Origin of the sequence: Bacteroides sedimenti (assembly GCF_040365225.1) — a bacterium.
Classification (GTDB): domain Bacteria; phylum Bacteroidota; class Bacteroidia; order Bacteroidales; family Bacteroidaceae; genus Bacteroides; species Bacteroides sedimenti.
In genome coordinates, this window is sequence record NZ_AP028055.1 from 346,029 (window position 1) to 461,371 (window position 115,343).

Consider the following 115,343-nt stretch of genomic DNA (forward strand, 5'->3'; position numbering starts at 1 on the left):
TGAAATGATAGTTTTTATAATAGCCTTATTGAAAACTAATTAAGATGGTTGTCTGTTTACTAATAAAGTTACAATCATATTTAAATAAATGCATTTTGTTTTCATCAAACAAATAATATAACAGGAAAATAGCTTTGTTGCAACTAGAAATATATTCATTTTAACACCCTGTTTTAATCGTTGATTTCATGGCATTTTTTCTGTTTTTTTTGTCAATTTGTAGGCTATTAAAGTTAAACTTAGCAACTATTTTCCTTATATTTAAGAAATGTTTGTATCTTTGCACCCCAAATTAACTAATTAGACTAGGTATGAGTTACAATTTATTAAAAGGTAAAAGAGGGATAATTTTTGGTGCACTTAACGAGCAATCAATTGCTTGGAAGGTTGCTGTACGTGCTGTTGAAGAAGGTGCTACCATTACATTGTCAAACACTCCGGTAGCCGTGCGTATGGGCGAAGTCTCTGCGCTGGCTGAGCAATTAAATTGTGAGGTGATTCCAGCAGATGCTACATCTGTGGAAGATCTTGAAGAAGTATTCAGACGCTCAATGGCAATATTAGGCGGACCGGTTGACTTTGTTTTGCATTCAATTGGTATGTCTCCTAACGTTCGTAAGAAGCGTACATATGATGATCTGGATTATGATTTGCTTGCTAAAACAATAGATATCTCGGCTATTTCATTTCACAAAATGCTGCAGGTTGCCAAGAAAATGAATGCAGTTGCAGAATATGGATCAATTATTGCTTTGACTTATGTAGCAGCACAACGTACATTGTTCGGATATAACGATATGGCTGATGCTAAAGCAATGCTTGAATCTATTGCACGTAGTTTTGGATATATTTATGGTAGAGAACATAATGTTCGTGTAAATACCATCTCTCAGTCACCAACAATGACTACTGCTGGTTCTGGTATTAAAGGAATGGATAAACTGATTGACTTCTCCGATCGCATGTCTCCGCTGGGAAATGCAGATGCTGATGAATGTGCAGATTATTGTATCACCATGTTCTCCGACCTGACCCGTAAGGTGACTATGCAGACTTTATTCCATGACGGAGGATTCTCTAGCATGGGTATGAGTCTTCGCGCAATGGATCAATACGAAAAGAGCTTTGATCAATACCGCGATGATAAAGGAAACATTATTTACGGATAAATAATTAAGCAGTGAAAAGCTATTTGCAGCTTTTCACTGCAACTTTTTTTATGAGGAAATTTATATTCTTTTGTCTTATGTGTCTGATCTTTTTTTCCTGTCATCTGGCTTCAGGAAAGAAGGAGCGGGGCAATGCGGTCGAAAGAATAGAAATTGAACGTTATGATAAAGTTCTTAATGAATACGTTGAGTTTAATAGCTTTTCTGCTTTAAAGAAACTAAATACAGAGTATCTGCAAGAAACCAAATACCTTATCGAAGATGTTTTACGCCTTGGACAGGTAAATGACGATAAGATAAACACAAAGTTGAAGGAATTCTATTCTGATTCCACACTTCGTATGCTTACAACAGATGCTTTAAGAAAGTTCAGCGATATGAACCGTCTTGAAAAAGGTTTCAAAAAAGGATTCAAAAAACTAAAGAAAGAAATTCCGGCGCTTAAAATTCCTCATATATATTCTCAGATATCCGCATTAAACGAGTCGGTTGTTGTGGGTGATTCCATTCTTGGCTTTAGTATTGACAAATACATGGGCGAAGATTACATGCTCTATAAACGCTATTTCTACGATTATCAGCGAAAAAGCATGAAGCCTGATCGTATTTTGCCGGATTGTTTCAGCTTTTTTCTGTTTAGCGAGTATCCTTTCCCTGAGAATAACAAGGGACATTTGCTGGATGTGATGCTTTATTATGCGAAAGTGCATTATGTGGTTTCAAAAATACTCGAATACAAGAGCTTCGGTGAAGAGTTGAACTATACAAAACACGAAGAGGAGTGGTGCAAATTCAATAGCAAGAATATTTGGGGATACATGTTACAGAACGGACATCTAAACAGTACCGACCCGATGATTATTCGCAAATATCTTAAGCAAGCCCCTAATACAGCTTTCTTTGGTGATAATTCGCCAATGATGACAGGTGTGTGGATGGGAATGCAGATTGTGGACTCATATATGAAGAACCATAAGAATATGACGCTTAAGGAACTTCTCGAGATGAATGATTATACCCGTATGCTCTCGGAGTCGAGATTTAACCCTTAATATTAAAACCAGATAATGGAAGTTGCTTTATATCTTATCCCCGTCACATTAGGTGATACTCCTATTGAATCAGTTTTACCGCAATACAATAAACAGATAATTGTTCAAATCAAGCATTTTATAGTTGAAGATATCCGGTCGGCCCGTCGTTTCCTGAAGAAGGTTGATAGGGAGATTGATATTGATACACTAACATTTTATCCTTTAAACAAGTATACTTCTCCGGAAGAAATTTCTGGTTATCTCAAACCTCTTACTCAAGGCATGCCTATGGGAGTAATATCCGAAGCAGGATGTCCTGCTGTTGCCGATCCAGGTGCGGATGTTGTGGCTATTGCACAGAAAAAGAATCTGAAGGTTGTTCCGTTGGTTGGTCCCTCTTCTATTATTCTTTCAGTGATGGCTTCCGGTTTTAACGGGCAGAGCTTTGCTTTCCATGGTTATATTCCCATAGAACCTGCCGAACGGATAAAAACATTGAAACACTTGGAGCAGCGTATTTACTCTGAAAACCAGACTCAGCTCTTTATTGAAACACCTTATCGTAACAATAAGATGGCGGAGGATATCCTTAATAACTGCCGTCCGCAGACTAAACTGTGCATTGCAGCAAATATTACCTGCGAAGGAGAGTATATTAAAACAAAAACGGTAAAAGAGTGGAAAGGCAAGTTGCCCGATCTGACAAAGATTCCTTGTATTTTCTTGCTGTATAAGTAACCTGAATACGGTTTACTTAAACTCTTCGCTGAACAATACCGCATCTTTCAACTGTTCGTATTCATCTTCGAAGCAGTCTCCAAAATAACCTTTGTTCAGGTTTGATTCAATTTGCTGTATAGTCCACAGCTTCCCATCCTGGAATCGGGGATTACAGAGCTGGCTGTCATCTTCCACATAAAGTATATATAGGTAGATAAGACGATTGGTTTCCTCGTTTTTGAATCGATATTTAATGCTGAACCTTGGATCGAGTTCTTCATTCTCTGGAAAATATTTTCTGAGAATCCTTTTTACCCCATCTTCCGGCTTCTCTTCATACTGTAAATACGTTTCCATTGGGAGGTCTATTTTTCCCGGATTGTAGTTGAACTTTTCGGGGCGTCGACAAAGAAACATCATGCCGTTTGATATCACGGCAATGCGGATAACCGGATTCAGATATCTGTTTTTGTAATAGTATGCCTCGAAACTGTATTTCTTATCGATAACTTCACCCTTTTCGTTCAGTACAGGAATGTTATCCACCCGTCTTGCTAATGAATAAAGCATTGACAGTCCAATCTGACTAATGATAATAGCTGAAATGAAAATCGTCGGAGGCAGAATATGGAGCAGGATTAAACTGGTTCTTGGCCCCAGGGGCGAACCGAATATAATAAATAGCGAAGTAATGATAAAATGAGGGATACATAAAAGTTGTATCAATCTTGAATAAATTGCTCCTGAGTTGATGCTATGCATAACATTTTCATCATAACGAGAGCTGTTCACCCTTAATATCAGTTTCTTTATTTTTCTTCGTTCGTAAAGAAGGATGGAGACAAAGATAATAACCCCTATCTCCGCATAAAAGGGCAACATTCCCTTGGGTATGCTGATAGCCGGGATAAAGGTGGATATGCCAAGCAAGATGAGCAGAAGGGTGGATGCCGAAGAAAGTATCGGACTTCCTCCAAATCCAATCAAAAAATAAAGCAGAGCCGAGAAACATATACTGGTGATAATGCTTATATAAATAGCTGTCGGATCAGGCAAGAATTCACTGAGGAGCATGCAAACAGCTATTGGCAAAATTCCGATGGTGCCATTTATTATAAATAATCCGGACGCTTTTTTAATGAAAGAAATTCCCATATAATCACTTCTATTTTAACATAGAACAATTTTTCTTTCGATTGGTTCTTATTTTGTCGGATTCTTTAAAATATGTTTCTCTGCATGATATGACGAACGAACAAGTGGAGCGCTTTCTACCTGTTTAAATCCTTTTCTCAGACCGGATTCTTTGTAAGCATCGAACTGAACTGGAGTAATATATGCCGCAACCGGGAAATGTTTGTGAGACGGTTGCAGGTATTGCCCGATGGTCAGAATCTGGCAACCTTGCTGCAGAAGGTCGTCCATCAACTCTTTCACCTCTTCGGGTGTTTCTCCCAAACCAACCATGATTCCCGATTTGGCAACCAGACCACTTTGTGCCACTCTTGCAATGACTTTCAGGCTGGTTTCGTAATTTGCCGCGCTTCGTACAACAGGGCTGATGCGGCGCACAGTCTCCATATTATGCGAAATGATATCGGGTTTAGCCTCAATAACCATATCTACCAGCTCCATTTTCCCTTGAAAATCGGGAATCAGCACTTCGGTGGTTGTTTTCGGATTGAGATGTTTAATCTCGCAAAGGGTCTTTGCCCAGTGTGATGCCCCCAAGTCGGGCAGGTCGTCCCTGTCCACCGAGGTGATTACTGCATGCGAAAGATTCATCAACCGGATTGATTCAGCCACTTTTTTCGGCTCTTCCGGGTTTAGCGGAAGCGGTTTCCCGGTTAGGGTATTGCAGAATTTGCAGGAACGGGTACAAACATCCCCGCAAATCATAAAGGTTGCAGTTCCTTTCCCCCAGCATTCCCCCATATTAGGGCAACGTCCGCTACTACAAATGGTATGCAGCTTGTTCGATTCAACAATCCGCTTTGTATCTGTGTAGCGCTCGTTGCTTCCAATACTTATTTTTAACCACTCCGGTTTCTTGACTCTTTCCATTTTGCTTGTGTTCTTGATAGTATTTTCTTAAAGATATTACAGATTGTTCTTGAAGAACTCTGTAATGCGTGTAAATAGATGGTTGCGGGTGTTTCCTCCATAAATACCATGGTCGCGGTTGGTGTAAACCTGCATTTCAAACTGCTTGTTGGCTTGTACCAATTGCTCGCAATATTCCGCTACATTCTGGTAGTGCACATTATCATCAGCCGAACCATGTATAATCAGTAGTTTTCCGCTTAACTTATCAGCACGTGTAAATGCCGATGAAGCTGCATATCCGTCGGCATTCTCCTGCGGGGTGCGCATAAAGCGTTCGCCATAGGTAGTATCGTAAAACTTCCAGTCGGTAACAGGAGCCACGGCAACGCCTGCCTTAAACGCGGCACTTCCTTCACTCATACTCATAATGGTGTTGTATCCGCCAAAGCTCCATCCCCAAATGCCGATTCTTCCTTCATCCACATAAGGCAGCTTGTTTATGTATTTGGCCGCTTCCACCTGGTCTTTCGCCTCTTTTACCCCAAGTTGCATGTAGGTGCATTTGGTAAACTCTTCGCCACGGCCACCGGTTCCACGTCCGTCTACACAAGCAATGATAAATCCTTGTGTGGTCATGTACGCTTCCCATCCCAGTCCGTTTCTTGTTTCTCCAATATTCCAGCGGTCTGCCACCTGTTGTGTGCCCGGTCCGCTGTATTGGTAAAGGATAACCGGGTATTTCTTCGATTCAGAGAAGTTGGCAGGCTTCATCATCCATCCGTTTAATTTCACACCTTCGGAAGTGGTGAACGAGAAGAATTCCTTTTTCGGCATCTCCATCTGGGCGATAGCCTCTTTTATTTTGGCATTGCTCACAAGCACGCTCAGTTCCTTTCCCTTATTGTCGTTCAGCGTAATTACCGGCGGAGTGGTCAGGTTTGAGTAAGTGTTGATAAAGTATTTCATTGTGCTTGCAAACATGGCACTGTTTGTTCCTTCTTTCTCGGTGAGTTTTGTCTTTCTCCCTTTGATGTCGATGGCATATACAGCTTTCCGAAGCGTATTTCCTTCATTGCTTTCATAGTAGAAAGTGTTGGTTGCAGGGTCCCATCCATGGTATTTGCTCACTTCAAAGTCCCCTTTGGTCACCTGCTTAATCAGGTTGCCGCCAATGGAGTACCAGTAGAGGTGGTTAAACCCGTCCTTTTCGCTCATAAAGCTGAAATTGTTGGGATAGAACTCAATGTTATCCAAGCTGTTTTCGCCGATGTAGTATTTACTTTCATCTCTAAGAATCAGTTTGGCAATGCCCGAACGAGGATTCACAAAGTACATGTCGAACTTGTTCTGTGTACGGTTCAGGGTCATTACAGCCAACTTGTTCTCATCTTTAGTAAAGCGGATGCGTGGGATGTAATCCTCCTTTTTGATTGGAATATCCAGTTTGCGGGTTACCTTCGATTTAATATCGAATGAGTGTACAGTAACTAACGAGTTAACGTGGCCGGCTTTCGGGTATTTGTAGGAATAGGCTCCAGGATAGTACTCAAATTGGTCGATGGAAGGAGATTCTCCTTTAAACAACTGAATGGAGTACATCGGCACTTCCGATTCGTCGAAGCGTACGAAAGCAATCATCTTATTGTCGGGGCTGAATTCAAGTGCGCGATTGAAGGAGAACTCCTCTTCGTAAACCCAGTCGGGAATACCGTTAATCACTTTACCGAATTTCCCGTCTGTAGTAACTTGCGATTCACTGTTGCCATAAAGGAACTTCACCAAGAAGATATTATTATCTCTTACAAAGGCAACCATATTGCCATCCGGCGAGAAGGTAGGTACCTGCTGAGGGCCGCCGTCGGATAGTTTTTCCACTACATTTCGTTTGATGGTGTAAACGTAATGAACAGCCGTAAAGGAATGGCGGTAAATATGCTGTGTCTCTGTCTGAATCAGGATTTTTGTTTCATCAGGTGAGAGCTGGTAATCATCAAAACTCTTGAACTTGCATTCGCGGGCGGTTGCCACATCGAAAAGGGTTTCCACCTCTTTGCCGGTTTTGAATGAATACTTCACAATGCGTTTCTTGTCCTTGCTTATCATTGTGTAATGTTCACCATCGGCCATAGGCACCACTTTACCTAATCTTTCGCCGTAATATTTGCCTTCTACAGCATCTTTAAATGTCAACACCTTGCCGCCCTGTGCAAAAACAGTCAATGTAAGCGCGCAAAATATCAATAGAAAACTAATTTTTCTCATGTTGCAATAATTCTGATTTCTGTTATGTCCTGCAAAAATAAGTAATTTAATCGATTATGCAGAGTGCATCTCTTAAAAGTTTTCTTTGATATGAATAGCTTGTATAAGATACAATCTGAGGTTTAATAAAAGAATGGTGAGTCTGCACCCACCATTCTCTATTCAATTTTTACATATCATTTTAATTAATTATTTTTATTCTTCTCTTCTTATATTTGTATATTACCTATATTTAATGAATCAATACAAAACTCCCTAAAAATAGGCTAATATCTAAAATGATTATGAACAAAGTGACAAACCCCCATATAATTTTCTTGTTTTTCGGAATTTGATCAAATTCACTAAAATATTCAAGATATTTATCATTTTGAAATAATAATTTCTGGCATATAAAATATCCTGGCATTATAATAAGAATGAGATATAGAATTATGTATAATATATTCTCATAAATACAACTATACAAGTTTTTAAAATCTAGAACAGTCTGAAGAATGTTAAAAATACTTGCTGTAAATAAGATAAATATTACTCCGATTTCACCACCCGCCCATATAATACTTGAGCCATGTTTGGGATTATTCATCATTTCTCTATAATAATCGTTCATCTTGGGCATACCAATTTTTTCTTTATGTCTTCTTACCGCTGGAATTTTATTTATCCAATAAAATGGAAGTGTATAGTTCAATGCAATGCTGAAACTTATATCCCATCTGTATAACATATAGTGAATCATATTCCAAAACCATTCAATTTTCTTCATTTTAATTAATAATTATTGATTAAAAAAACTTTCTACAAGAGTGCTACCTCCCCAAGCTCCACCACAGGAACCAATAAGACCACCTCCTATTGTTCCAGATATTGCACCGACACCTTCAAAATATAGCCCTATTTGCCATCCTAATATCGCTCCTGAAGCTGCTCCTATTTCAAAGCCAATCTTTGCACCTGCCCATCCACCAACTGCTCCTGCTATTGCTTTATTTGAATTATTTCCTAAATGATTCCCATCTTTAAGAAATGCATTTTCTACTTGAAGGATATTAACTCCTACACTAATCCAGATTGTTGTTTTTTCTATATTTTTTGCTTTTAAAATCATACTTTTAGTTAAACCATTAATAACAGTAGTCTTGACTAAAACATCTATAAGATCATTAGCTTTACCTAAGTAATATAAAGTTTGATCAACAAATTCTGTATTTCTTTTGCATTCCCATAAATTATATTTTGCATAATTCCCTCCAAGAGTTAATAGTAAAAGTACCTCCTTTTAAGAGTAAACTAGGTAAAATAACCATTCAATTTTCAATCTGTGATTTACCTTCAATCTAGTGACCATTCATATTTATGATGTTGAACATTTTTAAATGTTCGTATCCGGTATAGCCTCTATTTTTAATCCACAATGTACGATTATCTTTATCTGTCCAATCATAAGGATTTAATCTTGCTCCCCATTGATCATATACATATTTTTCTGCCAAAGTTCCGTTTTGGTCTGTCTGTGCTATCAAAGATCTCTGGTTGTCCATATAACCGTAATACAATGTTTCCACACTGTCATTTTTTAACAACACTGCGCTGCCTCAAAGATAATGGATCTTTTTAAAATTTTCTACATTCAATGTGTATGTAATGGCTTAAAAGAATCTTTTATTCTTTTTCCAAAACGAAGAGATACCAATCTACAAGTGTTCATTTTGCTGTATGTAATGTTTAGAGGACAGGAGTCTGGATCGTATAAAGTGAAACTTAAGATACTTTTGGATATAAATGCTGTAAACAACTGTATGGCTCTAAAATGAGGTTATCGGCAGATAAAATAAAAAGAACCTGTTGTATTGTTTTTTTTCTGTACAGAAGAATGCATTCTTTTGTACAAAACAATCTTTTCTTCTGTACAAAACAATGCATTCTTTTGTACAAGGAATTACGAATGTATAACGTAAGAATCGGAAAAGAAAACAGCCTCCCGCTAAATGAATGGCACGATGTAAAATTCCTTGTTAGTGTTGATGCATCACCCTGAAGGAGGGCTTATGACTGGTGGGGTATGAATTCCTTCGCTTATTTGGAATAAATTGCGTACCTTTGCGTTTTAATTAAGAAAATAGCATGAATCAGAAACCCGCCTATAACGACTTTTCTACTTTTCTTCGAAATCATTTTGAATGTAAAGTTCAGAAAATTTCGCTTAATGCCGGCTTTACTTGTCCCAACAGGGATGGGGTAAAGGGGAAGGGCGGTTGTACCTACTGCAACAATCAGACGTTTAACCCGGAATACTGCAAGACAGAAAAATCTGTAAAAGAGCAGTTGGAAGAGGGTAAGCTGTTTTTTGCTCGTAAATATCCGGATATGAAGTATTTGGCCTACTTTCAGGCATACACAAATACTTATTCGGAACTTGAAGAGCTGAAACAGAAATACGAAGAAGCTCTCAGCGTGGATGGGGTAGTGGGGCTGGTTATCGGAACCCGTCCCGACTGCATGCCCAATGAACTGCTTGATTATCTGCAGCAGCTGAACGAAAAAGCGTTCCTTTTGGTGGAATATGGCATTGAAAGTACCAACGATGCTACCCTGAAGCGCATAAACCGTGGGCATACGTATGCCGAAACAGTAGATGCAGTGCAGCGTACCGCTTCCAGAGGAATACTGACCGGTGGGCATGTGATTCTTGGTTTACCCGGAGAAACGCACGATGATATTGTGAATCAGGCAGAACGATTGTCGCAACTTCCGCTCACTACCCTGAAGCTGCATCAGCTTCAGCTGATTCGCGGCACACGCATGGCGCACGAATTTGAAGAGCATCCCGAAGAATTTCATTTGTACGAGGTGGATGAATACATAGACCTGGTGATTGACTATGTGGAACGGCTCCGACCGGATATTGTTCTCGAAAGGTTCGTGTCACAGTCTCCAAAAGAGTTGCTGATAGCTCCCGATTGGGGATTGAAGAACTACGAATTTACTGAGCGTGTGAAGAAAAGAATGCGTGAAAGAGGCGCATATCAAGGAAAATTATATAGATATTGAGATAAAAAGATTAATTTTGCTGTTGAATATAAAAGGATAGTAATATGCAACATAAAAATATAATTAAGGGAAAAGTTCACTACGTTGGTGTGAACGACAGAAACAAGCATCTTTTTGAGGGTATGTGGCCGCTGCCTTATGGCGTGTCTTACAATTCGTACCTGATTGATGACGAGCTTGTAGCACTTATAGATACCGTGGATGTGTGCTATTTTGAGACATATCTCCGCAAAATTAAAAGCATCATCGGCGACCGTCCCATTAATTATCTGATTATAAATCATATGGAACCGGATCATTCCGGCTCAATCCGCCTGATAAAACAACATTATCCCGATATTGTCATTGTGGGCAATAAGCAGACTTTCGGCATGATTGAAGGTTTTTACGGAGTAACCGGCGAACAATACCTGGTGAAAGATGAAGACTATCTGGCTTTGGGACATCATAAACTGAAGTTCTACATGACACCGATGGTGCACTGGCCCGAAACCATGATGACATTTGATGAAACAGACGGCATCCTCTTCTCGGGAGATGGATTCGGAACTTTCGGAACTTTGGATGGTGGCTTTATCGATTCCCGCATGAATGTGGATAAATTCTGGGATGAAATGATTCGTTACTATTCAAATATCGTAGGAAAATATGGCTCTCCGGTGCAGAAGGCGCTTCAAAAACTGAGAGGACTGAATATATCAGCCATTTGTTCCACCCACGGACCAGTGTGGATGGAGAACATCTGTAAGGTAATTGACCTCTACGATAAGCTAAGCCGCTATGAAGCCGAAGAGGGGGTGGTTATCGTCTATGGAAGCATGTACGGCAATACCGAACAGATGGCGGAAACCATCGCGTCGGAACTCTCGGCCTGCGGAATTAAAAACATCGTGATGCACAATGTTTCCAAATCGAACCCATCATACATCCTGACAGATGTCTTTAAATACAAAGGATTGATTATCGGAAGCCCTACTTACAGCAATCAGCTTTTCCCGGAAATTGAATCAATCCTCTCTAAGATTGAGGTGAGGGATGTGAAGGGACGCTACCTGGGTTACTTCGGTTCTTTCTGCTGGGCAGGTGCAGCCGTAAAGAGACTGGCCGAATATGCCGAAAAGAGCAAATTCGAAATCGTGGGCGATCCGGTGGAGATGAAGCAAAGCATGAAAGATATTACCTATACTCAGTGCGAAAACCTGGCAAAAGCCATGGCCGATCGCCTGAAAAAAGACAGAATATAAATTATTTAAAATATTAATACTTAAAGCATTATTGTTATGAGACTAATCATTCAACCTGATTATCAGAAAATTTCTCAGTGGGCTGCAAATTATGTAGCAGCAAAAATCAACAAGGCTTGTCCTACTGCTGAAAAACCATTTGTGTTAGGCTTGCCTACAGGTTCTTCTCCTCTTGGAATGTACAAAGCATTGATCGATTTATATAAGAAAGGCGTTGTTTCTTTCAAGAACGTGGTAACTTTCAACATGGACGAGTATGTTGGACTTCCAAAAGAACACCCTGAAAGCTATCACTCATTTATGTGGAACAACTTCTTCAATCATATCGATATCGTTGCTTCCAATGTAAATATCCTGAACGGAAATGTAGCTGATCTGGATGCTGAATGTGCACGTTACGAAGCAAAGATCAAAGAATGCGGCGGTATCGACCTGTTCTTAGGTGGTATTGGCCCTGATGGACACATCGCATTCAACGAACCGGGTTCATCTCTTACTTCACGTACTCGTATCAAGACTTTGACAACAGATACAATCATTGCAAACTCTCGTTTCTTTGAAAACGACGTGAATAAAGTGCCTAAGACTGCATTGACAGTTGGTGTGGGAACAGTGCTTTCAGCAAAAGAAGTGCTGATTATTGTAAACGGTCACAACAAGGCTCGTGCATTGTATCACGCAGTTGAAGGTTCTATCACTCAGATGTGGACTATCAGCGCTCTTCAGCTTCACGAAAAGGGTATTGTTGTTTGTGACGATGCTGCTGCTGATGAACTGAAGGTGGGTACTTACCGTTACTTCAAGGATATCGAAGCTGATAACCTCGATCCTGAAACTTTGCTGAAGTAATCACTTCTTATCAAAAATAGTGAAAGCCCCGCTGATAAACCTCATGGTATCAGCGGGGCTTCCTTTATTTATTCTTTCGAACGGGCTGTTTCTTACGAAATATGTATCACACCTCTTCCAGGATTCCTTTTCCCTGACGCGTAATTTCTGCTTCGCCCGATGTGCAGTCTACAATGGTTGATGGTTCAATGCCTCCTATGCCTCCGTCAATTACCAAGTCTACCATACTGCCAAACTTCTCGTAAATCAGTTCGGGGGTAGTGAGGTATTCTATATCTTCTTTCTCATTCCAGGGAATGGTGGTTGTTAATATAGGAGCTTCCAGTTGTCTGCAAATTTCCCGGATAATTGCATTGTCGGGAACACGGATACCTACTTCTTTCCTGTTTTTGAAAATCTTAGGAAGACGGCTGCCAGCCATCAGAATGAAAGTAAATGCTCCCGGCAGGTTTCGTTTCATGAGTTTAAAGATGGAGTTTTCCACTTTGGCATATTCGCTGATATTGCTCAGGTCGTAGCAGATAATGGAGAGACTCTTCTTCTTAGGGTCGATATCTTTGATGCGGCAGATGTTTTCAACCGCGCGCACCTGCAGGGCATGGCATCCGATGGCATACACCGTGTCGGTGGGGTAGATTACCACCCCTCCGTCACGAAGTACCTGAACAATCTGTTCAATATCCTTCGGGCTATTATTCTTTTCGTATAATTTGATCAGCATTTTAGCATAATATTATTCACCCTTTGCTTTTTCAATCAGCTTATCGCCCTGTGCTTCGGCTTCCTTCACCAGTTTATCCGATTGCTTCTGGGCTTCCTTCACCAGTTGTTCGCCGGCTTTCTGCGCAGCCAACTTCTTCAGGATGTTACCTCCTGCCTTCTCTGTCAGGGCATCTGCCTGTTTCTGTGCTTCTGCTACCAGTTTATCGCCTGCTTTCTTGGCTTCTGCCACCAAAGCATCCTTCTGTTTCTGAGCATTGGCAAGATCTACTCCCAGCTTTTTCCCCAATTCGCCCAGTGCTTTCTCTTTTACAGCGCTTACTGCCTGCTTGGCCATGCTTTTTGTATCGATTGAGACTTTAGGAGATGTAAATGTTCCGCCAATCTTCAGGTCGAGTGTACTTAGCTGTGCCAACGAACCAGTTGAAGCCGGCAGCTTTATCTTGCCCGAATAATCGATTGTCTGGTCAAGTCCGGTAGTTCCGGATAGGTTAAGTACCGTTTCCCCAAGTTTAATATCAAATGGTTTTGTGGCAACCCTTCCGTCTTTGATGGCGAAATCAATCTTCAAATCTTTCACTTTCATGTTTTTCAGGCTCTCTTTCTTCACGGCAGTGGCAATCTGGTCGATCACCTTTACACCACTCAGGCTGACATCCTTGGTAGAGATGCTGCCACCTCCTTGCATGGAGTTGAACACCGGAGTGAGTTCCTGATCGAGCTTGCTGGTAAAGTTCATATTTCCCGAGAAGCTCCCTTTGATGTTTTCGAAGATAGGAGCCAGTTTTTGTACCATATCCATTTCCTTGTAAGCTTGTGCAAAAGAAAGGTTGTTCATCTTGAATCCGGCGTTCAGGTCCGGGCTCTTTACACTGGCCGCAGTTGAGTATGAACCATTCATTACAATTGAGCCGCCCATAGTGTTCATGGAGAGGTTCTGCATATCCACCTTGCCATCTTTCACAAGCATTTTCCCGTTCATGTCGTTGAATGTCATCTTGTCGAAGAGCACCTTTTTCATATTAGCGGTCATGTTGAAGTCAATATTCTTCGGAATCTCAATGGCCGATGTGGCAGCACTTGCTTTTGCAGGCGCAGTGGTTGTGGCAGTTCCCGTCGTAGCTGTTGTAGTGGCGGTGGTTCCCATGAAATCGTTCAGGTTGAAGTAATTCGACTTGATGTTCATGTTACCTTTAATGGTTTTGTTTTTCAGGGCGTAGCCCATGTAGTTTTCAAGTTTGCAATTGGCTGTGATATCATTCTTGCCAATCTTTACTGTAGTTTCACTCAGGTCCAGGTATTTGGGCGAGAAGGTGAAAGTTGATTTCTGAATATCCACATCGGGCATATCCTTCATCTTCAGAACCATATTCGACAACCTTAATGAACCGGATGCCTGGAACTTGTCGTATTGTTCTTTCTCGATGTACGACATGCGTCCGGCCATATTTACATCTGCCGAGACGGTTCCGTTAAGGTGCATACCCTCTTCGAGCGGATATACCTGTTTAATCATTCCCAGATTCAGGGTACCTTTCGCACTTCCCTTTACGTCAGGGTCGCTCACCGGTGTCTTGATAATGGCAGTCAGACTGAACGGATTGCCTGCCATGCGGAAGCTGAACGGATTTATGTTCACTTCTGTTAAGTCTGCGCTTCCGCCCGGATTCTTCACGCTGGCATTAATGTTTATCTGGTCTACACCCATCGGAAGAGAAGGGTATCTGAATGTTGCATTCTTAACTACCATGCTCGCATTGAAAGCTGGCAGAGTATCGCCAAGCATGATACCTTTCGCATTGGCTGCCAATGAAACTGCTCCTGTAGTCTTTACCGATTCAAAATCCTTTGCATAGATAGCCGGAATCAGAGAGAGAACATCTTTAAACTGAACTTCATTGGTGTTGAGTTTCAAGTCCATGTCCATTGCTCCGTTCTTAAGCATGGCAACCCATCCGTCCACATTTGTCTTGATGGCATTCAGCTGGAATTCATTTTCCTTGAATGTGTATTTGCTGTTGGCCAGGTCTGCATCCAGATTCATTTTGGCTGTGATTACAGCATTGCTGATGTATGGAATGGCTCCCATCTTAAATGTGAATGCTTTACTTTCCGCTTCAATTTTTAGTGTGGAGCGGTCGGCGGTCAGGTCGCCCGAACATTCTGCATTTATTTCCTTCACGGAGGCATACATCTTTCCCTGACGGTCGTCATACACTACATTTAGATTGTCAGCCGTAGTATTCTTTAGCTTTAATCTGAAGGTAGAAGGTTTTTCGGCTTTTGCCGCTGCTGTTGTATCTGTTTTCATGATATCCCAGTTCGTCTTTCCGTTTTCGAGGACGATGGCGTGTATGTATGTATCCTCCAGACTGATTTTGGAGATGTCGTAGCCACTGCTTCCGAAAAGAGAGAACAGGTCGATAGCTGCCGTCGCTTTTCTGGATTTTACCAGTGTGTCGTTGTTAAACTCGCCAACTCCTTTTATGTAGAAATTGTTGAGCGTGATGGATGCTTTTGGGAAGTTCTTGAACAGGCTGATGTTCAGACTTTCAAAGTTGAACCGGGCATTTAGCATTTTGTTACCCTCTACCACTACAATCTTTTCTATCTTATCCTGAAAAGCATAGGGTAGAATTGCCATAATTGCCAGAATACATACAATTACAATTCCTGTAATCTTTAAATGTTTCTTTGTTTTCTGATTCATAATATTTGTTCTTAATTATTAGAATTATCTTTTCTTTTTTTCAACTCTTCGGCAATCCGCCAATGAATTGCAGCTTTTTCCTCTTCTCCAAGTCTGGCATAGGCGTCGCCCAACAGTTCATGCGATTTTGTATGCTCGGGTTTTATATCGCATGCTTTCTCCAGATCGGTAATTCCCTCTTCGATGTGATTCAGTTCCAGCTGAATTCTTCCCCGGTTGTATCTGGGTTTGAAAGCTCTCGGACTCAGCTTCACCGCTTCGTTGAGGCATCCCAGTGCCTCGGGTATCATATTGTCTTCAAAGAGTGTGAGTCCTTTTCTTACCCAGGCGTCCACCATCTTCGGGTCCAGTTCGAGTGCTTTATTATAATTGGCCAGAGCAGCCCGCAGATCATGTGCATGTGTCACACAATCGTTTCCCATCTGATAGTACTCTTTGGCGTACTTTTTCAGATTTTGCCGCTGTTCTTCCATTTTCCTCTTTATAGCAACGTTTTCTTCCTTTAATTTGTTTATGATTCCCAGCTTTTTCCGTATAAATCTTTTTACGATTGGTCTTTCAATGTCGTAGCGGGAGTGGATTGCTAAAAAGAATTGCTCCAGAAACTCCTCGAAATTGCCTTTATCAAATTGCTTTACAGCTTCTGAATACTGTATATCTGCTTGCGCTTGTTTCAGGGCTTTTTCAATAGCCATCTGATTGTTGAAACGCGAAGCGAACTCCACTATCTCTGGTTTTACGAAGATGTCGCCTCTTGAAATCAACTTTTTCAGCTGAATTCCTTCGAGTGAAGTGCAACGACTCAATGCCACGTATGCCTGACCACCGGCAAAGACTCCGCCGCTGAAATCGATAACCACCCGGCTAAAGGTTAGCCCCTGACTCTTATGTACCGTAATTGCCCATGCCAGACGGATGGGGTATTGCAAAAACACTCCAAGTTCCTCTTCTTCTATCTTTTTCTCTTTCTCGTTATATACGTAGCGGATGTTGCGCCAGCAGTCCTTGTTCACGTCGCATTCCCGCCCGTCGTCGGTCAGCACGTATATAGTCCCGTCTTCATCTATTCCCGATATCACTCCGATGGTACCATTCACCCACCTTCGTTCGTAGTCATTCTTGATGAATATAATCTGAGCTCCCACCTTCAGCTCCAGGTCTTTGGGGGTGGGGAGGCTGTTTTCCGGGAAATCTCCGGTTATCTCTCCTTCGAATACGACCGAGTCGCCCGGCAGTTCGGCCAGCTTCTTATTATTTATGTAATCTACATTGTCCCTGCGTGTGGCCAGTGTTATATACATATCTTGTTCGGCTTCTTCAATGCGGGTGTTGTATCGTGTGTTAAGCAGTTGCAGGTCGGCAGCTCCGGCCGTGTTGGTACGTATATGGTCCAGTACTCCCACAAACACTTTATCACTTTGCCGGTAGACCTTCCTCAGCTCAATCGATACCAGGTCAATTTCATTAAACACTCTTGCCGAGAAGAAAAAGGGAGAGGGGTAGAACCGGTTTAGAATCTCTCGTTCATCATTTTTTATGACAGGCTCCAGCTGATAGACATCGCCCACCAACAAAATTTGTTTTCCTCCGAAAGGTTCTCTCATATTGTTGGAGTAAACCCTTAACACCCGATCTACAAAGTCAATGATGTCTGCCCGTACCATCGAAATCTCATCAATGATGATTAGTTCTACCTCCTTAATCAACTTGCGGTGAGCCTTCCGGTATTTCAGGAAATCGTGGATGCGTCCTCCCTGCAAACTGAAGTTCGGGTCATCGGGCAGAAGCGGATAAAAGGGCAGTTTAAAGAAGCTGTGAAGTGTGCTGCCACCGGCATTGATTGCTGCAATTCCTGTTGGAGCAAGTACCACATGCTTTTTCCGGGTGTTTTCACAGATGTATTTCAGGAATGTCGATTTCCCTGTTCCCGCTTTTCCGGTGAGAAAGACTGATTGGCGGGTATATTGAATAAGATTCAGAGCATCCTGGAACTCTTTGTTATCTGTGTCGATCGTAAATTTCACGGTCCTGATTTTTAAATTAAATTACAAATATAGCATATTATGCGAAAATACAATAAATGATTTTATTAAATTCTAATAGCAAGTGAACAAATCAAAATATTAAATAATTTTGCTACGTCTTGCGATTGCAGGATTAACTTACGCGTGGCAACAATTGCCCGTTGATATTCGTTTTATATATTATAAACTAAACATTTGAAGCAATGAAAAAACTATTCATGTCCTTAGGACTAATGCTAATTACTTCGTTGACTTTTGCCCAAAGTCCTCTACCTGTGGGAAGAACCCAACTAAATGCTGGTTTTGGATTGTCCGAATATGGCCTGCCTGTTTACATCGGATTCGATCATTCTGTACATCGGGATATTACTGTCGGCGCAGAACTTTCGTATCGTAACTGGAATGAAGATTGGGAAGGACACGATTACGACCGCAATGTGTGGGGAATTTCGGGTAATGCCAATTATCATTTTAATACTATTTTAAATATCCCTAGAAACTGGGATTTTTATGCCGGACTCAACGTTGGTTTTGATGTATGGAACTCTCCCGTCGGTTATCATGGAAGTCATACATCCGGCTTAGGGTTGGGTGCTCAGATTGGTGGACGCTATTACTTCAACAATAAAGTGGGTATTAACCTCGAAGTAGGAGGTGGCAATGAGTTCAGTGGCGGAAAAATTGGACTGACTATCAAGTTGTAGAATCGCACCTTATCAAAAAGAAGAGCTTTATTTTTTCTGTCTATACTCTCTTTTATCTTAAACGAGAGAATGACTAAGAAGAAAAATAAAGCTCTTCTTGTTTTTTCTATTTATTCAAGATGCTGTACAATAGAACTATTTTTTTCAAGCTGCTCTATATTATAGTCTGAGCTTACTTGATTAAAGTAGATATTAGTATAGAAAGGTGTATACTTAACAATTTACAATTGTGAGGTCTGCACCTTTTTAATTTATGTTTTAGCTCTTTATATGATTAATTAACCGATAAATTGATAGCGTAATATGATAAATGATGTTAACAGTGTTATTAATTGATATAAATTATTTGCTTTTCTTAATTTTATTAAACAATCTTTGCTGTAGTATGCTAATGCTTTAATTTTTAATATTATGAATAATAAAGAATCCGATTTTGAAGGTCTTAGTCTTAATGGCTTTCTGATGCTGTTTTTCAATCTTTTATTGATTGCAGCTTGTGTTGTGCTTTTCTTTTTATACGATACAACTGGCGATATTGGAATAATTGCTGGTATAGTAGGTATTATTGTCAGCTTGTTTATATTCGGTGGATTTATTCAGCTGGAGCCTAATCAGGCAAGGGCAATGGTCTTTTTTGGCAAGTATAAAGGAACTTTCAAGCGAACCGGATTCTTTTGGGTAAATCCTTTTCTCGATAAAAAGAAATTATCTCTCCGGGCACGTAATCTAGATGTACAACCCATTAAAGTGAATGACAAAACCGGGAATCCCATTATGATTGGTTTGGTGCTTGTATGGCGCCTTAAAGATACATATAAAGCAATGTTCGAAATTGATTCTCAGACCCTGGCCGAAGCCAGTGCCGGAGTTGGGCCGAATGCTACTGCAGTAGGACGTTCTGTTGCCGGACGGATGAATGCTTTCGAGAATTTTGTGAAGATTCAGAGTGACGCAGCTCTTCGTCAGGTGGCGGGACAATATGCTTATGATGATAACGAAGGTGAAGCAACTGGTTTGACTCTTCGTTCGGGTGGAGAAGAAATAAATAACCAGCTAGAACAAAAACTGAACGAACGCCTGATGATGGCTGGAATCGAGATTGTTGAAGCAAGACTTAACTATCTGGCTTATGCTCCCGAGATTGCGGCAGTAATGCTTCGTCGCCAGCAAGCATCGGCTATTATCTCAGCACGCGAGAAGATTGTTGAAGGCGCTGTTTCAATGGTAAAAATGGCTTTGAACAAACTTTCTGAGGAGAAGATTGTTGAACTAGATGAGGAGAAGAAAGCAGCTATGGTAAGCAACCTGCTAGTTGTTCTCTGTGCCGATGAGGCAGCACAGCCAATGGTAAACACCGGCATGAGCCAATAAAGAATATTAAGATTATTAACATTTAATAAATATTGAAATGATTATCGCAGCAGGAATCGTAGCATTTATTGCAGGATTGATTTTTATCTTAACAAAATAAGAAAAGATGAAAAAGGTCATTCATTTTGTTTTGCTTCTGTTCTTTCCCATTTCACTTATGGCTAGTCTACCGGACGATAAATTCCATTCGTCAGAGCAGCTGCTTCAGTACATCATGGAGGGGAAAGGAGAACAAGCGCATCTGATGCTGAGTGACAATGTGAAATCACTGATCAGCGTAGATCAGATGAATAATTTATGGAAAGGATTGGTTGCCATTGCGGGAGACTACCAGAATAAAAGCGAGTGGAAGGAACAAAATGTTTCGGGAAAAACCGTTTACTACTGTGACCTTCGTTTTTCTCATAAGACTTTACGCTGTAATACTGCTTTTGACAAGAACGGCCTGGCCACAACTCTGAACTTTGTACCATCGCCATTACAGGCACCGCCACCAATGGTTTATGTGAACGATTCGGTTATGCAGGAAAAAGGAATCAAGGTTGTAACCGGAAAGTTCGAACTCCCAGGGACACTTTGTATGCCCAAAGGAAAAACGATGGTGCCAGTGGTGATACTGGTTTCAGGCTCCGGTGCAAATGATCGGGATGAAACAATCGGTCCCAACAAACCTTTCCGTGATTTGGCTCACGGTCTTGCCAAAGAAGGCATAGCATCCATTCGCTATGATAAGCGTACACTGGTGTATGGCAATAAATCGGTTCCTGAAGGTGAAGAGCCTTCGATGGAAAATGAATATGTGCAGGATGTACTTTCAGCAGTCCGGCTTGCAAAGAATATTTCAGGAGTGGATAGTAGCCGGATTTTTATTGTGGGACATAGTCAGGGGGCATATCTCGCTCCGCGTCTGGCTCAACGTTGTAGAGATATCAAAGGGATTGTGATGATGTCGGGCAATGCAAGGCATCTGGCCGATTTATTACCAGAACAGATAGGATATCTTTATTCGCTTGATAGCCTTACTAGTGAAAAGAAAAAACAGCTGGATGATTTGAAAGTGCAGGTTGCAAATGTGAAGAAACTCGGTAAAAAGGGTTTCGATTCCGGAATTGCACTTCCATTAGGGTTGCCCGCTTCTTATTGGAAAGACATCAACGAATATAACCAGTTGAAAGTTGCTAAGTCGCTTAAATGCCCCATCTTGATTCTTCAGGGCGAACGAGATTATCAGGTAACTATGACAGATTTCTTGCTTTGGCATAAAAACTTGAATGGTAGAAAGAATGTATCTTTTCGATCGTATCCGAAGCTGAACCATCTATATATGGAGGGTACTGGTAAATCTTCTCCGACTGAATATTTTAAACCTGCCACAATTCCCGATTATGTATCTCAAGAGCTTGCTGAATGGATAAACAAGCAAAAATAAAGAATCGACAATACATACAGTGATGCTTAGAATATTTCCACCTTTCTACAAAAATCAACAGGATATTCGACTTCCACGAACTAAAGTGGATAAAATAATGGAAGCAATTGCATTGCTCTTACTGATTGCCACATGGCTATTGGCTATTATTTTCTACCCAAAATTGCCCGATGTTATTCCGGTACATTTTAATTTCGCCGGAGAAGCAGACGGGTGGGGTAGTAAGAGTCATCTTTTTATTTTGGCAGCCGTGGCTACTTTAGTTATGGCTCTTACAGGATTCAGCGCTTATTATCCTATGCGGATGACCAATCTCCGGATAAAATTCACGGAAGAGACCAAGGCGACCCAATTATTTCTTGCATCGCGACTGTTACGCACAGTCAATATCTTGATTGGGGTGCTATTTATTCTGGTTGAGTTCAGCATGGCATCTTCTCTTTTTACAGTAAAACCCAGATTGTTTTCTTTGTTAACTGGTGTAATTGTTATATTGCTGTTGCTGTCAATCCTTGTGTATTTTGCACTTGCCCGAAAATACAGGAAATAATTTAATAATAGAGATCTTATTAATCCAATTTTGATAACCCCGATTTTAATATTCCATAGAATAGCTTCTATAGACTTTTTGCTCATTTTATAACGTCTTTTACTGTTTCAACGTTTTGTTAGGTTCAGATAACTCGATGATACGTTTAGTAGAAAACAAAATATCTTAGAAAAAGAATAAGACTAAGAATATGCAAAATTTAAAAATGCTCTTAAAAACTTCTTCTTTTCTTAATTCTATGCTAAACCAGATAAAGAGTAATAGAGATATGTTATAGCTTACAAATTATAGATTAGATGCTCTTTTTTATTTTTAAGTATGGTATTATATCTCTTGAAAGATAAAAATGTAAACCGTTAGAACGACTGCGCAATAAAAAATTGGAGATAAAATATAAATTCTGCGGCATAACTCAGAAAATCCTTTAAAATTTATTTATTTGTAATTTGATAAAAATCAGTGTGTTGCAAAATAGATTGATATTTATTTCAAAAAAGAGTCACAAAAGATTTGGTTCGTATAGATAAAAGGTCTACTTTTGCACCCGCTTTGCAAGAGAAACAAGGCAGTAAGTTGACATAATGATAGCAGTTTTGCATGAGCCGATTCAGATGAAAATAAAAAAACTCTTAAAAAATTTGGAGTATATTACCTGAAGTTAGTATCTTTGCAACCGCTTTCGCCTCAGAAGTGAGGCATGAAAAATTAAAGCAACTGATCGTTCTTTGAAAAGATTTAGATATAAACAATACAAGTAGTACAAGAGCTATAATGTTTCGATGTTAATCGAGATATTTTAGTAAAAAAGATTCAAACCGTCAATATCCCTCCTTATAGGATGAGATATTAAAATAAGAATCGGAATCCTGAACAGAATTAAAAAGAAACTTTTACAATGAAGAGTTTGATCCTGGCTCAGGATGAACGCTAGCTACAGGCTTAACACATGCAAGTCGAGGGGTAGCAGGGTAGCAATACCGCTGACGACCGGCGCACGGGTGAGTAACACGTATCCAACCTTCCCATAACTCAGGGATAGCCTTTCGAAAGAAAGATTAATACCTGATGGTACTTTATTAGGGCATCCTAATTAAGTTAAAGATTTATCGGTTATGGATGGGGATGCGTTCCATTAGATAGTTGGTGAGGTAACGGCTCACCAAGTCTTCGATGGATAGGGGTTCTGAGAGGAAGGTCCCCCACATTGGTACTGAGACACGGACCAAACTCCTACGGGAGGCAGCAGTGAGGAATATTGGTCAATGGGCGCGAGCCTGAACCAGCCAAGTAGCGTGAAGGATGAAGGTCCTATGGATTGTAAACTTCTTTTATAGCAGAATAAAGTGACCCACGTGTGGGTTTTTGTATGTATGCTATGAATAAGGATCGGCTAACTCCGTGCCAGCAGCCGCGGTAATACGGAGGATCCGAGCGTTATCCGGATTTATTGGGTTTAAAGGGTGCGTAGGCGGAAAGATAAGTCAGCCTGTGAAAGTTTGCGGCTCAACCGTAAAATTGCAGTTGATACTGTTTTTCTTGAGTGTACATAAGGTAGGCGGAATTCGTGGTGTAGCGGTGAAATGCTTAGATATCACGAAGAACTCCGATTGCGAAGGCAGCTTACCGGGGTACAACTGACGCTGATGCACGAAAGTGTGGGTATCAAACAGGATTAGATACCCTGGTAGTCCACACAGTAAACGATGAATACTCGCTGTTTGCGATATACAGTAAGCGGCCAAGCGAAAGCATTAAGTATTCCACCTGGGGAGTACGCCGGCAACGGTGAAACTCAAAGGAATTGACGGGGGCCCGCACAAGCGGAGGAACATGTGGTTTAATTCGATGATACGCGAGGAACCTTACCCGGGCTTAAATTGCAGATGAATATGGTGGAAACATCATAGCCAGCAATGGCATCTGTGAAGGTGCTGCATGGTTGTCGTCAGCTCGTGCCGTGAGGTGTCGGCTTAAGTGCCATAACGAGCGCAACCCTTATCGATAGTTACTAACAGGTCATGCTGAGGACTCTATTGAGACTGCCGTCGTAAGATGTGAGGAAGGTGGGGATGACGTCAAATCAGCACGGCCCTTACGTCCGGGGCTACACACGTGTTACAATGGAGGGTACAGAAGGTCGCTACCTGGCAACAGGATGCTAATCTCCAAAACCCTTCTCAGTTCGGATTGGAGTCTGCAACCCGACTCCATGAAGCTGGATTCGCTAGTAATCGCGCATCAGCCACGGCGCGGTGAATACGTTCCCGGGCCTTGTACACACCGCCCGTCAAGCCATGGGAGCCGGGGGTACCTGAAGTACGTAACCGCAAGGAGCGTCCTAGGGTAAAACTGGTGACTGGGGCTAAGTCGTAACAAGGTAGCCGTACCGGAAGGTGCGGCTGGAACACCTCCTTTCTGGAGCGATTCCGTTCTTGGTTTGGATTTCTTGTACTACGGTATATTGTTTAATTTAAAATATAGATTTTAAGAGATAAAGAAAGAAGCCGGGCCGAAAGGCAGGCGGTTTTGAACGACAGTCCTATAGCTCAGTTGGTTAGAGCGCTACACTGATAATGTAGAGGTCGGCAGTTCAACTCTGCCTGGGACTACGAATAATGAGGAAGCACCACAGCGGAAAGCTTCTGAATGATTTCGGGGGATTAGCTCAGCTGGCTAGAGCACCTGCCTTGCACGCAGGGGGTCAACGGTTCGAATCCGTTATTCTCCACAAAAGAGATTCATTTCTCGACAAGATCTTTGACATGATGTACAAAAGCAAATAAAGAAGTAACTTTTTTGAGAAAAAAAGAGCTGAAAGTATATATCGAACCATACGCGGCATGATCAGCAATGTGAATGCCGGTTTGTTTGAAGAAAGTAAGCAAGGGCGCATGGCGGATGCCTTGGCTCTCGGAGGCGATGAAGGACGTGATAAGCTGCGATAAGCTTCGGGTAGGTGCAAATAACCATTGATCCGAAGATTTCCGAATGGGACAACCCAATATCCTGAAGGGATATTATCCATCATAGATGGAGGCGAACGCAGGGAACTGAAACATCTTAGTACCTGTAGGAGAAGAAAATAAATGAATGATTCCGTAAGTAGTGGCGAGCGAACGCGGATTAGCCCAAACCATAGATGTTACGGCATTTATGGGGTTGTAGGACCACGTTGTTGGACTTACATTAGAGAATGGAAGACTCTGGAAAGTGTCACCATAGAGCATGATAGTTGCGTACATGAATCTAATGTATACCATAGTGGTATCCTGAGTAGCGCGGAGCACGAGGAATTCTGCGTGAATCTGCCGGGACCATCCGGTAAGGCTAAATACTCCCGAGAGACCGATAGTGAACCAGTACTGTGAAGGAAAGGTGAAAAGCACTTCGAATAGAAGAGTGAAATAGTCCCTGAAACCATGCGCCTACAAGCGGTCGGAGCAGCTTTTAGCTGTGACGGCGTGCCTTTTGCATAATGAACCTACGAGTTACTGTCACTGGCAAGGTTAAGAAACTAAGTTTTGCAGCCGAAGCGAAAGCGAGTCTTAATAGGGCGTTTTTAGTCAGTGGTAGTAGACGCGAAACCAAGTGATCTACCCATGGTCAGGTTGAAGGTTAGGTAACACTAACTGGAGGACCGAACCGATAAGCGTTGAAAAGCTTCCGGATGAACTGTGGGTGGGGGTGAAAGGCTAATCAAACTTGGAGATAGCTCGTACTCCCCGAAATGCATTTAGGTGCAGCCTTGATAATTACTAATGTGAGGTAGAGCGACTGATAAGATGCGAGGGCTTCGCCGCCTATCAAGTCTTGATAAACTCCGAATGCGCATTAGTTTAATATCAGGAGTGAGGGCATGGGTGCTAAGGTCCGTGCCCGAGAGGAGAAGAATCCAGACCATCAGCTAAGGTCCCGAAATAATTGCTCAGTTGAACTAACGAAGTCAGATTGCTAAGACAGCTAGGATGTTGGCTTGGAAGCAGCCATTCATTTAAAGAGTGCGTAACAGCTCACTAGTCGAGGAGTTTGGCGTGGATAATAATCGGGCATAAGCAATTTACCGAAGCTATGGAACCAGTAATGGTTGGTAGGGGAGCATTCCACTCAGCGTTGAATGTGGAGCGTGAGCTCTGCTGGAGCGTGTGGAAAAGCAAATGTAGGTATAAGTAACGATAAAGGGGGTGAGAAACCCCCTCGCCGAAAGACTAAGGTTTCCTGATCAACGCTAATCGGATCAGGGTTAGTCGGGTCCTAAGGTGTAGCCGAATGGCGAAGCCGATGGCAGAAAGGGTTAATATTCCCTTACTACCTTAAGGAGTGACGTGGAGACGGAGGCGTGACAGTGCCGCCAGCTGACGGAATAGCTGGTTGAAGGGTGTAGATATTAGATTTCCAGGCAAATCCGGAAGACTAGTCGAACCTGATAGTACCGAGAGCCCTTGTGGTGATTGGATAGTGCATGTAAGCATACTCCCGAGAAAATCCGCTAAACTTAATCCTTAAGGTACCCGTACCGTAAACGGACACACGTAGTCGGGTTGAATATACTAAGGCGCTTGAGTGAATCACGGTTAAGGAACTAGGCAAATTGACCCTGTAACTTCGGGATAAAGGGTCCCTCAGCAATGAGGGCGCAGAGAATAGGTCCAGGCAACTGTTTAACAAAAACACAGGGCTATGCAAAATTGAAAGATCACGTATATAGCCTGACACCTGCCCGGTGCTGGAAGGTTAAGAGGAGATGTCATCGCAAGAGAAGCGTTGAATTGAAGCCCCAGTAAACGGCGGCCGTAACTATAACGGTCCTAAGGTAGCGAAATTCCTTGTCGGGTAAGTTCCGACCTGCACGAATGGTGTAATGATCTGGACACTGTCTCAACCGTGAGCTCAGTGAAATTGTAGTATCGGTGAAGATGCCGATTACCCGCGATGGGACGAAAAGACCCCGTGAACCTTTACTATAGCTTAACATTGAATTTGGGTAATTGATGTGTAGGATAGGCCGGAGGCTTTGAAGCAGGCACGCCAGTGTTTGTGGAGCCGCTGTTGAAATACGGCCCTTTGATTATTTGAGTTCTAACTCGTGGTTACGAGGACACTGTTTGGTGGGTAGTTTGACTGGGGTGGTCGCCTCCAAAAGTGTAACGGAGGCTTCTAAAGGTACCCTCAGGACGATTGGTAACCGTCCGCAGAGTGTAATGGCATAAGGGTGCTTGACTGGGAGACCGACAAGTCGATCAGGTAGGAAACTAGAGCATAGTGATCCGGTGTTTCCGTATGGAAGGGACATCGCTCAAAGGATAAAAGGTACTCCGGGGATAACAGGCTGATCGCTCCCAAGAGCTCATATCGACGGAGCGGTTTGGCACCTCGATGTCGGCTCGTCACATCCTGGGGCTGGAGAAGGTCCCAAGGGTTGGGCTGTTCGCCCATTAAAGTGGCACGCGAGCTGGGTTCAGAACGTCGTGAGACAGTTCGGTCTCTATCTATCGTGGGCGTATGAAATTTGCGTGGCTCTGACACTAGTACGAGAGGACCGTGTTGGACTGACCGCTGGTTTACCGGTTGTGCCGCCAGGTGCATCGCCGGGTATCTAAGTCGGGATTGGATAAGTGCTGAAAGCATCTAAGTACGAAGCCAGCCACAAGATTAGATTTCTTAGGGTCGTTGAAGACGACAACGTTGATAGGCTGCAGGTGTAAAGACAGTAATGTCAAAGCCGAGCAGTACTAATTGCCCGTACACTTTCTTCGAGCCTTTGTATGGTTGGCTATATGTTTTGCTCTTTTATTGATAAAAGGGCTTCTTTATTGCTTTTGCATTGTGTTATCTTAATAGAGAGTAAGATCTTTAAAAATATTAAGGTGGCTATAGCATCAGGGTTCCACCTCTTCCCATTCCGAACAGAGAAGTTAAGCCTGATCACGCCGATGGTACTGCGTAACAGTGGGAGAGTAGGTAGCCGCCGTTTTATCCGAGTCCCGGTCATGGAAACATGGTCGGGACTTTTTTTTGGTGCTACATATCATAACCGCTTGCGCCGGATGGCAGAAAAATTGTTGTACAAGAACCAACGCTTTGTATACTCGGAAACAAGACTGAATCACGAACAAAAGGGAGGATTTTAAGCATTATTCGAGTCTCCATACATTAGAAATCATTATCCTTTATTGTAGCCAATTGATGTGTGTAAGTATTTTGATTGTTTCTTGCATTAAAAAGATGTTAGAAAGGACAAGAACGCGGTTATACTTATCGTTACTTGCTAAGAGGTCTACTGAAGAATGTAGATCTATTCCTTTGGCGATAAAAAATGATAATGGTAACAATTAAGAGTTGTAATCTGAAATTTATAATTTCGTCAATTTGATTATTTGATACCTAATGGCTTATTCGCCAATTTGTAATTGAGGACCTTTTGTATATACTCTATAATCTCTTTTTTCTAGTAGGGATGAAACAAACAATCTCTTCATACCGTTTGAACCAGCCTTTCATAAATCTTTCTTTAACTTGTGAATTAAGTTTGAAATAGAATATAATGCGCTGTTTATCAGTGTTTGTATTCTTATTTAATAAGTTGAATGTTGTTTTATAGTTATTATAACTATGACCTTTAGTTTTAATTAACTATAAAAATTAGTTCTATAACTAAAACATTTAGTTTATTTGCATTAAAGTAAATACGCTATGAAAGGATTAACAAGTAAAGAAGAAGAAATTATGGGTTTTTTCTGGGAGAAAGGCCCGTTGTTTGTGAAGCAGATGCTGGACTTCTATGAAGAGCCCAAACCGCATTTCAATACATTATCCACCATTGTCCGAGGATTGGAGGAAAAGAAATATTTAAGTCATGAAACGTTTGGAAATACCTATCAATACTTTGCAATAGTAAGTGAAGAAGATTACCGCAAAGGGACATTGAGAAATGTTATTAGTAAGTATTTCAATAATTCATATCTGGGTGCAGTTTCTTCATTGATTGAAGAAGAAGATATATCTCTTGACGATCTAAAAGATCTGATTAAGAAAGTGGAGAAGGCGCATCAAAAGTAGAAAAAGACCTAATACGTAAAATACCATGGGAACCTTCTTTGTCTATATACTAAAGTCATCTATCTGTCTGACTATATTTTATCTGTTTTACAGGCTGCTTCTCAGTCGTGAAACGTTTCATCGGTTTAACCGGATTGCATTGCTGGGAATTCTGGGGTTGTCATTGCTTATTCCTTTATGTGAAGTGACTATAGAACAACCGAAGACAATGATAGACTGGCAGCAACTGATTATGATGGCCGATAATTCCAATATACAAGCAGTAAATGTGAAAACGCCTTCTGTTTCGTGGAGTGAGGTCATCCTGCTGTGCTATCTGGTTGGTTTATTTTTCTTCTTTTTCCGGATTCTCTATTCTCTTGCAATTGTTACACGGTTGTTGAAATCTGGCCAAAGAAAAACATTAGAAAACGGAATTATTCTGATTGTTCACCAGAATCATAAAATGGCCCCTTTTAGTTGGATGAGGTATGTTGTTATTTCCAGTGTAGACTTGCAAGAGAGTGGGAGGGAAATCTTAATTCATGAAATTGCTCACATAAAAAACCGTCATTCAATGGATCTGCTTGTTGCAGAGTTCTGTACCTTTTTCCACTGGTTTAATCCAGCTGCCTGGCTGATGAAGCAGGAAATACAGAATATACACGAGTATGAAGCGGACGAAACGGTCATCAATCAAGGCATCGATGCAAAACAATATCAGTTATTATTAATCAAAAAAGCTGTCGGCACAAGGCTCTACTCTATGGCCAACAGCTTTAATCACAGCAAACTAAAAAAAAGAATTACTATGATGTTAAAAGAAAAATCAAATCCGTGGGCACGGGTGAAGTACCTCTATGTACTTCCGTTGGCAGCTTTAGCTGTTGCCGCTTTTGCCCGTCCCGAAATCTCTGGAAAATTAAATGAGATTTCTGCAGTCGAAGTTAATGATTTATCTGCAGTTGTGAAAGGGTATTCTGGAAATAATATTTCCGATGAGGAGGCTCCTGATAATCAAAAACAAGCACAACTTGTTCTCAACGGAAAACTAGTTCCTACTGATACTGCTAGTCGAAAGAATCAAATAGCATGTGATACCACTACAGGTTCTTACAAAACTAAAAATGCTTGGAACGCTGTGGATAAGCTGTTATCAACTAAAAGTTCGGAAGCAGATCCCTTGATTCTCGTTGACGAGAAAGAGATTACAAAAGAGAGGTTAGATGTGTTGGATCCAGAAAAAATTGAATCTATTTCTGTTTTAAAGGATAAATCTGCAGCGTCAGTGTATGGTGAAAAGGGAAAGAATGGAGTTGTGCTAATAAGAACGAAAGATTCTTCAAAGGGTGGTGTTGTCAATCTTTCTTCTCAGCCATTGGTTGTTATGGATGGAATAGAATTGTCTTATGACACTTTTCAAACAATCAATCCGGAAAACATCGAATCTATTTCTGTTTTAAAGGATAAGGCTGCAACTTCAATATATGGTGAGAAGGGCAAAAATGGAGTTATAATCATTGTTACTAAAAAATAGAACTGCTGATACGATGTATGCCTCTAAACAATTCAGGTAGACAGAGCACTTCTGTTTACTCCTTAAGTAATTGAAAAGGTTTGGGGAAGACAATCAATATCCTCATCCTGAAATATCAAAAGAGTATTTTATCAATTTGATTATCTGATGCTTAATGGCTTATTTTTCAATTAGTCATTAAGCATCTTTTGTATATAATCCATGATTTCCGTTTCCTGATCAGGGTGAAACCAGACAATCTCCTCGTCTCGTTTGAACCAGGTCATTTGTTTGCGGGAGTAGATGCGGGAGTTTTGTTTGATCTTCTCAATAGCGAAAGGAAGTTCCCAGTAGCCATCGAAGTAATTAAAAAGCTCTTTGTATCCTACTGTATTCAGAGAATTCAGATGTTTGTAAGGATAGACCTTTCTGGCCTCTTCCAGTAGGCCTTCTTCCATCATGATATCCACCCTTCGGTTGATACGTTCATAAAGCTCTTCCCGATCACGAGTAAGACCTATTTTCAAGATATGGAAAGGCCTTTCTTTCGCACTTCGCGTACGGAAGGAGGTATAGGTCTTTCCTGTCATATAGCAAATCTCCAGCGCATGAATCACTCGCTTTGGATTTTTAAGATCAACAATATTATAATAATCAGGATCAAGAAGTTTTAACTCTGAACAGAGGTTTTCTAAACCTTCTGTTTCATATTTTTGAAGTAGTAGTTCGCGGGTATCTTTATCAACTGTGGGTATATCATCTATTCCTTTGCAGACGGCGTCGATGTACATCATTGACCCGCCAGTCATCACCACCACATCTTTTGTCTGAAATAGTTTTTCTAGAAGTAGTAAGACATCAGCTTCGTATTGTGCGGCACTGTAATAATCAGTCAATTTAAGTGTGCCAATAAAATAATGAGGAGCTTTGCTGAGCTGTTCCATGGTTGGAGCAGCCGTTCCAATTTTGAGATCGGCATACAGCTGTCGGGAATCGGAAGATATAATGGGTGAACCAAAATGATCGGCCAAATATAAACTAAGTTCCGTTTTTCCGACACCTGTAGGCCCTATAAGAACAAGTAAAGTTTTACTCATTAATAGCTATCTTTGTCGAAAGAGTTATCGGCAATTTCATTTGTGTCGATGTCAAAACCCTCTGCATCAAAATCTTCTGAATCATAACTCTCGTCGCCATAAAAGTTCTCATCTAAATCTATGGAGGTATTGGCTGCAGTCATCTCTTCGAAGTCTATCATCTGCTTCGGAGCTTCACCTGCTTTTTTTGTGCAAGCAGCTGTTTTCAGGTCTTTTCCGGTAATGATTTCTGTAAGTTCTATGAAGAAAGAACGTTCTGTCATGTAATCGAATACATAGATGAGTTTTTGTTTTTCATCCTCAATAAGGTCGCTGAGAAGGGTATCTTTCATGATCCAGTTATCTTCGTCAGAGCTCTTGTCCATATCTTCCAAGGTAATTTCTTTCTCTTTCTCCCAGTCATCATCGCAGATAAAGAAGGATGTCATCTGATCATCCGCATATCCAACTGATTTGATAATTGCTTCGTGGAAATCGTAGAATGTAGCTTCCGAATCAATCTGTATCTCTCTGACAAAATCGTCAATTTCATCAGATATAATTGTAAATCTGTATACCATAGTCTTTTCGCATTAATGATGGTGTAAAATTAGTAAAAATATAAAGAAGTGCAATAATAAACCATTATTGCTTCATAAAAAAAGAGGGAAGAGGTATCTTCAGGATACTCTTCCCCTTTCTGCTGAATATAAACCTTACTATAGCAATGTTTATTTTATTATTCCTCTTTGTGAATTTTCAATGAAATTGATAATGTATTCTATTTCTGGGCAAGCAGGAATTTCCTCCTTTACTTTGACAAGAGCATCTTTAATGTTCAGACCGCTTTGATAAATAATGCGGTAAGTATTGTGGATGTTTTCTATCAGTTCATTAGAGAAACCGTGTCTGCGAAGTCCTACAATATTAATCCCGGAGTAAGTAATCGGATCACGTCCAGCAATAATATAGGGAGGTATGTCCTTACTGAAACGAGAACCACCCTGTATCATCACATAACTACCTACGTGGCAGAACTGATGCATAAGTACAGCTGCACTAACAATTGCATTATCATCGATGACGATTTCGCCTGCCATTTTTGTGGAATTTCCAATTATACATCTGCTCCCGACTAAAGCATCGTGAGCTACGTGAACTCCTTCCATTAGTAGGTTGTTACTACCCACTATTGTTTTGCCTTTGGCTGCAGTCCCGCGGTTAATGGTTACATTTTCACGAATCAGGTTGTTGTCTCCTATTTCGGCAGTCGTATCTTCTCCCTTAAATTTCAGATCCTGAGGAATGGCACTGATCACTGCTCCCGGGAAAAACGTATTTCCATTACCTATGCGTGCTCCAGATAAGATGCTGACATTGGACATAATCTTATTGTTATTGCCGATTACAACATTCTTATCGATAAAGACAAAAGGAGCAATCTCTACGTTTTCGCCTATTTGAGCTTCCGGATGTATATATGCTAAAGGACTAATCATCTAATTTTATTATTTGTTCTTAACAATTTGTGCCATGAATTCTGCTTCACTAACCACTGTCTCTCCAACGAAAGCATAACCTTTCATAGTAGATATACCTCTACGGATAGGAGCAAGCAGTTCGAGCCTGAAAATCAAGGTATCACCTGGAACTACTTTCTGACGGAATTTAACCGAGTCGATTTTCATGAAGTAAGTAGAATATCTTTCAGGATCATCTACTGAGTTCAGAACAAGCAATCCTCCGGTCTGTGCCATAGCTTCTACCTGCAGTACGCCTGGCATAACCGGCTCCTGAGGAAAGTGTCCCTGGAAAAATGGTTCGTTTCCTGTGATATTTTTAACTCCGACTATATGAGTAGGTCCTACTTCGATAATCTTGTCTACCAGTAAGAAAGGATAGCGATGAGGTAATAGCTCGCGAATGCGGTTCACATCCATTACAGGAGCCTCATTGCAATTGTAGATTGGAGCTTGTACTTCGTGCTGTCTGATTTCTTTCCTCATCTGACGGGCAAACTTATTATTGATAGTATGTCCCGGACGAGTAGCAATGATGCGGCCTTTTATAGGACGGCCAATCAGTGCCAAGTCACCAATGATGTCGAGCAGCTTGTGACGTGCAGGTTCATTGTCCCACACAAGCGGTTTGTGGTTAATATATCCCAATTGATTGGCATCTTTATGAGGAACACTCATAATGTCGGCCAGCTGATCCAATTTTTCTTGTGAGAGCTGACGTTCGTAAATCACGATTGCATTGTCCAGGTCACCGCCTTTAATTAAGCCTGCTGAAAGCAATGGTTCAATTTCGCGAACGAAAACGAAAGTTCTGCTTTGAGCGATTTCTGTTGGGAAATCCTGCATGTTTTCCAACGTTGCAAACTGGTTTGGGATAATTTTTGAGTCGTATGAGATAAGCACATTTACACTGAATTTATCATCTGGAAGAACAACGATGGAAGACCCTGTTTCTTCATCTTTAAATTCAATCTTATGCTTGATGATATAGAAATCTTTTACTGCTGTCTGTTCTTCAATGCCAACTTTCTCAATTCCCTGTACGTATGCAATAGCGCTACCATCAAGAATTGGGAATTCAGGACCGTTTACCTGGATAAGACAGTTGTCGATTCCTGCTGCATAAAGAGCTGCCATGCCGTGCTCAACCGTACTGACTTTCACTCCTCCTTTAGCAAGAACAGTGCCACGAGTTGTTTCTACTACATTTTCTGCTATTGCATCAATAACTGGTTGTCCTTCTAAATCGATTCGCTGAATCTTATACCCGTGATTTTCCGGTGCCGGATTAAATGTAACAGTCAGATCAAGTCCAGTGTGAAGACCTTTTCCTCTTAGTGAAAAGCTATCTTTTAGAGTCTTTTGTTTCAACATTGGTTACTTATTTATTTGTTTTTTTAGTTCAATTATCTCTTTCTCTAGATTATTCAGAGCTTTATACATCTCTGGCAATTTTTTGTATACCACAGACGATTTAAAAAATTGTTTTGCATCAATTGCGGGTGTTCCCAATATATTTGAGTTTGAAGGAACATTTCCTGGAATGCCAGCCTGAGCTCCTATACCTACTTTATTACCAACTTTAATGTGTCCGGCAAGTCCCGCCTGACCGCCAAACATACACCATTCGCCGACTTTGGTTGATCCGGCAATACCTACCTGAGCGGCCATAACAGTGTGTGAACCTATTTCATCATTATGAGCTATTTGGATAAGATTATCCAGTTTCACTCCTTTATGAATAATTGTAGCACCCATGGTTGCTCTGTCTATACAAGTATTTGCACCAATCTCTACATCATCTTCCAATATAACAATGCCAATCTGAGGAATCTTTGAGTACCCCTCTGCTGTTGGAGCAAAACCGAATCCATCAGCACCAATTACGCAACCGGCATGTAAAATGCAGTTATTTCCGATACGACAGTCGTGATAAATAGTAACATGTGGATAGAATATGCAGTTGTCGCCTACTTTTGCGCCGGCACCAACTGTAACATGTGAATGAATCATTGCATTGTCGCCAATTACAACATTATCTTCTATACATGCAAAAGGCGCGATATATGCATTTTTACCTATTTTTGCTGTAGGAGATATATAAGCTAATGAATCAATTCCTGTTTTCTTAGGTTTGCTCATCTCGTAAAGGGTGAGCAGTTTAGAAAGGCTTTCGTAAGCATTGTCAACTTTTATAAGGGTAGCCTTAATTTCTTGTTCTGGAACAAAATCTCTGTTAACTAAGACAATGCTTGATTGAGTATCATATATATAATGGGTATACTTGGGATTGGAAAGAAATGAGATTGCTCCGGGAACTCCTTCTTCAATCTTAGCGAAGGTATGAACGCAGGCATTTTCATCTCCAATTATCTCTCCTTGAATAAATTCTGCAATTTGTTTAGCCGAAAATTCCATGTTTATATTGTTGAATGATTCTAAACTTTTTCATTAACGTTAAATGGAGATTACATTTCTATGTATATGACCATTGGGGAGCAAAGGTCGTATTTTTTTTTTATATTTCTGTACGGTTTGATAAATATTTCAATCTTTTTTAAGCCAACCGTAAGTAACAGAGGTAGTATTTCTTTACCTTCTTTGAGAGGAGAGAAATATTAAGCATATCAGATGCTTCAGCTATATTCTTGATTGTGCCGTCTTTATAGATGATGTCGATGCTATCATCAGCAGGGTCGTACATGTTTTTTTCTATACTTGGGGTCGAAACAAAATATACAGCATCTTCTTTGCTAATATGCAACTTATTGCTTATCTCATTAAATAAAGTCTTCATTCTTTCTTCACTGATTGGATTAGTTGAGGTTTCAACTTTGAAAATCTGTCGATTTATCAGTCCTTGGCTTAGTGTAGAAAGAACCGTGTCGGGATGAGCACTCCATACTTTTAGTGCTGTCCATATATCACTGTCGTCCAATTGAATGAATTGTTCCAAGCATTCAGAGTTGCGGTAGAATTCTTTTGGATCGATATCATTATATAGGAAAAAACGCAGAGCGGGTGAAGCAAATAATTCTATCTCTTTAAAAGCCAACTCTTTTGCCCGCAGTAAGGAATTTACCATCATCTGTTCATATGCTACAGATGTTTTGTGCAGGTAAACTTGCCAATACATTAGTCTCCTAGCGGTGAGGAAGTTTTCAATTGAATAAATACCTTTCGCCTCAATTACAAGATGATCGTCTTTCACATCGAGCATTTTAATGATACGTGCAGAACCGATGTTTCCTTCAATTACTCCAGTATAAAAGCTATCACGACAGAGATAGTCGAGGCGGTCCATATCAAGCTGTCCGCTTACCAATTGGTGTAAGAATCTTTTAGGATATTCATCCTTGAATATGCATAATGCTAAATCAAGTTGTCCATTCAGTTCTTTATTAATACGTTCCATCAATCGAAGCGAAATCTCTTCATGCGGTACCCCTCTAATTAAAGAGTCTTCTAAAACGTGTGAGAATGGACCGTGACCAATGTCGTGCAACAGAATGGCGGCCAGCACTCCTTCTGATTCCTCGGGAGTAATCTCATTCCCTTTCAAACGAAGCTGAGTAATGGCCTCACTCATCAGATAAAAGGCTCCCAAGGAATGTTGAAAACGGGTGTGCTGTGCGCCAGGGTAAACAACCGAAGATAGTCCCATCTGTTTTATCCGGGATAACCGGGTAATCAGCGGATGGTTGATTAACCTGGAAATTACTCCTCCGGGTATATTGATGAAGCCGAAAACCGGATCGTTGACTATCTTTCGTTCGTTTATCATGTGTTTAAGTTATAGGATAGCTTTTAGTTGCTCTTCCATTTCAACCTGAACGGCTTTAGCAGCAGCTTTGGCGGCAATTGCAAAGTTTTCCGTTTTATCTGCATAGATAATTGCACGTGATGAGTTTACAATCAAGCCACACATCTTATTCATGCCGTATTTGCAAACTTCTTCCAGTGATCCTCCCTGAGCACCTACGCCCGGAACTAAGAGAAAGTGGTTGGGTACATGTTTGCGGATATCTTGGAACATCTTTCCCTGAGTTGCACCTACAACATACATCATCTGTTCATCGGAAGCCCAGTTTTGAGAGGTTTTCAATACCTTTTCAAAAAGACGTTCTCCGTTGGCATCTTCAGTAAGTTGGAAATCGTGAGAACCTTTATTGGAAGTTAGTGCCAGTAGGATAACCCATTTTTCCGGATAGATAAGAAATGGTTTTACGCTATCTTCGCCCATGTATGGAGCAACGGTTACCGAGTCAAGATCCAACTCATCGAAGAATGAACGGGCATACATCTCACTTGTATTTCCTATGTCTCCGCGTTTTGCATCGGCAATAATAAATTGGTCGGAATAGTTCTTTTTAATATATGAAACTGTCTTTTCAAAAGCAATCCATCCTTTTACACCCAAGCTTTCATAGAAGGCTAGATTGGGTTTGTAGGCAATGCACAAATCTGCAGTTGCATCAATAATGGCCTTATTAAAAGCGAAGATTGGATCTTCCTCTTTCAAAAGGTGTTCCGGAATTTTTTTAATGTCTGTATCCAGACCTACGCAGAGAAATGATTTCTTGCGTTTTATGTTTTCGAATAATTGTTGTTTGTTCATCGGGAGTAATATTATAGTTCACTTTCTTTCATTCGTTCTGCATTTTCGGCAACAATCAGGCGGTCGATGCAGTCCTGAATATCTCCGTCCATAAATGCTGAAAGGTTATAGATGGTATAGTTGATACGGTGATCGGTAATACGTCCTTGCGGATAATTGTAGGTACGGATTTTAGCCGAGCGGTCACCGGTGGAAACCATGGTCTTTCTTTTTGAAGCGATATCATCGAGGTATTTCTGATGCTCCTTATCGTAGATGAAAGTACGTAGGCGAGAAAGTGCTCTTTCTTTGTTTTTAGGTTGGTCGCGTGTTTCTGTACATTCAATCAGAATCTCTTCCGAAACGCCTGTGTTCGGGTTCTTCCAAACATAGCGCAAACGAACGCCCGATTCCACCTTGTTTACGTTCTGTCCACCGGCTCCACCTGAACGGAATGTGTCCCATTTGATTTCGCCTTCATTGATTTCCACATCAAACTCTTCGGCTTCAGGAAGTACGGCAACAGAAGCAGCCGATGTATGAACTCTGCCTTGTGTTTCTGTGGCTGGAACCCGTTGGACGCGGTGTACCCCCGATTCGTATTTCAGAATTCCATATACGTTATCTCCACTTACAGTGAAAATAATTTCTTTAAAACCTCCGGATGTTCCTTCGCTGGTGTTAGTCACCTCCACCTTCCATCCTTTGGCTTCGCAGTATTTTGCATACATACGGAAAAGGTCGCCGGCAAAGATGGCAGCTTCGTCACCTCCTGTTCCTCCACGGATTTCCACAATCGCATTCTTTCCATCTTGTGGGTCGGCAGGAACCAGGAGAATTTTTATCTCCTCTTCCAGTTCCGGAAGTCTTGACTGGCAATTGTCTAACTCCTCCTTTGCCATTTCGCGCATTTCAGGATCCTGTTCAGAGCCAAGAATTGCTTTGGCTTCTTCAATACCGTCAAGCATTTGTATATATTCTTTGCGGGCATTTACGATATTTTCTAGGTCTTTGTATTCCTTGGTCAGTTTCACAAAGCGCTTCATGTCGGCAATCACTGACGGGTCGGTAATAAGGGTCGAAATCTCTTCAAAGCGGCTTACCAGCCCTTCAAGTTTATCTAATAATGTATTGTTGTCTGCCATATTTTAGTATCTGAACTCTCCGAATTCACTTTTAATAATCAGTTCTTTCTTATCTGATTCCTCCACGCGTCCAACTATCTGAGCATCAATTCCGAAAGATTTGGAGATAGCGATTACCTCTTCAGCATGTTCTGGTGACAGGTAAACTTCAAGGCGATGTCCCATGTTGAATACCTTGTACATTTCGCTCCAGTCTGTACCCGATTGTTCCTGGATTGTCTTGAATAAAGGCGGAACAGGGAAGAGGTTGTCTTTTACAACTCTTACTGTGTCAACAAAGTGAAGAACTTTAGTCTGAGCCCCACCTGAGCAATGTACCATACCATGTATTTCCGGACGAAGAGCATCCAGTAGTTTCTTAACTACCGGAGCATAAGTACGGGTAGGAGATAGCACCATTTTTCCGGCATCAAGCGTTATGCCTTCAATCGGGTCGGTTAGTTTTAGCTTGCCAGAATAAACAAGGTCGGCAGGAACACCTGCATCGTAGCTTTCAGGATATTTTTCTGTCAGATATTTTGCAAACACATCGTGGCGGGCAGAAGTTAGTCCGTTGCTTCCCATACCGCCGTTGTATTCCTTTTCGTAGGTTGCCTGTCCGTAAGAGGCCAGTCCCACAATCACATCACCCGGACGGATATTGGCATTATCAATCACATCGCTACGTTTCATACGGCAGGTTACGGTACTGTCCACAATGATGGTGCGAACCAAATCGCCTACATCGGCCGTTTCGCCACCTGTGGCATATACACCTACACCCATTTCGCGAAGTTCTGCAAGCAGTTCATCGGTACCATTAATGATAGCCGAGATCACTTCTCCCGGAATCAGCAGTTTGTTACGACCAATGGTTGATGAAACCAGTATATTATCAACAGCACCCACGCATAGCAAATCGTCAATATTCATAATCAACGCATCCTGCGCAATCCCTTTCCAAACAGAAATATCTCCTGTTTCCTTCCAGTAGAGATAAGCCAGACTTGATTTTGTTCCGGCTCCATCGGCGTGCATAATGTTGCAATATTCTGGGTCGCCACCTAAAATATCAGGAATGATTTTACAGAAAGCTTGAGGGAAGACACCCTTGTCGATGTTTTTAATAGCGTTGTGCACATCTTCTTTCGAAGCTGAAACACCCCGCTGCATGTATCGTTGATTACTCATATTTGTTAAAATGATAAGATGTTTATTTACAGCATGCAAAATTACTGCATTTTTTTTTTGTAGGCAAATGTTTATATCAGAACTCTACCTTTGGCGCTTTTTCAGTTCCCTCTTCAGCCTCAAAATAGGGGCGTTTTTCAAAACCGAACATGCCTGCAAAGATGTTTTTTGGGAATTTACGGATAAAGGCATTGTATTCTTTAGCCAATTCATTGAAACGTCCGCGTTCTACTGATATGCGGTTTTCTGTTCCTTCCAGCTGAGCCTGTAGTTCCAGGAAGTTCTGGTTTGCCTTTAGGTCGGGATAGCTTTCTGAAATGGCTAGCAATTTGCCAAGTGCGGTAGTCACATCTCCCTGTGCTTTCTGATAAGCTTGCAGTTTTTCAGGAGTCATCTTTGTTGGGTCGACTGTTATCTGAGTAGCTTTTGCACGCGCTGCAATGACACCTTCTAGAGTACTTTTTTCATGTTTGGCATATCCTTTTACGGTATTTACCAGGTTGGGGATCAGGTCGGAACGACGTTGATACTGATTCTCCACGTTGGACCAGGCTTTTGTCACCTCTTCTTGTTTATCCACCATTGAGTTATAAGAGCCTCCTCCAAGGAGAGCGAGAATCACAACTATCGCCAAGATAATAATTAAAGACTTTTTCATATCTATTTTCTGTTTAATGTTTTAAAAATCCGATCCGGCTCCACCACCGCCAGTCATTCCACCGCCGAAGCTGCCTCCGCCGAAGCTGCCTCCGCCGAATCCACCGCCGCCGGAGCCAAAGCCTCCGCCCATGCCGCCCATAAAGATTCCTCCTCCTAAGCCGCCACCCAGACCGCCTCTGCCTCCGCGGTAGTGGTCTTCCACTTCGCGAACCACCTTATGGCCACAGTTCTGGCAGGTAAATACAACCTGCTCTCTCTTTATTCCGTGGCTGAGCGAAAGAAGTTTTGAGTCGGTGCGCATTAGTTGATGTTTTTTGCAATTGGGGCACTGGTTTGCTTTCCAGGCAGCAAAACCTCCTATGAAGATTACCAGCAACAGAAATCCTCCGGCTGCAAAGAAGATAAGCATGATGTCTCCGGATTCTTGACCCTGTATTTCATCATTTGTCATGGTGCCGTCCAGACGGGCTACAATTGTCTTGATGCCGCTCACCATTCCTCCGTCCCAGTTGTTGTTCCGGAAAAATGGATTCATCTTTTGAACCTGTATCCGCTTGCAGATGGCATCAGGAAGATCTCCTTCCAGTCCGTATCCGGTTATAAAGCGGATGGTGCGCTGGTCTTCCACCAGTAGAATAACCAATCCGTTATCTTTTCCTTTTTTTCCTACTTTCCAGGCATTAAACAATCCGAGTGCAAAATCAAAACTATCGTTGTTGCCGATGGATGGAAGAGCAACCACTGCTACTTCGATGGATGTTTTCTGTTCCAGATTCCAGAGCATGCTGTCAATTTCCGCACAAGCTTCCTGGGATAAGAGTCCCCCCGGGTTGCTTACATATTGCATCTTGTTCTGAATATGTACATTGGGAACGGTTTCAATAGTGTACTCTTTTGCCTGTGCATGTAGTTGGTAACTGATGCACATGAGGAGAAGCAAAAATATTTTTTTTGATAATTTCATAGTTTTCATTTAGTTGTTATTTATTGCTTCAAAATATTCCAATTGGGCCTATTCTATATATCCTGGTGTTATATGGCAGAAAAAACATTTAACCAATCTTGTTTTTCAGAATACATTATTTCTGCAATAATCTGTATTAGTTACAAAGATATAAAACTATTCAGTAAAACAGTTTATCTCTCGTAGGAAATTCCACCGTGCACAGGTTGTTTAGTTAATATAAACATCTGTAAACGCTTTTACTTTCGACAGATATATTGCCGGATTTTGTTTGTATGATTTCGCATGTTCGGCACCGTGCACAATCCATAGCTCTTTCGGTGCCGGTTTGGCTTCATAGAGAGGATACACCATCCAGGTGGGGACGTATGTGTCAGCGTCACCATGTATGAATAACATAGGCAGATGACATTTCTTAACCTGGTTTAATGCCGATGCTTCCTGAAAAGTCCAGCCATATTTAATATTGCACAGCAGACTTGTGGAATGCATCAAGGGGAATGTCGGCAGGTCGAAACGAGACTTCAGTTCCTTAGCAAACTCATCCCATACGCTTGTATAGCCACAATCTTCAATAAAGCATTTCACGTTGCCGGGAAGATTTTCTCCGCTAAGCATCATGGTTGTAGCGGCTCCCATCGAAATACCGTGTACCACCATACGGGTGCTGTCACCGAATATCCCTTTAGACACATCAATCCATTTCAGTATATCAAGTCGGTCTTTCCATCCCATCTGAATAACTTTGCCTTCACTCTTTCCGTGTGCCCTAAGGTCTGGAAGAATCACATTATAATTCATTTCGTGACTGTACATATAACCAATCATCAGCATTCGGATGGCATTGTCGGTATATCCATGTACAAGTACGGCGGTTTTATCTGTTGGGTGCTTCGCGGTGATATAAAAGGCATGCAGTTTTTTATCTTCGTTACCTATGATAAAAGTATCTTTCAATGCCGAAGCTTGTTTAAGACTATCCACCCATGGTTTCAGGTTCGGATAGTTTTCGAACATGTATTTGTATGATTCTGCTTCATCGTTCCCGTTGTGCTTTGAGGCTAATGAGTAATCGAGCATATAGAAACTCCCCCATGCCAGACCTCCCAATAACAGGAATAAAAAAACAAGAACGGAATATTTTACAATCTTTAAAGTCTTTTTCCTGTTCATGCAGATATTTATTTATTCCATATTTCCCATCCTGCAAAAGCTTGCAGCAATAGCATTTCCAGTCCGTTTTTGGTTTTAGCTCCCATTTCAGCACCTTTCTTCATAAAAAGGGTTGTGTCCGGATTGTAAATCAGGTCGTATAACAAGTGTTTGTGCGTAAGTTGTTCGTAAGGAATATTGGGACAATTATCTTCATCGGGAAACATTCCTACCGGAGTTGCATTTACAATAATCGTGTGCTCAGCCATTATCTCCGGAGTCAGCTCATCGTAAGTCAGCATGCCTGGTTGTTTGGCTCGAGAAACATAAACACCTTCAACTCCCAGATTCTTCAATCCGTGGAAAACTGCTTTTGATGCTCCACCAGCACCCAGTATCAGGGCTTTCTTGTGTTTGTCTTTCACAATAAACGGTTCAATTGATTGTGAAAAACCGATAATGTCTGAATTATATCCCACCAGTTTCACTTTTCCTTTCTGTCGAATAATCTTGATTACATTAACGGCGCCTATGGCTTCTGTATCCTTGTCCAGTTCATCAAGATAGGGTATAATCTGTTCCTTGTACGGAATAGTAACATTCAGTCCGCACAGGTCTGGGTTTTCGCTGATAATCATTAAAAAATCCTTGATATCAGGGATCTCAAAGTTTACGTATTCGGCATCAATGCCTTCCGATTTGAATTTTTCGTTGAAGTATCCAATCGAGAATGAATGTTTGAGCGGATAGCCTATTAAACCATACTTTTTCATGGGAGTATATTTTTATTGTTCTTTTTATTTTGTAGCGGTATAGAGTGTGCAGATTCCAAAAGTTAGTCTTCTGAAAGCTACATTTCTGAAACCAGCCTTTTCAAGAACCCCTTTCATTACCTCTCCTTGTGGAAAGGCCTGAATAGTTTGTGGCAGATATGTGTAAGCATTGTTGTCCTTGGAAAGCAATTTACCCAAGGTTGGAATTACAATCTTTGAATAGATAGCAAATAGTTGCTTCATTGGGAAGCGGTCGGGGGTAGTCAGCTCCAGTATTACCAGATGTCCTTCCTGAGTAAGTACCCGGTGCATCTCCGAAAGTCCTTTATCCAAATTTTCAAAATTACGGATTCCGAAGGCAACCGTGATGGCGTCGAATGTATTTTCTGTGAAAGAGAGATTGGTGCAGTCCTCTTTAGCAAAAGTGATATTCTGTTCCAGTCCAAGCTTCTTGACTTTATCCTTGCCAATATTCATCATCCCTTCAGAAATATCGGTCCCGATAAGCTCTTGTGGCAAAAGGTCGCGGTATGCCTGAATGGCAAAATCCCCGGTTCCGGTGGCTACGTCCATCATCTTTTGTGGGTGGAACGGTTTTAGCCAGGCAATTGCCTTACGTCTCCAGCCTTTATCAATGCCCATAGAAAGGGTGTGGTTCAGCAGGTCGTAATGATGGGCAATGTTATTAAACATTTTTTCCACTTGCTCTGATTTCTTTCCGCTAGAGCTATAAGGCTTTATTTGTTCTTGGGGATATTTCATTTGGGAAACGAAAAATATAAATCGATATGAATAAAAATGAATGAATAATGAAAAGAAGCCCTTCCATTATTCATTCATATGGTACTACTTATTTTGTAAGAAATGCGGTCACATTCTTTTCAATTCGTGAGGCAACATCTTCCAAATCTGCTTTCACAAATTGTTCTCCAACGATGTTTTCATACAATTCAATGTAGCGTTCGGTTACACTGTTTACATATTCCTCTGTCATAGTAGGAACTTTTTGTCCCTCTTTTCCTTGGAATCCGTTTTCAATGAGCCACTGGCGCACAAATTCCTTTGAAAGCTGTTTCTGAGGTTCATCCTTGGCCAGGCGTTCTTCAAATCCATCAGCATAGAAATAGCGTGAAGAGTCGGGGGTATGGATTTCGTCCATCAGGAGAATCTTTCCGTCTTTCTTTCCAAATTCGTATTTTGTATCCACCAAGATGAGTCCCATTGTTTTGGCAATCTCGCATCCACGAGCATAAACAGCCAAGGTGTATTTTTCCAGTTGTTCGTAATCCTCTTTGCTCACAATGCCACGTGCAATAATCTCTTCCTTGGAGATGTCCTCGTCATGTCCTTCGTATGCTTTTGTGGTAGGAGTGATGATTGGGGTTGGGAACGGTTGGTTTTCCTTCATTCCGTCCGGCATTGGAACGCCGCAAAGAACACGTTTGCCCTCTTTGTACTCTCTCCATGCATGACCTGTAAGATATCCACGCACTACCATTTCCACTTCGAAAGGTACGCATTTGATACCTACGGTAACCATTGGGTCGGGGGTAGCAATTTTCCAGTTAGGAACAATGTCCGAAGTTGCATCTAGAAATTTGGCTGCAATCTGATTCAACACCTGTCCTTTGTAAGGGATACCTTCGGGAAGAACAACATCGAATGCAGAGATGCGGTCTGATACCACCATCACCAATAGTTCGTCGTTGATATTATACACATCACGCACTTTTCCGTGGTATACACTCTTTTGTCCCGGAAAATTAAAGTCGGTTTTTACTAATGCTTTGCTCATTACTGTATTTGTTTTTGGGATTCTTCAAGTTTCTCTTTTTTCTTTTTCTCATCAAACCGTTCGTAGGCTTCAACTATCCGCTCTACTAGTTTGTGGCGCACAATGTCTTTCTTTCCAAGCTCCACGAAGCTAATGCCCTTCACCCCTTTCAGGATGCGCATTGCCTGAACCAGTCCCGATGTTTGCGAAGCAGGAAGGTCAATCTGAGTAAGGTCTCCTGTAACAATCATTTTGGTATTCATACCCATGCGGGTAAGGAACATCTTGATTTGCTGAGTGGTGGTGTTTTGCGCCTCGTCCAGAATAACCACCGCATCATTTAATGTACGCCCCCGCATAAAGGCTAACGGTGCAATTTGGATAATGTTTAGGTCGATGTATTCTTTTAACTTGGCCGCAGGAATCATATCCTGCAGTGCGTCGTAGAGTGGTTGCAGGTAAGGGTCTATTTTTTCTTTGATATCTCCCGGTAGGAAACCGAGTTTCTCGCCCGCTTCAACGGCCGGTCGGCTGAGGATGATTTTTTTTATTACTTTTTGTTTCAGGGCTCTAACTGCCAATGCAATGGAAGTGTAGGTCTTTCCCGATCCTGCAGGGCCGATGGCAAAAAGCATATCATTCTTCTCGAATCCCTCCACCAGTTTCAGCTGGTTGTCGCTTCGGGGGATGATGGGCTTTCCTGTAACGCTGAACACAATGACGTTGCCAATCTTCTCCGTCTGTGGGGTGTTACCTTTGATGATATCAATTATCACCTCTTCTTTTAGGGAGTTGTATTGGGCGCAGTGCTTTTCCAATGCTAGGATATTCTCTTCGAAAGCGCACATTTCTTCTTCATCTCCCATTACCTTAATCACATTTCCGCGGGCTACTATCCTTAATTTGGGATATAAGGCTTTGATAAGTTGGATGTTGGCATTATTCAAGCCATAGAAGATAACCGGATCGATTTCTTCGAGAACAATCAGTTTTTCTATCATTGAATCAATTTAAAGGATCTAAGTGTATTTCTAATTGCCTGCAAATTTAATCATTTCGTTTGGATTTTTTTAGCTTTCAAATGGAATTTATTCGATATTACTTTTTCAGAAAAGATGAATTTAATATATATTTGCACATACTAAAACTAAAAAACCAAACCAGATAAAACTTATGCGTAAAGCTATCGCCTGCATCATTCTTTTACTACAGATATGTTTCCTGGGAGCCTGTCGGGATAAAACCATGAAAATGAACGATCCAAAAAATATCAGAGGGGTAATCAGTTACAAACGTTCTTTTGGAGATCTGAACGATTTGCATCTCTCCTCGGCAAAGAGCATTGGGATTACTCCCATCTCTTCGCGAGAAGAGGCCGAATCTATGAATGGTGATTTAGTGCTGATAGAGAATAATGAATATTATCAGGTGGATTCGTTAACCCATTCACTTCCGTATCTTGTCCCGAAAGCTGCCGACCTGCTTGCCAGCATTGGCTCTAATTTTCTCGATTCTTTGGGGGCAAAAGGGTTGAATCCCAACGAAGTGATTGTAACATCCGTGCTCCGGACAAAGGATGATGTCCGTAAACTCCGAAAACGCAATCAAAATGCCTCCGACAATTCGGCCCATTTCTATGGAACAACATTCGATGTAAGCTGGAAGCGTTTCTATAAAGTGGAGGACGGCCGGCCCATGCAGGACGTCGGCTCTGATACCCTGAAGCTGGTACTTTCAGAAGTGCTTCGCGACCTTCGTAAAGCGGAAACATGTTACGTGAAATACGAACTGAAGCAAGGTTGCTTTCATATTACAGCCAGATAGAACTTACGTAACGAAAAAAAACGTAACTTTGCACAAAAATTAGAATATACGTGCAACGATACTTTATTTACTTAGCCTACGAAGGAACCAATTATCACGGTTGGCAGATTCAGCCCAATGGCATTAGTGTGCAAGAGTGCCTGCAGAAAGCTCTTTCCACCTTTCTTCGAACCGATATCGAAGTGGTGGGAGCCGGACGTACCGACACCGGGGTCCACGCCAGACTGATGGTTGCCCATTTCGACTACGAAGAAGATTTTGCCGACCTGACAGCAATTGCCGACAAGCTTAACAGAATACTCCCTCAGGACATCTCTGTATTCGAAGTTTGCAAAGTCACACCCGAGGCGCACGCCCGCTTTGATGCCATTTCGCGTTCCTATAAATATTATATCACCAACGTAAAATCCCCCTTCAATCGTCATCTTAAATGGCGAGTGCATTCAAACCTTGATTACGAACTGATGAATCGGGCGGCAAAGATACTGTTCGAATATACAGACTTTACCAGTTTCAGCAAGCTGCATACGGATGTGAAGACGAATAACTGTCGCATTATGCAGGCTGAATGGACTCAGGAAGACGAGAATACATGGGTGTTCACCATTAAGGCCGACCGATTCCTGCGAAACATGGTACGTGCGGTAGTAGGTACTTTGGTGGAGGTGGGGCGCGGCAAGATGAGTCTTGAGGAATTTAGAAGAGTGATTGAGCACAAAGACAGATGTAAAGCAGGCGCCTCTGTGCCGGGACATGCGTTGTTCCTGGTTGATGTTGAATACCCTGCCGAGATTTTTATATAGAAACTGTTTTAAATTTTTTTATGCAGTGTTTTTTACTCATTTTTTGATGGATTTGAATTTTTATTTCGCATCGTATAGCGGTCTATACGAAAGAAAGGAAAATACAAAGAGGCAAAAAAGGGCAGAAAACAGCATAAAAGATAGAAGAAAAAACAGATTTCGTAAAATTCAAAACAGTTTCTAAATATATGTGGTTATTATTAGCGTTTACTTCAGCCTTTCTATTAGGCTTTTACGATGTTTTTAAAAAGAAATCTTTAAAAGAGAATGCGGTTCTGCCGGTATTGTTTCTAAATACTCTCTTTTCCAGTTTAATTTTCGTTCCGTTCATTCTCCTCTCGGCTGTGGGAAAGGATTGGATAACTCATTCCATCTTTTATGTCCCCATTGAAGGGTGGGAAGTGCACAAATTCGTGCTTCTGAAATCGGCCATTGTACTCTCATCGTGGATTTTCGGGTATTTTGCCATGAAACATCTGCCCCTCACCATTGTTGGCCCCATAAATGCCACCCGCCCGGTAATGGTGCTGGTCGGAGCATTGCTGGTCTTTGGCGAACGGCTCAATCTGTATCAATGGATTGGTGTACTGATGGCAATTGTCTCGTTCTTCTTGCTCAGTCGTTCGGGGAAGAAGGAGGGGATCGACTTCAAGCACAACCGCTGGGTCTTCTTTCTTGTACTGGCTTCGGTAATGGGAGCTATCAGCGGATTGTACGACAAGTACCTGATGAAGCAGTTCGACCCCATGCTTATCCAGTCGTGGTATAATGTGTACCAGCTGTTCATCATGGGAACCGTCTTGCTGTTTTTGTGGTGGCCCAAACGCAAAGAGACAACCCCATTTCGTTGGGACTGGAGTATTGTGCTGATATCCGTCTTTCTTGCCGCTGCCGATTTTGTCTACTTCTATGCACTTAGTTACGAAGACTCCATGATTTCAATTGTATCCATGGTAAGAAGAAGCAGTGTAATCGTCTCTTTTATCTTTGGTGCGATATTTTTCCGTGAAAAGAATTTAAAAAGCAAAGCAATTGATCTAATTTTGGTGCTAATCGGAATGATATTCTTATATTTGGGCTCAAAATAAATTAATAATATGAAAAAGATTGTCCTTCTCTGTTTATTGATAGTTTCCGCTGTTGCCATGCATGGGCAAGATGCAAAATCGCTGTTTATCAATATGCCCGATACATTAATGCCTTTGCTCACCAAGGTAAACCGGGAAGATTTTGCCGATTTCCTTGAAAGCAAGATGAAAGCACAGGTGAAGAACAGGATGGATAAAATGTCTGAGATGAAAGAGCTTTCCAAGGATTACCTTTTTGTGCAGACAACCTCCCAGAGCAGTTTTCAGATGAAATTGCTGCAACTGAACGATACCGCAAAGGTTATTTGCACAATCAATACGGTTTGCGGACCGGTGTGCGACAGCAGCATTAAGTTTTATACCACCGGATGGAAGGAACTCCCATCAAAAGAATATCTCGAATTGCCGTCGGTTGAACAGTTCTTTCTGGCTCCCGACTCTGCCCAGATGGAGGCGTTTAATAATGCCAGGGCCTCTTTGGATATCTACTTTCTGAAAGCCGATTTATCAAAGGAGGGAACCAATCTGACTTTTACCTATACAGCTTCGGAAAACATGGCCGAAGGTGATGCCGAGGTTTTGAAACCTTTCCTAAAGAAGGAACTGGTCTACACATGGCAAAATGGCCGTTTTGCTTTAAAATAAGGTAGATGGTAAGATGAATGCGGGGATGCCGCCGCGCTTCCTTTTGTAGAATCTTGTTTACTCTGTTTTTTTTCGAGTGAATACCCGACTGTTTTAGTTATATATTTGTTGTATATAATATGAAATACGGAATATGGAAATACCTGTTTACACCTTGGATGATTATTTTAAGGCATTCAATAAACCTTGCCTGGCGTTTAATTTAGAAACGCTTCATCATCAACTGCCGTATGACCCTAACGCAGTTCATCGGCATGATTATTATCAGATTCTTATTCTGGAAGAAGGAGAAGCCGAACAGCGTATTGAGTTTGACGCCTATCAGCTGAAGGCTCCGTGTGTTTCGGTGCTTTTCCCAAAACAGTTTCATCAGCTTTCACTTTCGCCCGACAGCAAAGGAACGGTCATCATGTTTGATGACGCCCTGTTCTGTTCGGCCGTGTTGAAGAAGGAGCTGAGCGCATATACCGTTGACTTGCAGAAACGGCTGAACTACATTCCGTTTGATAGCACATCCTTCGAGGAGGTTCGAACCATTGTCGAAAGAATGTGGTTGCATTACGAAAATCTCACCATCCTGAAGAAGGAACAGATTAAATTCTACATTAAGATTCTGCTGCTGACTTTGGTGGATGCCAGCCAAACGCGCACGCCATCCAGAAAAGAGAGTGAGGAGGCGGATGTCTATCTCCGGTTTCGGGAGCTGGTGGAAGAGCAGTTTAAGCACAACCGCACTGTGGCCATCTATGCCGAGCAGCTGAATGTAACGCCAAAACGCCTCACGGCAATGTGCCAGCGATATACGGGCGAGGCTGCACTGGACGTGATTCACGAACGTATTCTGCTCGAAATTAAAAGAATGCTGGTCTTCTATGACTATTCCAATAAAGAGATTGCCTACGAATTGGGTTTCGACTCTCCATCGGCTCTGAATAAGTTTATTGCGGCGAAAATGCATTGCTCGCCTTCGGAGCTGAAATTTCGATTGTCCCATATTTACAAGTAAACTGCCCAAATTTATAATCTTCACGTTATTGCAACCATCTATCTTTGCAACATCAAAATTAATCATAATTTTATAAGTTTTATATGAGTAAATTGTATGTTGCAGGACAGGTATTTCATGGAGCAGGATCTCTGGAAGAGTTGTCAAATTTGAAAGGTAAAAAAGCCGTAATCGTTACGGGTAGAAATTCAGTTAAAAATAATGGCGTATTAGATAAGGTAGAAGCTTATCTGCACAGAGCCGGAATGGAAACCAGGGTTTTCAGCGATGTTGAGGCCGATCCTTCTATTGACACAGTTCGTCAGGGAGCAAAGGTGTTCACAGAATTTGGTCCCGACTGGATTATCGGTCTTGGAGGTTGCTCTTCTATTGATGCTGCCAAGGCAATGTGGGTGCTATACGAATATCCTGAAATCACTTTCGACGAGATGATCAAAGTGTTCGGCGTTCCCGAACTGCGCAAAAAGGCTCGTTTCGTGGCTATCCCGTCAACAAGCGGTACAGGTACCGAAATGACCGGTCTGGCTGTGATTACCGATCGCGAAAGAGGTGTTAAATATCCGGTTGTATCTTATGAACTGACTCCTGATGTGGCTATTGTGGATGGCGAACTTTGCAAAACCATGCCTGCACACGTCACAGCAAATACCGGTCTGGATGCGTTGACACACTGTATTGAAGCTTATGTTTCAAACATTGAAGACAACTATGCCGAAGTTCTTGCCAAAGGTGGTATGGATCTTATCTTCAAGAACCTGAACACAGCCATGGAGTCTCCCGAAGATACCGCTGCACGTCAGAATATGCACGATGCATCTTGTATGGGTGGTTTCGCGTTCAATAATTCATGGTTGGGTATTGCCCATTCATTGGCTCACCAGTTGGGTGGAATGTATGGTATTCCTCACGGTTGCGCAAATGCGATTGTACTGCCTAACGTAATCCGATTCAACAGCAAAGCAACAGGCCGTTACGAAGAACTGGCACAGGTGTTGGGCAAAACTTCTACCGAAGAATTTGCACAGGCGGTTGAACAACTTAGAAGCAGCGTGAACGTAATTGGTTCGATCAAGGAATTTGGCATCAGTGAAGAGGAATGGAATAAGAACCTGAACTACTTGGCAACAAACGCCCTGGCCGATGCTTGTACCGGTTTCAACCCAAGAAAGCCGACTGCCGAAGAATTGGCGCAAATCTATCAGGCTTGCTACGAAGGTAGTAAAGTAGAATTCTAATAGCTGATTTACCTTAGTAGGTTACTGATAAGTATTGAATATAAAAGAAACGGGTGGATATTTATATCTGCCCGTTTTGCGTTATACCTGTGTATGATGGAAGAAACAATTGACCAGGTTGTACACATTCATTTTGCAATATTTAAAATTTTCGACTAAAAACAAAAAAGCCCTGGTACACTGAAGTACCAGAGCTTTTTGTATCAGCTGATTCTGATATATTATTTCTTATTACGGTTTCCGTAACGGCTCTTGAACTTATCGATACGACCAGCTGTGTCAATCATTGTAGACTTACCAGTGTAGAATGGGTGAGAAGTGCTTGAAATTTCAAGCTTAACCAATGGATAAGTTTCACCTTCGAATTCGATAGTGTCTTTAGTGTTGCAAGTTGATTGAGATAAAAATACATCGCCGTTAGACATATCTTTGAATACGACTGGACGATATGATTCTGGATGAATACCTTTTTTCATTTCAGTATTTGTTTTTTTAATTATTATTACTTTGTACTATTTGGTAAGAATAGTGTAATGGTCTATTTCAGAGTGCAAAGATAATGCATTTCTTTTAATTAGAAAATATTTAGGCTAACTTTTTAAGTGGTTTAATACTTTAGTGAGTTAAATTAAATGTTAAAATGAATCGAATGAAATTAATAACTGCTTTTATATCCGAGAAAGCATTGCAAAATCAAAATTCAGCAGTTTGTCGTCTGTTTTGGCTTAAAATACAAAGAAAAGATAATTAAATGAGCGGTTTCTGATGATTTCTGTGGTTAAATGAAAACCAATATGTCAGGTTAAAAAATAATTGTAATAGCATTTTAATGAATGAGAAAGCTTTTTATAATTAATAAATTATTAGATTTGCCGTCCAAAATAATTTTAATAGTAGAATAAACACAAATCGGTTAAAATGAAAAAAACACTTTTACGTTCGTTGATTCTTTTATTTATAGTCTGTCTTAACGGACAACTGGTTGCACAAATTCCTGCCGGATACTACACTTCAGCCGAAGGAAAGAGTAAATCAGAGTTGAAAACAGCGTTGTATAACATTATTAAGACTGCTCGTGTTTTGAGCTATGGCAGCGGATCAAGTAGTACCTGGTCTGGTTTTATAAAAACAGATATCCGTCCGGAGGATGGCACTGTATGGGATATGTACTCTAATAACCACGTGAATTTCAACGGTACATCGGCAGCATCCGGAATGAATATAGAGCACGCTTTAGCAAACAGTTGGTGGGGTGGTACTAAAAATCAAACATATAACGATTTATTTAACTTAAATCCATCCGATATAACAGCCAATTCTGCCAAGGGAAGTTATCCAATGGCCGTTGTTGATGGAACTAAAACTTTTGATAACGGAGTAATTAAAGTCGGAGTTTCTAGCAGCCGACCTGGCGGCTTTATTACTGCCTGGGAACCGGCCGATGAATACAAAGGCGATTTTGCCCGGGGATATATGTATATGGTGACTTGCTATGAAAACCTTTCCAGTATTTGGACCGGAAACTCAGTTAATCAGTTGGATAATAATACCTATCCGGTATTTGAACCCTGGGCATACAATCTTCTGTTAAAGTGGTGTAAAGACGATCCTGTAAGTCAGAAAGAGATAAACCGAAACAATGAGGTGTATAAAATTCAGGGAAACCGGAATCCTTTCATCGATTATCCGGAACTGGTAGATTATGTTTGGGGAACAAAGACTGATACTCCCTGGTATATCTCGTCTGGAACAGATCCGATTTTATATTCACCGTCTAATAATTCCACTCTTGATTTAGGTGCTGTGGCAATCAATAGTACCCTTCAAAAAGAAGTTTCAGTTACCGGTAATAATTTTACCGGTGATATTTCTGTTGTAGTTTCGGGCACAGGATTTATTGTGAATGTTTCTGCCTTGAGTAAAGAGCAAGTGCTTGCCGGTGCAAAGGTTTTAGTGCAATACACTTCCGCTACAGCAGCTGCTTCAACCGGTCAACTGACTTTGTCTGGTGATGGAGTGACTGTTACTGTAAATCTAAAAGCTGAAGCTGTTGATAAGATTCCTGTTTTATCAGCCGAAAATATCACTTCCGGGTCGTTTGTTGCTAAATGGAAAAACATTGGGGTGTCTTCTAGTTATCAGTTCAGTCTGTACAATTCAGACAAAACCACTTTAGTAGATGGCTATCCCATTACGGTTGATGCAGCAACCGAGAAGCAAACAATTACAGGATTGACTCCTGAAACAGTCTACTATTATCAGATTGTTGGAGGAGGACTCTCTTCTCTACTGACAGAAATAAAGACTGATGTTAAGTCCTCTTCGACAGTAACAAACTTCTTTGAAGATTTTGAAAAAGGAACAAAAGGTTCATATTCCACAACCGATCTGGTAAATGCAACTATGGGTTCTTGGACTTTTAACAACTCATTGATTATGGGTACAGATGTTAAAGACTTAAAGAATGGTAATCAATCGGCCCGTTTAGGGAAATACGTCGGAGCATCTGTTTCTATGAATGCCGATAAAATAGATGGAGCAGGCACTCTTTCATTCTATGCAGGAACATATGGCACCGACGCTGCTGTCACTTTCGGGGTTTATTACTCCATTGATGGAGGGAGCAATTGGGTAACAGTAGATAACAATGTTTCAGCTAGCAGTACTTTTACAAAATACACATACGCTCTGAATGTTTCTTCACCGGTCCGTATTAAAATAAGTAATATTGGAGGTACTTCACGTGTGAATGTTGATGATGTATCTATAACTGCAAACGCATCAACAGGCATATCCGGCAATGAGATTTCACCGCTCAGCTTTTTTGTGCAGGGCAATCAGCTTATTATTCAAAACAACATGATTCAGAATATACAAGTTTCGGGCATATCAGGTCAGGTTTTATTTAACCATAAGCTGATGCCGGGAGTAACAACTATAAACCTTCCTAAAGGAATATACATTCTGAAAGGAGAAAACCTCACGAAAAAGGTAATGATGAAATAAGCTGTTTTTAATAAAGCAATACCTGTTCAACCCATTCTTGGAAAATTATCTAAGGATGGGCTGTTTTTTCATTTTTTTTTCGGACATTTGTCCGATGCCCTAAAAGATAAACAATGTTTTATGGCAAAAATTAAATACGAATACTATTGATAATAAACTCCGAAATGAAAAAACTGCAAATTCTTTTTATTTGTCTTTTTGTATTGTCTTTATCCGGCCGTGCGCAGGAAAAGAAGTTCGATTTTTATAGTATCGCCTTTTATAATCAGGAGAACCTGTTCGATACGATTCACGACTCGGGTAAAAACGATTATGAATATCTGCCCGATGGAAAAAATAACTGGGATACTAAGAAATATACATCCAAGCTTAAAAACATGGCCGAGGTAATCAGTCAGCTGTCAAAGGACAAGCTGGGTACAACTCCTGTTGCCGTTGGACTTGCTGAAGTTGAAAACAAGAGAGTGCTCGAAGACCTTCTGAAGGAACCTGCTCTTGCTCCATCCGGATATCAGTTTATTCATTATGAAGGTCCCGACGAACGTGGAATAGATTGCGCTTTATTATACAAACCAGATCAGTTCAAGGTTACCGCTAGCAAATTGGTTCCGTATGTCAACGCTGAAGATACGGTTCATAAAACACGTGGATTTCTGGTTGTAAGCGGATTATTGGCAGGCGAAAAGCTTACAATCATTGTTAACCACTGGCCTTCAAGGGGTGCCGATGCTCCGGCCCGAATCATAGCCGGCAAGCAGGTGCGTGTGCTAAAGGATTCTCTGCTGAAAGAAGATGCCAACTCAAAGATTATAATCATGGGGGATATGAATGATGATCCGATGGACGAAAGCATGAGTCAGGCTTTGGGTGCAAAAAAGGAAATTAGTGAGGTAGAAGAGGGTGGACTCTACAATCCCTGGTGGAATACATTGGCTGAAAAGAAAATTGGAACCTTAACCTACCGTGGGAAATGGAATCTCTTCGATCAGATAGTGGTATCCTCAAATCTGCTTGGAAACGATGCCAGCACACTGAAATTCTGCAAACACGAAATCTTTGCCCGCGACTTCATGATACAGCAAAGTGGCGATTACAAAGGCTCTCCCAAGCGTACTTTCGGCGGTAGAATATGGCTTAACGGATACAGTGACCACCTGCCAACCATCATCTATCTTGCGAAAGCAGTAAAATAAGTTTCGAATACTCAATAAAATATAAAAGAGGCGGATTAAGACGAACTTAATTCCGTCTCTTTTTGTTCTCATTGCCATATGGAGATTACAAACTGATATCAGTATCAGTAAAGAAGATCCTATTTGTAATGAATTAAAGTGTTTTATAGCATAAAAACTTTGGCAGAACATTTTTATTCAAACAATTATTTTTAATTTTGCGAAGAATTTTAATTCACTAACAATAAATTATAAAAAAAACATGGTTAATTACAAAGATTTAGGCCTCGTAAACACTAAAGATATGTTTAAGAGAGCTATTGCTGGAAAATATGCCATTGCAGCATTCAACTTCAATAACCTGGAACAAATGCAGGCTATCGTTCAGGCTGCAGTAGAAACAAAGTCTCCTGTTATCCTTCAGGTATCAAGTGGTGCACGTAAATATGCTAACCAGACTTTACTTCGTTACCTGGCTCAGGGAGCAGTAGAATATGCTAAAGAACTTGGTTGTGAAAAACCAGAAATCGTTCTTCACTTAGACCATGGAGATTCTTTCGAACTTTGTAAGTCTTGTATCGATATGGGATTCTCTTCAGTAATGATTGATGGTTCTCACTTCCCATACGAAGAAAATATCGCTTTAACTAAGAAAGTAGTAGAATACGCTCACCAGTTTGATGTAACAGTTGAAGGTGAACTTGGTGTATTGGCTGGTGTTGAAGATGACGTAGTGGCAGAACACCACACATATACTCAACCATCTGAAGTTGTTGATTTCGTAACTCGCACAGGTGTTGATTCATTGGCTATTTCTATCGGTACTTCTCACGGAGCTAACAAGTTTACTCCTGCACAATGTACTCGTGACGAAAACGGTATCCTGATTCCTCCTCCATTGCGTTTCGACATCCTTGAAGAAATCGAAAAAGAAATCCCTGGATTCCCTATCGTTCTTCACGGTTCTTCTTCAGTTCCTCAGGATTTGGTTGCTCAAATCAACCAATACGGTGGTAAACTGGTAGACTCTATCGGTATTCCAGAAGAACAACTTCGTAAAGCCGCTTCTTCTGCAGTATGTAAGATTAACATCGACTCTGACGGTCGTTTGGCTATGACTGCTGCTGTACGTAAAGTATTCGCTGAAAGCCCTGCAGAATTTGACCCACGTAAATACTTAGGTCCTGCTCGTGATTCTTTGAAAGCTTTATATAAGAAGAAACTTGAAAACGTTCTTGGTTCAGCTGGTAAATTAGCATAGTAATCAATATACATACAAGTATAAAACAGAATCCTGCCCGGGTTATCCTAGGGCAGGATTTTTTTTGTTTTTCTGTTCGTACTGCTGAACTTGAAGAGACAACTCGCCGGCAGGTACTTATAGTAGAAATACTTCGAAATTCTTCTTCCTGATTTTAACCCGAATCCGGTCAATAAAAAGATAAAGGAATAATTGCTAAAAAAAGTTTATATTGTATCTTTGTGAATTATCTGAAAAAATTATTTAATTATATACAATTTAATCACAAAAATAGAATATGGCAGATGAAAAGAAATTCGTGCCTTTCGTTTCGGCGGAGAATAGCATGAAAGAATTTACCGGAAGAGCATTGCTCATCGGTTTGGTCCTGGCAGTAGTGCTGGGAGCCGCAAATGCTTACCTGGGCTTGAAAGCAGGTATGACCATTGCCGCAACTTATCCTGCGGCGGTGATTGGTATGGCAATCTTACGTTTCTTTAAGGGAACCATCCTCGAAGAGAACATCACCCGTACCGTTGGGTCTATCGGTGAGTCGGTAGCAGCAGGTGCAATCTTCACCTTACCGGCGTTTTACATCTCCGGAGTGTGGAGCGGAGAGCAGTTTAGCTCTATTGGCAGCTACTTTATCGCTTCACTTATTCTGATTACCGGTGGTGTGCTGGGCGTACTTTTTGTTGCGTTGTTGCGCCGTGTGATGGTGGAAGACAAAGAACTTCCTTTCCCCGAGAGTGTGGCGGCAGCCGAAATCCATAAGAGTGGTCAGAGCGGCTCCGGAGGTTCCAAATATCTTTTCTCGGCAATGATTGTAGGTGCGGTGGTTAAGATTGCCGGCGACCTTCGTCTTTTTGCCACAGAATGGACCACCTTCTTCAAGTCCACTCTTGCTAAGTTTGCCGATGGAAAGGCACTCGACGGTGGATTCCTTGCCGGAGGTCCTTCTATCAGCCCCGCCTATTTAGGTGTTGGCTACATCATCGGCCCTCGTCTTTCAGCCCTCAACTTCAGTGGTTCTGTTATGGCATGGGGACTGATGGTGCCTATGTTGCTTACCGTTTTGGGTTCTTCTTTTGTGGGTTCACTTCCTCAGAATGCAGCACTGCCTGTCGATTCGCCCGATGCATGGATGAATGCGGCAACTGTGGTGTGGAAAGAGATCGTTCGTATCATTGCAATCGGCGGTATGCTGGTAGCTGCCTGCTTTACGCTGTACAGAATGCGTGGTAGTCTGGGTACCGGCTTGAAACGCTCGGTGAAAGACCTGAAGCGTGCTACTCAAGGTTCGGCAGCAGATGTAGAGCGTACGGAAAAAGACCTAAAATCCTCTTGGATTCTTCTTGGTATCTGTTTCGCTGCAATTGCCACATTCGTGATAACCTACTTCATATTCAATACATCTATATTGGTGGCTATCGTAGCTTCAACCATCATGATTGTGCTTGCCTTCTTTTTTGCAGCTGTTTCCGGTTACCTGGTTGGTATCATCGGTTCAAGCAACAACCCAATCAGTGGTCTTACATTGACAGCATTGGTGGTAACAGCCTTGATTCTGGTTGCCTGTGGTGTTGATAAAGCCAACGGAGGTGTTGCCGCGGTGCTTGGAATCGCAGCCATTGTTTGTGTGGCGGCTGCCGTAGGTGGCGAAATGTTCCAGGACTTGAAAGCCGGACATATCTTGGGTGGTACTCCCTGGAAGATGCAGGCGGGCGACCTGATTGGTGTGGTTATCGCAGGTTTTGTGATGTTCGGTGTATTGATTGTCCTGAATCAGGGCGATATCAATATGGGACTTCAGCAAGGCTACGAAGGAGGTTTCGGAAGCAAGAACCTTTCGGCCCCTCAGGCTGGTTTGATGGCCACCTTGTCACAAGGAATCATCGGCGGACAAATGGCATGGGTGCTGATTATCGCCGGTATGATTATGGCGGTTGCTTTCATCCTGATGGGAATCACCAGTCCGATGCTTATTTTTGTGGGAATGTATCTTCCATTCAATACAGTATTTGCTATCTTTGTGGGCGGTCTTATTAAGGGAGTTCTCGACCTTTACGTGGCGCGCCGCAAATACAGCGTAGGTCAGATTGCAGCGGTCGAAAACACCGGAGTGCTTCTGGCATCAGGTTTGATTGCCGGTGAGGCGTTGATGGGATTGGTAGTGGCAATCTTTGCTATGTTTAACATCTTCTTTGCCGACATGCTTCCGTTCGCTAACCCGAACTATGTGGTTGGTTTATTAATTATATTGGTAATCGGTTATTTCTTCGTTCGTATTCCGCTCAAGAAAGCTGATTCGATGAAGTAGTGAACTGTTATGAAGAATAAAGAGAAAGTAAACCTGTTTGATGTGATTCCATACATCAGCGAGCATATTACAACGGAAAAGGAGGATGGCCTATCGGTGGTTGTATTTCCCCGCTTCCGAAATAAGTTTATGCAGAAGTATTTTGTGCCGAGAGGAAAATCGGCCAATATACATATCCGGCTCGAAGAGCATGGAACGGCTGTTTGGGATTTGATAGATGGCAACCGCACGGTGAAAGAGATTACGGAGCTGCTGGCCGAACACTTCGGTCAGGAAGAAAACTACGAATACCGTATCACCACCTACATTGCCAGTCTGTACAGAAACGGGTTTATAAAGTATAAAACGGCTATGTAAAAAATAGAGCCATTTTGCAATTGAAAAAAGAAGCTGCTCAAGCGATTGGGCAGCTTCTTTGCTTTTTATGAAAAGCTTGTTTCCGATAATCTTGGCGAAGAGCAGGGAGGTAACTCTATATAAATTACAGCATCACCTGTTTCAGACGCTACATTTCATGAAGACAAATTGTATCGGGGTAGTATACGAGTCTGTCAACTTTGCATAGGTTAGGGAATAATTATAGCCAACAGGAATCAGTTTATTATACTCTTTCACTTACTCCAGTAACGGAGTTTCTTTCTGCATTTCAGCCTTGCTTCTCTTATTTAATTATGTTGTTTTTTATTTAACTTGTTCTTACCTGCAGCAGTATCCTTAATGTTTAGCAATCAATTTTCTCATTTTTTTCATCCTGAATGCAATGATTATAGTAAATCGAGGTGCTATTTTACTGTGTGATGCATAACAGCATAATAAAATATTAATATAAATCTGTTATATTGTACTTGGTATGTTTGTTTTAATTGTTATATTCGCACAGGTTTTAATTAAATCTGATGCATGTCATATTTTATAATATAGATAAACTGTTTGATATGACATGAATATGGCTAATTTTGTCAATATATAGGTGGCGAATTTCTCAGTTTATCAATCCTGTATAATTATGAATTTATTTTATATTGAAATAAAACACGTGAAACTAAAATAATTTATTTTTTAATTTAAATGACTCTATGAAAAAAAATGGCTTTTTATTACTTCTGCTCATGATTGTTGTAACATCATGCAATCCCCGGATAACAACACAAATACTAAAATCGTACCCGGCTATCGTGTCGCCCGATTCCGTAGTTGTTTATAATATAGGCGATACAGTTCCCGGTTCTGCCACTACAATAGGACATGTCAATGTGCGAGATGGCGGTTTTACAACGAAATGCAAATATGATGAAGTGCTTTCTTTTGCTAAAAATGAAGTGTCGAAGAACGGAGGCAATGGATTGATGATTACCGCACACTCAAAACCATCTGTATGGAGCAGTTGCCATCAGATTTCCGGAACCATGCTGCTTTTAGACAGTAAGATAATAAACGATTCCTTGCTGGTTAATAAGCATTTAAACCAGTTTGTACCATCTAAAATAATGGTTAATAAGCGCATAGTGCCTAGAAATACCTTCTCGGCTAGTGTGGGTTATGCCTATATTTACAGTGATATTTATAATGACGGAGATGGTTTCAGTAGCGCGGTTGCCTCTCAACTTAGAAGCGGAACCGATTGGAGATTTGAATATGAGCATTCATTCAAGAGCGGATGGGGAGTTGGTATCATTTACTCCGGATTCCGTTCGTCAGTATCTTTCTATGGTGGAAGCGATTCTTTCAATTCAACCTACATTGCTCCATTTGTGAGCGGACGTTGGATGGTTGGAGATAAATGGATGCTGGCAGGTAAATACGGAATCGGTTATTTCAGGCACGATGAAAAGGCAAGCAACGGATACAATATGTGGGCAAGCGGGGTTGGAATAAGCGTTGATTTCGGTGCAGAATATATGCTGACTAAACATCTGGGCATAGGATTATCTATCGGAGCTGTTACCAGTCAACTGGGAGATATGAAAGATAATCTTGGAAACGTATATTCTTCAACAGAAGATAATGCTAACGGCATTGCCAGAATTACTATTCTTCCCGGATTCAGATTTTATTTCTGATAATTATAGCTATATAGTTTGTTTCAGTTGTTTTCGGGTTGCTGAATAGTTGAATTGTTGTTCATATAAAGAACTGTAACAAACATCTTGATTTTTAAAGAAAGAAGGTACAAATCTCGTTTTTAATTAACTTCAGAGCTTTAAAAGAACCATATTCAATCTCTATTGTGGATTGAATATGGTTCTTTTTATAAGTTTCAAACTCTATCGTTTTATTAATTTTATTGTTTGCCCGTTCATTCTTACAAAGTACACGCCATTTGCCCAACTGCTCACATTTATTAGCGTATTGGCTTCGTAATTGGCGTTTTCATATACTCTAACCCCATTTATAGAGTAGATTGTTACGTTCCCGCTTAAGCTCAGAATGGTAAAGGTTGAAGCAGGATTCGGAGAAATAATACTCTGTAATTTTGGTTGTTTTAACTCTGTAGAGAGTGTAACATCAACCGGAATCCGGACAAATGTTGTCACACCCAGAACAGTCCGGCTAACAACAAGCGAAGTTGTGCCTTCCGAAGCTGAATTTATCTGCAGGTTATCTGCATTAATGGTAGCTGTGGCATAAGTGGCATTGGGTGCATCGGTAATGGTATATACAGGATTTGAAGTTGCATACTGAATTTCTGAACCGGAAGCTGGCGAAATAAGGTTGAATAATGAACCGAGCGATAAAGTAAACGAGGTGTTTGGATGCATATTCTGCTTATCAGCAGGAGTTATATTTCTTTCTCCACCAAAATTATCCATGCAAAAATAGAGTGGGATAGTGGAACCTGAAGCATTCTTTCTCGTGCCATCTGCTTTAAAATCAATGTATTTCACGATTCCGAGTTCGCGAAGGTCAAACCATTGCCAGGAATCTAGTGTGTAATGATTGTCAGGATTCTCGGAACGATAATCGGCAAGGTAGAAATCCAGCGATTTGCCGTTGCTGCCTTTAGCGGTAATCTTGTACCAATCGCCTACCCCAAATGGGGTATTTGCATCCGATTGTCCGGTAGAATTCATTCCGGTACCATGTTCGGAAACATACTTCACCCAGGCAGAATTGGAAATATAAAAACCGCTGATTTGTTCTCCATTAGGCATGTCTGAGATCGTTACTCGTGTTCTGGCTCCAAATGTATATACTACTGCGTAATTTTTAGAATTATCTACTCCGTGTCCCACTGCCGACCGAAACTGTTGATTAAGAAAATCGGATGGTTCAAACGAAGTTGATGTGAGATTGGAATAGGCAAATCCTCCCCAGGTTTTATAACTCTCTACCAGCGTATTGGTGAACACATAAGCTCCGCTTTGAAATACAGATTGGTAGTTGCTACTTGTATTATCTCCCCACCAGCGACTTTCAGGGTCGAGGGACAAATTATCAAAAGTTGCAGTCCTGCCGTTAACCGTCTGTCCATTTATAACATTTGTGATTAATAAGAGAAATGTTAGCGCTAGTAAAATACTTTTGTTCATAATAAAATCTTTTTAATTGGTTATTAATGATTATTTGTAAATAAGTACTGTTAGCTACTTTTACTATTGCTACATAAGCTTCTTTCGGAGATTTTTTAATCTACAGGCGGATCGTTCAGGAGTGCCTTGAATAAACAAGACATCTTTTCGTCAGATTTACAACCGGACGACAAATAAAATGACAAGTACAAAAAGAGAACTTGAAAAAAAATGAAACAATACAAGTCAGTACGTGCCGTTTTTAGCTCTATTCCCGAAGCTTATAACAATATAATATGGCAGGTCTTCTGACTTACTCCCGTGTTCTGAACGCCTTCCCAATCGTTTTCACGAATCAGTGGCTAAAGTATGTTCAGCACGCATTAGCGGAGCTTACAGCAGCGGGTCTGTTCAGGATTTTCACCTGATTCCCTTTTCATCGCATGTTCCGAAGCAAATTTGGAATATGCGACACCAAATTATTAGCAATGCAAATATATGTATAATATATGTAACGAAAAAAGATTATTCCCATTTTTTGTAAGTTTCTAATCTTGTCATTACTTTATCAATCAGCTGTTGTTTTTGGAAAGAAGGTCTCTTATATGGAATTTAAAAATGTGAATAGTTATTGGTGCGACTGATGAAATTATGAAAATGTATAAGCCAAAATCACAACGCGAATATTGTGCCAAGTAGATGGGTAAAATGCAATAATTGCCTTCAATCATTTCAAATAATCGTTAATTCGGATGATTTTGAATGAAATCTGTACTAAAAAAGTATATTGTAAAGGTCAATCTCGGCCTACATTTGCATAATGTTAGTCTAAATAAAATACATTGTAAAATAAATCTTTTATATGAAAAGAAAAATTATTTCAAGTTTTAAAACTATAAGAATCATTGGATGCCTGTTTTTTTGTTGGCAAGTTTCATATGGCATGAAGACACAGACAAATCTCTTGTTACCCTCATCAATTGATAAAAAAACTATTTACGAACAAGAAGTTAGTTACAGTTTCATTAAAGAGGACTCGCTCAAGACCAGAATCGTCTCCAACTTACCACAACCAATAAATGACTTGGTGTTTCAATCTCTGCCTACAGTGTGGGATGAGGCTATTCCGTTGGGTAATGGCATTATCGGAGCCTTGATATGGCAAAAAGGAGATAATTTACGCATTGGAATTGACCGGGCCGACCTTTGGGATCTACGCCCGGTTAAAGAGTTTGAGAAATCAAAAAACTATTCGTATCGCTTCGTTTGCGAACAAATTATTCACAAGAAAGACCTCAAGCCTGTTCAATCGTTGATCGATGATCGTAGTCGGCTAGATCCTGCCCCCACTAAAATACCGGCCGGAGGAATAGAGTTTTGCATTAAACCACTTGGAGAGATAGAGCAAGTTCGTTTAGACGTAGCCCGGGCGGTATGTCACATTCATTGGAAAAATGGTGTTAAGGCTCAATTCTTTATTCATGCCGCTGACAATTCCGGTCGTTTCATTTTTGAGAACTTACCAAGCGAACTGATTCCTCTGTTGGTAGTACCATCTTACGAAGAAAGTACGAATCTGGATGTTAGTATGCCTAAAAGTGTAAGACCGCTCAGTTCTTTAGGCTATAAAAAAGGAATAATCCTGCACCCTAAAAAGAATATTCTTGTGTACCACCAACAAGCCTGGGGCAAAGTTTCTTACGAAATTGCACTGACTTGGAACACTTTTAATAGCTCAACGTTGGAAGGCTCTTTTTGTGTAACATCAAAGGGCACATGGTATTCTGAGTCCAAGAAAGCACAACAACTATTGGAACAATCATCTCATATTAGCTACAAGAAGGCATTGCAGCAACACGTTGCTTGGTGGAAAAATTATTGGGCGCAATCAGAAATTTCTATTCCCGATCCGCTTTTAGAAAAACAATGGTATTTAGAGCAATACAAATTTGGAGCCTCTTCACGTAAGAATGCACCGCCTATCTCTTTACAGGCTATATGGACGGCAGATAATGGACAAACGCCTCCTTGGAGAGGCGATTTCCACAATGACTTAAACACACAGTTGAGTTACTGGCCTGGATATAGCTCTAATCATTTGGAAGAATCATCTGTTTTTACCGATTGGCTCTGGAAAATCAAAGATAACTCTAAAGATTTTACACATCGTTTCTTTGGCGTTAAAGGTCTTAATGTTCCTTGTATTGCGACACTTACAGGTAAAGCTATTGGTGGATGGAGTCCATACTCTCACTCTCCTTCAACTGCAGGATGGTTGTGTCATTATTTCTATCTGCAATGGAAATATAGCATGGATAAGGACTTCTTAATGAATCGCGCCTATCCGTTTGTAAAACAAACAGCCATTTACTTCAACAATATCTCCGTAATTGGAGACAATGGAAAGCGAAAACTCCCTCTTTCATCTTCGCCAGAAATTAATGATAATCGCATAGATGCTTGGTTTACCGAAACCACCAATTATGATCTGTCTAACATTCGTCTCACATATACCGTGGCAACTGAGATGGCAAATGCGTTAGGTGAAAGAAACGAGGCTGCTCGATGGCAAAAGCTGCTGGAAGAGTGGCCGCAAGAAGCGTCTGATGAAAATGGTCTACTTATCGCCCCCAATTATCCGTTGAAGGAATCGCATCGCCACTTGTCGCACATGCTTTCTTTTCATCCTTTTGGACTTATTGATGTCAGTAAGGGAGATACTGATAAAGCATTGATTCTGAAATCGATTAAACATTTTGAAGATTTGGGTCCGGATTGGTGGATTGGCTATACCTACGCCTGGTTAGCCAATATGAAAGCAAGGGTCATGGATGGAGACGGTGCATTAAAGAACTTGCATATTTTTATTAAGGCTTTTTGCTCGCCAAACAGTTTCCACTTGAACGGCGATCAAACCAGGTCTGGTTATTCCAGATTCGATTATCGCCCGTTCACTTTAGAAGGGAACTTTGCCTGTGCTAGTGCCATACAGGAAATGTTAATGCAAAGCCATACGGGAGTCATCAAGCTATTTCCTGCTTTGCCTCACAATTGGAAAGATGCTTCGTTCAAGAGATTCCGTGCCATGGGAGCTTTTCTTGTATCTGCTGTATATCAGAACTGTTCAGTGAAGGAGTTTACCGTCGAATCAGAAAAGGGTGGTTTGCTGAGAATGGAAAATCCATATACCGGAGAGCTGATCGAGAAAGAAATGAAAGCAGGAGAGGTCTTCAGATTAACTGCACCTGCTGGAAAATAAATAATAAAGATTGTTCAATAAAAAGAACATTTCTGTTTCTTTAATAAGCACAATTGGGTTGTTTACTGAGCTGACATTTCGATGATCTAATGTGTCGAAATGTTGGCTCATTTACCAATTATGTATTGACTGTAATGCAACCAGTATATTGTCCAAGGATTTTTTTGGCTGGCACCAAAGAGAATTGCATATTGTTCTTTCGGTAAAGAAACAATTAGTTAACCTTGAAATCCCTTTTTGATTTTTAAATTGGCAATAATCAGATGATTGTATAACTAAATCGAAACAAATGTACATAGATTTACAGAAAGAATCCTCTACTTTTACACTAAAAATATTAGTTATGAAGCCAAAATTAATTCATTGGATTATACTGCCCATTTTATTCATTTGTTGTTCTAAATCAACTGCGCAACAATTAGCAGAAACTATTCTTCAAGATGTATCGTTAAAACAAGTAGACAGTATGGCTCGTGCTGTAATTCGAAGCGGATTTAATGCCGGAAGTGGATATTCTCAGATCTGGGCACGCGATATGAATACATTTGTTGAAACCGCTTGCGAGGAGAGTAATCCCGCTGACCTGCGAAACGCTATTCTGCTTTTCTTTGCTCTTCAGCAACCAAACAATGAGATGATTGATGGTTATGTATTAAAAAAAGACTTCACATGGTACGATAACACCCCCTATTACTCTGATGCAGCTCCCAATCATGTGGCTTTTAAAAATACGGTAGAAACTGATCAGGAAACATCACTTATACAAATCGTAGGAAAGTATATTTGCAAAACAGGTGATTGTTCTATCCTGAAAGAAACCATTGCTGGAAAAACTGTGTCAGAACGCATGGAGTTGATGATTGATTATCTGATGACTGAACGTTACAGCAAAAAATATGGATTGCTTTATGGCGCTATGACTGCCGATTGGGGAGATGTGCAGCCTTATGATGATTTTGGATGTGATATGAATAATTTATCGTATCGCGCCATTGATGTATATGACAATGCTATGATGATTATAGCACTTGATTATTTGCAGAAGATGACGAATGACCAGACGAAGAAAACGCATTGGAAAGAGTTGCGAAAAAGTTTCGTTAAAAATACGCGTAAATATTTGTGGGATAAAAAAAGAAATAAATTCATTCCTCACATTTATATAGATAAATCACCCATTCCAGATGGGTTCAATGAACTTGATGTGCATTATCATGGTGGAACATCTGTTGCAATCGAAGCTGGTTTGCTATCAAAAAAAGAGATCTCCATAGTTCTGAAACAAATGGTTGAAAATGTTCATCTATCTGGAATGCCAAGCATCGGACTAACTCTTTATCCGGTTTATCCGGAAGGCTTTTTCCATGGTGGAATGTCGAAACCGTATATTTATCAGAATGGTGGTGACTGGACCTGGTTTGGAGGACGTATGATTCAACAACTCATTGCTTATGGTTTTGTAGAAGATGCATATACACAGGTTCGTCCGATGATAGATAGGGTGATTAAAAATAAAGGTTTTTATGAATGGTATGGCAAAGGAAATATACCAAACGGTTCGGGGAATTTTAAAGGTTCTGCCGGTGTATTAGCTAAAGCTATAGAAATGTTTCATCAGTGGGCTGAAAAAAAACAAATAAACTGTAAATTCAAAAGTAAATAACTCTTTTATTTTTACGATCGTTATGAGACACAGTGGAGAGTGTCAAGGAAATAAAACGATGTAATATTTCTTAGTCTCCCGAGATTCTATTTATCGGGAGACTAAGTGTTATTGTTAACCGTACTATTCCGCCCGTTTCAGTTTAACGGTGAAATGCCTCATCAGCTCCGCTTCCCATTCAATCTCCATACCTTTGGTAATTGATTCGCGGCGGTCGAATACATTCTTCAGGGCAGCGGCAATTACATCCATGTGGTTGTTGGTATATACCCGGCGTGGAATGGCAAGGCGCAGCAAGTCGAGCCCGTTGAAGCGGTTCTGGCGCGTAATTGGGTCTCTGTCTGCCAATAGGTAACCAATCTCGCATCCACGGATTCCTGCCTCCAGGTAGAGCTCTACCGCTAGTGTTTGAGCCGGGAATTGCTCTTTCGGAACGTGTGTAAGCACTTTCGGAGCATCTACGAAGATGGCGTGTCCGCCTGTGGGGCGTTGGTAAGGAATTCCGTATTCGTCCAGTTTCTTGCCTAGGTACTCCACTTGTTTGATGCGGGTTTCCAGGTTCTCGAACTCGGTATTCTCGTCCAGACCCACTGCCAGTGCGTTCATATCCCGTCCGCTCATACCTCCGTAAGTAATGTACCCTTCAAAAATAATATTCTTCACCTTAGCTGCATCGTACCATTCCTGCACGTTTGTTGCAATAAAGCCTCCCATGTTCACAATGGCATCCTTCTTGGCGCTCATTGTCATGCAGTGGGCATACGAAAACATCTCCCTGCAAATCTCCTTAATGCTCTTATCCGCGTATCCCTCTTCGCGAGTCTTAATAAAGTAAGCATTCTCGGCAAAGCGGGCAGAGTCTATAATCACCTTCTTGCCATATTTATCGGCCAGCGCCTTTGTCTCGCGCAGATTCCGCATAGAAACCGGCTGTCCGCCCGAAGTATTGTTTGTACAAGTCATAATGATGAATGGCACACGGTCTCCATCCTTTTTCAGCACTGCCTCCAGCTTGTTGATGTCCACGTTCCCCTTGAAAGGAATCTCCAGCTGCGTGTTTTTCGCTTCGTCAATGGTACAGTCCACTGCAAATGCCTTTCTCATTTCGATGTGTCCTTTCGTGGTGTCGAAGTGTGAATTCCCCGGACAGATATCCCCCTCTTTTATCAGGCAAGAGAACAGCACGTTTTCGGCACCTCGCCCCTGGTGTGTGGGTAGCACGTACTCAAATCCGGTGATGCGTGTCACGGCATCTTTCATCTGATAGAAGGAAGATGCCCCTGCGTAGCTTTCGTCTCCCACCATCATTGCTGCCCATTGCCTGTCGCTCATAGCTCCAGTGCCCGAGTCGGTTAGTAAATCAATATAAACCCGGTCGGCACTGAGTTGAAATACATTGTAATGAGCCTCTTTCATCCATTGTTCGCGTTCCTGGCGAGTGCTTTTTCTGATTGGTTCAATCATTTTTATTTTCCATGATTCTGCAAATGGTAATTCCATAAATATATTCTTTTTGTGATGATAAAATAAGTATTGGCCGACTATCTTTCAATGCTTTGATAACCGGCAGTTAATAAGTGAATAAAATATATTAAATGGCTGGGGTAAAGTGGTCTCTATCCTTTACGTTGAGGAATACAAGTTGGTAAATGCTATTAAAAGATTTTTCTGAGCCCATAGCTTTTGACTGATGTTTTTCGTGTGTGAAAATAATATTCTTTATAGTTATTTCCAAATAATATTATCGCAAATCCACTTTTGAGAACGAAACTTTGCATCTCTTTTTAAAGACAAGGAAACATCAGTCGGGTAATAATCTGTATCTGGCTATTAAAACAACGGATAATTACTTGTAGATTCATTCATTTATGTATTTCTTTGCACTAATTCTAATGAGAAACAGCATGTATATCATCCTTTTACACATTCCGTTTATTAAACCAATATTACAACTAACTAAAACACAATTAACTTATGAGAAAATTAGTATTGGCAACAGTATTACTTCTGGTTTGTGCCGGCAGCCTTTTGGCTCAGCGAACAACGGCAAAGCCTCCAAAACCCTATGGCGCTCTTCCCTCTGCAGGTCAGGTAAAATGGCACGAGATGGAGATGTATGCATTCATCCATTTTTCAATAAATACCTTTACCAATAAGGAGTGGGGGTATGGCGATGAAAGCCCTACTCTCTTTAATCCAACCGATTTTGATGCCGATGCCATCGCTTCGATTGTTAAATCGGCAGGACTCAAAGGAATAGTACTCACCTGCAAGCACCATGATGGTTTTTGCCTGTGGCCTACCAAAACTACCGAGCACAATATAAGCAAGAGCCCATGGAAAAACGGCAAGGGGGATATGGTGAAGGAGTTTTCGGATGCCTGCAAACGTCACGGGTTGAAATTCGGCGTTTATCTTTCACCATGGGACCGTAACAATAAGGATTACGGAAAACCAGAATACATAAAGACCTATCGCGCACAGTACCGTGAGTTGCTCACAAACTACGGACCTGTGTTTGAAAGCTGGCACGATGGAGCCAATGGTGGCGACGGCTATTATGGTGGAAGCCGAGAGGCACGCTACATTGACAAGGCAACTTACTACGACTGGGATAACACCTGGAAAATATTAAGTGAGTTGCACCCTAATGCCGTTATTTTTAGCGATATCGGTCCGGGCTGTCGTTGGGTAGGAAATGAAAAAGGATATGCAAAAGACCCCTGTTGGTCTACAATCACCTTCGAACCCGAGGACCCGAATCAGAAACTATGTCCGGGTATCTCGATTAAAAATCTGGAGAATGGCACGCACAATGGCAAGCAATGGGTTCCTGCTGAAGTCGATTTCTCAATTCGTCCGGGGTGGTTCTGGCACGAAAGTGAGAACGGCAAGGTAAAAACAGCCGCGCAACTTCTCGACCACTATTTCTTGTCGGTAGGTAGGGGTGCAAATATGATTCTGAATATTCCGCCCGACCGCCGCGGACATATTTATGAAACGGATGCTGCTTCGTTAGCTGAATTCGGCCGACTGGTTAAGCAGATGTTTGCAGTAAACTATGCCAAGGGGGCAATAGCCAAGGCCAGCAATGTTCGTGGCAAATCGGCTCAGTATGCAGCTTCGCAAGTGCTAGATGGTAGTCGGTATACCTATTGGGCAACCGATGATAAGGTTAAGAATGCCGACCTCACCCTTCAGCTAAAAGGGAAAAAAAGCTTCAACGTCATTAAAATAAGAGAGAATATCAAGCTGGGACATCGCGTAAACAAATGGGCTGTTGATGTAATGCAAGATGGAAAGTGGCAAGAGTATGCAAGTGGCGTTGCCATTGGCTCCTGTCGTTTGATACGAGGCAAGAAAGTTACAACCGATAGGGTTCGCCTGCGCATCATCGATGCCGATGCTTGTCCATGTATTGGCGAATTTGGTCTTTACGCCGAACCTCAGACTGCGACTGAAACGCCTGTTGCCAACAAGAAAAGCGAGAATTACAAGAAGTCCTGGAAAGTTGTTTCTTCCAACCAGAACATAAAAGATGCTGCCTTGGCTATTGATGGCGATTCCAAAACGTTTAGCACCCTTCCTTCAGGGGCTGATGCAGCATTAACTGTTGATATGGGGGCCGAAGCCGCTATATCCGGATTCTGCTATGTTCCTCGTCAGGACCGTTCCGTTTCTGGAATTATAGACCAGTACGTTTTCAAGGTGAGCAAAGATGGTATCAACTGGGAAAAAGCAGCCGAGGGAGAGTTCTCTAACATCAAAAACAATCCTATTGAACAGCTGATTTCATTTCCTGGTACAATCAAAGCAAGGTACATTCAGCTTGTACCCGTTCGTACACTCGACGGTGGTCGGGCCACAGTTGCTGAACTAGGGATTGTTTCGGCAATAAAGTAGACAGATAAGCTGTTGATTACCATTCAATGGCTTGATACAACATAAAAGAGCCATTTCCTATCAATGGCTTGATACAACATAAAAGAGCCATTTCCTATGCACATTGCATGAGGGAAATGGCTCCTTATATTTTTGAAAGCTCCAAACTATGATGTAGAATGGCTCGTTAATCCATTTGTTCAGTGGCTTTTGAAGGACTCTAGTAACTTTTCGGATAGGAGAGTGCCACGTCCTGTGTTATAGAGAATGGTCTGCCTTTACCTCTTTTCCGCTCCACGCTTTTTTACTGGTCCATTCGGCATACGGGTTGCTCCAGAAGGGATCCGATGCAGGAAGGCCTAAAGATAGAAATCCGGTTGTGCACAGGTACAGACTGCCTGTATTGATATACGATTCGGACATCTTGATTTGTTTACCGGCAAACCCTATTTTCAACCATCCGTTTGCATCGAAGTTATCGGCCGATTTAAACTGATTGCGGATTACTTGGGTCAATGCGCAACGAACCTGTTCCGGTTTAACTGATTCAGGCAGCAGATGCATCAAAGAGGCCTGTGCCAGCGAATGGAAAACTCCGGTGCGGTAAACAATGGAGCGTCCCACAACAGGATATGTGCCTTCGGGAGAGATGAAGCGTTCAAGCTGCTCTGCATAGCGAGAAAGACGTTTGGTTTGTGTCTGCAGAAAATCACAACCTTCTATATTATGCTTTTTCATTACTACCAGCACATCCGTAAGCATAGGGTGTATCACGAAGCTGTTGTAATAATCCATGTGAAAGTTTTCACCATCACCGTACAAAGCATCGCCTTTGTACCACAAATCCCTGAACTTACGCACACCGTAGTTCAGACGGTTCATGTCGCATTCGCCCGTAAATTCGAGCAAGGCAGCCTCTACGGTTGAGGCAAACAAAAGCCAGTTGCTCTCGTTGGGCTTTATCACGCGACTGCTTTTCAGCTCGGCAATCATCCTTTCCTGGGTTTGCTTATCTAAATTTCCCCACAGTTGCTTCGGAGCACGAAGCAGTCCTTCGGCCAGGAAAGCCGCATCTACCAGAGGTTGCGATGGCACTCCGAAAATCAGATAGTCGGGAGAATCGGGATTTACTGCATTTTTCAACCCTTTTATGACAAGCTTGATGTATTTCTCGCGCAACTGTCCTTCCGGAGTGTTGTCGGGACCCAGTTCAAGCCATGGGGCAATGCCGCAAACGGTTCTTCCTACGGCTTCAAGGTAAGAGAAACGTTGAGTGTTGCCCGCCAATGATTCGTAAGGCATGTTCTTTTTCAAGGTTCCTTCGGCAAGGTTGTTCACTACCGGGTGGGCAATGCGAATCATTGTTTTTATCCAAAGTTCACGTTCCTGTTTTCCCGACATAGGTTTTTGCGCCCATGTTATCAGTGAAGAGAGCAGCAGGCAGATGAAAAGTATTTTTCTGATGATTTTAAAATCAGGCATTACAGTTTGTGGTTTGTTCATGATGTTTTTAATCTAAATATTAACAAAGTTGTTTCTTGTCCGTTTTGCCAGGCGTTATTCTTATCCGCCCCTGCAAATTGGGGTGTTTGTGGGGGCAAAGATATAAAATAATAGATTCTCAGTATGTAGATACTGCTCAAAACTGCATGTTGAGCCAGTTTCTTTCGCGCATAAAATTGCATTAGCCTTTTATTTAAACCGAGATTGTGCACACATCTTGCTCAATCTATTGGGACCCTGTTGCGCTGGTATGCCCCGATGTAATAACGAAAAACAGCGGTGCGTATTGATAAGTGCAGTATTTGCAGGCGTTGAGGCCGGAACACAACTTGCTTTGTTGGGGTTGCCTATTGCTCTGCCATAGCTTTGTATCGTGAAAATCTTATGTTTGAGGAATTTAAACTTCTCTTTTACTTGCCCATCTGCCTGATATTTAGTATATTGATATAGTAATCAATATTTATAATATGAAGAATAATTGTACGGAATTCAGAGTAAAAGCTTATGGTAAATCAGAGCTGGCGATGCTTTATAATCCGCACATGTCTGTGCGCGAGGCATTGCGTACGCTTACCCGGTGGATGATGCGTAACGAGTCACTCTACAGGGAGCTGGAGGAGATGGGCTACCGAAAGAACTGCAAGATTCTAACGCCGCGCGAAGTGGAGGTTATTACACGCTATCTGGGAGAACCGTGAAGCGGTTTCAAGAGAAAGGGTCGTGCTGTGTGCGAAAAGGCTTCTGGCACCCCGTAAATGTCTTGCAGTGGAATTTGGTTTTGTTCTTCCTGAAACAGTTAAATCTTTTCCGAGAAAGGAGATAAATTGCTGTTTAGGTGTAGAAACCGCTACTGAAATGGAAAGTAAACCGATTCTTAGAAAGAAAACGAACCGCTGTATGGAGTAGGAAAAGGATTTCTAAAACGAGAAAGCGTTTCTGAGCTGCTCGAAAGCTGGTCACCTTTGCATAAAACTCTCGCCGGGTTTTAAAAAAGTCCCGCCGTCTTTTCCAAAAAGACGGCGGGACTTTTTGATTGCTCTGTCACAATTACCCATTCTGCAACACATCCTCTTTCTCCGGAGCGTTGGGTTCAGCGTGATAGTTCCTGTCGAACGGATTATAGTAGTAAATGCCCAGCGAGTCCAGGTACCGTAAGAAGTAGGGCAAACGCTGCATAAACAGACTGAAATCCTTTCGCAGGGCAGGAGTCCAGGCCGACTCGGCCATGGCTGTCAGTCGGGGGAAGGTCATAAAATCAAGCCGTTTCTCGTCGGCAACCCTCTCTGTCCACAAGGAAATCTGCATCCCCATAATCTGCTTCTCGTAGCCCTTGAACAGGTGCGACACAGGTTCGGGGAAAAGGTAGATGTCCTCTATCGGATTGTAGCCATCCCACTGCCTACCGGTTTTGTGTGCTCCATCCTGAATGAAGTCGCCATACAGCGGTCTTCTCGGCGTAAGGATAACGCGGTAACCCCTTTCCAGCGCCTTGAGCAGCTGACTTCTCTGGTCGTGCCGCCACCACATTACAACGGCCTTGTCGGGCGAAATGCCGGCATCCACTATCTCGTCCCACCCAATCATGGTCTTTCCTTTCGAAGCCAGCAGGTCGGCTGCCCGGCGAATGAAGTAATGCTCGAGTCCTGTTTCGTTCACTAGATTTTTTTCTTGGATAAAACGCTGTATTTCCGGGTCGGTAAACCAGCTTTGGTTGCCAAAATGCACCTCGTCTCCCCCCAGGTGAACGTAGGGCGAGGGGAACAGCTGAATTATTTCATCGAGCACATCGCTGATAAACTGGTAAGTCTCCTCCTTGCAAGGATGAAAGGTGAAGTGCTGCCACCGGCCTTCGCCTCCGCCCGAAAGCTCGGGATATGCCCGGCAAGCGGCAGTGGCGTGCCCCGGCATGTCGAATTCGGGGATAATCATGATGTGTCGTTCGGCAGCATAGGCCACAATTTCCTTTATCTCCTTCTGGGTGTAGAAGGTTGGCGCCGCCAGTGGGTCGTGCCAGTTGCCCACAGCCCCAATCTGTGTCAGCTTCGGGTATTTTTTTATCTCAATGCGCCAGCCCGGTTCATCCGTTAGATGCCAGTGAAACACGTTGAGCCTGAGTGAAGCCATGATGTTGAGCAGCTGCTTTACCTTCTCCTTTCCGAAGAAGTGACGGCTCTCGTCGAGCATAAATCCGCGCCATTCGTAGCGTGGCGAGTCGTCAATCCTGCAACATTTCACCTTGCCCTTCCCGAAGCGAGCCAGCTGCATCAGCGCCTCCTTGCCATGGTAGAGTCCCGACTCCGAAGATGCTTTCAGGATGATGGAATCGGCGTTTACGGTAAGCTGATATCCCTCTTCGGGCATGCCCAATTCTTTGTTGAGCAGTAGTGTAATTGTGTTGGGACGGGCGGTAGGGGTGAAAAACTCTTTCAGCTGAAGCGACAATTCAGAAGCCAGCTTTGCAGCATATTTCTGATTGCCCCCAATCAGAGTCTTGCTTCCAATTCCAAACTCGCTCTTCATGCTTTTGTAAGATGCCGGGGTGGGAAACAGCGGTTGCTGCGCCATTACGGCCACGAATGCCATTACGGCCATGATAGATAAACAAAGTCTTTTTTTCATATCTCGGTACTAAATTTAATGTAAACCTGTGTTGTTGCTGCTTTTTCGGATTGCTCCCCGTTTTTTGGGGACGCTTCGCTCCACCGTTCGGGGCATAAAAGTACTCTCTTTATAGTTTCCCAGCAATATATAGCCCTATATTATTAATTTTTTTAAGAAATTAAGGTTGTTGGCGCACAAGGCTTATAGTTTGCGTTGCACTTCATTTATTGACCAACTATGGAAGTATATGTAGAATCGGAATATTATTGCCCAGGATGCCGATGTGATGATTCTTAGTCTTGAAGTTAAATAATTGAACATTTGCAAAAAAATATGGTTAGTCTGGTGAGTATGATTAGATAGTTTCCTATAACTTTATATTTTTTATATTTCCCTATATATATATAGTGCAATTGTATTTTTATAAAAGGTTTAGAAATAGACTAATTATACTAACCATACTAACCATAAAGGGCTGTTTTTGTTTTAGAATATATAGTTAAATGCTTGATTATCAACAATGTTTATTTATTTTGATTTTTATTGATAAAATGTACTAAATTGTGATTATTACTCCGTTCTCAGGAAATAGCCTTCTGCTTTGTCTAAAAATCAACTGAAATATGCATCAAAACATGCAGGTTACACATGGTAAAACAAATAAGGGTGTGAATTTTATCTTTTAAAATAATGTTACAGATAGAAAGGGTAGGCACACTTATATACAAATAAATAGCATATTGAAAGAGCTTAATTTGGATACAATGCCAAGCTGATATTACTTTTCCTGCATTGCGGCAGCTTTTGATCTCTTTTATGCAATATACCCATCTCATTGGCTTATAGACAAAGAAAAAAGCCCCGCTACCATAATGAAAGTAGCAGGGCTTTATTCAGACATCGGTCAAGGATGGATTACAAGTCAAGATTCTGCTGAGTGGCATCAGGGTTTTTCTTTACTTCGTCATTGACATGCTTGTTAAGCGTAACCTCTTCAAAGTTAATAACATGCACTTTGTGTTTAAAAGCACCAGAGCGGCTTGCCATTTGCTCAAACCCCATCTTCCGCATCACCCTGCCAATGGTAACCTTGCTTCCGTGAGTAATATTTAAACCATTGCGTTTATGCAGCAGGTCGGCAATATCGCTTGCGGTGAGGTAGGAAATCTTGTCGCCGGTACCGGGCTTGCGCAGGTTTCCCATGATGAGTTCCTCTTCGGCAGTCATCTGCACAAAGCGTTCGTTGCGCTTGTCTATCATCAGTGCCTCTTCCTTGGTAAACCAGAACCGGCATTTCTTATCCTGAAGCATGTGCATCACCTGGGCATACAGCTGCTGGTGGTTGATGGGGCTTTCGTTGTCGAAACTAAGCGTTTCGAAGCAAAGGAATCTACGCGTGCCTGTTGTATCGGTAAGGATATCAAGATTGTTAGTTGTCCCCATGAACGTGGCTATGCGTTTCAGCTCCTTGGCGCTGCGCTCGTAGGGCAAACGGATTGAGAGCCCCGAACGGGTGATAAGCCCTTTGTACTGGTTTAGTTCGCGCCCCGTCATTCCGTCTATCTCCTCGGTGTTGATAATCAGTTTGCTGGCTACCATGAGCATATCGTCCTTGTTTTCGCTGCTGATTTTCGCTTCGCTGTAGTAATCACTCAGTTCGGGCGGAAGAATGCTGCGGGCAAAGGTGGTTTTCCCGATGCTCTGATCGCCGGTAAGAATCAGTACGGCGTGATTTTGCACGTTGGCTCTTACTACGGTTGCCACCATTGCGCAGAGCCATTTCTCCAGGCAGATTCTCCAATACTCGGGAGTGGTGGTTTTTACGCGGTCGGCAAACCGGCCTATGTGGTCGGTTTTGTCCCACTGTGGCAGGTTGTTGAAATACTCCTTCAGCGGGTTGTACACGGGACTGAATTCCGATTTCAGGATGGAGTGAAGCTGCCCCACGGTGCATTCCGAGCCATGTTCCGAAAGCTCCACCCAAAAGCTGTTCAGGTGGAAGTCGTCTATCACGGTGAACTCCTGGTCGGCACCTACTTTGCGGAATTCCAGCTTGCAGGTTATCTCGTTGTAGCGGAATTCGAACCTCGAGCTTAGGAACTCTTGCGCATGAAGCACGCGGATGGCAGGCTTGCTAAGCGGCTTTATGCCATGATTCTCCGTGTTGCTGTATGCGCTTTCAAGCGTGGAATTGCGCTCTTGAGCCGGAAGATCGGGGTAACGCCAGGCTACCAGCGCCATGCATTCGTTTTTGGGAATTCCCGCCTCGTTGCACATGCACGAGAGGGTGTACAGAAAGTTGTTTCGATTTCCCCGCTTGTACTCCTCGGTGCGGCTTAGCTGCATCACCATGGCCTGGAAGTGCATGTTGTAGCTCTTCCTCACCTTGCCGCCCTTTTCCCCCACCAGGGGGATGGAGATGTTGAGGTCTGCGCCCTGTGTCTGCCTTAGTTCCTTATGCACGCGGCGCAGCTCGGCCTTGAACCCTGTGTCGTTCTCCAAGGTAACTGGAAACTTCACGGAGCCGGGGCGGAAGAACGCCTTTTCGTCGTGGCACAGGTAGCACACGCGCGGAAGGTCGCTGCCCGACTTGTCTACCTCGCACCCGGTTAGCTTTTCAATGTGTGCCGCTCCCTGTTTAAAAAGCTGTTTGTGATAGGCAATTCTCAGCTTCTGCTCCTGCTGGGGTGTGCTTCCTTCGGGGAATTCCATGGGCATGCCGCGCAACACCACCTTTAGTCCCATCCGCGGACTGTCGAAGCACACATGCGTGTACCTGCATTTCTCGAGAGCCTGGCGCACCTGTTCGCGCTTTTCGGCAGGAATGTGGTCCAGATCGAACACACACTGAAAGTTGTACACGTCGATGTTCTCCGCCCTGCGTTTCTCTTTAAACGTTCCGCTGAAGGTTACCCCCGGCAGTTGCGCCTTGAGTCGCGAAGCGGCATCGAACTCGCCCGCATCGTTCAGCCGTCTGATTTCTGCGATTGTCGCTTTGTGTTTGTCACTCCGGATTTCTTCCACCACGTCGTGGATAGTCATCTCGTTCCCAATGTGGGAATGGTTGGTGATTCTACTCACCAGATTTGGGTTTTTCATGAAAAAAATAGATTTAAATGGTTATAACATATAACCATGTGGGTAAATAACGACTTAATAGTTGAGATAAAAAAGAAGTATTTGTATAAAATGTAAAATACTTACTATCTGGTGTTTAGCTTTGCCTGTGCCTTATACATAGCCGGAATAAGACCTGTTGGAGAGAGCTCGGCACGCTGTCCGTTTGCCCTGTAAAAGGTCATGAAGAGCGTAAATATTTCGGACATACTGCGACAGTCTTTACTGTGCGAATGTTTGAGTAATCCGCTGGATGCTAGGAGTATAATGTATTCGCTGAACTGTTGTGTTGTGCCATGCCATTCTAACACTCCGAAGTAGTGCCTCATCAGGATTCTGCTAATTGTTAAAAACCTTCGAAATTCGTGGTGTGTGTGCTCATTTTTCTTCTTTTTATTGAGAAAATCAAGAAGATACTCAATAATTAACTTATTTTTAGGATAAATATCCTGCTGTTCGGGGACAAATGTCTTTTCCTTTTTTTCATAATGATTATGTTTTAATTAGTAAAAAGGTGCAAAGGTAGGAAATAAAGGGGGAAGGAATTTTTTTTATCAATATAACCTTAATCATTTGCAAAGAACGAAACATTCTCATAAATTGTATTAAAAATGAATGTCCCTATTAATGAGTTATTTAATTTTATGAAGAAGAATTATAGCAATCTCTAATATGCCTACAATGTCAATGAAAATAGATAAAAAATAGTACTTAAAAAGTTACAAACATTTAATATGAATTACTATATTTACTGAGTCAGCAAAAAATAGAGAGTATCAACGTTGATTTTGCTTTTGCTGTTGTAGGAACAAATGGGTTATGAATACAAGTTGTTAACAATTAGAATTCTGTTTTATGAATAAGGTACTTATTATTGTTGTATGTTTTCTATTAATGTCTTGTAAAGCAGATAATTTGATTAGAAATAACAATATTGCAAAACTTGTGTTGGTTGAATTACTTGATCAAAACAAGGAAAAACAACATGCTGTCAATAATAGAGATTCAATAAACAGTTTAGTTAAAACTATAAATAGTGCGGATAAAGACCCGGCTGTTTTTATAACGAAATATAAAATTATTATCTATTATAATGACAATGTGAATGACACTGTCTTATGCAATTCAAAAAGAATTAAGGTTGATGGTATAACATATAAATTGGATAAGAATCTAAAGGAAATAATTTCAGCTCCTTAAATAAGGAATTACCCCCATATGAGCTAAAGATTGCATCCTCGCCTTGGAGGCACAAAGTTCCTAGCCAAAAGAGTGTGCATTGCAAGGCGGAATAAAAAGGTAAAGACTTAAATGGAACGTAAAGATATATATGTATGAGAAGAAAAGTACGAAAGGTAATTCTGCCATTTTTCATTGTCTTACTTCTTACAATGATTTTTGTTAGTTGCAAAGTCGAGTCCAAGCATAAAGGATTTACTTTGCAAAATTTTAAGGTCGTAAATGGTCAATTGGATTCAATTATACGTGGAATTAATGATAGCACGCATATATTGAAACAGAAAGGGTACGTAATAATATTAGTACTAAGAGTCTATGATTCAAAGCCTGAATTCTGTTTAACATCTGCAGAAAAAGAAGCTGTTTCGGAAAAATATATTTATTTAAATAACAGGAGAATTGTTGGTTATCTTGATAACGGAAATGATGAGCCAATAATCATATTATCTACGGATTGTAATAAATATGATTTTGAATCAACCTTTTATACATTCTTAAATCCAACCGGAAAGAAGAAATATTTTGAATATATTTATTTTCCTGATAATCAATATTCTCTAAAGAACGATGGTACCGGATATCCACCTTCATTTTTTGATCCATATTTTTACTATTACCGATATCAAGAAAACAATATTGTACCTGTAACTTATGATAGGTGAAAATATTAAGGTCATAAAACCAAATGAAGAAAGTTGTTTATAAAATAACATACCCAAATGGAAAGATTTACATCGGCAAGGATCTTGTAAATTCGATTAATTATTTTGGAAGTGCTAATAGCAAAATTATTGAGAAGGATTTTACAGACGAACAAAGGCATCAAGAAGGAGATTTTATGGGAATCGGATTATGCAACGGATAAAGAAGTGAATCAAAAGAAATTGAATTTATCCGATTGTATAAATCAAACAACCCTCGAATTGGCTACAATCAATTGCCGAAGTATAATGAATAATAGCTGTGAAAGCACTTATCTTTTCCTCTTTAAATAACCCCGGAACCTTGAAGCTTTATTTTGAAGAATAACTGCCTGATGAATGATGTTTAAAAAAATATTAATCAATAATTCCATAAAATTCGGAAATAAAGGCGTTTAATCCTTAAATAATGGAAAAATATTTGTAAATGATGGTTCGCCTCCCTATCTTTAAATTTAAACTTTATTAATTTAACTAAATCGATTATGATAATTACGTTTAAAGAAATTATGGAGCTGCGAAAAGGCGATAAGGAAAAAGCGTATGAAGTGGCAGAGAATGTGTATAAAAGTAAGGGTGGGGTGTGGGTAAGCCGTGCTTATGCGTGGACGCTATACGACCGGATATCTGCCGAAATAACCAGTGGTGGCTACACAAGTGCAAAGCCATACATACAAGAATTTCTTGAACTTAACATGAGTTCCACCTTTATTATGAACACTCAGTTCTTGCTTCAGATGGAGAGACTTTATAAAGATGCTAATTTCCCGGCTTTAGACGTGCTTAGAAACCGATGCTTTTTCATGGAAGAAGATTGGAAGAAGGAAAAGATAAATGGTGTGTTTAAACCTTCAATTGCCGAAAAATTTGTATCTAAATTTATCAAAGTGTTTGACAGACAATCGGACGTGTCATATTTTATTCATTATAGACCGTTTTTGGAAAGCGCACATAAAAGAATGAAGGATAACATCATGTTCTGTAATTACTTAGGTAAATTGTTAAACAAATATACAAAACAGTACGACAAGGCGTTGCAGCTGATGACTCCGATGGTCAATGAAAACAGCGACTTTTTCATGGTATGGGAAGAGCTTGCAGAAGTGTATCATAATAAAAAGCACTACAAGGAATCACTCGCTTGCTATTGTAAAGCACTTACCTGCACATCGGATGACAAACATTTGTTGAGAATTAAGTTTCGTCTGGGCATGGTGCTTCATAAAATGGGCATGGATAGTGAAGCGAAAACAGAAATTCTTGAAATGGTGGATATCTTAGGTACACAAAATAACTTTGCTTGCCCCAACTGGAATAGCGTGAAAGATATGAAATGGTTTCTGAACGCTATTCCTAAATCGGATAACAAAGCGTTGTATCAGAAACAGAAAAAGGTAGCCGAAAAATTGGTGTTTCAAAAGTAAGGTAATGATTGTTTCTCTAGCACAAATACCGAAATTCTATGCCGGACGTAAGTCCGGCTAAATCGGTACAAGGATAAAGCAAACGAAGCAAGCTGAGAAACGAAAGAAGCGAAGGCGAAGCCAAGCCACCCCCAAAACGAGCGAGCGAAGCGAGCAATGTTAACCGCCCTCCCAATCGCAGCCGCTACGGAAACGAAAAGGACCGGCCTCATGATCGCAGCGTTAAGCGGAGTGAGTTGGTGTAGCGTTAAAAAGAAAAAGCTGTTTGAGCGAAGCGAGTTCTTTTTCTTTAGCGGAACCTGCTCACGGAGTAGCGGAGAGCGTGCAGCCTTGAACTTTTGGTTCTTTTGGTACAAGCCAAAAGAACAAGCATTCAAACCAGCAAAGGCTTGAAAACCCAAAAATGATCTTTTAATCCTTTTGGATCAAGCCAAAAGAACTACTTCACCGTCTCCCTATCAACCTTCATCACTGCCCCGGTAGCCGGGTTAAACGTAACCTTCACTACCGATTTCTTCTCGAACAGACTCTCGGTCAGTGTATCTGTGTTACCAAACTGCGCAATCATGAAATCATCGTCAAACAGATTTTCCTGCGAGGTGAAGATGCTGAAGTGAGCTTTTCCCGGCACGTTATACACGATGCCCTCAATCTTCTTTGGCTTTCCGGTAACAGGAGCCTGTTCGGGAACTGTTTTCAGGTTGGTAAGCGTGTAGTACACCGGTGCCCCTGCCAGGTCGTTCACTCCAAGGACTCCCAGTTTCTTTGAGAAACGGAATGCAACCGCCTTGGTGATGTCTTGTGTAGGATTTATGGTGAACTTGTATGTCTTAGTCTCTTTCTCTACTGTGCCCGAGAATAGTTCTGTGAGAGCCTGCTCCTGTTCGTCCAGCTTCTCGAGCACCAATTTTAGCGATGCGCCGTCCTTTGGCATGCTTTCCACTTCGCCTCTAAGAAGTGAACTTTTGCTCTCTCTTACCTTATAAATTTCTTTCGCCACTAGTTCGGCCACCTTTGCGCTCGATCCGGCCATTAAAATCTCTTCCGTCATGAATTCGCGGGCGTTTGGCTTTTTCTTTAGTGGAGCCGGTGTTTCTTTTACCGGTGCAACTTTCGGCGTGAGTGGAAGATTGATTGATTTGATGATGCCATCTTCTGTGAGTTCCATCAGCGGAGCCAACGTTTTGTCTTTCAGTTTTACGAAGTATGTCTTGGCGGGGTCGGGGGTACCGATGCTTTTTGCTTTCACGCTGGTGAGATCCCAATGCTCTTCTTTGGTGTCCGAAATGCCTGTCAGTCTCAGGTATCGCTCTGCATATTTGCAGAATTCACCCGGGATATAGGTAGATTTTACTGTTTCCACTTCAATTTCAATTACGCTTTTCGGAAGTGCGTACGTAACTCCATACTCCTGACCTTTCCCTCCATAAAGTGAAACATCTGTCTGAGCAAACGAACTTATTGAGAGTAAAAGGCCCAATAATGCTATTGATCTTTTCATATGCAAATTCAGTTTTATGACTTTACCTTATATAATGAGCAAATGTAAGTAAAAATATTCTATGAATCTATTTATTTCTGTCACTAATCAATAGATTGTGTTAATTTTATCCAGGCTGCAGGCAGATTTTCGGCGATATCACTTGCAATAAGCCCTCTTTCGCCCAACTTCTCCTTAGCCATATCGCCTGCCATGCCGTGCAGGTAAACCCCTAGTTTGCAGCTTTCCTCGGAAGTATATCCCTGTGCCAGCAAAGAAACCAGTACACCCGTAAGCACATCGCCGCTGCCAGCTGTTGCCATTCCCGGATTTCCGGTGGGGTTGAAGTAACAGTTTCCTTCGGGGGTGGCTATAACGGTATAGGCTCCCTTCAGCACCACGAAAATTTTGTATGTTGTTGCCAGGTCGCGCGCTTTAGTTAGTCGCAGGAAGCTGCTTTCGCACTTGCCCACCAGGCGTTCCAGCTCTTTAGGATGCGGGGTGAGGATTGAACCGCGGGGGATGGAGTTCATGGCATTGCGGTGCACTGCAAGGATATTCAGCGCATCGGCATCGAGCACCATCGGTTCCTGGCAAAGCCTGATTTGTTCTATCAAAGCAGTGGCTGTCTCTTCCGACTGTCCCAGTCCCGGACCGATTGCCACAGCGGTGTAGTTATCCGGGTAGACAGGCATACTGAAGCAGAACTCGTGTGCGTCATGCCGCACAATAGCTTCGGGAATAGCTGTCTGAAGTATATCATTGTTCTTTAAAGGAGCATGCACGGTAACCATTCCCGCTCCGGTGCGGAGGCAGGCTTTGGCGGCAAGCACGGAGGCGCCTGCCATGCCATACGAACCGGCAATGAGTAGGGCATGACCGTAGTTGCCTTTGTGGTCGAACCGTTTGCGTGGTTTTATAAGTTTCCGGATATCTTCTTCTTCCGTAAAATACCAGGTTGTAAATGTTTCTTCTATTCCTTTCTGACTTAAACCGATATCAAGAAGCTCCCATTCGCCTAAATAATCTGCATTTTCGGCAAAAAAGAACGATAGTTTCGGAAGTTGTAAAGATAGCGTCTTATCAGCGCGAATGATATGGTTTCTGATATTATAGGTGTTGTCTTCGCACATTAAACCGGATGGCAAATCGATAGAAACTACAGTTGAGGGTGATGCGTTAATGTAATTTACCACTGCGGCAAACCCTCCGGAGAGTGCTTTCTTGATTCCTGAACCAAAAAGACCATCGATTACCAAACAATCTTTATCCAGAACAGGAGGTTCGAACTTACTGGTTACCTCTGTAAATTCCACGTTGCTGTTCTCAAGCAGGCGGTCTCTGTTGGTTGCGCAATCTTCCGAAAGATGTTCGGAGGTGTTGAATAGGTAGGCCTTTACACGGTAACCGCGTTCGCCCAGCAATCGTGATACGGCAAGCGCGTCGCCGCCGTTGTTGCCCGGTCCGGCAAACACAACCACCGGAGTTTCATTGCCGCGGTATTTCATGATGGCACCGGTCAAAGCGGTGGCTGCCCTTTCCATCAGGTCGATGGAAGCAATAGGTTCTTGTTCTATGGTATAAGCATCTAGCTGTTTAATCTGTATGCCTGGAAATATTTTCATCTTGAATCGTATTATTATTGCGCAAAAGTACTAAAAAGGGCACAAAAAAGTGAACTGTTTGCTATTAAACTACTGTAAAATCACTACTTTTGCATCCAATTAATAAAAATAAAGAATAATATAACATCTTATGAGTCATTCAAAAGGGCATCCTAAAGGTCTCTATCTGATCTTTGCCACAGGAACCGCGGAGCGTTTCAGCTACTACGGTATGCGTGCAATCTTCATTTTGTTTTTAACCAAAGCTTTATTGATGGATACTCAGCTGGCATCTTCCATTTACGGAAGTTACACCGGGCTGGTATATTTAACTCCGCTGATTGGTGGTTACGTGGCAGACAAGTTCTGGGGCATCAGACGATCTGTGTTCTGGGGAGCGATAATGATGGGGATAGGGCAGTTCCTGCTGTTCCTGAGTGCTTCGTTCTTGAAATCGGTTGAGCTTTCGCACTGGCTGATGTATGGCGGATTAGGATTTATCATATTTGGTAACGGTTTCTTTAAGCCGACTATCACTACCCTGGTGGGACAGCTGTACGAACCTGGCGACAGGCGTCTGGATACGGCTTACACCATCTTCTATATGGGTGTGAATGTGGGTGCCTTCATTGCGCCGCTGGTTTGCGGTTATTTCGGTGATACCGGTAATGCGGAAGACTTTAAATGGGGATTCCTGATTGCGGCAATCGGTATTCTGATGACAATTATCTTATTCGAAACTCAGAAGAACAAATACCTCGTTTCTCCTACCGGAGAGCAGATTGGTATTCTTCCCGATGCCCATAAGCTGAAGGAAAGCGAAGAGGGAAATAATCAACCTACCATCTCGAAAGAGGATGCTATCAAGAAAGCACTTTTCTTTTCGGGGCTTACAGTGGTGCTTTTTGCTGTGTTTAAATGGGTGTTCGACGCGGAATTTATCAGTGCCGGTATCTTCTCGGCATGTATCGGTATTCCGGCTTACATTATCTTCGATAGTTCTCTGACAAAAATTGAAAGACAACGTATATTGGTAATCTATATCATTGCTTTCTTCGTAATCTTCTTCTGGGCGGCTTACGAACAGGCTGGATCTTCACTAACCCTCTTTGCCGACAGACAGACGGATCGTTCTATCTTTGGATGGGAGATGCCTGCTTCTTACTTCCAGGCGTTTAACCCGCTGTTTGTAGTGGCGCTGGCTTTTGTTATGCCGGCTGTGTGGGGCTTCCTGAATAGAAGAAATATGGAACCTTCTTCTCCTGCTAAACAGGCTATTGGGCTCTTCCTTTTGTCCTTGGGATACCTGTTCATTGCTTACGGCGTGAAGGATTTGCAACCGGGTGTAAAGGTGAGTATGCTTTGGCTTACAGGTCTTTACTTTATCCATACAATAGGCGAGATGGCATTGTCGCCAATCGGCTTGTCAATGGTAAACCGACTTACTCCGGTACGTTTCGCTTCACTGATGATGGGGGTATGGTATCTGTCTACAGCCGCTGCCAACAAGTTTGCCGGAACGCTGAGTGGATTGTATCCTGAAGCAGGAAAAGCGAAGCATCTGTTTGGTATTGAAATTGCATCATTGCACGATTTCTTTATGGTATTCGTAGTAATGTCAGGGGTGTCGGCGGTTATACTCTTCTGCTTGACAAAGCAGTTGCAGAAACTAATGCACGGTGTAAAATAAGAAATTGCAGAAGGTACTTGATTGCTTTAAAGGAAAAAGAGATGGCATTCTTGCATTTCATTCCATAAAAAGTAGTACTTTTGCACCAATTATACAAAAAATAATTGTTATGAAAACAATTCAGATAAAAGATAAAACATTTGCTCTTTCTATTGAAGCTGAGAGCATTCAGAAAGAAGTTACTCGTGTTGCGAATGAAATCAATCGTGACCTGAAAGATGAAAGTCCGATATTTGTCAGTGTACTTAACGGATCTTTTATGTTTACTGCCGATTTGATGAAGCAAATTGATATACCCAGCAAGGTTACTTTTGTGAAACTTGCTTCTTATGAGGGGGTTGCTTCTACAGGAGTTATCAAGGAGGTTGTTGGATTATCTGAGGATATTCAGGGAAAGACAGTGGTTATTGTGGAAGATATTGTTGATACAGGACTTACTATGCAACGTCTGGTTGAAACACTTGGAACACGCAACCCTAAAGCGATTCATATTGCAACTTTATTGGTAAAACCGGATAAACTGCAGGTGGAACTAGATATCAAATATTGTGCAATGCGTATCCCGAATGATTTTATTGTAGGATATGGATTGGACTACGACGGTTACGGACGTAACTATCCTGATATCTATACAATAGCTGAATAATTTTAATATAAATAAGGATAAAAAGAAATGTTGAACATTGTTATTTTTGGTGCTCCGGGTTCAGGAAAAGGAACACAAAGTGAACGTATTATTGAAAAATTTGGTTTGAACCATATCTCAACCGGAGATGTGCTTCGTGCAGAAATCAAGAACGAAACAGCGCTGGGTAAAACAGCTAAAGGATATATTGACCAAGGACAATTGCTTCCTGATGAACTGATTATCAATATTCTTGCAAGTGTATTGGATGGCATGAAAGAAAGCAAAGGGGTTATCTTTGACGGATTTCCAAGAACTATCCCACAGGCAGAGGCACTGAAGGTGATGCTGAACGAAAGAGGACAGGATGTTTCTGTTATGTTAGACCTTGATGTTCCTGAAGAAGAACTGGTAACTCGTCTGCTGAAGCGCGGTGAAGAGTGTGGACGTGCGGATGATAACATGGAAACTATCAAAAAACGTCTGCTGGTTTACAATACTCAGACTTCTCCGTTGAAGGAATACTATAAGAAAGAAGGCAAATACCAGTATATTAAAGGTCTTGGAACAATGGAAGGTATCTTCTCTGACATTGTTTCTGCTGTAGAAAGTTTATAATTTTGATAATGATATAATTATGGCTGAATCGAATTTTGTTGACTACGTTAAAATCTACTGCCGATCCGGCAAGGGAGGTAGAGGCTCTACGCATATGCGCAGGGAAAAATATATCCCAAATGGCGGACCAGACGGTGGCGACGGTGGTAGAGGAGGTCATATCATTTTACGTGGTAACCGGAACTACTGGACGCTGCTTCACCTGAAATACGAACGTCATGCCATGGCAGGACACGGAGAATCGGGAGGAAAACAGCGAAGCTTTGGTAAGGATGGTGCGGATAAGATAATTGAAGTACCTTGCGGAACGGTAGTATACAACGCTGAAACAGGCGAGTATATTTGTGACGTTACGGAACACGGACAGGAAGTGATGCTGCTGAAAGGCGGTCGCGGTGGATTGGGTAACTGGCATTTTAAGACTGCTACCCGTCAGGCGCCTCGTTTTGCACAACCTGGCGAACCGATGCAGGAACTCACCATCATCATGGAGCTGAAGCTTCTGGCCGATGTGGGGTTGGTAGGATTCCCCAATGCGGGAAAATCTACTTTGCTTTCCGTGGTATCGGCAGCGAAACCAAAGATTGCCAATTATCCGTTTACCACTCTTGAACCCAATCTGGGTATCGTATCCTATCGCGAAGGGAAATCTTTTGTGATGGCCGATATACCGGGCATTATCGAAGGCGCCAGTGAAGGGAAGGGGCTGGGACTCCGCTTCCTTCGTCATATTGAGCGAAACTCGCTTTTGCTGTTTATGGTTCCTGCTGATGCCGACGATATTAAAAAAGAATACGAAATCCTGCTGAATGAGCTTTCTACATTTAATCCGGAAATGCTCGACAAGCAACGTGTCCTGGCAATTACGAAATGTGATATGCTAGACCAGGAACTGATGGATGAAATGGAAAAGACACTGCCCGAAAATATTCCGCATGTGTTTATTTCGTCAATCACCGGTCTGGGCATTAATCAGTTGAAAGATATGCTTTGGGAAGAACTGAACAAAGAGAGCAACAAGATTGAATCTATTGTTCATCGTCCTAAAGATGTTACGAGATTAAAAGCAGAATTACAAGAAATGGGCGAGGATGAGGACTTTGAGTACTCCTACGAAGATGAGGAGGAGGACGATGAGTACTACGTGGATGAAGAAGATTGGGAAGAAGAAGAATGACAGAACTAACAGAAGATAAAGTAATATTGGGTTTCGAGCAGTTTTGCTCGATTCCTGATATTTCTCATTTTATAACCACCCGTCAGGGAGGTTGTAGCGAAGATACCTTCGCATCGTTTAACTGTGCCCCGTTCTCGGGCGATGCTCCTGAAAGAGTGAAGCGTAATCAGGAAGTGCTGTGCGCTAAATTAGGCATTAATCAGCAAAATCTGGTTATCCCGTTTCAGACGCACGGAACTACCATACGGGCAATTGACGCTTTCTATCTGAGTCTTTCTCCGGAAGAGCAACACAGAAGGCTTCACGGGGTGGATGCATTGATATCTGACCTGAAAGGAATGTGCCTGTGTGTCTCTACTGCCGATTGTGCGCCGGTTTTGCTCTATGACAGTGTGAATAAGGCTGTAGCGGTTGTTCATGCAGGATGGAGAGGTACGGTGGCAAAAATAGTTAAGCAGACCCTGGATTTGATGGAGCAGACCTATAACACGGAAGCTAAGGATGTGATGGCCGCTATTGGCCCAAGCATTTCAGCAGATGCCTTCGAGGTAGGGAATGAGGTGTACGAGGCATTCCAGAAAGTAGGCTTTGATATGGAACGGATTGCTTCATGGAATGAGGAATCGCAGAAGTATCACATCGATTTGTGGGAAGCCAATCGTTTGCAACTGATGGAAGCGGGCGTTGAGTCCGAAAACATAGAGATTTCGGGGATCTGTACCTACGAAAATCACAATCGCTTTTTCTCTGCCCGCCGTCTGGGAACCAAATCCGGACGAATCTTGTCGGGCATCATGTTGAATAAGTAACTACTCAAAATGTTTACACTGAAAGTATCTGAAGAAGTCCGCAAAGCTTGTCCCGATTATGTTGGCGCGGCCATTTACGCCAAAGTAACAAATAGTGCCCATAGCGAGGGACTGTGGAAAATAATTGGTGAGGTTTCGGCCCAGTACAAAGCTTCGCACCAGATAGATGAGGTGAAAAAGAACCAACACATTCTTGCCACGCGTAATGCCTACAAGAAGTTTGGGAAAGACCCAAACCGTTATCGCCCTTCGGCAGAGGCACTCTGCAGGCGAATTCTTCGGGATTTACCGCTTTACAGGATTGATACGCTCGTAGACTTGATCAACTTGGTATCGATTCAAACCGGATACTCCATCGGAGGTTTTGATGCAGGAAAGATTTCGGGCAACGAACTTGAACTCGGAGTAGGAAAGGCGGACGAACCGTTTGAAGGCATCGGTCGTGGAATTCTGAATATTGAGGGATTACCGGTAATTAGGGATGCTGTGGGAGGTATAGGTACTCCAACCAGTGACAATGAACGCACCAAGCTTTCTGTTGAAACTACCGAACTGCTGGCAATCATCAACGGATACAGCGGACGCGAGGGACTAACCGAAGCGGTAGATTATATGCAATCACTGCTCCGCGAATTCGCAGGTTCCGACGGTGGTGAAGTGGTCTATTTTTGATTTAGCTCTGTCTTTGAAAACAGGCTTCTTGATTTCTGTATAATGGGAAGTGAACTATTTCTTGTTTTATCTGCACTCGATGCTGCGTTTTAAAAGAATGGAAATATCTAATTTACCTTTTTCTTTTAAAGTGGCTTCCTGTTTTTTGCATCAGATGAAATGATCTGTTTCTTGTTTTATCTCTGTCATTGAAAACTAATGGTGTGGCTTACCTAATCAGGAAAAGATACTTGTTTCTGGCGAACCTTTATCCTTGAAATTCAGTTTCCTGTTCCCGCTCCAGGCAAAGTGCTCTATATCAGGTTTAGCTTCGTCTTTGAAAAAAGGTTTCCTGTTTCTACTCCAGACGAAGTAGTCTATTCCCGATTCACTCTCATTTTTGAAAACAGGTTTCTGTATTCACTTCGGATTAAATGGACTATTTCTGGCAGTATCTGTACTCGATGCTGCGTTTTAAAAAGTGGGAATAGTATCTCTCTGAATAGGAACCTCCAGTTTTTGCTCTTCAACAGGCTGGTTCTTCATTGTCCGCGGATTGAATTCATACATCATAAAAATAACCAGAACGTAGCAGAGTATCATCAGAGTAGAGAATGCCAGAATGCTTCGACCTCTTTTCTTTACTTTCAGCAAACGGATAAGGCGGAACAGGGAGTAAACTAATCCGGCCGCCATGGCAATTCCTACCAGATAGGGCAGAACTCCCAGGAAGAGGAAAACAATGAAGTAGATTATATAATATAGTATAACTGCCGAAATAACCGGTATCAGGACAAACATGGTAAGGCCGGGAAGGATGTATTTCCGCATTACGCCTTTCTTCTCTTCGGTTACAGGAATTACTTCCGGTTCTGAAAGCGGTTCAATCACCTCTTTTTTAAGTTTTATTCCTAGTCCTAATATGCCTAATTTATGCGCCAGAGCAATAAATACCCCGATAAACCACATGATACAGAGAATAGCTATATCATCAAGAATATTAAAGCTTAACGGATTCTCAAAATAGGAGAGCGAACCGTTGATTATAAGGTAGCCGGCCCATGCGGTAAGCAGGGCAAGTAGACAAACCACACTGATTACTATTTTTTTCCATTTACTGTCTTTAGCGGAATTCTTTTCCAACCATGCCTGAACGTCGGGATTCATTGCTCCGTTAGGTTCTCTTGATTCTGTATCCATATATACTAAGTTTAAGCTGAAAACAAAGATAATCTTTTTTTAGTCTGATATTAAAACATCTGAATTATTATTTCTGTTTTCAGCAGTTCGTGAAAGTTTATCGTGATAGTAAAAATGTTCTGTGGCAGGGTAGGATAAAAAACTAATTATTTAGTTGGAAAAGTCATCCTTAATTGGTAAGTTTGACAAACATTATAAACTAAATGCGGAGGATTTATTATGAAAAACTTAGTAAAAGAGGCAGTGCTCATCGCACTTGGACTATTTCTTTTGGGAATTTGTATTAAGAAAGGAATCAATGACTTTAAGGATAAAGACCGGGTGGTTTCGGTAAAAGGACTGGCTGAAATCGAAGTCCCCGCAAATAAAGTAACTTGGCCGCTTATGTTTAAAGATTTGGGCGACGACCTGCCGTCTCTCTATACTAATATAAATGCCAAAAACAATGCTATTGTAAACTTCCTGAAGTCGAAAGGTATTTCTGAGAAGGAGATTACCATTGCAGCCCCCGAAATTATTGATATGGAAGCTGAAAGATATGCCAGCAATCCACGTCCGCCATTTCGTTACAACGTGACTTCGGTTATTACTGTTACCTCTGATAAGGTGGATAAGATTCGCGGAATGATGAGAGAGCAGAGCGAACTGCTGAAACAAGGCATTGCTCTTACTGGCGGTGACTATCGGTATAATGTAACCTACGACTTCACGAAGCTGAACGATGTAAAACCGCAGATGATTGAAAATGCCACAAAAAATGCACGCTTGGCTGCCGAAAAGTTTGCAAAAGATTCGGATAGCAAGCTCGGAAAGATAAAGAGAGCCAACCAGGGACAGTTTTCCATCGATAACCGCGATGCCAATACTCCTTATATTAAAAGCATCAGGGTGGTAACCACCGTTGACTATTATCTGGAAGATTAAGAACTTACTAATATTTTAAATAATTAAATTTATATAAAATTGTTGGCCGTTTATAAATAATAGCTACATTTATAGAGCCTTTTTTAAAACACAAATCTTAATCTTAAACTATGAATGCCATGAATAAACTCATGAAATTTTTCTTTCTTACGAGTGCACTATTCGGATTTAGTTTAAACATGCAGGCTAGTGAAGCTGATCTGGCTATACCTGACCTGCATCAAGGAACTTATCACATTTTCGGTAGTGCTGTCTCATCCTGGGATTTTCTTTTTTATGGTGCTATGATTATTGTTGGAACACTGGGATTCAGTTTGGTACTGTTTCATCAGATTAAGAAACTCAAAGCACACGATTCGATGCTGAAGGTTGCAGAAACCATTTATGCTACGTGTCGTACCTATCTGTTACAGCAAGGTAAATTCCTGCTGATGCTTTTTGCTATTGTAGGCGCTATTCTTTGCATCTATTTCTTCGGACTTCTTGGAAAACCGGTTCATGTAGTGGGCGAAGTATTACTGTTCTCTGTTATCGGTATGCTGGGTTCCTACAGCGTGGCTTGGTACGGAATTCGTGTGAACACTTATGCTAATGCGCGTACAGCTTTTGCTTCTTTGCGAGGTAAACCGCTGGATGTGGTCAATATTCCATTAAAAGCAGGTATGAGTGTGGGGCTTTTCCTTATCTCTCTGGAACTTGTGATGATGGTTATCATCTTGTTGTTTGTTCCGCGCGACCGCGTGGGCATCTGCTTCCTAGGATTTGCAATCGGTGAATCGCTTGGTGCAAGTGCACTGCGTATTGCCGGTGGTATCTTTACCAAAATTGCCGATATCGGTTCCGATTTGATGAAGGTTATCTTCAAGGTAAAAGAGGACGATCCACGTAACCCGGGTGTGATTGCCGACTGTACCGGCGATAATGCAGGTGACAGTGTAGGCCCTACAGCCGATGGTTTTGAAACATACGGTGTAACAGGTGTGGCATTGATTACCTTTATTACATTGGCAATAAAAGACCCACAGGTACAGGCTAAGCTGATTGTGTGGATCTTTGGTATGCGTTTCTTGATGGACTTCCTCTCCGGTTGCTCTTTCTTTATTAATCAGGCAATCTCCAAAAGACTCTATTCAAAAAAGAAATTCTTTAATTTCGAGAATCCGCTGATGCGTCTAATTTGGATTGCTGCAACGCTATGTATTTCTGTTAGCTTCTTTATGAGTCACCTGCTGTTGTCCGACCTGCCAAATCCAACTCTTTGGTGGAAACTGGCTGTGATTATCAGTTGTGGTACGCTTGCTGCTGTGCTTATTCCCGAATTTACAAAGATGTTTACCAGTTCCAAGTCAAATCATGTACAGGAAATTGTGACCGCTTCACGCGAAGGCGGAGCGTCTTTGAATATCCTTTCGGGCATTGTGACTGGTTATCTCAGTGCATTCTGGACAGGTATGCTCATTGTTGCACTGATGACCATTGCATATTTCACTTCAGAAACCGGACTTGTTGAAATCTTGGGAGAACATGCCACCATCTTTGCATTTGGATTAGTAGCCTTTGGTTTCTTATGTATGGGACCTGTTACCATTGCTGTTGACAGTTACGGCCCAGTTACAGATAATGCCCAGTCTGTATTTGAACTTTCACAGATTGAACAGATTCCGAATGTCAGCCAGTCAATTGAGAAAGAATTTGGATTTAAACCAGATTTCGAGGTAGGTAAACATTTCCTTGAAGCAAACGATTCCGCTGGAAATACATTTAAAGCCACAGCCAAGCCGGTATTGATTGGTACTGCGGTGGTAGGAGCTACAACCATGATTTTCTCTATTATTCTGTTGCTAGACAAGGTGGGAATGCTTAAACTTTCTCTTACCGATGCACAGGTTATTCTTGGTTTGATTTGTGGTGGTGCAGTTATTTTCTGGTTCAGCGGAGCTTCCATGCAGGCGGTAACCACAGGAGCTTACCGGGCTGTGGAATTCATCAAAAAGAACTTTGATATGAACAAGAAGGAAGCAGATATAGAAGACTCAAAGGCGGTAGTGAAGATTTGTACACAATATGCTCAGAAAGGAATGTGGAATATCTTTATTGCATTGATTTCACTGACCCTCTCCTTTGCCTTTATGAGTCCGAACTTCTTTGTGGCTTACCTGATTTCGATTGCCGTTTTCGGACTGTTCCAGGCTATCTTTATGGCCAATGCAGGTGGAAGTTGGGATAATGCAAAGAAAGTAGTTGAGGTGGATTTAAAAGAGAAAAACACACTTTTACATGAAGCAGTTGTTGTGGGCGATACTGTGGGTGACCCGTTCAAAGATACATCGTCTGTATCACTAAATCCAATTATTAAGTTCTCTACTCTGTTTGGATTGCTGGCAACAGAAATTTGCATTGAGATGAAGATGAATCCGGCAATGGACTATTCTATGTACATTGCAATTCCGTTCCTGATTATAGGTTTGATCTTTGTATTGCGTACTTTCTATAGCATGAGAATACCAGTTGAAAAATTAGCAGAGGAAGAAAGCAGCGAGGTTCAATACAAGGAGAATCTTGACGAAGTAAATAAAGACAAAGATACTGACGAATTTGTTTCAGAGGACTCAGATATTCTTGTAAAGGAAACGGTTCCTGTAGATAAGAAAATGTAATGTAAGGAACACATAAACAATAAAAAGAATACTCCGAATCCTTGATTTTATTCAAGGAAGCGGAGTATTCTTTTTTAGAACTTAAGTCTTCTGTTAATAAGCATCAAACCATAATTTTGTTATTAGATTATCGGTTCCCTGATGTGCAACAGCTGCTTTATAATTAATTCCATTAAGAGATTGTTCTGCCCCAGGATAAATGAATCGGACCGGGAATTTATTATCCAATACGCTGGCAGGTCCTGCTGTAAGAACCGGATAATCCAATCTTCTCCATTCTGCAAATGCTTCGAGCCCCTGGCCATATAATGAAATCCATTTTTGTTCGCCGATAGATTTTTTGAAATTCGTTTTGTCGTACTGAACATCAGGCTGGGATAAATATGATGAAATGACTGTACTGTTTGTAATTCCAAACTGATTCAGTGAGGCTGTTATAGCTTTGTTGTAAAGTTCTTCACTATTTTGAGTCGTAAATCCACGAGCTGCTGCTTCAGATAAATTGAAAAGAACTTCAGCATAACTATAAAATACAGCTGGTGATTCAGCTTTTAAGAAATAACTTCCAGGTTTGGATGTTTTTGCAAAGCCAAGATTGTTGGCATCTGTTGTGGATAAGCCATTAGGTACTCCTACATAATTTGGTACGCTGGTATCAGTTGGTTTCTGTGCAAAAACAGCCAGACGAGGATCATTGATAGCTGATAATCTATCTACAACCGTTTTTGAAACTCTGTAATCATCACGTGTTTCAAATGAAGCACTGAAAGGATTCTGCTGCGGTGATGCCGTATAGATAAATTGTGCCGTTTCTGTATTGCTGTTAATTAATCCGGCTGATCCATTAAGAACACTGGCTATGACCGATTTCGCTTTTTCCGGTTCTTTATCTGAAATTCTCAAAGCGATGCGTAACCTTAGCGCATTAGCAAATTTCTTCCAAGAAAGGATATTACCAGAGTAAATTATATCTCCTGATATTTTTTGTCCTTTTTCATTGAAAAGAGTCAGCGAATTCTCCAAATCAGCGAGTAATCCGAAATAAACATCTTTTTGATTATCATATTTCGGGATAATGCTTTTCCCAACTTCTGAATAAGGAATATCACCATAGGCGTCTGTAAGTAATAAAAATGCCCATGAACGAAGTGTTAGGGCTACACCTTTATAGTTACTGTTTGCTTTTTCGTCAGTCAGATCCAAAATAGTATTCAGGTTTGTGATAATTTGAGTATATCCGGTATTCCACAGAGATGTAAAGCTACTGTTTGAAAGGATATAGCAATCCGGTTCGGTGTATTGGATTTTAGCCCAATGCTGAACAAATAATAATGAAGAATTATAATTATTTTCACTTCCCCAATAAAGATCCGCCGCTTTTTTTTCAGTAGCAGTGAGTAAATAATCCGGTAGTGGGTCCTCAGTTGCATTTGGGTTAATATTAATATCCGATAATTCGGCCTTGCAGGAAAATCCTGTAACAACAATTAAAAGAAGAGCTAGTTTGATTATATTTTTTTTCATATCATTTTTTTTTAAAATTTAAGACTGATGTTAACTCCATAGCTTCTTGTTGTAGGGAGCGACAAACTCTCAATGCCTTGTGCATTTCCTGTCGAGAAAGCATTTTCAGGATCAATGTTAGGAACATCTTTATAAATGAAGAATAGATTTCTTCCTATTACACCTATACTGGCCCCTGTAAGACTTAGTTTCTTAAGCCATTCACCTCTGAAATTATAGGCAAGTTTTAATTCTCTGAATTTCACGAAGGAAGAACTATAAACATATTGTTCATCAATGCTGTAAGTTGATTTATAATATTGAGAAGCGCTAATAATTTTAGTATTCTGTTTGCCGTCTGTTGTTACGCCTTTAAAGATCATACCATCATCATAAACGGTTTCTCCATTACTTGTTCCTTGTCCGTTTACTGCTGCTACGGTTCCATTTGCTTTTATATTCCCCGGATAATAATAATACAATCCTCCATTTTCAGCACTTCTTCCTGGAAGTGTACTTGCTAATACTCCGGTATAACTTCCGGTTCTATTGGTTCCCGAATAAAGAGAGCCTCCTATACTTGCATCAATTAAGAATGAGAAGTCAAATCCTTTATATGAGAAACTATTTGTAATACCTCCGGTCCAGTCAGGAGTAAATTTACCCAGTATTTTCTTTGTAGGATCAGCTTGTGGAAGTCCATTTGCATTGACAATAATATTTCCAGAGTTGTCTCGCAGATAAGCATTACCAATCAAGGTTCCATAAGGTTTGTCTACTGCAGCTACCACTTGTACACTTCCATACGAACCTATTACGTAATTTTTAATTCTTTTTTCATAATCAAGAACTTTAACCTGGCTTTTGTTTGTTGCGAAGTTTACACCCAAATTCCAGGAGAACTTCGGTTGTTTAATAACTGCGGCATCTAACTGTATTTCGAGACCTTTATTATTAATCTTTCCGGCATTAAGTAGTTTCTGTGAATATCCGCTTGCGGCACTAACATCTAATTTGAGTATCTGATCAATACTATTGGTGTTGTACAATGAAATATCAAGACGTATCCGGTTTCTAAATAGTCCCAGATCTACCCCTAGTTCCGTAGAATTTGTACTTTCTGATTTAAGATTTTCGTTCAATCCAATTCCAGATGATGTTAATTGAGGATTTCCTTTAAATGCCTCAAGAGAATTAAAGGTAGTATATAATTGATACGGATCGGCATCGCTACCCACTTTAGACCATCCACCACGAATCTTGGCAAAACTCACAATACTACTTTTGATATTCAATGCATCTGTTAATATAATGCTGGCATTAACAGATGGATAGAAATATGACTGGTTTTTCTTGGGAAGTGTAGACGACCAGTCGTTTCTTGCTGTGAGATTTAAATATGCATAACTTTTATATCCTATTTGTGCAGAAGCAAATGAACTATATGTACGCAGCTTTGAGTAAAAGTTTGAAGAGACCAGTGGGTCTCTCGAATTTGCAAGAGTGTAAAGCTTGGCAACAGCAAGCCTTGGAGCTTGTTGATAGTTCTGTTCAAACGTACGGTTACGCACATTATATCCACCAAATACATCTAGACTGATCTCTTTATTGATATTTTTATTGTATCTTAAAATGGCTTCCGTGTTTGTTTCGCTAACCCTATATGCATCTTCTTCATAAGAGCCATAAGGTGTTCCGTTTGTGCCATAAGCAATTTTTGCTTTTCTGCGATCATTATAAGTATCTGTTCCAGAACGCAGATTAAAAGTAAGTCCGTCTATAATAGTATAGTTTAGATGGATATCGCCGATAAGACGATCCTTTCTTTGACTGGTTGTGTTATTGTTGGCCACCCAGTACAAATTACTGTAATAGCTGTTGTTCCAGTTATTATTCTGGTTCGCTTTTAATTCATTGATATCCACTTGGCGTCCAAACCAGGCAAACTGTAACATGGCACTTGACGATCTTTTTCCACCGGATGCAGGTAAGTTAGGAGAGTCGTTAATGATATAATTACCTGTAGCCCCAACTTTTAGCCTTTTATTAATGCTGTAGTTTGTGTTCACAGATACATTTGTCTTTCCTGTTTCACTGTTAGGTTCAATACCGTATTGCTTTTCATTATTCAGGGAAAGCCGAATATCATACTTATCTCCTGAACCGGCTATTGAAACGCCGTTGTTATAAGTAAACCCAGTCTTAAAATAGTCTCTGACATTGTTTGGATGGGCAATGAATGGAACTGCTTCTCCATTCGAATTAAACTGAGGAATAAGCTGTCCGTTTAGTTTAGGTCCCCAGCTCTCATCAACTCCGTCATTTACTCCTGCTCCTTTTCCATCTACATAACTAAACAGCCCATTGCCCCCCTGGCCAAATTCATTTTGATACTTGGGCAACGTAAGAATGGAAGACAGAGTCGTGTTAGAATTAAAGGTAATTCCCAACCCTTTCTGTCCCTTTCCTGATTTGGTTTTGATAAGGATTGCTCCATGCGCTGCCCGCGATCCATACAAAGCAGCGGCATTAGGTCCCTTTAAAACACTTAATGTTTCAATGTCTTCGGGGTTGATGTCGGCAATGGCATTCCTGAAATCTCTTGAACCGCCTGCACCCAACTGAGAATTATCTACGGGAATTCCATCAATAACAAATAAAGGTTGATTATAACCGGCAATGGACGTTTCTCCTCGTATAATAATTCGGGAAGAACCAATGTCCCCCTGAGAGTTGGTTATCCTTACTCCGGCAATCTTTCCCGAAAGAGCATTCACTATGTTTGATTCTTTAGCCTCAGATACATCTTTTGATGATAGCTCCTGCGTAGAATATCCCAAAGATTTTTTTTCTTTCGATACCCCCAAAGCTGTAACCACAACCTCGTTAAGTGAATATGCATCAGGTGAAATCTGAATGTTGTATTCGTCACTGCTTGAAATGTTTACTGAATGAGGTTGAAATCCTAAATAACGCAGCTCCAGTTTATGGATGTTTTCATTAATTTCCAAAGTAAACTGCCCATTAGTGTCAGTCAATGTTCCTGTATTTGCTCCTACAGCTTTTACAACCACTCCGGGTAATGAGCTTCCATCTTCGGACGAGGATACTTTTCCACTTATTTTCCTGTTTTTCGCTTCAATGATCGATGTAAACAGAAATAATCCAATAAATAATATAATGATTTTTTTCATGTGTAATCTAAATAAAATAGTTTGTAGAATATTTATAACTCTTTTTCTCTGAACTTTAATATGGTTCAGATAGAAATAAAATATGAGTGTTTAAAATGACTTTTACCTGTCTTATTGATTAATGATCAAAAAGTGCTAATGATATTAAGAGCAGGATTTTGTGTATACGAAAAAGGGAAGTGATTAGCATTGCATACACATTCGCATAGATGAAAAAGAACAATTGAGAGTATCTATAGATACTTTTACTGGACTAAGGAACTCTAAAGCCGAGTGATACTTTTGGGTAATTCTGTAAGATTTCATAATTTATAAGCTTTTTGTTGCATAAATCTTTAATTATCTAAAACTTTTGCAAAGTAACGGATAATCAAAGGCACTCAAAACCCCTCATTTGGGGTATTTATCTACCATAATTAAGGTATGACGACAAACATTTGCAGATAGTTCAATAATCTTAACTTGTTGCATTACCATTATTTCCTTATTTTTGTTCCGAATACACAAATTTATCAAACACTTATGAGAAAATTAATGTTTTTTGCTCTGGTATGGTGCTGTACCGTATGTATGTTGTCAGCGCAGAGCCGTACTGAGTTTTTATTGGAGAAAGGATGGAAGTTCACCCGAACGGACAATCCGGAATCTTATTCTCCCGGTTTTAATGATGCGAAATGGCAATCGGTTGTAGTTCCGCACGACTGGGCAATTTATGGCCCGTTCAGTTCACAGAATGATATGCAGAAGGTGGCTATTTCTCAAGATGGCCAGAAAGCTGCGATGGAACATGCTGGTCGTACAGGCGGTCTTCCTTTTGTGGGTGTGGGCTGGTACAGAATTCACTTCAAAGCCCCTCAGTTTGCAAAGGGGAAGAAAGCATCTATTTTGTTTGATGGTGCAATGAGTCACGCTCGCGTTTATCTCAATGGTAAAGAGGTGGGATTTTGGCCTTACGGTTACAACTCATTCCATTTTGATATTACTTCGTACATGAAAGAGGGTGAAGATAACGTGCTGGCCGTTCGTCTGGAAAACCTGCCTGAGTCTTCTCGCTGGTACCCCGGTGCCGGTCTTTACAGAAATGTACATGTAATTGTAACCGAAGATGCACATATCCCTGTTTGGGGAACTCAGCTCACTACTCCCGAGATTGCTTCTGATTTTGCAAAGGTGAACCTGAAAACCAAACTGGTTCGTCCTGCCGGTTCTAAACTTGATGACTTCCGTTTGGTAACCGAAATAAAGGATGCCAATAATAAGGTTGTTGCAACCAACGAAGCCAAGATTACAAAATATGACGGTGATACGTTCGAACAGAACCTGTTTGTAGACCAACCTAACTTGTGGGATACTGAAAACCCTTACCTCTATAAGGCGGTTTCAAAGTTATACGAAGGTTCTTCTCTGAAGGATGAATATACAACCACATTCGGAATCCGTTCTATTCAGGTGATTCCTGACAAAGGTTTCTTCCTGAACGGAAAGAAAGTCATTTTTAAAGGAGTATGTCTGCACCACGACCTTGGCCCATTGGGCGCAGCAGTGAACGAAGCGGCTCTTCGTCGTCAGATTGTTCTGCTGAAAGATATGGGATGTAATGCCATCCGTACTTCTCACAATATGCCTTCACCTGAACAGATTAAGGTATGTGACGAGATGGGTATGCTGGTAATGGCCGAATCTTTCGATGAATGGAAAGTCGCTAAATGTCAGAATGGCTACAATCTCGTGTTTAATGATTGGGCAGAGAAGGATATGGTGAACCTGATTCACAACTTCCGTAATAATCCTAGTATCGTAATGTGGAGTATTGGTAATGAGGTTCCCGAACAATATACTAAGGGCGGCAACAAGGTGGCGCGCTTCCTGCAGGACATCTGTCACAGAGAAGATCCTACCCGTCCGGTTACTCAAGGAATGGACAATCCGGGAGCTGTTCTGAACAACAACTTTGCAGCAGTGATGGATATTGCCGGAATGAACTATCGTCCTTTTAAATACCCCGAAGCATACGAAAAACTTCAGCAACAGCTGGTGTTGGGTAGCGAAACAGCTTCTACGGTAAGCTCACGCGGTGTATATAAATTCCCGGTTGAGCGCAAATCTATGGCAAAATACGACGACCACCAGTCTTCTGGTTACGATGTGGAGCACTGCGGTTGGTCAAACCTTCCGGAAGATGATTTCATTCAACATGAAGATCTTCCATACTGCATGGGCGAATTTGTGTGGACAGGTATCGATTATTTGGGTGAACCTACTCCATACTATACCGATTGGCCCAGCCACAGTTCCTTGTTTGGTATCATCGACCTTGCCAGCTTGCCGAAAGATAGATTCTACCTCTATCGCAGCCACTGGAATAAGGAGAAAGAGACTCTGCACATCCTTCCTCACTGGAACTGGAAAGGTCGCGAAGGGCAGGTAACTCCGGTGTTTGTATATACAAACTACCCTTCTGCCGAACTCTTTATTAACGGAAAGAGCCAAGGAAAGCGCACAAAAGATCTGTCGGTTACAATTGAAAACAGCAAAGACGATGCTTCCATGAAGGAACTGAAACGTCAGAAACGTTATCGTTTGATGTGGATGGATACTAAATATGAGCCGGGAACAGTGAAGGTTGTTGCTTACGACAAGGATGGCAAGGCGGTTGCTGAAAAAGAAATCCGCACTGCCGGAGCACCTCACCACATTGAACTGGTTGCAGACAGAACTTCGCTCGCTGCCAATGGCAAAGACTTGGCTTACGTTACTGTGAAGATTGTGGACAAAGATGGTAACCTTTGCCCGGATGCCGATCGTTTGGTGAAATTCAAAGTGAATGGTGCCGGCTTCTATCGTGCAGGAGCAAACGGAGATCCTGCTTCTTTGGAACTGTTCCATCTGCCTCAGATGAGTTTGTTCAGCGGTATGCTTACTGCAATTGTTCAGACAACCGAAAAGGGTGGTAAGATTACGTTGGAAGCAACTGCAAAAGGTGTGAAGGGCGGTAAGATTACCCTGGAAAGTAAATAATTATGTGCTTGATGCTCTTTGCTTGAAGCTGTTATAAATAAACGGGTTGCCCACTTAATAGAAAAATTCTAAGCGAGAGCGACTTTGAAAAAGGGACTGAGTACTAAACTTTACAATACTCAGTTCCTTTGTTTTTTATTAATCTGTAAAAGAATGAAGTTTCAAATTGAATAATGGCTCGTATCCTAATGCTGTTCGGCTGGAACAATCTTCTTTTTATTATATTTCCCAGATTTCTTTTCTGCAGCTTTCATGAAATTACTGATTGAACGCAGCTTATCATTCACGTAATTGTAAATGAAATAAATAGAATCGTACCTGTTTTTTATACTGTTTGAAGCCAGCCGGGTGTTATTATAGAAACTCTTATCAAGCATATCTTTCAGAGTGGTGTTATTCTCATTATCAGACTCCTCAATGTCATTAATTTCAATCTTATATTTATTCCCGATGCATTCAATTCTCAATGTAAAGTGATAGATATACGTATGTGGGGTAGATGAAAACACCTTTCCTGTTCTGTAGTACCTACCAAATTTTCCTCTGTAAATTATTGTATTCCCTTTCTTATCGCCTAAAGGAACTGAAGGTGGAGGAGTCTCTTTGAAATAGTAGGTGATAGCCTCAACAGCTTTTTCGTAAAGAGACATATGACTGGTTTTGCTTACTGAATCGGTTATACAGAAATCAATGTTTCCTGCCTTATCAACAGGAATCTTATCAATCAGATAGAATAGGTCTTCTTTTGTTTGTCCCAGACATGTAATTGCCGAAAATAAAGACAATAGAAATAATACTCTTTTCATATTTGGTGTTATATCAGTAGTAGATTAACGTTATAAACAATTGGTGCTTTGGCTATATAATTATACTCTGAAAATCCTTGATAATGAGATTACAATTTTAGTAACAACTATTTCAAGAAAATAGTTCTCCCGACAATCTGATTTATGATACTTAATGAAAAAGCCTGTGTTACCATCAGGTTGATATCACAGGCTTTCAATATATGGCTTTAAACGATTATTTTACAATGAATTTATCATGGAAAATAAGAGTGTTTTCTTTAACAAGTTCGTACAGATAGGTGCCCGGTATCAGATTTTCTCTGTTGATTGTAGTCTGGTATGCTGTAATATTAATTGTTCTTACCAGAACCCCCGCGGCATTATAAATATTCATTTTCATGTTCGCTAAGTCAAGCTGTTGATTGATTTCTAGTATGCTTGATGAGATAAGCGGCATAGGGAAGAATTTTGCCGATGCTCCTGCAATTTTATTCTCCGGAATATTGGTTGATTCGGATTTGAAAGCCAACTTATCTATTTTCAGTATCGAACCTACCGAATTCAAAGAGAGGTTTTGCCAGTTGTTTGTCTGAAAATTGATAAAAGCCTCATCGGGAACGTCCGAACAATTAAAAGGCATTTCTATGTAGGTATATGTATCAGTAGCGTTCAGTTCTATCCAGCTTCCCCCAACGTTTGCACCATTCTTTTGGAAGTTGATACCAACATTTGCTTTGTCACCGGGAGTATGTGGCGCGTACTTGTAGTAGAATGTAAAGATATCATTTTGTTTGTTGTAAGCGAATCCATTTTCATTTTTCTGTGTTTGTTCATTCCACGTGCCAAGTTGCGCCCAACCGTTCCAAATTTCTGTTTCACCTTTATCATTCTCTCCTTTAATAGTTATAAGTTCAAGCGCATATTGACCTTCATATTTATCGGTAGATCTTGAGGTGGTTTCTTGACTGCACCTCCATGCTGCGGGCAAATAAGGAGTTTGTTGAGTTGTCCATTCTTCAAAATCTCCGTTCATGAGTGCCGGTTGGCTGGTTACTCCTGTGAACGAGATATTGTCGAGCGTAAGAATGCTTCCCGGCATTCCGTTTGATTTGATTAAGTCGCTTGAAGTTGTAATGAATATAAGCGAATCAGGGTCCGTACCTAAAGATGGAATTGCAAATTCGAAAGGCGTATATTCATTATGCAGACCACCCAGTTTATAAAAGTTGAAAGCAAGAACAGTGCCCGATTTCTTGAAAACGAGACCAATCAAGGCTGAATCTGCGGTTGCCACATTGTATTTATAATATCCTTTTATGCCGGTTGGCTGTTGGTTGTACGGTGTTCCACCTTTCCATAAGCTAGGATCAGGTCCATTTATATTGCTCCCATTGCATAATATTCCTCCGATTGTGTCTTCTACAGTAGCTAAAGAAGTCAGTTTCACTGCAAAACTTCCGCTATAGCTATCAGTTGTTTTCACTACGTTAAATGTACTTGCTCTTTCAAAAGCACGGGTATTCGAAGTCTCAACATAGTTTGCAGGTACTTGATACGAGCTGGAGTTCCAGTTTTCGAAACCTGAATTCGGAATGCTGCTTTGTGCGTTTGCTTTCAAACAGGCAATGCATAACAATAGTAAAAGAGATAAAGTCTTTTTCATATGCGTAATTTGGTTTATCAGCCCTACTCATCTGGATTTTCGGATACTCCCCGTTTTTGGAGTGGGTTCTGGACTCCACTATATTTTCAATTGAAATTCAGTTAGTATTTGATGACTTTTAAGTTCGAGGAATGATATTTTTGTATTTATAACAATGTTTGAGAATATATTGTTTTTTTTAGCAATAGAATTTTATGCAGAAACAGTATTTTTTTTCTGGAGAGTTATTTTGCACCAAGGCAGAAACAGGATTATGAAGAGGGGAGTGGTATCCGTTTACACCATTTAATTCATCTAATGCCGAGATGATTTTCGCATGAACAACAGTATTATCCGGATATTCCTGTAGATGCTTAAAAGATAGACGTTTCCTGATTCTGTCTGCTTCGCTTTCCTTATATTACAGTTCCCGATAAAGAGTGCAGAATAAGGTGAAAGAATCTGCAAGCATAACCTGATTATTATTTTTTCATGCCACAGTTTCATTTGTACACCCGGGTGTACACCTACCGTACATCCGGGTGTACAGCCCCTCTACATCCGGGTGTACGGATACCTTAGACCCGGGTGTACACGCCTATTTATCGGCAAATAAATCTACTGCCGGCTGTAATAATGAATATTGAACGGTTGAATAATAATAGGCCAGGGGCATCTGGTTAATGAGATAATGATGCAAAAAAAATAGGGTACACTGTTAAATGTACCCTAAATTAAGCCTTTGTCCTATTATCTTGCTGATAATCAAGAATTTTGGTGGAGCATATCGGACTCGAACCGATCACCTCGACACTGCCAGTGTCGCACTCTAGCCAGATGAGCTAATACCCCTTAAATGCTTGGCAAATATATGTATTTATTTCTAATATTAAACTATCTTTGCAATAAAATATTTAATTATGCTGGTATATAATACAACTTACAATATTGACGAAGAGGTGCTCAAAAACTTTCTGATTTGGCTACACGAGGTGTATGTTCCTGAAGTTGAGAAGAATGGATTGTTAACTAACCACCGATTGATGCGGGTGTTGAGCCATCGTGATGAAACAACTGAATGCTTCACTATGCAGTGGGAGGTGGAGAGCAGCGCACTGTTGCACCGCTGGCACACGGAGATAGGAGGTCGATTGAACGAAGAGCTAATAAAGATGTTCGGAAATAAGGTGATTGGATTCCCCACATTGTTGGAGGTAATGGAATGATAAAGCCGGTTAAGGAGAAGATTATTCTTGGCATCGACCCAGGTACCACAATTATGGGCTACGGAGTGCTGAAAGTGGTGGGCACCAAGCCCGAGCTTGTTGCCATGGGAGTGATCGACCTTAGAAAGTATGAAAATCATTATCTGAAGCTTCGTCGCATTTTTGAACGGGTAATAGGCATTATTGATGCTTATCTTCCCGACGAACTAGCCATCGAGGCCCCTTTCTTCGGGAAAAATGTGCAGTCGATGCTGAAACTTGGCAGAGCTCAGGGGGTGGCGATGGCTGCGGCATTGAGCAGGGATATTCCTATTACTGAATATGCACCGTTGAAGATAAAGATGGCTATCACCGGAAACGGTTCGGCAAGCAAGGAGCAGGTGGCGGATATGTTGCAACGGATGCTGAAGATACCGAAAGAGAACATGCTTCCGCAGCTGGATGCTACCGACGGACTGGCGGCAGCCTATTGTCATTTCCTGCAATCGGGACGTCCGCAGCTGGATAAAGCCTATCATGGCTGGAAGGATTTTATCAGCAAGAATCCAGGAAGAGTAAAAAATGTAAGTGAAAAATAAAAAGCAACCATTATGAAATTAAAGTCAGTTGTCCTTTCCGGACTAGTTCTTTTTGCAGTGAGTTGTACCTCGGAGAAAAAGGTATATAAATCGTTCGATGAATATCCAGTTCCTTCGGCACCAATCAATGAGATGGAGTATACTCCCTCAAAAACCTCCTTTACCCTTTGGGCTCCAACGGCCGACCAAGTGGAACTTATGCTCTTCGATTCGGGCGATGAAGGGTCGGCTTATCAGTCGGTTACGCTCGAACCAAAGGATGATGGGCTTTGGAGCGCCTCTGTAGATCAGGACCTGAAAGGAAAATTCTATGCTTTTAACGTGAAAATAAAGGATAAATGGTTGGGCGAAACTCCGGGACTGATGGCCAAGGCTGTAGGACTAAACGGAAAGCGGGCAGCTATTATCGATATGAGGGAGACCAATCCGAAAGGATGGGAATTGGACAAGCGGCCTCCTTTAATGAAAGACGCAGACATCGTGCTGTACGAGATGCACTTCCGCGATTTCTCGATGGATACCACTTCGGGAATCAAGAATCGCGGAAAGTTTTTGGCACTAACCGAGAAGGGAACCAAGAACACAGCCGGCGATGCTACCGGAATTGATCACCTGAAAGAGCTGGGAATTACCCACGTGCATCTGTTACCCTCGTTCGATTTTGCATCGATTGACGAAACACAGCTGAATAAGAATAAATATAACTGGGGTTACGACCCTCAGAATTACAACGTGCCCGAAGGATCTTATTCTACCAATCCTAAAGAACCGGCAACACGCATCATCGAATTCAAGAAGATGGTGCAGAGCCTGCACAAGGAGGGCATCCGCGTGGTGATGGATGTGGTATATAATCATACCTCGAATGCGCACGATAGCAATTTCGAGCTGACGGCTCCAGGCTATTTCTATCGCCATAGACCCGATGGTAAGCTGGCCAATGGCTCGGGCTGCGGCAACGAAACCGCTTCCGAACGAGGAATGATGCGTAAGTTCATGATTGAGTCGGTGGTTTACTGGGCTACCGAGTATCACATTGACGGCTTCCGTTTCGACCTGATGGGCATTCACGATATTGAGACGATGAATGAGATACGCGCAGCTCTCGATAAAGTAGACCCTACTATCTACATTTACGGAGAAGGGTGGGCGGCCGAAGCTCCACGACTGGCAAAAGATAAGCTGGCTATGAAGGAGAACATCCTGAAGATGCCGCGCATTGCCGCTTTCAGCGATGAACTGCGTGATGGACTTCGCGGTCCTTTCAACGACAATGCAAAAGGAGGATTCATGACCGGCGTACCGGGCAAGGAGATGAGCGTGAAGTTCGGACTGGTAGGGGCTATCCAGCATCCTCAAATTCTGAATGATTCGGTGAACTACAGCAAGCATCCCTGGGCTTTGCAGCCTACGCAGATGATAAGCTATGTGAGTTGCCACGATGATATGTGTCTGGTAGACCGCATTAAGTCGTCCGTCCCCAATGCCACCCCGGCAGCTATTGCAAACATTGATAAGTTGGCTGTCACAGCGGTTCTTACATCGCAGGGAGTACCCTTTATATTTGCCGGCGAAGAGGTGATGCGCGATAAAAAAATGGTGCACAACAGTTTTGAAAGTCCGGACGAGGTGAATGCCATCAACTGGAACAACAAAACCCTCTATAAGGATGTGTTCAACTATTACAAGGGAATGATCGCCCTTCGTAAGGCGCATCCTGCTTTCCGTATGGGCGATGCCGAAATGGTGCGCAAGCACATGGAATTCCTTCCCGTGGCAGGAAGCAATCTGATTGTTTTCCGTCTGAAAGATAATGCCAATGGAGACAGCTGGAGAGATATCTATGTGGCATTGAACGGTGACTGGACCGCTAGGAAGTTTACGGTTGAGGCGGGTAAATACACTGTAGTTTGCAAAAACGGAGTGGTAAACCGCTACGGACTTGGAACCATGTACGGCGGAGAGGTCTATGTTCCGGGCCAGTCGGCACTGATTTTCTATAAATAATCTCTGGTTCTCCCGGGAATATATGCAGAAGGTAAGCGAGTGAAAAGTAAAATTAAGTCTCTTAGTTACGCATAGTGAAAATCTATCTGCTTATAATCTTCTGATAGCTGGGAAATGAAAGCAGAGTATAAAAATATTCCTGCGGCAAACATCTCTATATCTGGAGTGTTTACCGCAGGATTTTAGTTTATTCTATTCAGTAATATCAAGCTATTAACCGAATGGAGTATTATTGCAGCTCGAATGTTACCTTTCCACGAATGTCGGTGGACGAAGCTCCGATTAGCGCTTCAAACTTTCCAGGTTCGGCAACCCATTCGTGTTTGCTGTCATCAAAGAATTGCAGGGCCTCTTTGTCAATGGTGAAGGAAACCACCTGTTCTTCTCCTGCATTAAGCAGAACTTTTTTAAACCCTTTCAGCTCTTTTATTGGGCGTGGAAGAGAAGATTTCAAATCGCTGATATAAAGCTGAACTACTTCGTATCCCGAGCGTTTCCCTGTATTTTTCACTTTTACGCTGACAGTGAGCTGATCGTTTGCAGCTAACTTCGGTTTATCAATGTTCACCTTACCATAAGCAAAAGAGGTATAACTTAATCCATGTCCAAAAGAGAAAAGCGGTTTAATTTTCTGTTTATCGCTCCAGCGGTACCCCACAAAGATTCCTTCGTTGTATGTCTGCTCTTTGCCGTTTCCGGGATATTCGCCCAAAGCAATGGCGCTATTATCTTTCAGGCTTACCGGAATGGTGAACGGAAGTTTTCCCGATGGATTCACATCGCCCATCAATACTGAAGCCAAAGCATTCCCGGCTTCCGTGCCGCTATACCATCCTTCCACAATGGCAGGAACATCTTTAGCCCACGGCATTGCTACGGCATTTCCTGTAATGAGCACAACCACGAGGTTAGGATTGGCTTTTGCCAATGCCTGAATCAGTTCGTCCTGAGCATAAGGTAGTCCGTACTCTTTACGATCGGATCCTTCGCAGTCCTGATATTCGTTTTTATTCAGACCTCCAAAGAAAAGAACCACATCTGCCTTTTTTGCTGCTGAGACAGCCTCATTCCGTAATCCTTCAACATCTATTATCTTCTGTTCCGGCTTTTTGGCATTTCTCACATCTTGTTCTGCCACTGCAGGCGATTCATATCCGGGAGCATAGATAATTTCGGCTTGTGAGCCTACTCTTTCTTTTAATCCGGCTAAAGGAGATTGTTCGTACTTCACCTTCAGAGAGGAACTTCCTCCACCAATGGTCATTTTCTTCACCGCGTTTTCGCCAATTACTGCAATCTTTTTCACTTTTGAAAGTTCAATTGGCAGCACGTTTTTGTTGTTCTGCAAAAGAACAATGCCTTCCTGAGCAATTTTTCGTCCGGCAAGGGCATGTTCTTCTGTTCCGAAAGAACCATATGGGCGGTTTTTATTCATCGTTGTACGGAATATCAAACGAAGAATGTTTCGAACCTTTTTGTTTACCTCTTCCTCTTTCACCTCTCCCGAACGGAGTTGTTTCAGGAATGGGATGGCAAGATAGTAGTTGTCGTAAGCATTGCTTGCGCTCCAGTTTAATCCGTTTGTCCAGGTGCCGAACTCCATATCCAGACCGTTGTATATAGCCTGCTTTGTGTCGTGAACACCGCCCCAGTCGGATACAACCACTCCATCAAATCCCCATTCCTTTCGAAGAATATCGTTCAGTAGATACTGGTTGTGGCAGCAATGCTGACCTTTGTACTTGTTGTATGACCCCATGATAGCCCATGATCCACCTTTTTGAACAGCAGCTTTAAAAGCTGGTAAATAGATTTCATACAAAGCACGGTCGCTTACATTTACGTTGATATGGTCGCGGTCAACCTCCTGATTGTTTAATGCAAAATGTTTCACGCAGGCAGCCACACCATTACTTTGAACTCCCTGAACATAGGGCACCACCATGGTTGAAGCCAAATACGGATCTTCGCCCATATATTCAAAGTTACGGCCATTGAGCGGAGTGCGGTAAATGTTTACTCCCGGACCCAGAAGCATATTCTTGTTTCTGTATCGAGCTTCTTCGCCAATGGATTTGCCGTAAAGTGCCGACATTTCAGGATTCCAGGTGGCAGCAAGACAAGTAAGAGCCGGAAAAGCGATACACGAGTCGTTTGTCCATCCGGCCGTATTCCATTCGTCCCAATAAACCTCGGCACGAATTCCGTGAGGACCGTCACTTGCCCACACTTCTGGTATGCCTAAACGGGGAACACCTGGTGAACTGAATTTTGACTGAGCATGACACATTGCTACTTTTTCTTCAAGAGTCATGCGTGAAAGCGCATCCTCAATACGTTCCTCAATTGGTTTTTTGTCGTCTAAGTAAACAGCCCCTTTCGACTGTGAGAAGGAGGGGGCTGTTAAAAGAGACAGACTTAAAACCATAAGCTGTTTGAATCTAATCATCATCTATTGTTCTAGTTTTTTCTGTTAAGAATATCAGTTTTACTTTTCAGTAACCGTTAACACAGCTGCTTTCTTTCCACCTGTAACATCGAGTGTAAAGAGGTATGTTTTTCCTGCTGTGAGTTTCTTTCCGGTAGCAAGAGCAAGGTTACCTCCACCAGCTATCACAACAATATCTGTACTGTTTGATGTGATGGTTCCTTCGCCAAACTCACCTCCCCATCCTTTCTGATGGAAGAATTTAAAGTTAATGCCGTCCGGGTTTACATTGCCCGCTGTACCTTTACCAGCAACAACTGTTATCTGGTATTTTCCAGGAGCAATGGCAGCCATACAGAGAGCCTTATCTGTGTTCCAGCCTACTTCATTGGCTAGTGATGGTTTTCCTATATCTGTTCCAATAACCCATACTGCGCCACTTAAATCATCGGCTAGGGTGGCAAGGTTATTACCGGTCATCCGTTCTACGATGAAATAGTTGTATTTAAAGTTTGCTGTAATTCTGTATTTTCCGCTCAATGGAAGGAATTTAAGTTTACCTGAAGCATCTTTAGAGAAGAAGTCAGAATCAATCCACCACTGGTCAAAATTACTAAATCCAGAAACTTCCAGCAACTGTCCGGTAGTCAGATCTTTTTCAACTTTGTAGTTATTATCATCTACCATCGTCATTTCGGTTCCTCCAAAGAGTAATTTGATGAATGGTGAACCTACATAAGTCATTGTGTTGAAGGTGATATCATAAGTTCCCGCAGTAGCATTAGAGAATGTGATAGGGCTGACAGTACCTTGAGTGATGGCCCCGTTTCCCCATCCAAAGGTAATCACATTTCCTTGTGCGCTTGCCTTGGGAGTTTTGATATATGCTTTAACTTTTTGTGGAAAATCGCCTGTTACCTTGTACTGATACAACCCTGTACGTGCCATAGAGTACTCTTTACCATCAGCAGTTACCAAAGTAAGCTGATCGTAATCGGGGCGGACTAGCTGAACGCTGACTTCCTGTTCTGTAACCGCAAAATGGGTATTTTGAAGAACCAGCTTTAATGTGGCCGACCCGTTTGGAATATTAGCCAGATAGGGGATAAATATTTTTCCGGAATAGTCACCGTTTGTCTTTGTGCGGATTACAGTTTCCGATACTTTGTTTTCCCCAAAGAACAACTGGGCTTTCAGCGTTGAAAGCGGGAACTTGGCATCAGTTGCATTAACAGCGAATGATAAGCTGTCTCCAAACATGGCGGAGGATATCTGCGATTTAAGAGTCAGAACCGGTTCTCCTTCTACCGGTGGTTCCGAATAATCTTCATTATTGTTGCAGGCACTAAAAGCAATTATAGCAACTAGTAACCATAGAAATGATTTATATTTTTTCATGTTCTTTTTAATTTAATGATTAACCTGTTATTTTTTCCATTTGTAAGAAGCTACTGCTTTAGCCGGCAATGAATAGGCAAAAGAGTTTTCTCCGTCGGACAAAGTTATGCTAACCGGATTGTTTGTATCGTTTTGCATTATCACTGCATACGATCCATCGGGATTCAGGAATGCTGAATAGTAGAGCCCATTTGCCTTATATCCGGTTGTTCCTATCCGTTTAGCTCCCGGTTTTATCACCTTGGCCAGATGACTGATGGTGTAGTAATGAGAGTTCTTTGTCATGGTTTTATAATCTGAATTAATATCAATTGCACCGTAACAAGTAGTGCAACCGCCCGGACGGTTTGGACCATGATTTTTATCCAGCATAAAATTCCATACAATTACCGCTTTTGTCCAGTTGTTTATCGTACCGATACACACCTCGGCCATGTTCCACATTAAATCGCCGGCAAAGCTGTAGCCCCATTCACCAATAGACATCTCAGTGAAATAGAGATTCTTTTCAGGATTTGCATTGTGTACGTCAAGAAGTTCGGACTTATCGCCTCCATAGGCATGGAATCCTGCTCCGTCAATGTATTGAGCCGCATCAGCATCTTTGTAAATGTTGATTGGATAATCCATCTGATCGGCCACATTATCATAATTGAAGTTGTGGTCGAAGACAATGATCTTTGTATTGATTCCGGTATTACGGAAAGCCGGTCCCAAAGCTGTTTTGATGAAATCGCGCTGCTCCTGCCAGGTCATGTACAACGAAACGGAATTCCCTCGGTTCAACGGTTCATTCTGAACAGTGATGGAAGAAATGTTGATACCCTCTGCTTTCATTGCCTGAATGTACTTCACGAAATACATGGCATAATCCTGATAATAGTCAGGGTTTAGCTGTCCGCTGGTCCACGAATCGAAAGGTTTCTTCTCTGTCAGATTATTCACTTTCATCCATTTGGGGCAAGTCCATGGAGAAGCCATGATCTTAACGTTAGGATTAATGGCCAGAATCTCTTTCAAGATTGGAATTACATAATTTTTATCTTCCGACTGCAATGCAAAATTCTCAATACCGGGAGTGTCACAATAGGTGTACTCGCTCAAAGAAAAATCTGAAGCGCCAATGGATATACGGATATAACTATATCCCATTCCATCTTTTGGATCAAACGTTTCCTTCAGCAGTTTTGCTCTGTCGTCTGCTCTCATTTTTAATAAATTAAAGCAGGAAGAACCGGTCATTGCTGCACCAAACCCATCCATTTCCTGAAATACTTCCGAAGGATTTAACTGAATGGTATAAGGCGACATATTGTCTTTCTTGCTGAATGACAATGGAATCTTCTTAAACAGATGCGATTGATCGGCTGTGGTAACGTATAGATCTACATCAGAGGTCTCAGATCCGGGTGGTTCCGGAGCAGGTGCTGAACCATTTCCACATCCCAGTAATGAAAATCCCGCAATGAAAATCCCTGTTAATGCAGATAATAATTTGTTTCTATAATCAACTCTCATTATTAATATCCTTTGTTTTGCGTTAAGTTTGGATTACTATCTATTTGAGTTTGCGGAACAGGCATAACCAAAGAGTTCTCTGTGAAAGTTGCCATCTTCTTGC

The 115,343-nt window shown here is 41.6% G+C and carries 87 protein-coding genes, 3 tRNA genes, 3 rRNA genes, 1 pseudogene and 1 riboswitch (1 of these 95 only partly in view); of the genes and pseudogenes, 50 read left to right on the forward strand and 44 right to left on the reverse strand.

Translation table 11 applies throughout. The features are described from left to right. Positions 1-311: 311 nt before the first annotated feature. The 3 genes from ABWU87_RS01255 to ABWU87_RS01265 are packed head-to-tail and all read left to right on the forward strand — an operon-like array spanning position 312 to position 2,941. Positions 312-1,169, forward strand: coding sequence for an enoyl-ACP reductase FabI (locus tag ABWU87_RS01255; RefSeq protein WP_353332525.1), 858 nt, complete (start codon positions 312-314; stop codon positions 1,167-1,169). A gap of 50 nt (positions 1,170-1,219) precedes the next feature. Further along, complete coding sequence (locus ABWU87_RS01260) at positions 1,220-2,221, forward strand: gliding motility lipoprotein GldB (RefSeq protein ID WP_434533897.1); 1,002 nt, start codon at positions 1,220-1,222, stop codon at positions 2,219-2,221. A gap of 15 nt (positions 2,222-2,236) precedes the next feature. Beyond that, positions 2,237-2,941, forward strand: a complete 705-nt coding sequence (locus ABWU87_RS01265; protein WP_353332529.1) for an SAM-dependent methyltransferase — start codon at positions 2,237-2,239, stop codon at positions 2,939-2,941. Positions 2,942-2,953: 12 nt separating this feature from the next. Here ABWU87_RS01265 and ABWU87_RS01270 read toward each other — a convergent pair whose 3' ends face one another. The 6 genes from ABWU87_RS01270 to ABWU87_RS01295 all read right to left on the reverse strand — a co-directional run bounded on the left by ABWU87_RS01270 (position 2,954) and on the right by ABWU87_RS01295 (position 8,799). Continuing rightward, a complete protein-coding gene (locus ABWU87_RS01270; protein ID WP_353332531.1) occupies positions 2,954-4,078 on the reverse strand; it encodes a hypothetical protein in 1,125 nt (374 codons plus the stop codon). Between the two features lie 48 nt (positions 4,079-4,126). Continuing rightward, the gene (lipA, locus tag ABWU87_RS01275; protein ID WP_353334495.1) at positions 4,127-5,005 is read right to left on the reverse strand and encodes a lipoyl synthase; all 879 of its coding nucleotides are present in this window, start codon (positions 5,003-5,005) and stop codon (positions 4,127-4,129) included. An 18-nt stretch (positions 5,006-5,023) separates the two neighbouring features. After that, entirely contained in the window at positions 5,024-7,231 is a 2,208-nt protein-coding gene (locus ABWU87_RS01280) for a S9 family peptidase (protein ID WP_353332533.1), read from the reverse strand. Positions 7,232-7,463: 232 nt separating this feature from the next. Beyond that, the gene (locus tag ABWU87_RS01285) at positions 7,464-8,000 is read right to left on the reverse strand and encodes a hypothetical protein (RefSeq protein ID WP_353332535.1); all 537 of its coding nucleotides are present in this window, start codon (positions 7,998-8,000) and stop codon (positions 7,464-7,466) included. A gap of 12 nt (positions 8,001-8,012) precedes the next feature. Further along, on the reverse strand, positions 8,013-8,342 hold the full coding sequence (locus ABWU87_RS01290; RefSeq protein WP_353332537.1) for a hypothetical protein: 330 nt from the start codon (positions 8,340-8,342) through the stop codon (positions 8,013-8,015). Between the two features lie 229 nt (positions 8,343-8,571). Next, positions 8,572-8,799 (reverse strand): hypothetical protein, encoded by a 228-nt coding sequence (locus ABWU87_RS01295; protein WP_353332539.1) that lies wholly within the window; start codon positions 8,797-8,799, stop codon positions 8,572-8,574. Positions 8,800-9,358: 559 nt separating this feature from the next. Between ABWU87_RS01295 and ABWU87_RS01300 the strand changes: the two genes are divergently transcribed. From ABWU87_RS01300 to nagB, 3 genes are read left to right on the forward strand one after another with little or no spacing between them, the layout of a single operon-like run. Further along, positions 9,359-10,285 (forward strand): TIGR01212 family radical SAM protein, encoded by a 927-nt coding sequence (locus tag ABWU87_RS01300; protein ID WP_353332541.1) that lies wholly within the window; start codon positions 9,359-9,361, stop codon positions 10,283-10,285. A 44-nt stretch (positions 10,286-10,329) separates the two neighbouring features. Continuing rightward, on the forward strand, positions 10,330-11,529 hold the full coding sequence (locus tag ABWU87_RS01305; RefSeq protein WP_353332543.1) for an FprA family A-type flavoprotein: 1,200 nt from the start codon (positions 10,330-10,332) through the stop codon (positions 11,527-11,529). A gap of 36 nt (positions 11,530-11,565) precedes the next feature. Continuing rightward, a complete protein-coding gene (gene nagB, locus ABWU87_RS01310) occupies positions 11,566-12,378 on the forward strand; it encodes a glucosamine-6-phosphate deaminase (RefSeq protein WP_353332545.1) in 813 nt (270 codons plus the stop codon). A 106-nt stretch (positions 12,379-12,484) separates the two neighbouring features. On the opposite strand, the gene ABWU87_RS01315 is transcribed toward nagB, so the two are convergent. From ABWU87_RS01315 to ABWU87_RS01325, 3 genes and pseudogenes are all read right to left on the reverse strand, one after another. Then, entirely contained in the window at positions 12,485-13,099 is a 615-nt protein-coding gene (locus tag ABWU87_RS01315) for an L-threonylcarbamoyladenylate synthase (RefSeq protein ID WP_353332547.1), read from the reverse strand. 171 nt (positions 13,100-13,270) lie between these two features. Next, positions 13,271-15,808 (reverse strand): annotated as a pseudogene (locus tag ABWU87_RS01320) (AsmA family protein); the annotation flags it as partial. A gap of 11 nt (positions 15,809-15,819) precedes the next feature. Then, entirely contained in the window at positions 15,820-17,832 is a 2,013-nt protein-coding gene (locus ABWU87_RS01325) for an AAA family ATPase (RefSeq protein ID WP_353332549.1), read from the reverse strand. A gap of 203 nt (positions 17,833-18,035) precedes the next feature. Between ABWU87_RS01325 and ABWU87_RS01330 the strand changes: the two genes are divergently transcribed. From ABWU87_RS01330 to ABWU87_RS01380, 11 genes are all read left to right on the forward strand, one after another. Continuing rightward, a complete protein-coding gene (locus ABWU87_RS01330; RefSeq protein ID WP_353332551.1) occupies positions 18,036-18,536 on the forward strand; it encodes a hypothetical protein in 501 nt (166 codons plus the stop codon). Positions 18,537-18,947: 411 nt separating this feature from the next. Further along, on the forward strand, positions 18,948-19,907 hold the full coding sequence (locus ABWU87_RS01335) for an SPFH domain-containing protein (RefSeq protein WP_353332553.1): 960 nt from the start codon (positions 18,948-18,950) through the stop codon (positions 19,905-19,907). Positions 19,908-20,013: 106 nt separating this feature from the next. Further along, entirely contained in the window at positions 20,014-21,336 is a 1,323-nt protein-coding gene (locus tag ABWU87_RS01340) for an alpha/beta hydrolase (RefSeq protein ID WP_353332555.1), read from the forward strand. A 22-nt stretch (positions 21,337-21,358) separates the two neighbouring features. Next, the gene (locus tag ABWU87_RS01345) at positions 21,359-21,886 is read left to right on the forward strand and encodes a DUF1648 domain-containing protein (protein WP_353332557.1); all 528 of its coding nucleotides are present in this window, start codon (positions 21,359-21,361) and stop codon (positions 21,884-21,886) included. 892 nt (positions 21,887-22,778) lie between these two features. Beyond that, positions 22,779-24,301, forward strand: a 16S ribosomal RNA gene (locus tag ABWU87_RS01350). Between the two features lie 120 nt (positions 24,302-24,421). Continuing rightward, positions 24,422-24,495, forward strand: a tRNA-Ile gene (locus ABWU87_RS01355). 45 nt (positions 24,496-24,540) lie between these two features. Then, positions 24,541-24,614, forward strand: a tRNA-Ala gene (locus ABWU87_RS01360). A gap of 143 nt (positions 24,615-24,757) precedes the next feature. Then, positions 24,758-27,639: ribosomal RNA gene (locus ABWU87_RS01365) — 23S ribosomal RNA — on the forward strand. 107 nt (positions 27,640-27,746) lie between these two features. Beyond that, positions 27,747-27,857, forward strand: a 5S ribosomal RNA gene (rrf, locus tag ABWU87_RS01370). Together the 16S, 23S and 5S rRNA genes with 2 tRNA genes alongside form the textbook arrangement of a ribosomal RNA operon. Before the next feature lie 719 nt (positions 27,858-28,576). After that, positions 28,577-28,942, forward strand: a complete 366-nt coding sequence (locus ABWU87_RS01375) for a BlaI/MecI/CopY family transcriptional regulator (RefSeq protein WP_353332559.1) — start codon at positions 28,577-28,579, stop codon at positions 28,940-28,942. 25 nt (positions 28,943-28,967) lie between these two features. After that, entirely contained in the window at positions 28,968-30,458 is a 1,491-nt protein-coding gene (locus ABWU87_RS01380) for a M56 family metallopeptidase (RefSeq protein ID WP_353332561.1), read from the forward strand. A 170-nt stretch (positions 30,459-30,628) separates the two neighbouring features. Here the strand turns inward: ABWU87_RS01380 and miaA are convergent, their stop codons facing one another. From miaA to ABWU87_RS01460, 16 genes are all read right to left on the reverse strand, one after another. Beyond that, positions 30,629-31,534, reverse strand: coding sequence for a tRNA (adenosine(37)-N6)-dimethylallyltransferase MiaA (miaA, locus tag ABWU87_RS01385; RefSeq protein WP_353332563.1), 906 nt, complete (start codon positions 31,532-31,534; stop codon positions 30,629-30,631). Continuing rightward, positions 31,534-32,094, reverse strand: coding sequence for an IS1096 element passenger TnpR family protein (locus ABWU87_RS01390; protein ID WP_353332565.1), 561 nt, complete (start codon positions 32,092-32,094; stop codon positions 31,534-31,536). Before ABWU87_RS01390 ends, miaA begins: the two co-directional genes overlap by 1 nt. 150 nt (positions 32,095-32,244) lie before the next feature. Continuing rightward, positions 32,245-33,012, reverse strand: a complete 768-nt coding sequence (gene lpxA / locus ABWU87_RS01395; RefSeq protein ID WP_353332567.1) for an acyl-ACP--UDP-N-acetylglucosamine O-acyltransferase — start codon at positions 33,010-33,012, stop codon at positions 32,245-32,247. A gap of 9 nt (positions 33,013-33,021) precedes the next feature. Then, a complete protein-coding gene (locus ABWU87_RS01400) occupies positions 33,022-34,407 on the reverse strand; it encodes a bifunctional UDP-3-O-[3-hydroxymyristoyl] N-acetylglucosamine deacetylase/3-hydroxyacyl-ACP dehydratase (protein WP_353332569.1) in 1,386 nt (461 codons plus the stop codon). A 3-nt stretch (positions 34,408-34,410) separates the two neighbouring features. Further along, positions 34,411-35,451: a UDP-3-O-(3-hydroxymyristoyl)glucosamine N-acyltransferase gene (gene lpxD, locus ABWU87_RS01405; RefSeq protein WP_353332571.1), complete on the reverse strand. Its 1,041-nt coding sequence runs from the start codon at positions 35,449-35,451 to the stop codon at positions 34,411-34,413. Between the two features lie 139 nt (positions 35,452-35,590). Continuing rightward, positions 35,591-36,817, reverse strand: coding sequence for an HD domain-containing protein (locus ABWU87_RS01410; protein WP_353332573.1), 1,227 nt, complete (start codon positions 36,815-36,817; stop codon positions 35,591-35,593). A gap of 9 nt (positions 36,818-36,826) precedes the next feature. Then, entirely contained in the window at positions 36,827-37,651 is an 825-nt protein-coding gene (gene pyrF / locus ABWU87_RS01415) for an orotidine-5'-phosphate decarboxylase (protein WP_353332575.1), read from the reverse strand. Between the two features lie 11 nt (positions 37,652-37,662). Beyond that, positions 37,663-38,775: a peptide chain release factor 1 gene (prfA, locus tag ABWU87_RS01420; RefSeq protein ID WP_353332577.1), complete on the reverse strand. Its 1,113-nt coding sequence runs from the start codon at positions 38,773-38,775 to the stop codon at positions 37,663-37,665. A gap of 3 nt (positions 38,776-38,778) precedes the next feature. Then, positions 38,779-39,945, reverse strand: coding sequence for an AIR synthase-related protein (locus ABWU87_RS01425; protein WP_353332579.1), 1,167 nt, complete (start codon positions 39,943-39,945; stop codon positions 38,779-38,781). A 76-nt stretch (positions 39,946-40,021) separates the two neighbouring features. After that, complete coding sequence (locus ABWU87_RS01430) at positions 40,022-40,603, reverse strand: LemA family protein (RefSeq protein WP_353332581.1); 582 nt, start codon at positions 40,601-40,603, stop codon at positions 40,022-40,024. Between the two features lie 21 nt (positions 40,604-40,624). Then, complete coding sequence (locus ABWU87_RS01435; protein ID WP_353332583.1) at positions 40,625-41,569, reverse strand: TPM domain-containing protein; 945 nt, start codon at positions 41,567-41,569, stop codon at positions 40,625-40,627. 210 nt (positions 41,570-41,779) lie between these two features. Continuing rightward, positions 41,780-42,742 carry an alpha/beta hydrolase gene (locus tag ABWU87_RS01440; protein ID WP_353332585.1) on the reverse strand — a complete coding sequence of 321 codons (963 nt, stop codon included), beginning with the start codon at positions 42,740-42,742 and terminating at the stop codon, positions 41,780-41,782. 8 nt (positions 42,743-42,750) lie between these two features. Beyond that, on the reverse strand, positions 42,751-43,494 hold the full coding sequence (locus tag ABWU87_RS01445; protein ID WP_353332587.1) for a shikimate dehydrogenase family protein: 744 nt from the start codon (positions 43,492-43,494) through the stop codon (positions 42,751-42,753). 24 nt (positions 43,495-43,518) lie between these two features. Further along, positions 43,519-44,256, reverse strand: coding sequence for a bifunctional demethylmenaquinone methyltransferase/2-methoxy-6-polyprenyl-1,4-benzoquinol methylase UbiE (gene ubiE, locus ABWU87_RS01450; protein WP_353332589.1), 738 nt, complete (start codon positions 44,254-44,256; stop codon positions 43,519-43,521). A gap of 88 nt (positions 44,257-44,344) precedes the next feature. Then, positions 44,345-45,289, reverse strand: coding sequence for a phosphoribosylaminoimidazolesuccinocarboxamide synthase (locus tag ABWU87_RS01455; RefSeq protein WP_353332591.1), 945 nt, complete (start codon positions 45,287-45,289; stop codon positions 44,345-44,347). Continuing rightward, positions 45,289-46,269, reverse strand: a complete 981-nt coding sequence (locus ABWU87_RS01460) for a PhoH family protein (RefSeq protein ID WP_353332592.1) — start codon at positions 46,267-46,269, stop codon at positions 45,289-45,291. The genes ABWU87_RS01455 and ABWU87_RS01460 overlap by 1 nt, the downstream gene beginning before the upstream one ends. Positions 46,270-46,513: 244 nt before the next feature. Between ABWU87_RS01460 and ABWU87_RS01465 the strand changes: the two genes are divergently transcribed. From ABWU87_RS01465 to ABWU87_RS01490, 6 genes are all read left to right on the forward strand, one after another. Then, positions 46,514-47,092 carry a DUF5715 family protein gene (locus ABWU87_RS01465; RefSeq protein ID WP_434533914.1) on the forward strand — a complete coding sequence of 193 codons (579 nt, stop codon included), beginning with the start codon at positions 46,514-46,516 and terminating at the stop codon, positions 47,090-47,092. A gap of 50 nt (positions 47,093-47,142) precedes the next feature. Next, positions 47,143-47,895, forward strand: a complete 753-nt coding sequence (gene truA / locus ABWU87_RS01470) for a tRNA pseudouridine(38-40) synthase TruA (protein WP_353332597.1) — start codon at positions 47,143-47,145, stop codon at positions 47,893-47,895. A gap of 188 nt (positions 47,896-48,083) precedes the next feature. Continuing rightward, positions 48,084-48,983: a DMT family transporter gene (locus ABWU87_RS01475; RefSeq protein WP_353332599.1), complete on the forward strand. Its 900-nt coding sequence runs from the start codon at positions 48,084-48,086 to the stop codon at positions 48,981-48,983. Positions 48,984-48,992: 9 nt separating this feature from the next. After that, positions 48,993-49,628: a DUF3256 family protein gene (locus ABWU87_RS01480; RefSeq protein ID WP_353332601.1), complete on the forward strand. Its 636-nt coding sequence runs from the start codon at positions 48,993-48,995 to the stop codon at positions 49,626-49,628. 133 nt (positions 49,629-49,761) lie between these two features. Continuing rightward, positions 49,762-50,634 carry an AraC family transcriptional regulator gene (locus ABWU87_RS01485; RefSeq protein ID WP_353332603.1) on the forward strand — a complete coding sequence of 291 codons (873 nt, stop codon included), beginning with the start codon at positions 49,762-49,764 and terminating at the stop codon, positions 50,632-50,634. An 83-nt stretch (positions 50,635-50,717) separates the two neighbouring features. Then, complete coding sequence (locus ABWU87_RS01490; RefSeq protein ID WP_353332605.1) at positions 50,718-51,869, forward strand: iron-containing alcohol dehydrogenase; 1,152 nt, start codon at positions 50,718-50,720, stop codon at positions 51,867-51,869. 221 nt (positions 51,870-52,090) lie between these two features. On the opposite strand, the gene ABWU87_RS01495 is transcribed toward ABWU87_RS01490, so the two are convergent. Beyond that, positions 52,091-52,345, reverse strand: coding sequence for a type B 50S ribosomal protein L31 (locus ABWU87_RS01495; protein ID WP_353332607.1), 255 nt, complete (start codon positions 52,343-52,345; stop codon positions 52,091-52,093). Between the two features lie 442 nt (positions 52,346-52,787). On the opposite strand from ABWU87_RS01495, the gene ABWU87_RS01500 reads away from it, so the two are divergent. The 6 genes from ABWU87_RS01500 to ABWU87_RS01525 all read left to right on the forward strand — a co-directional run bounded on the left by ABWU87_RS01500 (position 52,788) and on the right by ABWU87_RS01525 (position 61,667). After that, entirely contained in the window at positions 52,788-54,875 is a 2,088-nt protein-coding gene (locus ABWU87_RS01500; RefSeq protein ID WP_353332609.1) for an endonuclease I family protein, read from the forward strand. Between the two features lie 164 nt (positions 54,876-55,039). After that, complete coding sequence (locus ABWU87_RS01505) at positions 55,040-56,068, forward strand: endonuclease/exonuclease/phosphatase family protein (protein ID WP_353332611.1); 1,029 nt, start codon at positions 55,040-55,042, stop codon at positions 56,066-56,068. 241 nt (positions 56,069-56,309) lie between these two features. Then, positions 56,310-57,308 (forward strand): class II fructose-bisphosphate aldolase, encoded by a 999-nt coding sequence (locus ABWU87_RS01510; RefSeq protein WP_353332613.1) that lies wholly within the window; start codon positions 56,310-56,312, stop codon positions 57,306-57,308. A 277-nt stretch (positions 57,309-57,585) separates the two neighbouring features. Continuing rightward, complete coding sequence (locus tag ABWU87_RS01515) at positions 57,586-59,607, forward strand: OPT family oligopeptide transporter (protein WP_353332615.1); 2,022 nt, start codon at positions 57,586-57,588, stop codon at positions 59,605-59,607. Between the two features lie 9 nt (positions 59,608-59,616). Continuing rightward, entirely contained in the window at positions 59,617-59,964 is a 348-nt protein-coding gene (locus tag ABWU87_RS01520; protein ID WP_353332617.1) for a PqqD family protein, read from the forward strand. Between the two features lie 752 nt (positions 59,965-60,716). Next, complete coding sequence (locus tag ABWU87_RS01525; RefSeq protein ID WP_353332619.1) at positions 60,717-61,667, forward strand: hypothetical protein; 951 nt, start codon at positions 60,717-60,719, stop codon at positions 61,665-61,667. Positions 61,668-61,871: 204 nt separating this feature from the next. On the opposite strand, the gene ABWU87_RS01530 is transcribed toward ABWU87_RS01525, so the two are convergent. Further along, the gene (locus ABWU87_RS01530; RefSeq protein ID WP_353332621.1) at positions 61,872-63,137 is read right to left on the reverse strand and encodes a DUF4465 domain-containing protein; all 1,266 of its coding nucleotides are present in this window, start codon (positions 63,135-63,137) and stop codon (positions 61,872-61,874) included. A 260-nt stretch (positions 63,138-63,397) separates the two neighbouring features. Further along, positions 63,398-63,610, reverse strand: a riboswitch (cobalamin riboswitch). Between the two features lie 449 nt (positions 63,611-64,059). Here ABWU87_RS01530 and ABWU87_RS01535 point away from each other — a divergent pair. Next, positions 64,060-66,375, forward strand: a complete 2,316-nt coding sequence (locus ABWU87_RS01535; RefSeq protein WP_353332623.1) for a glycosyl hydrolase family 95 catalytic domain-containing protein — start codon at positions 64,060-64,062, stop codon at positions 66,373-66,375. Positions 66,376-66,718: 343 nt separating this feature from the next. After that, a complete protein-coding gene (locus ABWU87_RS01540; protein WP_353332625.1) occupies positions 66,719-68,038 on the forward strand; it encodes a hypothetical protein in 1,320 nt (439 codons plus the stop codon). A gap of 123 nt (positions 68,039-68,161) precedes the next feature. Here the strand turns inward: ABWU87_RS01540 and ABWU87_RS01545 are convergent, their stop codons facing one another. Continuing rightward, entirely contained in the window at positions 68,162-69,538 is a 1,377-nt protein-coding gene (locus ABWU87_RS01545; protein ID WP_353332627.1) for a tryptophanase, read from the reverse strand. 474 nt (positions 69,539-70,012) lie between these two features. On the opposite strand from ABWU87_RS01545, the gene ABWU87_RS01550 reads away from it, so the two are divergent. Beyond that, the gene (locus ABWU87_RS01550; RefSeq protein ID WP_353332629.1) at positions 70,013-71,941 is read left to right on the forward strand and encodes an alpha-L-fucosidase; all 1,929 of its coding nucleotides are present in this window, start codon (positions 70,013-70,015) and stop codon (positions 71,939-71,941) included. Between the two features lie 237 nt (positions 71,942-72,178). On the opposite strand, the gene ABWU87_RS01555 is transcribed toward ABWU87_RS01550, so the two are convergent. Further along, entirely contained in the window at positions 72,179-73,402 is a 1,224-nt protein-coding gene (locus tag ABWU87_RS01555) for a DUF2264 domain-containing protein (RefSeq protein ID WP_353334393.1), read from the reverse strand. A gap of 488 nt (positions 73,403-73,890) precedes the next feature. On the opposite strand from ABWU87_RS01555, the gene ABWU87_RS01560 reads away from it, so the two are divergent. Then, the gene (locus tag ABWU87_RS01560) at positions 73,891-74,121 is read left to right on the forward strand and encodes a DUF4248 domain-containing protein (RefSeq protein WP_353332631.1); all 231 of its coding nucleotides are present in this window, start codon (positions 73,891-73,893) and stop codon (positions 74,119-74,121) included. 349 nt (positions 74,122-74,470) lie between these two features. Here the strand turns inward: ABWU87_RS01560 and ABWU87_RS01565 are convergent, their stop codons facing one another. The 3 genes from ABWU87_RS01565 to ABWU87_RS01575 all read right to left on the reverse strand — a co-directional run bounded on the left by ABWU87_RS01565 (position 74,471) and on the right by ABWU87_RS01575 (position 79,350). After that, positions 74,471-76,042, reverse strand: coding sequence for a beta-N-acetylhexosaminidase (locus tag ABWU87_RS01565; RefSeq protein ID WP_353332633.1), 1,572 nt, complete (start codon positions 76,040-76,042; stop codon positions 74,471-74,473). Positions 76,043-76,939: 897 nt separating this feature from the next. Next, a complete protein-coding gene (locus tag ABWU87_RS01570) occupies positions 76,940-79,123 on the reverse strand; it encodes a VapE domain-containing protein (RefSeq protein ID WP_353332635.1) in 2,184 nt (727 codons plus the stop codon). A gap of 104 nt (positions 79,124-79,227) precedes the next feature. Beyond that, positions 79,228-79,350, reverse strand: a complete 123-nt coding sequence (locus ABWU87_RS01575) for a hypothetical protein (RefSeq protein WP_353332637.1) — start codon at positions 79,348-79,350, stop codon at positions 79,228-79,230. Positions 79,351-79,996: 646 nt separating this feature from the next. Here ABWU87_RS01575 and ABWU87_RS01580 point away from each other — a divergent pair. From ABWU87_RS01580 to ABWU87_RS01600, 5 genes are all read left to right on the forward strand, one after another. Then, the gene (locus ABWU87_RS01580; protein ID WP_353332639.1) at positions 79,997-80,341 is read left to right on the forward strand and encodes a hypothetical protein; all 345 of its coding nucleotides are present in this window, start codon (positions 79,997-79,999) and stop codon (positions 80,339-80,341) included. A 134-nt stretch (positions 80,342-80,475) separates the two neighbouring features. Beyond that, a complete protein-coding gene (locus ABWU87_RS01585; RefSeq protein ID WP_353332641.1) occupies positions 80,476-81,042 on the forward strand; it encodes a hypothetical protein in 567 nt (188 codons plus the stop codon). A 23-nt stretch (positions 81,043-81,065) separates the two neighbouring features. Further along, positions 81,066-81,245: a hypothetical protein gene (locus tag ABWU87_RS01590; RefSeq protein ID WP_353332643.1), complete on the forward strand. Its 180-nt coding sequence runs from the start codon at positions 81,066-81,068 to the stop codon at positions 81,243-81,245. A 321-nt stretch (positions 81,246-81,566) separates the two neighbouring features. Continuing rightward, complete coding sequence (locus ABWU87_RS01595; RefSeq protein ID WP_353332645.1) at positions 81,567-82,505, forward strand: tetratricopeptide repeat protein; 939 nt, start codon at positions 81,567-81,569, stop codon at positions 82,503-82,505. 210 nt (positions 82,506-82,715) lie between these two features. Further along, complete coding sequence (locus ABWU87_RS01600) at positions 82,716-82,898, forward strand: hypothetical protein (RefSeq protein ID WP_353332647.1); 183 nt, start codon at positions 82,716-82,718, stop codon at positions 82,896-82,898. Positions 82,899-82,944: 46 nt separating this feature from the next. On the opposite strand, the gene ABWU87_RS01605 is transcribed toward ABWU87_RS01600, so the two are convergent. After that, positions 82,945-84,006, reverse strand: coding sequence for a DUF4831 family protein (locus ABWU87_RS01605; protein ID WP_353332649.1), 1,062 nt, complete (start codon positions 84,004-84,006; stop codon positions 82,945-82,947). A gap of 83 nt (positions 84,007-84,089) precedes the next feature. After that, positions 84,090-85,610 (reverse strand): NAD(P)H-hydrate dehydratase, encoded by a 1,521-nt coding sequence (locus tag ABWU87_RS01610; protein WP_353332651.1) that lies wholly within the window; start codon positions 85,608-85,610, stop codon positions 84,090-84,092. Between the two features lie 130 nt (positions 85,611-85,740). Between ABWU87_RS01610 and ABWU87_RS01615 the strand changes: the two genes are divergently transcribed. The 6 genes from ABWU87_RS01615 (at position 85,741) to ABWU87_RS01640 (ending at position 91,180) form a co-directional block, all read left to right on the forward strand. Further along, positions 85,741-87,279 carry a peptide MFS transporter gene (locus ABWU87_RS01615; RefSeq protein ID WP_353332653.1) on the forward strand — a complete coding sequence of 513 codons (1,539 nt, stop codon included), beginning with the start codon at positions 85,741-85,743 and terminating at the stop codon, positions 87,277-87,279. A gap of 109 nt (positions 87,280-87,388) precedes the next feature. Beyond that, positions 87,389-87,925 carry a hypoxanthine phosphoribosyltransferase gene (gene hpt, locus ABWU87_RS01620; protein ID WP_353332655.1) on the forward strand — a complete coding sequence of 179 codons (537 nt, stop codon included), beginning with the start codon at positions 87,389-87,391 and terminating at the stop codon, positions 87,923-87,925. A 27-nt stretch (positions 87,926-87,952) separates the two neighbouring features. Next, on the forward strand, positions 87,953-88,522 hold the full coding sequence (locus ABWU87_RS01625) for an adenylate kinase (RefSeq protein ID WP_353332657.1): 570 nt from the start codon (positions 87,953-87,955) through the stop codon (positions 88,520-88,522). Between the two features lie 19 nt (positions 88,523-88,541). Continuing rightward, positions 88,542-89,699, forward strand: coding sequence for a GTPase ObgE (gene obgE, locus ABWU87_RS01630; RefSeq protein ID WP_353332659.1), 1,158 nt, complete (start codon positions 88,542-88,544; stop codon positions 89,697-89,699). Continuing rightward, entirely contained in the window at positions 89,696-90,508 is an 813-nt protein-coding gene (gene pgeF / locus ABWU87_RS01635; protein ID WP_353332661.1) for a peptidoglycan editing factor PgeF, read from the forward strand. Before obgE ends, pgeF begins: the two co-directional genes overlap by 4 nt. 9 nt (positions 90,509-90,517) lie before the next feature. Continuing rightward, on the forward strand, positions 90,518-91,180 hold the full coding sequence (locus ABWU87_RS01640; protein ID WP_353332664.1) for a B3/B4 domain-containing protein: 663 nt from the start codon (positions 90,518-90,520) through the stop codon (positions 91,178-91,180). A gap of 453 nt (positions 91,181-91,633) precedes the next feature. On the opposite strand, the gene ABWU87_RS01645 is transcribed toward ABWU87_RS01640, so the two are convergent. Beyond that, a complete protein-coding gene (locus ABWU87_RS01645; RefSeq protein ID WP_353332666.1) occupies positions 91,634-92,359 on the reverse strand; it encodes a hypothetical protein in 726 nt (241 codons plus the stop codon). Positions 92,360-92,578: 219 nt separating this feature from the next. On the opposite strand from ABWU87_RS01645, the gene ABWU87_RS01650 reads away from it, so the two are divergent. Both ABWU87_RS01650 and ABWU87_RS01655 read left to right on the forward strand, forming a co-directional pair. After that, entirely contained in the window at positions 92,579-93,283 is a 705-nt protein-coding gene (locus ABWU87_RS01650) for an SIMPL domain-containing protein (protein WP_353332668.1), read from the forward strand. Between the two features lie 119 nt (positions 93,284-93,402). Further along, positions 93,403-95,940 carry a sodium-translocating pyrophosphatase gene (locus tag ABWU87_RS01655; RefSeq protein WP_353332670.1) on the forward strand — a complete coding sequence of 846 codons (2,538 nt, stop codon included), beginning with the start codon at positions 93,403-93,405 and terminating at the stop codon, positions 95,938-95,940. A 93-nt stretch (positions 95,941-96,033) separates the two neighbouring features. Here the strand turns inward: ABWU87_RS01655 and ABWU87_RS01660 are convergent, their stop codons facing one another. Together ABWU87_RS01660 and ABWU87_RS01665 are read right to left on the reverse strand one after the other, a co-directional pair. Then, positions 96,034-97,464 (reverse strand): SusD/RagB family nutrient-binding outer membrane lipoprotein, encoded by a 1,431-nt coding sequence (locus tag ABWU87_RS01660; protein ID WP_353332672.1) that lies wholly within the window; start codon positions 97,462-97,464, stop codon positions 96,034-96,036. An 11-nt stretch (positions 97,465-97,475) separates the two neighbouring features. Continuing rightward, complete coding sequence (locus tag ABWU87_RS01665; RefSeq protein WP_353332674.1) at positions 97,476-100,637, reverse strand: SusC/RagA family TonB-linked outer membrane protein; 3,162 nt, start codon at positions 100,635-100,637, stop codon at positions 97,476-97,478. Positions 100,638-101,159: 522 nt separating this feature from the next. On the opposite strand from ABWU87_RS01665, the gene galB reads away from it, so the two are divergent. Continuing rightward, positions 101,160-103,655: a beta-galactosidase GalB gene (gene galB, locus ABWU87_RS01670; protein ID WP_353332676.1), complete on the forward strand. Its 2,496-nt coding sequence runs from the start codon at positions 101,160-101,162 to the stop codon at positions 103,653-103,655. Between the two features lie 185 nt (positions 103,656-103,840). Here the strand turns inward: galB and ABWU87_RS01675 are convergent, their stop codons facing one another. From ABWU87_RS01675 to ABWU87_RS01685, 3 genes are all read right to left on the reverse strand, one after another. After that, positions 103,841-104,461: a hypothetical protein gene (locus ABWU87_RS01675; protein WP_353332678.1), complete on the reverse strand. Its 621-nt coding sequence runs from the start codon at positions 104,459-104,461 to the stop codon at positions 103,841-103,843. A gap of 217 nt (positions 104,462-104,678) precedes the next feature. Beyond that, positions 104,679-106,106, reverse strand: coding sequence for a T9SS type A sorting domain-containing protein (locus tag ABWU87_RS01680; RefSeq protein ID WP_353332680.1), 1,428 nt, complete (start codon positions 106,104-106,106; stop codon positions 104,679-104,681). Positions 106,107-106,860: 754 nt separating this feature from the next. After that, positions 106,861-106,937, reverse strand: a tRNA-Ala gene (locus tag ABWU87_RS01685). A gap of 68 nt (positions 106,938-107,005) precedes the next feature. On the opposite strand from ABWU87_RS01685, the gene ABWU87_RS01690 reads away from it, so the two are divergent. The 3 genes from ABWU87_RS01690 to pulA are packed head-to-tail and all read left to right on the forward strand — an operon-like array spanning position 107,006 to position 109,896. Next, positions 107,006-107,311 (forward strand): DUF4286 family protein, encoded by a 306-nt coding sequence (locus ABWU87_RS01690; protein ID WP_353332682.1) that lies wholly within the window; start codon positions 107,006-107,008, stop codon positions 107,309-107,311. Continuing rightward, entirely contained in the window at positions 107,308-107,889 is a 582-nt protein-coding gene (gene ruvC, locus ABWU87_RS01695; RefSeq protein ID WP_353332684.1) for a crossover junction endodeoxyribonuclease RuvC, read from the forward strand. The genes ABWU87_RS01690 and ruvC overlap by 4 nt, the downstream gene beginning before the upstream one ends. A gap of 12 nt (positions 107,890-107,901) precedes the next feature. Then, the gene (gene pulA / locus ABWU87_RS01700; RefSeq protein WP_353332686.1) at positions 107,902-109,896 is read left to right on the forward strand and encodes a type I pullulanase; all 1,995 of its coding nucleotides are present in this window, start codon (positions 107,902-107,904) and stop codon (positions 109,894-109,896) included. Positions 109,897-110,125: 229 nt separating this feature from the next. Here pulA and ABWU87_RS01705 read toward each other — a convergent pair whose 3' ends face one another. The 4 genes in view from ABWU87_RS01705 to ABWU87_RS01720 are tightly spaced (at most 36 nt apart) and all read right to left on the reverse strand, a layout consistent with a single transcriptional unit that may run on beyond the window. After that, entirely contained in the window at positions 110,126-112,348 is a 2,223-nt protein-coding gene (locus ABWU87_RS01705) for a glycoside hydrolase family 3 C-terminal domain-containing protein (protein WP_353332688.1), read from the reverse strand. A 36-nt stretch (positions 112,349-112,384) separates the two neighbouring features. Next, positions 112,385-113,722: a DUF5125 domain-containing protein gene (locus tag ABWU87_RS01710; RefSeq protein WP_353332690.1), complete on the reverse strand. Its 1,338-nt coding sequence runs from the start codon at positions 113,720-113,722 to the stop codon at positions 112,385-112,387. Positions 113,723-113,749: 27 nt separating this feature from the next. Next, a complete protein-coding gene (locus ABWU87_RS01715; protein ID WP_353332692.1) occupies positions 113,750-115,240 on the reverse strand; it encodes a glycoside hydrolase family 30 protein in 1,491 nt (496 codons plus the stop codon). A 2-nt stretch (positions 115,241-115,242) separates the two neighbouring features. After that, positions 115,243-115,343, reverse strand: the final stretch of a protein-coding gene (locus ABWU87_RS01720) for a RagB/SusD family nutrient uptake outer membrane protein (protein WP_353332694.1). The gene runs 1,408 nt beyond the window's last position; the window shows 101 of its 1,509 coding nt (coding positions 1,409-1,509); the start codon falls outside the window, past its right edge — the gene reads right to left on this strand; the stop codon is at positions 115,243-115,245.

Coding starts and splice junctions, on each gene's coding strand:
- ABWU87_RS01255 (WP_353332525.1), top strand. CDS start 312: ATGAGTTACAATTTATTAAAAGGTAAAAGAGGGATAATTTTTGGTGCA.
- ABWU87_RS01260 (WP_434533897.1), top strand. CDS start 1,220: ATGAGGAAATTTATATTCTTTTGTCTTATGTGTCTGATCTTTTTTTCC.
- ABWU87_RS01265 (WP_353332529.1), top strand. CDS start 2,237: ATGGAAGTTGCTTTATATCTTATCCCCGTCACATTAGGTGATACTCCT.
- ABWU87_RS01270 (WP_353332531.1), bottom strand. CDS start 4,078: ATGGGAATTTCTTTCATTAAAAAAGCGTCCGGATTATTTATAATAAAT.
- ABWU87_RS01280 (WP_353332533.1), bottom strand. CDS start 7,231: ATGAGAAAAATTAGTTTTCTATTGATATTTTGCGCGCTTACATTGACT.
- ABWU87_RS01285 (WP_353332535.1), bottom strand. CDS start 8,000: ATGAAGAAAATTGAATGGTTTTGGAATATGATTCACTATATGTTATAC.
- ABWU87_RS01290 (WP_353332537.1), bottom strand. CDS start 8,342: ATGATTTTAAAAGCAAAAAATATAGAAAAAACAACAATCTGGATTAGT.
- ABWU87_RS01300 (WP_353332541.1), top strand. CDS start 9,359: ATGAATCAGAAACCCGCCTATAACGACTTTTCTACTTTTCTTCGAAAT.
- ABWU87_RS01305 (WP_353332543.1), top strand. CDS start 10,330: ATGCAACATAAAAATATAATTAAGGGAAAAGTTCACTACGTTGGTGTG.
- nagB (WP_353332545.1), top strand. CDS start 11,566: ATGAGACTAATCATTCAACCTGATTATCAGAAAATTTCTCAGTGGGCT.
- ABWU87_RS01315 (WP_353332547.1), bottom strand. CDS start 13,099: ATGCTGATCAAATTATACGAAAAGAATAATAGCCCGAAGGATATTGAA.
- ABWU87_RS01330 (WP_353332551.1), top strand. CDS start 18,036: ATGAAAAAACTATTCATGTCCTTAGGACTAATGCTAATTACTTCGTTG.
- ABWU87_RS01335 (WP_353332553.1), top strand. CDS start 18,948: ATGAATAATAAAGAATCCGATTTTGAAGGTCTTAGTCTTAATGGCTTT.
- ABWU87_RS01340 (WP_353332555.1), top strand. CDS start 20,014: ATGAAAAAGGTCATTCATTTTGTTTTGCTTCTGTTCTTTCCCATTTCA.
- ABWU87_RS01345 (WP_353332557.1), top strand. CDS start 21,359: ATGCTTAGAATATTTCCACCTTTCTACAAAAATCAACAGGATATTCGA.
- ABWU87_RS01375 (WP_353332559.1), top strand. CDS start 28,577: ATGAAAGGATTAACAAGTAAAGAAGAAGAAATTATGGGTTTTTTCTGG.
- ABWU87_RS01380 (WP_353332561.1), top strand. CDS start 28,968: ATGGGAACCTTCTTTGTCTATATACTAAAGTCATCTATCTGTCTGACT.
- miaA (WP_353332563.1), bottom strand. CDS start 31,534: ATGAGTAAAACTTTACTTGTTCTTATAGGGCCTACAGGTGTCGGAAAA.
- ABWU87_RS01390 (WP_353332565.1), bottom strand. CDS start 32,094: ATGGTATACAGATTTACAATTATATCTGATGAAATTGACGATTTTGTC.
- lpxA (WP_353332567.1), bottom strand. CDS start 33,012: ATGATTAGTCCTTTAGCATATATACATCCGGAAGCTCAAATAGGCGAA.
- ABWU87_RS01400 (WP_353332569.1), bottom strand. CDS start 34,407: ATGTTGAAACAAAAGACTCTAAAAGATAGCTTTTCACTAAGAGGAAAA.
- lpxD (WP_353332571.1), bottom strand. CDS start 35,451: ATGGAATTTTCGGCTAAACAAATTGCAGAATTTATTCAAGGAGAGATA.
- ABWU87_RS01410 (WP_353332573.1), bottom strand. CDS start 36,817: ATGATAAACGAACGAAAGATAGTCAACGATCCGGTTTTCGGCTTCATC.
- pyrF (WP_353332575.1), bottom strand. CDS start 37,651: ATGAACAAACAACAATTATTCGAAAACATAAAACGCAAGAAATCATTT.
- prfA (WP_353332577.1), bottom strand. CDS start 38,775: ATGGCAGACAACAATACATTATTAGATAAACTTGAAGGGCTGGTAAGC.
- ABWU87_RS01425 (WP_353332579.1), bottom strand. CDS start 39,945: ATGAGTAATCAACGATACATGCAGCGGGGTGTTTCAGCTTCGAAAGAA.
- ABWU87_RS01430 (WP_353332581.1), bottom strand. CDS start 40,603: ATGAAAAAGTCTTTAATTATTATCTTGGCGATAGTTGTGATTCTCGCT.
- ABWU87_RS01435 (WP_353332583.1), bottom strand. CDS start 41,569: ATGAAATTATCAAAAAAAATATTTTTGCTTCTCCTCATGTGCATCAGT.
- ABWU87_RS01440 (WP_353332585.1), bottom strand. CDS start 42,742: ATGAACAGGAAAAAGACTTTAAAGATTGTAAAATATTCCGTTCTTGTT.
- ABWU87_RS01445 (WP_353332587.1), bottom strand. CDS start 43,494: ATGAAAAAGTATGGTTTAATAGGCTATCCGCTCAAACATTCATTCTCG.
- ubiE (WP_353332589.1), bottom strand. CDS start 44,256: ATGAAATATCCCCAAGAACAAATAAAGCCTTATAGCTCTAGCGGAAAG.
- ABWU87_RS01455 (WP_353332591.1), bottom strand. CDS start 45,289: ATGAGCAAAGCATTAGTAAAAACCGACTTTAATTTTCCGGGACAAAAG.
- ABWU87_RS01460 (WP_353332592.1), bottom strand. CDS start 46,269: ATGATAGAAAAACTGATTGTTCTCGAAGAAATCGATCCGGTTATCTTC.
- ABWU87_RS01465 (WP_434533914.1), top strand. CDS start 46,514: ATGAAAATGAACGATCCAAAAAATATCAGAGGGGTAATCAGTTACAAA.
- ABWU87_RS01475 (WP_353332599.1), top strand. CDS start 48,084: ATGTGGTTATTATTAGCGTTTACTTCAGCCTTTCTATTAGGCTTTTAC.
- ABWU87_RS01480 (WP_353332601.1), top strand. CDS start 48,993: ATGAAAAAGATTGTCCTTCTCTGTTTATTGATAGTTTCCGCTGTTGCC.
- ABWU87_RS01485 (WP_353332603.1), top strand. CDS start 49,762: ATGGAAATACCTGTTTACACCTTGGATGATTATTTTAAGGCATTCAAT.
- ABWU87_RS01490 (WP_353332605.1), top strand. CDS start 50,718: ATGAGTAAATTGTATGTTGCAGGACAGGTATTTCATGGAGCAGGATCT.
- ABWU87_RS01495 (WP_353332607.1), bottom strand. CDS start 52,345: ATGAAAAAAGGTATTCATCCAGAATCATATCGTCCAGTCGTATTCAAA.
- ABWU87_RS01500 (WP_353332609.1), top strand. CDS start 52,788: ATGAAAAAAACACTTTTACGTTCGTTGATTCTTTTATTTATAGTCTGT.
- ABWU87_RS01505 (WP_353332611.1), top strand. CDS start 55,040: ATGAAAAAACTGCAAATTCTTTTTATTTGTCTTTTTGTATTGTCTTTA.
- ABWU87_RS01510 (WP_353332613.1), top strand. CDS start 56,310: ATGGTTAATTACAAAGATTTAGGCCTCGTAAACACTAAAGATATGTTT.
- ABWU87_RS01515 (WP_353332615.1), top strand. CDS start 57,586: ATGGCAGATGAAAAGAAATTCGTGCCTTTCGTTTCGGCGGAGAATAGC.
- ABWU87_RS01520 (WP_353332617.1), top strand. CDS start 59,617: ATGAAGAATAAAGAGAAAGTAAACCTGTTTGATGTGATTCCATACATC.
- ABWU87_RS01525 (WP_353332619.1), top strand. CDS start 60,717: ATGATTGTTGTAACATCATGCAATCCCCGGATAACAACACAAATACTA.
- ABWU87_RS01530 (WP_353332621.1), bottom strand. CDS start 63,137: ATGAACAAAAGTATTTTACTAGCGCTAACATTTCTCTTATTAATCACA.
- ABWU87_RS01535 (WP_353332623.1), top strand. CDS start 64,060: ATGAAGACACAGACAAATCTCTTGTTACCCTCATCAATTGATAAAAAA.
- ABWU87_RS01540 (WP_353332625.1), top strand. CDS start 66,719: ATGAAGCCAAAATTAATTCATTGGATTATACTGCCCATTTTATTCATT.
- ABWU87_RS01545 (WP_353332627.1), bottom strand. CDS start 69,538: ATGGAATTACCATTTGCAGAATCATGGAAAATAAAAATGATTGAACCA.
- ABWU87_RS01550 (WP_353332629.1), top strand. CDS start 70,013: ATGAGAAAATTAGTATTGGCAACAGTATTACTTCTGGTTTGTGCCGGC.
- ABWU87_RS01555 (WP_353334393.1), bottom strand. CDS start 73,402: ATGCCTGATTTTAAAATCATCAGAAAAATACTTTTCATCTGCCTGCTG.
- ABWU87_RS01560 (WP_353332631.1), top strand. CDS start 73,891: ATGAAGAATAATTGTACGGAATTCAGAGTAAAAGCTTATGGTAAATCA.
- ABWU87_RS01565 (WP_353332633.1), bottom strand. CDS start 76,042: ATGAAAAAAAGACTTTGTTTATCTATCATGGCCGTAATGGCATTCGTG.
- ABWU87_RS01570 (WP_353332635.1), bottom strand. CDS start 79,123: ATGAAAAACCCAAATCTGGTGAGTAGAATCACCAACCATTCCCACATT.
- ABWU87_RS01575 (WP_353332637.1), bottom strand. CDS start 79,350: ATGTCCGAAATATTTACGCTCTTCATGACCTTTTACAGGGCAAACGGA.
- ABWU87_RS01580 (WP_353332639.1), top strand. CDS start 79,997: ATGAATAAGGTACTTATTATTGTTGTATGTTTTCTATTAATGTCTTGT.
- ABWU87_RS01585 (WP_353332641.1), top strand. CDS start 80,476: ATGAGAAGAAAAGTACGAAAGGTAATTCTGCCATTTTTCATTGTCTTA.
- ABWU87_RS01590 (WP_353332643.1), top strand. CDS start 81,066: ATGAAGAAAGTTGTTTATAAAATAACATACCCAAATGGAAAGATTTAC.
- ABWU87_RS01595 (WP_353332645.1), top strand. CDS start 81,567: ATGATAATTACGTTTAAAGAAATTATGGAGCTGCGAAAAGGCGATAAG.
- ABWU87_RS01600 (WP_353332647.1), top strand. CDS start 82,716: ATGATCGCAGCGTTAAGCGGAGTGAGTTGGTGTAGCGTTAAAAAGAAA.
- ABWU87_RS01605 (WP_353332649.1), bottom strand. CDS start 84,006: ATGAAAAGATCAATAGCATTATTGGGCCTTTTACTCTCAATAAGTTCG.
- ABWU87_RS01610 (WP_353332651.1), bottom strand. CDS start 85,610: ATGAAAATATTTCCAGGCATACAGATTAAACAGCTAGATGCTTATACC.
- ABWU87_RS01615 (WP_353332653.1), top strand. CDS start 85,741: ATGAGTCATTCAAAAGGGCATCCTAAAGGTCTCTATCTGATCTTTGCC.
- hpt (WP_353332655.1), top strand. CDS start 87,389: ATGAAAACAATTCAGATAAAAGATAAAACATTTGCTCTTTCTATTGAA.
- ABWU87_RS01625 (WP_353332657.1), top strand. CDS start 87,953: ATGTTGAACATTGTTATTTTTGGTGCTCCGGGTTCAGGAAAAGGAACA.
- obgE (WP_353332659.1), top strand. CDS start 88,542: ATGGCTGAATCGAATTTTGTTGACTACGTTAAAATCTACTGCCGATCC.
- pgeF (WP_353332661.1), top strand. CDS start 89,696: ATGACAGAACTAACAGAAGATAAAGTAATATTGGGTTTCGAGCAGTTT.
- ABWU87_RS01640 (WP_353332664.1), top strand. CDS start 90,518: ATGTTTACACTGAAAGTATCTGAAGAAGTCCGCAAAGCTTGTCCCGAT.
- ABWU87_RS01645 (WP_353332666.1), bottom strand. CDS start 92,359: ATGGATACAGAATCAAGAGAACCTAACGGAGCAATGAATCCCGACGTT.
- ABWU87_RS01650 (WP_353332668.1), top strand. CDS start 92,579: ATGAAAAACTTAGTAAAAGAGGCAGTGCTCATCGCACTTGGACTATTT.
- ABWU87_RS01655 (WP_353332670.1), top strand. CDS start 93,403: ATGAATAAACTCATGAAATTTTTCTTTCTTACGAGTGCACTATTCGGA.
- ABWU87_RS01660 (WP_353332672.1), bottom strand. CDS start 97,464: ATGAAAAAAAATATAATCAAACTAGCTCTTCTTTTAATTGTTGTTACA.
- ABWU87_RS01665 (WP_353332674.1), bottom strand. CDS start 100,637: ATGAAAAAAATCATTATATTATTTATTGGATTATTTCTGTTTACATCG.
- galB (WP_353332676.1), top strand. CDS start 101,160: ATGAGAAAATTAATGTTTTTTGCTCTGGTATGGTGCTGTACCGTATGT.
- ABWU87_RS01675 (WP_353332678.1), bottom strand. CDS start 104,461: ATGAAAAGAGTATTATTTCTATTGTCTTTATTTTCGGCAATTACATGT.
- ABWU87_RS01680 (WP_353332680.1), bottom strand. CDS start 106,106: ATGAAAAAGACTTTATCTCTTTTACTATTGTTATGCATTGCCTGTTTG.
- ABWU87_RS01690 (WP_353332682.1), top strand. CDS start 107,006: ATGCTGGTATATAATACAACTTACAATATTGACGAAGAGGTGCTCAAA.
- ruvC (WP_353332684.1), top strand. CDS start 107,308: ATGATAAAGCCGGTTAAGGAGAAGATTATTCTTGGCATCGACCCAGGT.
- pulA (WP_353332686.1), top strand. CDS start 107,902: ATGAAATTAAAGTCAGTTGTCCTTTCCGGACTAGTTCTTTTTGCAGTG.
- ABWU87_RS01705 (WP_353332688.1), bottom strand. CDS start 112,348: ATGATGATTAGATTCAAACAGCTTATGGTTTTAAGTCTGTCTCTTTTA.
- ABWU87_RS01710 (WP_353332690.1), bottom strand. CDS start 113,722: ATGAAAAAATATAAATCATTTCTATGGTTACTAGTTGCTATAATTGCT.
- ABWU87_RS01715 (WP_353332692.1), bottom strand. CDS start 115,240: ATGAGAGTTGATTATAGAAACAAATTATTATCTGCATTAACAGGGATT.